Consider the following 115,343-nt stretch of genomic DNA (forward strand, 5'->3'; position numbering starts at 1 on the left):
GGTATAAGATATAGGCTCCTGCAAACAATTCTTCTATAGATAATATACGTTTCCGCCTTGATACTTCCTGCCGGTCATCCGTCAGTCCCCATCCGGAATAAAACGGAGCTCCGACAGTTGTCACTTTGATTCCTCTCAACATGGCTTCAAATCCAGTTAAAGAAGTAATGGTATAAAGGTGGTCGATGGTTTGAAAAGCATCATCTATACTCAAGGGCTCTTCAATCACTTTTGCTATATCCATGATCTCTTCCGGGTTGGATAATCTTTCTCTGCGTCCCATCAGCACATCAGGATGGGGCTTATAAATCACTTCATCGCCGGGGTTTTCCTTCACGGCTAATCGAACTAGATCGTTATTCGTCCACGCCTGCCTGCTCCCCATTTTTATAGATGCATCATCTTCCACTTGGCCGATCACCAAGACCCTTCTTCCCCGCTTGGAACCGTACACTTCTGATATATCCTTCTCTTGTACATGATTATATTTGCTCACCTTTAATTTCAGCAGTTGGCGGATAATGTTCTCCGAACGTTCTAACAACACTGGGTCTGATGAGAAATCATAATGGTTTAGAATGTCCTCAAGGTCGCTTTCCTTTGTTGAATCAAAATACATCCCCTTGGTATCTAAACACATGGAATAAGGAGGCGTATGCATTGAGCCTAATCCAGCAGAACGCAGGAAACCATCTTCAATCCTGTAAATGGGAACCTTTTCGTCCTTTGCAAGCTTTTGAATGGCTGCTTCATGACTGTATCCCCAGTTTACGATGACTTTATAGGGCACACGTTTCATCATGAACTTCAAAAGGAACATCGGATTTCCTAAGGGGATGAACTTTACTTCATAGTCTTTGAGATATGGGTGCACGTAATTCCGCTTCCATTTCGAAACATTGAATACAAGAGCCACTGTTCTCTCACTGGAGTGGATTGGTTTAAACATGAATTCTATAAATAAAAGTAAAACCTGCACGTTTTTCACCAGACGTTTTACTGATTCTTTCAAACGATTGTTCATAAATGCCTCACGAAACATTTTCCTTTTTCTTTTTAATGATTTCATCATAAACGTCGACAGCGTCCCGTATTTCACCTTCGTAGGCCACCATGCCTTCGTCGATGACTATGCCCTTTTCACAGACCTGCTTCACCTGGGCTTTACTATGAGAAACAAATACGATCGTTTTACCTTTTAAATACTGCTTAATCGCTGCAAGAGCCTTTTCACGGAATTTAGCATCACCTACGGCCAGCACTTCATCCAGCAATACAATATCTGAATCAACATGGATCGCAATAGAAAAACCAAGTCTTACTCTCATTCCAGACGAATATTGTTTAACCGGCTTATCTATATGACTCCCAAGCTCTGAAAACTCGATAATATCGCCGATGATTAAGTCCACTTCTTTTTCCTTTAAACCCAGTACAACGCCATTAATGTATATATTCTCTCTACCTGTCAGCTCTTTATGGAAGCCGGCCCCTAATTCTATAAGCCCGCCTATTTTCCCATTAATTTTTATATTTCCTTTGGTAGGAGAAGTAACGCCCAGAATCAACTTAAGAAGTGTACTCTTCCCTGAGCCGTTCCCGCCAAGAATAGCTACAGATTCTCCCGGCTTGACAGAGAAGGATACATCTTTAATCGACCAGTGGCTGTCCTTCGCCTGCTTCCTTAAGCTGAAGTGGTTAAGGGGGTTGGATAGAAACTCCTTCCCCACGCCATTTACTTGAATTGCGTAGTTATCCATTTATCACACTTCCCTTATACAACATCTGCGAAATTCTTTTGGAGTTTAGTAAAAGTCACCCATCCGATCACAAGAACAACTAAAGCGAAAATTAAAGAAAATAATAATAACGAAAAGTCAGGTGCACTATTATGAAGCACGGCCTGTCTATATCCATCAAACAGACCAGTCAAAGGATTTAAAGCCATATATGGTTTATATTGGGTTGGTATCGCTTGATAAGAGTACATGATGGGGGACAAATACCTCCCCATTCTCAACATAATCGGCGCTACCAGCCCAAAATCCCTCACATAAGCATTTACCGATGAAAGAAACAACATCAGTCCCAGCATCATCATAAACTGGATTATAAATATTGGAATGACATATAGTGCATTGAACCCCAGCGGAATCTGGAAGAACAGAAGCACGAGGGCCAACGCTATTAATGTAATAAAGAAATTAAAGGTTTCTGATAATAGCTTTACCAGCACCAACGCCGGCCTGTAGAAATTCCTCTGACGAATCAGCCCCGCGTTCCCAATAATCGTTCTTGATGATGCATTTACAGCATTATTGAAGAACAACCAAGGCACTAGTGCAACAAAGAGAAACGCTGGGTAAGGAAACCCCTCACTTGGTAAAGGAACTAATAGGGAAAAGGCAATTGATAGGACAATCATTAATCCAAGGGGTTCAATGATTACCCACAGTTTCCCTAATAGGGATTGCTGATATTTTGATTTCAGTTCTCTCTTAGCCAGAGTAAAGACGAAATCAGCGTGCTGCTTAAAACCTGTCTGCGAATTGTTCATATATAACACCTTAATAGTTAGTCTGGTCATCTTACAATCTTATATCGATGGTCATATCTCTTATCTTACAAAACCTGTTATGAATATAAAACCCGCTTGATCCATGATTTCGACGCTCTCATACAAGAAAAGCAGGTACACAATACCTGCTTTTCTCTATTTACTCAGCCAGATACTGCTTCATTTGATGTATGAAAGATTCATAATCAGCGAGTAGTACAGGATTCACGTTTTGCTTCTGCTGAGTAGCCTGTTCAATTAAAGGCAGTCCCTTCAATTCTTCACCCTCTTCTCTCGGAATCAAGTGAATATGAAGGTGTCGGACTGCTTCACTGATCGTCACCATATAGAGACGCTCAGCCTTTCCCTGCTCTTTCAAAAAAGCTTCCACCTTTTTGACCAGCGGGCCAACCTGAGAGAATTCCTCCGTTGACAATTCCGTCCAATCTTCCACGTGTCGCTTCGGCTCTAAATAAACATAACCTAAGACATGAGAAGCGTGAGGACCTGAGCTGATTACCCAGGCGTCATTCTCAAAGAGGATGCCAGGGTCGTTCTTCTGATGTTTTTCACAAATTGGACATGTCGTCATCGTCATTCTCCTTACTGCTGGACTTTTACCGTTTCCGACTTTGTGACACCGGCAAGGTAATCTTCGATCCATTCATTCAAATCACCTTTCGCATCGAGAATGGTCTCGACTACCTCACGGACAGCCCCTTCGCCGCCTTTGGATTTTGTTACGAGGTGGACATTTTCCTTCACAATCGCCACCCCGTCACTCGGGGCACAGGCAAATCCTGATTGACGAAGGACAGGAAGATCGTTGATGTCATCACCAACGTAACAGACCTCAGCCATCGTCAGATTGAGTGACTCCAGAATCTCATCAAGCACTTTCTGTTTGTGATGGATCCCCTGGTAGACAAAATCGATTTTCAGTTCTCCGGCGCGTTTTTCAACGGCCGGTGATTGACGGCCGGTGATGATGGCTGTTTTAATGCCGGCATAGCGGGCAAGACTGATGCCCATGCCGTCTTTTGTGTGAAATGGTTTATATTCGACTTGATCGGATCCAATGTAGAGGCGGCCGTCTGTCAGGACACCGTCTACATCAAGAACCATAAGCTTTACGTTTTGTGCACTCATATTAAATCCCCAAATTCATCATATCGTGAAAATGAATCATGCCAAGCGGCTTGTTATTCTCATCAATGACCGGCATGACGTTGATTCGCTTTTCTTCCATTATTTCAAGTACATTGGTCGCCAGCACATCGGCCTGGGTTGTAATCGGCATCGTGTTGCCGAGCTCTTTTACTGTCTGATCCATGACGTCTTCTCCGCTTGCCATAGCACGGCGGATATCACCATCGGTCAGAATGCCTTGAAGCGTTCCATCTTCCCCGACGATGCAGGTGGCTCCGAGACCATGCTTCGTCATTTCAAATAAAGCATCTTTCACTGTGCAGGATTCGGTAACCATCGGGCTTTTTTTCGATGCAGCCAGAAGGTTGTCGATCGTCATTAACAGACGGCGTCCCAGTGAACCGCTGGGATGGAACAGTGCAAAGTCTTCCGGCTGGAAGTTGCGTTTTTTCAACAGGGCGACTGCAATCGCATCTCCAAGGGCCAGTGTGACGGTCGTACTTGTTGTAGGTGCCAGGCGAAGCGGGCACGCTTCTTCAAATCTGCCCAGGGTCAGAACTACATCAGATTTGATAGCCAAAGTCGACATCGGGTTTTTCACAATACAGATCAGGTTTGTACCAATCTTTTGAAGGGAAGGCAGTAGGTTAAGAACTTCCTCGGTCTCTCCACTGTTTGAAAGGGCAATGACCGTATCTTCAGAAGTGACCATACCAAGGTCGCCGTGAAGACCTTCAGAAGGGTGCATGTAAATCGCCGGTGTTCCAGTACTAGCTAGAGTTGCAGCAATCTTTTTACCGATGAGACCTGATTTACCCATACCCGTTATAATCGTACGATTCTTGGTTGATAAGATCATTTCGATTGCTTTATCTATGTTTTCATCCAAATGCTCTTTCAGGCTTGTAATCGCACCTGCTTCGACATCCAAAACTTCTTCCACGATTGAACGGTAATCTACTTCGGTTTGCAAATCCAACATGTGAGTTCCCACCCTTTATTTGATATTTTTTACTAAGCGGTCGATTTCTGCGATTGGCTTCAGTACGTCTTCCAAATCTTCCATTCTTACCATGTTTGGGCCGTCAGAAGGTGACTTCTCAGGCTCTGGGTGAACTTCCATGAACAATCCATCAATGCCTACGCCGGCGGCTGCACGGGACAGGTATGGAACAAACTCGCGCTTACCACCAGTAGATGTTCCGTTTCCGCCTGGAATCTGAACACTGTGTGTCGCATCGAAGACAACAGGAGCACCAAGCTCTCTAATCGTTACAAGAGAACGCATGTCTACAACAAGGTTGTTATAGCCGAATGTGGAGCCACGCTCTGTCAGCAGTGTGTTATCGTTCCCAGATTCCTGCAGTTTCGTAACGACGTTCTTCATGTCGTTCGGTGCGAGGAACTGTCCTTTTTTCACGTTGACGATCTTTCCTGTTTTCGCTGCTTCAACAAGAAGGTCTGTCTGACGGCATAGGAACGCTGGAATCTGAATGATATCCAGGACTTCACCGGCGGCTGCCGCCTGGGAAGGAGTATGGATATCAGATGTAACAGGTACGCCTACTTCTTCTTTGATGGCTGCAAGCATTTCCAGGCCTTTTTCGAACCCAGGTCCACGGTAGGAGTGGATAGAGGAGCGGTTGGCTTTATCAAATGATGCTTTGAACACATAAGGAATGCCGAGTCTGTCAGTGATTTCTTTTACTTTTTTTGCATTATCAATGGCTTCCTGGAGGTCTTCCAGTACGCATGGTCCTGCAATAAGGACAAATGGATTGTTACCGCCGAATGTAATCTGATCGTTTAGTTTCGTTTCAATGTTCATTGTGTTACCCCCATAATATTTTCTACTTTTTGGATATCTTCTGGTACGTCAACGCCTACAGCATCGTAGGACGTTTCAACTACTTTGATGGAATAGCCGTTCTCCAGCAGGCGCAGCTGCTCAAGGACTTCCACCCGCTCAAGCGGAGACTGTGGCAGGTCAACGAATTGAGTGATCACTTCACGTGGGTAGCTGTATATTCCAAGGTGCTTGTAGTAGTTGATAGTTTCTTTGGAGCGGTTGTAAGGAATCTGCGATCTTGAGAAATAAATCGCTGAATCTTTCTGGTCTGCGATGACTTTTACGATGTTCGGGTCCTGCACATCTTCCATGTTCTCGAGCTTCGTTTTGGCTGTGACCACACTTTCCGGGTTCTCAAGCGCAGTTTCTACGATTTTGTCAATCGTGCCTGTATGTATTAAAGGCTCATCTCCTTGAATGTTGACGAAGATATCTCCTTCAATTTTGGAAACAACTTCAGCGATACGATCAGAGCCTGTTTCGTGATCTTCACTGGTCATAACGACGCGTCCACCGAAGTCAAGAACGGCCTGCTTGATGTCTTCATGATCCGTGGCGACCACCACTTCATCAATCACTTGTGATGCACGGACTCTTTCAAACACATGCTGAACCATCGGCTTTCCTAAAATATCGGCTAATGGTTTTCCAGGGAATCTGGAGGAGTTATATCTTGCAGGTATGATGCCAACGACTTTCATTCTGTTCACCCCTAAATAAAGATTTATAGTCCGGAACACTGTCCAAATGTTCCGCTACGTTTTCAGCTGTCGCAGGATTCCGGCTGATCAAGTTGCCTTCCAGCTGATAGTTGAATCTCAGATAATATAAAAACTGAGAAATGAGAGTATCGTTCACCGGATGTTTGAGTATATATTCTATTTCTTTATGCAATTGATTCAGGTCCTTACAATGCCGGACGACACCGTCAATGTTGTAAAACGCATCCCCAAGGGTGATCACCGGCTTGTGCTGGATCAGCGCTTCAATCCCCACCGTGGAATTGATGGTGATCACCCCGAGACTTTTCCGGATCAGTTCCGGTACACTCCGCTTCTGCAGGAACATTACCCTTGGGTTGTCTTTGTACCGCTTCTTCAACTGTTTATAATTGTTGCGCGGCATATCTTCCGGATGCTCCTTGAAAACCAGATGGATATTGCGGTTCTGCTTCCGATTGATCTCTTGTACATGGGCGTAGGTAAGGTCAACGAGTTCCTCCATACTTTTGATTGAGGAATTGTAGAAAATCTGCGTATCCCTGGATACTTGAAAAGGAACAAATAGAAACTCCTCCGGCAGAGGCTGTTCATCCATTTTCATGAATTTAAACCCCTGTTTGAAGAGGAAGTATTTGATGGCTTCATGCCAGGTGATATGTGCATACAAGTTCGGGTTGACCTTCAGCACACTGCCGAGCATACTTGCTACTTTTACTAAAGCCACCTGCGTCAAGTTTTCCCCTTTGACGTTCAGAAGGTCTTCATTTTCCGGATGAGTGAGATGGTGCTTCATCCGCTTGTCGTCCATTTGGACAACTTCATAGAAATGTCTGCTTCTGGGAATGGAGGCATCATTATTGATTCCTTGAGGATCACATGTAAGCGTATGAGGCCTGAAATAGCCTTGTTCGAAATAGATCGTCTGCAGCTGTCTTTTTTCCGCCAGGTATTTTGATACCTGATCGATCCAATGATAGCCGTTGAACATGCAGATAAAATCGATGTGGTGTTCCTCAATGAACTGATCGATAAAATACATATACTGCTTGTACATGCGGAGTTCTTTCTCTGACACCTGCGTATTTTTCATCTCTTTTTTATACGTAATGTTATAGATCTTCATTTCGAGCAGTTCTTCATCCGAAATCGGGTAAACCTCTTGTGATATGTATTTGGGAACGAAAACTGCCTTAATTTTACTTGGAATTAAGAGTTCACCCAGCTCGAATTTCAGTTGATAACACGTATGCCCTTTTTCTTCTAATTCAGAAGCTACGTCAGAAAAAAAGTGCTTATTTCTGTTGCCCCTTAAAAACAAGTAATTCGCCATCCAATTTCCCCCAAATTGCTTTGCTTGCAAACCCCTCAATAACCGCACTTTTCAAAATATAAATTCTTTTTTGAAATACGTAATGTATTCTACCATATACAGGGAGTCAAATGAAGAAAATTGGAGTAAAAGATGTTAAAATGTTGTAAAATGTCATATGATATCGCTTACATTTGTGTTATACTAGACTTAATGTCTTTATTTTTTGGTTAAAATTGGTATTTATCTTTTCAAAACCCAAAAAAAGCGTAAGACTCTTTTAAGAGTCCTTACGCCTTTTTTTATATATTTGAACTTTCAACCGCCTGCCCTGCTTCCGATGTCCCTGGTTCCCGATGCGTCACATACGTGCCGGCGATGAAATCATGAATGGCGCGTTTGTCTTCGCGGATCCCGACCATAAACGCACTGACGGTCGCTCCAATACCGAAAGTCACGGCGTAGACAATTCCACCGACGACCTCTCTTAAAATCATCTTGCCGAATCCTACATCTGTGCCATCCTGTTTCACGATCCGTACGCCGACAGCCTTCTTCCCGATTGTATATCCGGCCCATAGCGCTGGCAGGATGACGTAGTAGAGAGTTGCAATGGAGTTAAAAGCAGTATTGTCCTGATTGAAGCCTTGAAAAATGATAAAGTTCAGGGCAGCAATGACAATACCTACTAAAAGTCCGTCAATAACCAATGCACCCAACCTCACCCCGAACCCTGCAGGCATCTTTTCATTCATACTCTCATCTCCCAAAGTTTGTATAGTTCTTCTATACCACAAAATGCATTTTTACACATTTACACACCAAAAACCCCGGTGACGGGCTGGGCACTGAAAACTAAGGATATGTGAAAGGTATGGATTATTGACGGCCTAACATGGAAGCCCTCACTTTTATGTATTCTTTTCATAGTAAAAGAAAACCACTCTTTTTAAATGGGGCGCCGTTGATGCTACGCTGAGCTTTCGGTGTTGACGCCTGCGGGAACAGCACAAGCCTAAGGTCCCCTTGGTCAAATGATCTTCTTGACCAAGTCAGCTTAGGCCGGGCCCGCGGCAGGCATCCACCGATAAGCGATACGGGGCCGTAAACGGTTGATAGTATCTCGACAACATAAAAAACCCAGGCGCTTGGCCTGGGTTTTCGTCTATTAAATATTCATCCAATCCGTATGGAACGTTCCCTCTTTATCGACACGCTTGTACGTGTGAGCACCGAAGTAGTCACGCTGCGCCTGAAGCAGGTTCGCAGGGAGTTTCTCTGTGCGGTAGCTGTCATAGTAAGCAAGCGCACTGGAGAATGCCGGTACTGGAACACCGTTCTGGATTGCAAGCGCGATCGTTTCGCGAAGCTCTTTTTGATACGTTGTTGCGATGTTTGTGAAATACGGGTCCAGAAGCAGGTTGGACAGGTGGTCTTCACGGTCATACGCTTCTTTGATCTTCTGCAGGAACTGCGCACGGATGATGCAGCCGCCGCGGAAGTTCATCGCGATATCGCCGTACTGAAGGTCCCAGCCTTTTTCTTCACTCATGGACTGCATCTGAGCGAATCCTTGCGCGTAGGAGCAGATTTTACTCATGTACAGCGCTTTGCGGATCGATTCGATCGCTTCTTCCTTGTTGCCGGTGAAGTTCACTTCAGGACCGGTCAAGTACCTGCTTGCCTTCGCACGCTCTTCCTTCATCGCAGAGATGAAGCGGGCGAATACGGACTCGGTAATGATCGGAAGCGGTACACCTAGATCAAGGGCACTCTTACTCGTCCATTTTCCTGTTCCTTTTTGACCGGCTGTATCAAGGATCACTTCGACCAACGGCTTGCCTGTTTCTTCGTCTACTTTCGTGAAGATATCGGCCGTGATTTCGATCAGGTAGCTGTCCAGCTCGCCTTCGTTCCACTCTTTGAATACTTCGTGAAGCTCCTGGGCGGACAGGCCGAGGACGTTCTTCATAATGAAGTACGCTTCACAGATCAGCTGCATGTCCCCGTATTCGATACCGTTGTGGACCATTTTCACATAGTGACCGGCACCACCGAGTCCCATGTAGGCGGCACACGCTGTACCTTCAACGTTCGCTGCGATCGCATCAAAGATCGGCTGCACTTCTTTGTACGCTTCGATCGGTCCGCCGGGCATGATGGAAGGACCGCGGCGCGCGCCTTCCTCTCCGCCGGAGAAGCCGGTTCCGATGAAGTGGATGCCTTTTTCTTCTAAGTAAGCGGCACGGCGCTCGGTATCTTCGTAATACGTGTTTCCGCCGTCGATCAGCATGTCGCCTTCATCAAGGTGAGGCACAAGGCTTTCGATCACTTTGTCGGTTGTTTCGCCGGCTTTGACCATCATAAGGATTTTGCGTGGGGATTCCAAAGAAGCCACGAATTCCTCGGCACTGTAGGCACCGCTGACGTTGCCGGTGTTTTCTTTGTTTTGGACGAGCTCATCGACACGGTCGGTCCAGTAGTCATACACCGATACTTTATATCCGTTATCTTGAATGTTCAGGGCAAGGTTGGCACCCATAACTCCTAAACCAATGACACCGATGTTCTGTTTCTCCATGTTTCAATCAGTCCCCTTCTCTATCCGTAATTTATACTTCCCACCAGGTATAGCCGTCTTCGTTCAGCAGTTTCTCCGCTGCTTCCGGTCCGTGGGATCCAGCGTTGTACGTGTGAAGCGGAAGCTCGTCGGCTTCGAAGGCTTCAAGAATCGGTTGAATCCACTGCCAGGAAAGCTCCACTTCGTTCCAGTGCGCAAAGTACGTCGCATTTCCTGCCATGGCGTCATTCAACAGGTTTTCATACGCTTCCGGCTGCTCATCCAGGTTTTTCGTGAAGTTGACGTAGGCCGGTTCGAATTTCTCGTTGCCGTCATCCTTCAGGTTGACGCGCAGACCGATGCTTTCGTTCGGGTTGATTTCAATCAGAAGCAGGTTGGATGTAGCGCCTTCGGAATCCGGCTCATCCTCGACTTCGTTCTTGAACTCGATGATGATGCGGGTAGATTTCTGGCTAAGACGCTTACCGGTACGAATGTAGAACGGAATGCCTTTCCAGTATTCGTTATCGATGTACAGACGGGCAGCGAAGTACGTGTCGTTGTTGGATCCTTCTTCGACACCGTCTTCCTCGTGATAGCCGACAACGGACTGAGCGTCCACTTCGCCTGCTTCATACTGACCGCGGACGACATCCTGCTGGATATTGCCCTCATCAACCGGGCGCAGTGCCTGCATGATCGCCGATTTCTTCTCTTCGATTTGCTTGGCGGACAGCTTTTCCGGGTGGTGAAGAGCGGTCATCATCACTAATTGTAACAAATGGTTCTGCACCATATCGCGGATCGCTCCGGATTTATCGTAATAACCCGCACGTGTACCGACACCGACGGTTTCACTGGCGGTAATCTGTACGTTGGCAATCTGGTCATGGTTCCACAAGGATTTCAGAATCGGGTTCGGACGGATCAACGATTCCAGGTTCTGCACCATCGGCTTGCCTAAGTAGTGGTCGATGCGGAAGATTTCTTCTTCATCGAACGCTTTTCTCAATTCAGCATTCAGGTGACGGGCGGTATGCAGGTCACTGCCGAACGGCTTCTCCACGATCAGCTTTTTCCAGCCGTCGGTTTCTGTGATGCCGCTCTTCTGAAGCGATGCCGTAATCGGCTCGACAAGGCTCGGCGCCACAGATAAGTAGAACAGACGGTTCTGTGGAATGGATTTCTCGGTTTCACGCTCTTCAATGAAAGCCTTCAAGTCGGCGTATGACTGCGGCTCCATTGCGTCAAAGATGAAGTAGCGGAAGCTTTCCAGAAACTCTTCCATATGGGATGGATCCGCTTCTCTACGGGAGAACGTAGACAGCGACTCCTTGATGATTTCACGGAAGTCCTCCTGGGAATACGGCCGGCGGCCTAAGCCTACGACAGATAGAGAGGACGGCATTTTTCCTTCGACATATAAATTGTATAAAGCCGGATAGATTTTACGTTTCGCAAGATCGCCGCTGGCTCCGAATAATACGAAAGTCATATCATCCATAAGCTGAGCGGAATCGATTCCAAGCTGACTTTGGTTGCTTTGTTCGTCCATTTTCCTGTTACCTCCTGTTTCTCTGTACGATTCATTTACACCGCCTATAGTATAAAACATGTCAGAGGATTATGTAAGTAATCCACCTTAAACGAGGTGAAAGAAAAGGGAAGCCGTCGCCCGCTTCCCTTCCTTATGGTTCATCTAAACCGGCAGGCTATGCACGGTTGTAAAGATCAATGATTTCATTCAACAGCCGCTCCGTATCGCTTTCCTTGGCTGCCTGTTCGCCGTTCTCGATCAGCCGCTTACGCAAGAGCTCATCCTCCATCACCCGCTGCAGGCCGGCCTGTAAGGAAGACACACTCTTCGGCTCGACGAGCACACCGTGATCATCCGCCAGCAGGTAGGAAAGACCGCCGACATCCGATCCGACCACAGGGGTATGGCACGACATCGCCTCAAGGGCGACAAGACCGAAGCCTTCGATGTAGGACGGCAGGGTGAACACATCAGCGGCAGCCATCCATGTGGCGACCGTCTCCTGGTCTTTCGGTCCGTGAAAATGGATAAGGGAGCTGTTTTTCTGCTGGACGCTCTCTTTCAATTCCTGGAGGTAACGTTCTTCTTTGACGCTTCCAATGAGGTGGAGCTCCACTTGTTTATCCTGCTTCTGGATGTTCTGTACGGCTTCCAGCAGCTCGGTGAGCCCTTTCGCCTTGATATGGTTGCCGACAAACAGGATGTGAAAATGATCCGGGTTCAGCCCGAGTTCTTTTTTCGCTTCGGTACTGTCGACCGGCTGGAAGACGCGGCGGTCGACCCCCATATTAATGAGGGACACCTTGTTTTCCGCGACTCCAAAGCCGTCAATCACTTCCGATTTCAAAGCCTCGCCGACAACGATAACGTGATCGGCTTCATGAAGGATCTTTTTCGTCAGCTTCTTGATCAGGCCGCTCTTTTTCGCCATCTGATCGAGATCTCCACCGTGGGAGGTGACGATCAGCTTCGTTTTGAATAGCTTTTTGAACAACAGCCCGGGCAGGCCGCTCGGAAAGATATAGTGCGCATGCACGACATCATACGACCGCCCTTTCGTGATGAAGCGGGCAAGGATTTTCAAAAGCCAGATCACATACTTGCGGATCAGGTTGCCTTTCCCGCCGCGGTTATCACGGTTGACGGCAGTATCAACGGAGATCCCTTTTTCCTTCAGGGCCTCCACCTGATTTTTCACAAAAATGCCGTACGTCGGTGTGCGGTGACTCGGATACATGTTGCTGATGACGAGTACACGTTTACTCATAAGCGCCCTCCTCGATTAGAGGTCATATTCATGCTCCGGCCGCATATTCAAGAGGTAGCCGAGCATGGCGAAGTAGAAGATCGTGAACGAATCGCCTTCCCAGATGTTGTACACCATCCCGGCGGCATAGGCCGCAAGCAGAACAGCGAGGAGCACCGGACCGAGCAGCGTTTCGTTCCGCTTTTTCCAAATGTGGTACAGCATGTTCAACAGGAAGATGGCGAATAAAATGACACCGACCGCCCCTGTCTGGGTGATGATCTGGATGTACTGGTTGTCCGAGAAGAACTCCCGCTCGATGCCGTAGTCATCGTAAATCGGTGAATCATAGCTCAATGTCGCCCCGTCACCGAATGTGGCAAAGCCGGTTCCGATGATCGGATGATCGAGATAAATTTCAAAGCCTTTGCTGACAATCCAAATACGTCCGGACTGGCTCGACTGCTCGCGCGTTTCCTTATCAATCGTGGAACCGAGCCGGTCCTTGAAGCTTCCTTCACTGTCGTCATACTGCGACTGCTTCTCTTTCTTCTCTTTTCCGAAGTCGGTGTTCTCGACGATCGACGTTCCGATACTGACCGGCACAGCGATAAGAATCACACCGGCGGCGAGCGATATGAGCAGCGGCTTCAGGAAGTTCCACTTTCTAGCTACAACGACGTAAATCGCAAGCGCAAGTGCGAACGCGATCCATGTTCCACGTGAATACGTGAGACTCCAGACGCCGAACAGACAGGCAAGGGAAACGTAGGTGAGCCACAGCCATTTGCCTGTAAAACGGTTGCGGAAATACATGATGATGATGATGGAAAAGGACAGGTAATACGCAAGCACGTTCGGGTTTCCTGTCATTCCGTAAATACGGATCCGGTTCGTTGCAGACAGCGGCATATCCTGCCAGCTCTGCGGGAGAAAGACGCCGCGTAGGGACAGCTTTTCAACCATGCCGTGGATACAGATCAGGAAGGTCATGATCAGCGTCGTGAGAATAAACTTGTTGATGTCTTCCTTCGTGATGTGCAGCCTTCTTGCTATGTAGAACACGAGGTAAAACAGCAGGAAGCCGCGGATCTGGAAGATGATCGCTGTCAGGGATACACCGGTCAGGTACGCCGATACCGCTCCGACAATAAGGAAGCCGAAAAAGGCGTATTCAAACCAGTAGAACTGGAACAGCTTTTTTAAATCCTTGCGGTACATGAGTAGGACACGGAATAAAAGCGCAAAGATGATGATGTCGCCGATCCCTTTTAATGCCGGGTTGAATTCCAGCAGAAACGGGCGGATCGGGAAATACGTAAATAAGATCAGAAGCGAGTTCTTCGGCTTGAAGAGTGCGTAGCCGGCGAAGAACAGCATGATCAGTAGATCGATCACCGTGTTATCGAGAGCTGCGCCGATGAAGAAAAGCGCAAGCGCGACGAACACGAAGTATAGTTTTCTCCATGGGATAGGCATGGGGGACACCTCTTTTCTATGATGATTAGTTGATGGTTTTGCGGTACAAATCCTTCTTCATGGCGTAGTTTTTGAAAATCGCCCACAGCAGTGTATCGGTACGGTTGACCTGCTTGAACTTCTCCGGGAAATCATAGCCCATCTGATCGAGCACATCGACGTGTTTCACGAAGTTGGATTTGTCCCATTCGATGAACGCCTCCGCAGTCTCTACAGGATCAGACGCCAGTTTTCCTTTGTAATAGTTCAGTTCCAGGAAGCCGTCAAAAGCGATGGCCTGGGAATCGAACACTTCGGTCGCCTCCACTTTCCTCTCATGCTGCTCGGACGTGTCGACGAGGCAGTTGATCGAATCCGGTGGGAAGGCGCAGTTGATTTCATACATGCGGATTTTCGAGCGTACGTTATCCATCCGCTTCAGCGTATCACTGAGCAGTTTGGCGGTGGCGCTGTGATCGGTATGCGCATCGATGAACGGCGTCGTGTAGATGATGTCCGGGCTCAGGGTTTCGATCCTTTCCTTCAAGTATTGAATCGCATCCGGGGTGCTTGATACACCACCGTCCGGCAGATTGAGGTAGGCGACGTCCGTCAGTCCGAGGATGTCTTTGACCTTGTCAATCTCCTGGCGGCGCTTGGCATTCAGCTCCTCCGCACTCATCTCAGAAACACTGCTCGCTCCATCGGTGATGAACACACAATGGACCTCCGCTCCCTGATCGGCGTGCTGGCGGAGGGTGCCGCCCGGCCCGATCGTTTCGTCGTCCATATGGGGCGCGAGGACGAGCACCTTCTGGACCGGTTCATTTTTCAGCGCCATCAGGTCTGCGTTATAGTGACGGCCGAGGATGAATTTCGTCATCGGTGCGTTGACCGGACGCACCGCGTTCATGAATAATTCTTTACGACTCATGACGTTGCTCCTTTCTTTTTCCGTTTCGTAACATTATGGAGTAGAAACATAAAGGCGTCCGACTTCATAACAAAAGCGGCTCCGACAAAGACAACCGCGCCGACAACGGCGACGATGATAATAATGAACAGGTTCGGCAGTCCTGTAATCAGCGGTTTGATGGCCAGGACGGCTCCCGTCATAAGCGCGGCTGCGGCTGTGATTTTCGCGTAATCGATGAGGATGGACTTGAAGTTGAGTCCTCCAACAAGCTTTGTGAAAACGATGAGGCATGCCCCTGTATAGAAGAGCGCCATCACAGATGCCGCAAGCGGGATGCCGAGGTAGCCGAGCCATTTGGCAAATACGAAGTTGAAGACGACGTTCAATAAGATGGAACCGACACTGATCATGAGGATCAGGTGGCCCTTTTTCATAGTATAAAAGCCTTTGTTGATGATGTTGTTGAGACTGAAGAACAGGACGGAGCCGAAGTAGAAATACGCGACCTGAGTCGTGGCTTCGGTCGCCTTGTTATCAAAGGCACCGCCTTCATACAACAGCTCGATCAAGTTCGGCATCAAGAGCATCATGCCGATGATCGACGGCATCAACACGAGGTACATCGTTGTGAGCCCTTTTTCAATACCCTTTTTAAACTGCCCGGTATCGTTCGTTGTAATCGCTTTAGATAATAACGGGAAGATAATCGTCGCAATCGTCACCCCGAAGATCGCCTGCGGCATGTGCACGAAGTTCTTCGCCGTGTTGATATACATGACCGCTCCCTCGCCCTGGTAGCTGGCAAAGACCGAGCCGACAAGCAGGTTCACCTGGCCGACCATAACCGTCAGTCCTACAGGCAGGAAGATCCAGTAAAACTGGCGCACCTCCGGCCAGTCGAATTTCTCTTTCAGCGTCAACGACTTCTGAGGAACGACGATGAACGCCTTGAAGATGAGGGATAGGACGGTACCTACCGCATAACCGATCGCCAGCGAGTACGCCCCGATCTGGTTGGCAAATAGGAATGCACCGGCAATCGAGCTTAAAATGACGATGATTTGAGAAACAATCGACAGGGAGAACTTGTTTTCCGCGTCAAAGAACGCCTCCAGCACCGAGTTCATGCCGACGAACGATATACACGCAAAGAAGATGACCGTCACCCAGATGGCGATCTGACTCGCTTCCGGACTGAAATCCGGATACAAGAGCGGAATCAGCACTGGTGCGATGGCCATTCCGATAATCGAAAGAACAAGAGCAAGTCCGGCGGTTCCTTTGAAGACCTGTCCCAGATGCGAGCGGCCGCGTTTCTCTTCCGCCGCCTGGATATAACTCGGAACGAGCGCATTCTTCATCCCGTTCTGCATGAATAATATCAGCATATTCGGAATAATGAAGGCAGCCAGGTACGCATCCGCCACGTAGCTTGCCCCGAAGTAGTAGGCGATGACCATGTCCCGGATCAGTCCGGAGACCTTCAGGATCAGGGTGGCGCCGATAAACAGTATGCTCGCTAAGCCTAATTTAGATTTCACACAAATACCTCTTTCAAGTTTGCTAAAATCAAACAAATTTCGCTATGTAACACTATAATCCATACTTGTTGATTTTACCATAACCTTAAACGAATCGTAATCGTCTAGTCATATCTTTTCCATATATGGGCAGAAGCTCATGCGACCTGAGTGGGGTGGGGGTTGAGGTGGATCGGCGGGGATGTGGGGGTTGTTGATCTTTTGTGGGATTCGTTGATATATGAGCGGAATAATCGATATACGCGGATAATCATTGATAAATGCGGAGAATAATTGATATATCCGCAGAATCATTGATATCGGCGGATTTTCGTTGATATGTGCTATGAAAGGCGGTGGCTGCGCAGGGGTGGCGACCGATATATTCGCAATAAGACCGATATAATGCGGATTTGACTGATGTATCCGCGGTTCGACCGATATCCGCCCGCACCCCCCCCTCCGCCAACGCAAAAAAACCGGCTGCTCCTCAAGGGAACAGCCGGTTTTCTTCTATTATATCAGCGGCGGATACTTTCCAGCTCCACCTCGGCCTCTTCGGAAATGGCAGCATTTCCGCCCAGGTAGTAGTTCTCCGGGCTGATCGGCAGATGGTTCAAGTAATTCTTCACGGTTGATGGTACGTTGTCTTTTCTCGTCAAAAGAATCGGTGCTTCGTAGGAAGCGGCCAGCGGTGAGCCGGCAAGAGCATCGACGACTTCCTCCCCTTGGGCGAAGAACACCTCTTCCAGGCGGTGGTCGTTGAAGTACTTCTCGGCAATCTGCACGCTTGTGCTGTAGCGGTCAGGTCCGCTCACACGCTCGACCGTGTCGACGATACCTTTCAGCTGGTTCTCAACGGTCTGGTGGACAGCCCCTGTTCCGCCGACAATCGTCGCTTTTTCCACGCCGTTTTCACGGATGAAATTGATGACGTTGTCTTCAAGCTTGTACGGCAGTGTCAGAAGGATCGGTGTGTTCTCATCCCCGGCATATGGGGCGATGGAAAGGGCGTCGGTCGATGTTTCATCAGAGGTTGTGATGAAGATTTCATCGACGTTCACTTCATCCGCTACTTCGTCGGCCACTTCATAAGCGGTTTCGAAGCGGTTGGCTCCGGACAAGCGCTCGACATTCGAAGAGCCGTATTTCTGCTTCAGCTGGTTTTCAACAGAAGCGGAAACCGCTCCTTCACTGCCAAGAAGGTAAATCTTCGTCGGGTCCATACGTTCCAGTTCTTTTTCCACGGTTGCCGGAAGCTGGTCCGTCTGTGTCAAAAGAAGCGGGGAATTGTGATAAGCGGCCAGTACACTTCCAGTCAGGGAGTCGATCGGCAGATCCCCGCGTCCGATCACTGCGACATTCGGTTCGTTCCAGTGCCAGCCGTAGTTGGACAGGGCGGTACTTGTTTCATAACGGTTGATCCCGGAAAGACGGTAGCTGTCCGGCTCCTGGGTGGCAGACAGGTAGCTGGAGGCGACATAGCCGGTTTTCCCGCTTGTCGTTTTCACCGGGTACCATGCCCAGTGCTGGGTGTTGCTGTCATAGCCGACCGGGGCGCCGGTCACTGTGACCTGCTCGCCGCGTTTCAGGCTTGTGACAACTGTACTGTTTGGTGCTTTGCGCACATTCAGACTTCCTGCGGTTACGTAAACTTTTTCCCCCGTCCCGAAATCATGCTTCGTCGTATGAAGAGGTCCGGTTGTTTCCACGTTGCTTTCTTCAAAACGCATGATGCCGTCTTGATAAGGGTTCAGCTTGTGCGTCGGGAATGGGGTGACGTTAAACAATCCATAGTTGCGCATGCGGTCATAAATCTTTTCCTGATAGGCAATATACCCGTTCGTAATCGGGTTGTTACGCTCGGAAATGCCGTTATAAGCTAAAATAGCGAAATACCAGTTTTCAATCACATCACGGTCGCCGTCATTGACCGTAGGAATAAGATCGTAGTTGGCATAGTTCCACTTGGACTCAAGAATCTTCAGCCCTTCACGAATGTTGTAGCGGATATCAGTGGAAAGCTTGTAGACTTCTTCTTTTCTTTCCTGGTCGTTCTCAATGAAGCGGTAGTCGGACACCTGCATGATGCCAATTCCGATACAGTCATAACCAAGCTTCAGGTTCGTTCCGTCCCAGGCAATTCCTCGTGTTTTTGAAGGCGTACAGGAATTTTGATAATGGGTGACAGGCGTGCGGCCCGGATCCCAGTACTGCTGCCAGCCACTTTCCTGATAGGCAATCGCTTTGACTATTTCCGGGGGAATATCGAAATTTTCGGCTTCTTCGGTCAAGATGCGGTTGATTTCGGCATAGCTCGGATTCTTATATTTTTCATTGACCGCGGCTTGAGATGTGACCGTGTTCTGCAGAGACATTTTTTCCTCTGTTTTCCCTTTCGTCACGTCACCGCCGGCAATCGTGAACGCATCTTCCGCCAGGGCTTCCGGCTCTGTATCGATGCTGTCTTCATCAAGAATCGGATATTGTATCATAAGTTCTTCTCCGGACAGTTCGAATGTCGAGCGGTCATAGGCTTCGGATTCGAACACTTTCTTTCCATTAGACAAGTTGTACGCATCAAAGAACAAACTTTGAGCTGACCCGTCGGCGCGATAAACGACAACGAGCGTTTCTTCAACAAGGATAAGATCCGTAATCGTGCTGAGCTGTGTCGTTTCTTCAAGCAGTTCTTTCCCTTCTTTGGTTACAGAAAGGTTCGTTTCAAGTTCTTTGTTTTCAACGTCAGCGGTCACAGAGTCATTGATTTCAAAGGAAGCTTCGCTCTCCTCGACGACCCATGTGTTGGAATCTTCTGCACTAACAAAGGCTGGGGCGGTCAGGCAGGCCAATAGAAAAGCAGAAATGCAAGTTAATAGTCTTTTCACACTCATCCGTCCTTTTATCGTTTTTTATTCCTGAATCTCCGTCAGTTCTGATGTCATCGTATAGCCGTTGTCCCCTTTGTCCTCGACCTTTTCACGGATCAGGCCGTACTCAGGGGCATAGTGGTACATCGATGTCACCTTGGAACCGGACGTTCGTTGAACAACGAACACATTTTCAAATTTTCCATAAGGCGTAGCAGTCGTCTGAGCTTCATCAAGAATCTGGAAGTTCGCGGAGCTGCCGGTGGCATCAACAAGAACATCAATCGTTTCATGCGCTTCAAATGAATCAAGCTGACTGGACGTATCCTCCGGGTTGGACTCCTGGTAGACAACAGCAATTCTGCCTTCTGTGAATTCAAGAATCTGCAGGGTCACCATGTCTCCGAACGTCACAATCTGCTGGACGAAGCGGTCGTTCACATCCACCACTTCATGTTTCACTTTGTAATCTTCGTTCTGTGTGAATGTTTTCGTCATCGGCCCTTTCGGCATGTACGCCTTCAGACCGGCGGAGGAGCCTGCTTCCTCAGTTTCTTCCGAGTCATCGGATGCGGAAGAGACAGTATCTTCGTCTTCATCCGTCGTTTCTTCCGGCTGTTCTTCTTCTGTCGGTTCCTCTGCAGCGGTTTCCTCTGATGGATCCTTTTCTTCAACGTCAGATTCCTCTTCGGTCGGCGCTTCTTCTTTTGCAGTCTCTTCTTCTACAGGAGCCTCTTCCGTCTGTTCCTCTTCAGAAGGTTCTGCTTCTTCCTCCGTATCTTCTGAAGGGGTTTCTTCTGACGAGGTTTCTTCTGATAGGGTCTCTTCTTCCGTTGGTTCCGTTTCACTGTTCTCTGGTTCTTCCAGCTGTTCAGCCTGGTCGACATCGGTGCCGGAACAGGCTGAAAGCAGAAGAACAAAGAACAGGGCGATAAAGCTTAGTTTCTTCATCCAATCCCTCTCCTTTGTTCAAAAAAGTACTGATTGATTTAGTTTAAGTGGTCAGCGATTTGTTTCTGGCTGTCCTCATCTACGACAGCTCCGATGACTTGAAGCTGTTCGACGACGTTTTCCCCGCCGTATAGATCGAGTTGTTTTTCAAGCTCAGGGTTCAGCTTGTCCCCAACGAGTACGAGGGGTGCGGACGTTCTCGCGGACAGCGCCGAAGCTGTTAACGCATCCGGGTAGTTCTTCCCTGTCGCCGCAAGGACTGTATCGGAATTCATGTCATCCTGGAAGTACTTGAGTGCAGCCGCAACGGTTTCATAACGGGTCGCTCCGGACAGACGCTCCACACGATCCGCTCCGTTCGCCTCAACAAGCTGTTTTTCAACATCTTCAGAAACTACAGCGGTTCCGCCGAGAATCACGACTTCTTTCCCGGTCAAGTACTTCAAGCTGTCGCTGCTGATTTCATCTTCTCCTGTCAAAACGATGGACCAGCCATTGGCTGCTGCGACAGAAGAGGCTTCCAGTGCATCGGGGAAGCTGGTGCTTGATGCAACAAACACACCTTCTGCGCCTTTCAGATTTTCATTGATTTCAAGATTCGTTTCGATACGCGTGGATCCTGAGATGCGGTCGACGTTATAGCTCTGCTTCAGCTCTTTTTCAATGCCTTCAGAGATGGCGTTCGTCCCGCCCAGAATAACGACGTTTTTCGTATTCAGCCGCTGCAGTTCCTGTTTCACATCGTCACTGAGTTCATCGTCACGGTTCAACAGAATCGGAGCGTTGTCATACTGAGCAGCGAGCGGACCGGCAGACAAGGCATCGGCGAACTCAAACGCTGTCGCAAGGACGACCGTTTTTTCTCCGTCCAGCCCATTCGGATACAGCTGCTTGGACACTTCAATCGCTGTCTTCATCCGGTCTTTACCGGCAAGTACGTTCGTTTCAAACGAATAGTTGTAGCTGTCATCCATATTGGACCAGACCACATCTCCATCGTTCATTACCTTCGTGTTCTTCCACTGCTCGGCATAGGCGACCGCTTCCTGTTCGCGGTAGAAGGATTTCAGATCACCTTTGTCAGAATGGGAAACCGTGTAGTCTTTATCCAGATAGTTGCTCCAGATCACTTCGTCCTGGGCTTGATCCAAAACAGATGTGTTTTTCCACTTCACCGCATAAGTGACAGCATCATCAAGGTTGTAGGATTCGTACAGGGCCCCTTTGTTGGAATGCTCGACGACATAGTTTTTGTCCAAGTAGTTGCTCCAGACGACTTCGCCTTCTTCGTTATCAACGACGCGCATATTCTTCCAGTCATCGGCATAGTCGATGGCGTCTTCTTTTTTCACGAACAGCTTCGTTACAGAAGACTGGTTGGAATGATAAGCGCCATACCGTTTTTTCGTATTATCATAGACTTTTTCCTGCGTGTACTTATCAAGAACATAGACGTTGGCTTCGTCTTTGGCGTAATCGATCGCGTCCTGTTGATCATAAAAGATTTCAAGCCGTTCGCCGTCCATGTCGTACACTTCATACACTTGGAAATAGGCATTGACACCGTCAACGACAGCCTCCGCCGCTTTCTGCTGGAAGGACGATGTTTTAATCAGGGCTTCTTCATCCGGGTTGGACATGTAACCGAACTCTAAAAGAGCTGCCGGCATGTGGGCGTTCCGTGTAACATACAAGTCGGATGGGACAAGGCCGCGCCCTTCTTTCAACGGGGCTCCATCAAGAATGTTTTCATGGACGGTGTAAGCCAGACGCTTACTTTCCGGTGAATATTCGATCTGCTCCTCGGATGGCGGATAGGTCTTGTTAATCCCTTCATCAATATCAAAGAAATAGGTTTCATACCCTCTCATATACGGGTTGGATGGAAGTGCATTCGAGTGCACAGATAAAAAGATTGAGTTATCATTGTTTCCATTCACCGCGTCGTGGGCGATATCCAGACGAGCCTGCAGATCATCGTGCAGATTCCAGGCAAAATGGCTGTCATCTGTGCGTGTCATATGTACGTCGTAGCCGGCATCCTCGAGCTCTTCCTTAATTTCTTTGGACATTTCCAAATTGAAGTGCTTCTCATAATAACCCGTGGATATACCGGAATATCCGGTCGTTCCGGAGAACCTTCCTCCATGACCCGGATCAAGGATAACTGTTTTTTCAGCCTGTGCCTGGGCCGGGTAAATGACAAAAAGTGCGAACAGCAAAAAGAAGCCGCCTATATGTGTTTTTTTCATATGAACCTCCTGCATAATATGAATCATAGATAGCTAGAGTCTAAAGTGGACGGACAGTGATATATGGTTTCATGCAGCGATTTTAGCGGAGCAGTCCCCTCCTTTTGTTTTGGCTCTGATCCCATAGAAAGTGTGATTCAATCGTATATAATGGTAGGTTTGCTGGTTTGTTTAGTCGGGTATATAGTCAATAGGGCAGTAGTGTGTCTAATGATGCAAACTTTCATGGTCATTCGATCCGATGGATGAATACGTGCCGGTAGTTTGTATATCGGCTTATTTGTCGAAAGGGTTAAATATTCGGGAAGAAATTCCGAAAAATTTCTACATGATTCTCTATGTATTTCCAAAATAAGCCTCTACGAGAATAATATGTTCATTATATAAGAGGATTCGACGGCAAACAACATACCTCGGCGTATCTTTGCGCAATTTTAACTTTTTAAGTTCAAAAGTAACAGAAATCTCATAGAAGGATTGAACTACTTCCACCTCCCCTTTTTTCTAACGGTGATGAAAGCCCCCTGCTTCCATCATCACGAAATCCGTCCACATAAAAAAGCAGCGGTGCAAGCACCGCTGCTTTTTCTTTTTACTTATCTCTCCATACCTTCAGCAGAAACAATGGAAGGCGGATCTGGCGTTTAATCCGCCACGGCTCAGAAATCAGCCGGTAGAGCCATTCCACACCGAAACGCTGGAAAAGCGCCGGGGCGCGCTTGACGCGGCCGGAAATGACATCGAAGGAGCCGCCGACACCTTGGAAAATGCTGACATTGAGCTCTTTCATATGATCGACGATCCAATACTCCTGGCGTGGGCTGCCAAGGGCTACAAATAGAATATCGGCACCAGACTCATTGATCGTCTGGATGACCTTCTGTTCATCTTTTTCATAACCGTCCAGTACACCGGCAACGTGGAGGTTCGGATACTGCTCGATGAGCTTTTCCTTCGCTTCCGCTGCAACGCCGGGTTTCGCCCCGTAAAGAAAGACGGACTTTTCGTTGTCTGCAGCCTGCTCGCAAAGGGTAAGCAGCATATCAATTCCTGTCACACGTTCCTTGATACCGCCTTTGTTCAGCTTGGAAGCCAGAAGAACGCCGACACCGTCGGGAATCTGGTACGTCGCTTTGTTCAAAAGCGCCTTTAAATCTTGATCTTCCTGGGCTTTTAATATCTTTTCCGGATTGATCGCCACAATGAAAGACTGGCGCTTTTCATTGATATCATCCAATACATTCTGCTTCAGCTGCTCGTACGAGTGGCTGCTGACGTCTACACCTAAAAACTTTTCCTTCATGATTTCACCTGATCTTTATCCGTTTTTGGAGTCACCCAGACGCTTGGCGATAAAACCGGCTTCTGTCCAGTTATCGAGGTTCAGGGCGTTCTTCGTATCATAAACGACGCGGTTGTTCATCTTACTCTTGATGTAGGCTGGGTCGAGCTTCTTGAATTCATCGTGATCCGTCAGAATGACAAGGATATCGGCACCATCAAGCGCTTCATCCATATCCTGTGTCTGGTTGGAGGCGACGTTTTCTTTAATATGCGGATCGAACGTCTTGAAGCTGATTCCTTTTTCAACGAGCTCAAGAATCACTTTCAAGGACGGACTTTCACGCTGGTCATCGATGTTCGCTTTAAAGGACAAGCCGAACAAGGCCACTTTCGGATCCTGAATGAACTGGTCCTTCATCAGCTTCTCGATCTGATTGGCTGTGTACACCGGCATGTTATCGTTCGTATTCCGGGACAGCTGGATCATCTGGGAAAGATCCGGCTGGATTTCAGCAAGGAACCAAGGATCCACAGCTATACAGTGACCGCCGACACCCGGGCCGGGTGTATGGATGTTCACACGCGGGTGATAGTTGGCAAGCTTGATGGCTTCCCATGCGTTGACACCGATCTGGTCGCTGATCAAGGCGAGCTCATTGGCAAATGCAATGTTCACATCGCGGTACGTATTTTCAATGACCTTGGCCATTTCCGCTGTTGTCGCATCCGTCAAGTGGATATTCGCTTTAACGAAAGAACGGTAAAGATCCTTCGTCATTTCGGAGGATTTTTCATTGATTCCGCCGACGATCCGGTCGTTTTCGACCAGCTCCTGGAAGACCTTCCCTGGAATGACGCGCTCCGGGGAATGGGAAACGAACAAATCAGTTCCGATTTCAAGACCGGTGTCCTTAAGGACCGGAAGCATCACGTCTTCGACGGTACGTGGAGGAACGGTGGATTCCAAAATGACAAGGTTGCCTTCGCGTACGTAAGGGACAATCGCCTCTGTCGCTTTACGTACATAATCGAGGTTGGCGGTTTTATCTTCGCGGATCGGGGAAGGGACGGCGATGATGAAAACATCGGCCTCTTCCGGCTCCACCGCCGCTTTGAAGTTACCGGCGTCAACCGCTTCCTCCAGGCGTTCCTGCAGACCGTTCTCTTCTATATGAAGCTGCTTGGCATTAATCATGTCGACAGCTTTCTGATTCACATCAACTCCATGCACTTTGTGCCCGTGAATGGCGAACATGACGGATGTAGGAAGACCAATATATCCTAATCCGACTACACATAGTGACTTCTTCATACAACAATACTCCCTTTCTCTGGCCCATCCATAATCAAGATGCGGTTCCTTAGATCTATTGTTTTATCATGTATTTTTTGAATGATTCCGCAGCCCTTCTCCTTATATCATTCGACAACTTCCTATCTTTATGACGTCTGCCGGTGATGGAGAGGGGTGAGAACCTGTTTATGCAATGCTTTCGACATCATCTAATACCCGTCAGCCGTACACGGTCAAACGTTCCATGACATTACCTTCCATTATAGCTGATTTTATGACAGAGTTCTATCTTGAGATAAAAATGTCGCTTGAATGCCATCGGGATTTAATGAAACGTCACGAACTTGTAACAGAGACCTTCTGCCATCCATGGGCGTTCTTTGTTATACTTTGGGAAGTATTTTTTTATACGGAAAGGAAAGAAGCATTATGGCAGTCCGCCGTTATCAACCAGGCGATGAATCCCAGATTCAGACCCTTTTCCAAAAGACCTTCCACCAGGAGCGTCCTCTTGACGCCTGGGAATGGAAATTCAAACAAAACCCTAAACATAAAGAACCCTTCATCCTCGTCTTCGAGGAAAACGGGAAGATCCTCGGCCACATCAGCTTATGGCTGATGAGCGCCTACATCAAAGGATGCGTCGAAACGGTCGGTGTCCGTGTCGACACGATGGTGGATCCCGATGCCCGCGGCAAAGGCATCTACAAACACTTGAATGACGCCTTGATCGAAGAAGGACGCAAAGCCGGCATCACATACCTGTATGGTTTTCCTGCCCCGAAAGCGAAGGAATTATTCCTGCGCTACACTGGTGCGAGCCATCTGACGGATATGCCGCGCTGGATGTATGTGCAGAAGCCTGTCAGCCTGCTCGCTTCCAAGCTGTCCCCATTAAAAGTCCTCAAGCCGCTGGACCGTGTATATGGAATGTTCCGGCAGTCGAAAAAAGCACCGCACGGCTATGAGGTGAAACGGATCACCCGGTGCGACGAAGCGTTCGATAACCTGGCTGAAGAGACGAAACATACGGCGGACGGACTCGTCGTTCGTGATGCCGCGTACTTGAACTGGCGCTACTTCGACCATCCTGTCCATCCCTATAAGATGACCGCCCTCTATAAGCATGGACAGCTGCAAGGGTTCGTCATTACGCATGAAAAAGAAGGACGCTTCCGTAACGGGATGATCGTCGACTGGCTGGCGGTCGATGATGACGCCTGGCGGGCTCTCCTTGAAGAAGCTCTCAATGTCCTGAGGGAAGCGGATGTCGTCCAGTCATGGGCTCTGCCGTCGATGATGCCGGCTCATCTGATGAAAAAGAATGGATTCGTCCATAAAGACAGTCCGATGCCGCTCGTCGGAAAAGAAATCGAATCGGACAATACCGACATGAATGACCCGGATAAATGGTTCATCACACCCGGAGATGTCGATTCCTATTAAAGAAAGCAAGGGAAGCCGCTGCTCCTCAGCTTGTAGAGAAACCTCTGTTTCTTTACAAGCTTTTTTCTTACCGCCAGGAGCGAAAGCCCCTTCCCTTTCCGCGGACGAGCGACCGAGCTTCCTCGCAAAACCCACGCTCGGCGATCTCGGCCCACTCGTTCTTCCGCAGGAGTGAAAGGGGCACCGCTCCTTAGGAATTCTTTATCATCGAAAATGACTCTCCTTCACCCCGCTCACCTCTGCTGGATGGAGGAAAGATTTTTTCATATTGTGGAAGGAGTCCGTGAAGTACAACCTTAAGAATCATCCATAAGCAGCCGTTTTTTTGAATCTGCCGTTGAAACTCACGTTCGGAACGGATGCCATAAAATAACCCGATGCACATCATTTTGAATCATACAAGAGGATCCAGGGAAGGACGTCCATTGTCTTCAGAATAGCAGGCCTGACTTTTTCGGGAGCTAAAAGAGAAACCTATGACGGAGTAAGTGATTTTCCGGGACAAGCTCTTCTATAGTTACAATTTTTATAGGATAACAAATGAACAAGGTGAAAAAAAGAAATCAGAAAAAAAAACAAGGCTGTCGATAAAGTCTCGACAGCCTTGTTTTTTATTATGCTTTCTCTTTGTCTTTGTTTTTTTCGCGTTCCTTTTTCGAAAACAAACCGATGATCGGCCGCTTGCCGCGGTAGACGACGCCTGTCATTTCTGCAAAAAGATGAAGCAGGAACAAAAGGACGAACGTGATGATCAGCGATATCCCGAAGGATGTCAGCGAAAATAAGAGCGCCAGCAGGCCGAATAAGGCACTGAAGGCATAAATGATCAGAACCGTTGCCCTGTGGCTGAAGCCGGCGGCAAGAATTTGATAATGGATGTGTTTGTTATCCGGCATCATAATCTTCTGCTTGTTGATCATTCTCCGCAAAATCGAGAACAACGTATCAAACACCGGCACAGCAAGAACGATGATCGGAATGACAAAGCTGAACAATGTCACGTTCTTGAACAGACCGACCATGGAAATGACGGCCATGGAATAACCTAAAAACAGGGATCCTGTGTCCCCCATGTAAATCGAGGCAGGGTTGAAGTTGTGGAACAAAAACCCGATGTTGCTTCCGATCAGAACTATACATAAATAGACAATGGAAATCTGCGGTTCAATGGCAAGTGCCATCACCGCGATGCTGATCAAGGATATAGTCGATACACCGGCCGCCAGTCCATCCAGACCGTCAATCAGGTTGATGGCATTGGTAATACCGATGATCCATAGAAACGTAAAGATGATGCTGATCGGATCACTCAGGGAGACCATCCCGATGAACGGAATACTAAGCACGTCCACTTTCAAACCGGAAAAGATCAAAACAGCCGCAGCAGCCACCTGGCCGCCAAGCTTGAAGATCGGCCGTATCTGATAGCGGTCGTCCAATAATCCGGTCAAGACGATAATGAACGCTCCGATGATGATCGGCCCTATATACGGCATATCCGGGCGGATAAACAGCATGCCGGCGGCTGCTCCTCCAAAGATTGCCAGCCCGCCCATACGCGGAGTGATTTCTTTATGGATCTTCCGCAGCTCCGGATAGTCCATCATTTTCCATTTAACAGCTAACTTCATAACAGGGAATACAAGCGCATAGCTGACCGCCATCGACAGCAGCAGCGCTACGATAATTTCAACAGTAATGTTCATAGAGATCCTCGCTTACTTGGTAAGTTTACTCTTGTCGGTATTAGTATATCACAGGCACGCGAAGATTCCGTTATCTTTCCCGTGAGCCTTTTTTCTCAGCTTATGTAGAACCCGGAACATGGAAAAACACCGCCATAGTCCTCAGCGATGCTCCACACGATCTATTCCTGCAGCTGCTGAATCAGCTGATTGATGACTTCCTGAGATGATAACAGTTCGGAATTCTCCGTCCGCTGGATGATGTTCTCCAGCACTTCTTTAAGATTCTCCATACGACCCACCTTTTCATTCATGATGTTCCTATATATTCCTATTTACTTAACGGTTCGGTATCAAACGCCTTTTTCCGACGGTCATTATGTAAGGACCCTTCCTGCTGTATGCCGTCTTGGAATAAGCGTCCCCGTATTTTCTACGTTTCTCGGAATGATCTGTCAATAAAATTCAAAATACTTTGTTACATCATAATCTATTTTTGTCAGAATGAAAAGAAGAAAATGGTAGAAAAGGCCGTTGATCTTTCGACATCGCAAAAAAACCGGCCCTTTTATAAAGGCCGGTTAAGAAATGGCTGCCCACCTGCGCGTCAATGTCTTCAGCTCATAGCTTCCATGAGCGAAACGATGGACATGTTTCTGTATGACCGCACCACCTTCACGATGGTACGTAAAAAAGACGACAGCCGGATGAAAAAGAGAATCATAGAAGAACAGTGGATTGAAGCTGCGGAGCTGCTTTCCAAACGGCCAAGCACCGAACAGATCAAGTGTACGGGCATACCTATCGTCGAGGACGGCCTGGGGGATGACTCCGGACGTCTCGTTCGTATATTCCAGCAGATGGTGATAACAGAGGGACGCCTGCAGGTAGGAAAGCGGGGACTCATCCCCCGTCACAGCCTTCATGAACGATTCTTCCCATAGAACCGTTTCTTTCTGTCTCCCTCCTATCCTGCCGTTGATCACAAGGATATCCCATCCAGGCTTGATGAGCAGCTGGGAATACTGATCCACTATGGAAGAGAGTGTGCAGGCTCTGCGTTTGTCCGTGACACGCGGGGAAACCGCTGTGACATTGCGCCAGCCTGCTTCTCTCGTGAAGACGGTTTTACCCTTCACAGTCCCCCGTCCCTTCGGTGAGAAGTTCCGGCACCCGGGGATTCTCCAGGAAATCCTTGACCTCCTCCAGACTCAGACCGAGCTGTCTGGCTTCTTTCATCAAAGCCACCCATTCTCTGTATTCCTCCTGTTTCACCATATGATCGTCTCCTTTCGTCCGCTATCGGCTCTGTCCATTCCCCGTTTCTTCGGCATACTTATGCGTTAATAACTCTTCCAGTGGTACCTCCAGCGTCCGGGCGAGTTTTCCCATCACGATTAAGGAAGGGTTCTTCTGTACCCCTCTTTCAATGTTGCTGATATACGATTTGGATACACCAGAACGTTTGGCAAACTCGTTGACAGATAAACCTCTGCCGGTGCGCAGGATACGGATTTTTTCACCAATCGGCGTCACTTCCACCTACCTCACCTTCCATCGTCAGATGACTCCTGACATAATTAACCTATCTTTTTGTTCGTTATTAAGAATATTATAAACGCTGTTCCAATGGAAATAAACAACCATTTTTCATTATAAAGAACATATATCCCGCACATTCCTGCCTGTATCTTCTATATACTCACAAATAGTCCGTTTTTAAGAACAATTCCTCACAAAAAATCAGCTGAAACTGGATCAGCTGATTACTTTTCCTTTATTCGATATTTCTGCCGGAATTCTTTCGGACCAATCCCTTCCACACTTTTGAAAACCCTTGTGAAATAACTCTGGCTGTTGTAGCCGAGCAGCATACTGATATCCATAAGCGAATGCTCTGTGATGCATAAGAGCTCTTTCGCTTCGGTAATCCGCTGCTGATTGATGAACTGGGTGATCGATACGCCGGTTTCTTTTGTGAAGACGCCGGATAAATAATTCGGATTGACGTTCAATGTTTCCGCAATTTCCTTTAACGTCAAATCTTTCGTCAGGTTTTGGAAAATATATTTCTGTGCGCGCTCCACCAACGGAGAAAAGGACTGCCTCCCCACCCCCTGGATTCTTTCCAGGAACGAACGAAGAATGATAGATTCTAATCCTTCCAGTTCCTCGACGGTCTCTTTCGTCTCCAGAAAACTGATATGGAAATCACTTAATGACCCTGTTTCATCCGGCTGCGCTCCTTTTTCTACACAAAGAAGGCTCAATTCCGTAACCAGACGGATCAGATGGTTTTTAAAGGAACGCACATGATTTTTTATATGAGAGAGGTTATTGTCCATCAATGCATAATACGCTTCCACTGCCTGTTTTTCCCCACGTTTGAAACGTTCCATGAATTCCTGCTTCGACGCCACCGTATCCGGGTAGGATTCAAGCGATGCCGCATATTCTTCATAATGATGCAGAAGATCAGGCTCTGTTGGACCTTTCTTCTCTTTTTCCTTTTTCCCTGGCAGCACATGCTGTAAGACGCGCTGGATGGATGCCAGTTCCTTCGGCGTCCTTACCGGCAGATGATCCATGTATCCGGCAAATTCCTCTGCGAGAGAGGAGGAAAGATCATTCATAATCAAACTCAGCTGGACCTCTTTATAGTCCGATATTTCATGGAGGAATGGACCGAGCAGGGCGACCACGGTTTCCTTCTGTGGATTTTCATACGCATAAAAAAAAGCATACTGGTTAAAAGGATCCTTCAGCAGGTGCAGGGTGCCGGGCATCTTCATTGCTTCCTGAAGATATGGATGGCGGGTTTCCAGAATTTCTTCCGGTGGTTTAAGAAAAGTGTCAGGATATTGAAAGATGGCTGTGTTCTTTCGATCGATTAAATGGACTGGTATATTGAATGCAATGGCACAGTCTTTGAGCAGATTGATCATTTCAAAATTTTTCATGCCGACCCTCCTTCCAACTACTACTATATACTCATTATAATGGGAGGCAAAAAAAAAGACACCCTTGAAAAATAAAGGGTGTTATACTAGTTTATACAGTTCCGTTCCGCCGCGCAGGAAATTTTCTACTTCTTCCTTACTCAGGCCTAAAGCTTTCGCTTCCTGTATCAAGTCGATCCACTCATCATCCAGCAGACGATCTTTAGGCATCGCTTTCATCTTGTTAACCTCCCCGTTTCCCGGTTCTTCTTTTCCTAATCCTGTAAGTATAAACCTATTATAATGGATTATACGCCACCACATTTGAAAAAAATTCATATGTTTTTAACATTTATCACTTATGTTTCAGTATTTTTAGGAAAATCGTTGTGGTTTTATGTAGAATAGTATATCAGACAAAAAGAACCGGGCCAAAATAATCAGCCCGGCACCTATGAATGCATCGCTTTCCATTTCTCGGTCAGCACTTGGAAAGCTTCCTGATCGTCCTCATCAATGGCCTGATCGATCAGGCGCCGGAGGTTTTCTTTTTCCAATTCACGGATGATGGCTCTCACTTCTTTAGATGATTGCTGGCTGATGTCAATCCCCTCTTCATAATACGGCGACACAATCGAATGAAGGTGTGTCAGAAATTCCGGCAGCTGCAGCAAATCCGCTACGGATACATACACCATATTTTTACCGCGCTGAAACACGAAAATATCGAAGACATTGTGCACCTTCTGACGATTGCGGTCGATGATTATTTCTCTTGCTTCCATTGGAATAAACTGATAAAGTTCGTCATCAATAAACAATGAAAAGTACTGGTAGGCTAAGACGATGCGAATAAAACGTTTATCTTCTTTAACATAATATGGCTTCAACATCTTTATGTTCAACATGGGCCCACCCCTTTTTATGTTATATCTGAATTTTCAGTATTTTATTCTATTATCGCTCATTTGTCAATCAATTGAAAGCCCTTTCTAGATGGATCCGCAAAGTTAGGCGGAACAAATCCGGCCCCCAAGGAGACCGGATTTTCAGAATGCAGGCATAACCGATATCCTCCAGGCCCTCCAGGAGCGCAAACCATTCCCTTTCCGCGGACGAACGACCAAGTCTCATCGGGGAGACCGCCCTGCGGGGCCTCGGCCGTCCGTTTTTCCGCAGGAGTTGAATGGTCTGCGCTCCTTTCGGAATTGAAAAGGACTCTCTTTCACTCATCCACCTTCATGGTTGGCTCCCGGCAAGGAGGTCTGGATGTGCACGAACAATGATGTAACCATTTCGGAAAGTATCCTATGAAACAAGATGTTGAGGAAAAAATTCTTCCTCAGATGATTTTGCAGTATAAAGGGAACGATTTTCCGATCCTTACTGGGTAAGGTCTCGTGGAGCGTTCGGTGGTGACGCCTGCGGGAACAGCGCGAGTGGAAGATCCACTTGGACAGGTGGTCTTCCTGTCCAAGTTAGCTGAGGCCGTGCCCGCGGCAAGCATCCACCGATAAGCGGAACGTGACCACCCACATACAAAAAAAGGGGGGGGGGGGGGGGGGGGGGAGGGCCCCCCCCCCCCCCCCCCCCCCCCCCCCCCCCCCCCCCCCTCTATGAGAGAAAAAAGGAAATTAAAAATCCGGTCCCCTGAGAAGGAGACCGGATTTCATTTGACTAGATGATGGCGTGGAGACGCTCGTCGACTGCAGCTTTGACGGACGCAAGCAGTTCTTCACTTTCACGGCGTGTAGTGGACTTCACTCCGTAATAGAATTTGATCTTAGGCTCTGTTCCGGATGGACGCAGGCAGAACCAGCAGTCATCCTCAAGAATGAACTTCACGACATTGGAAGTCGGAAGATCGATTTCCTCTGTGGTTCCTTCCTGTACCAGCTGGCGGACCGTTGTGGAGTAATCCTCCACCGCCATGACTTTCTTTCCGCCGGCTTCCTGAATGTCCGCCTCACGGAAATCGTTCATGATTTTCTCGATCGTATCCGCTCCTGATTTCCCTTCCAATGTGACCGACTTCAAGTCTTCAAGGAAATAGCCGTGCTTCTGATACAGCGTATCCAGGGCTTCCACCAGTGTTTTCCCCTGGCTCTTCCAGTAAGCCGCCGCCTCTGCGGCAAGTACAGCAGCCTGGACGGCGTCTTTATCACGGGCGAAATCCTTCACTAAATAGCCGTAGCTTTCCTCGTAGCCGAAGAGGAACTTGTACTCGCCGGACTGTTCGTACTCGCGGATTTTCTCTCCGATAAATTTGAAGCCTGTCAATGTATCCAAAGAGGAAATCCCGTAGGAATCAGCGATCACACGGCCGAATTCAGACGTTACGATCGTTTTCACAAGCAGGCCGTTTTCCGGAATGGAAGCGCTCTGGCCGAGAATGTAATCCAGAAGCAGGGCCCCTGTCTGGTTACCAGTCAGCACTTTGTACTCCCCGTTCTCATCCGGCACGGCAACGCCGAGACGGTCTGCGTCCGGATCTGTAGCCATCAGGATGTCTGCGCCCACTGCTTTCCCCTGATCGATCGCCATTTCAAAGGCCTGGTGTTCTTCCGGGTTCGGTGAAGCCACCGTTGAAAATTCCGGATCCGGCGTGGCCTGCTCTTCGACGATGTGCACAGAGTTGAAGCCGTTCTGCTTCAAGCCCTGCTCCACGAGGTGGCGGGCAGTTCCGTGCAGCGGTGTGAACACGACCGAAAGATCTTTCGGCAGGTCGCCGCGGACACTTACGGTTTTCAAAGCTTCCATATAAGCGGCATCGACGTCCTCGTCCACCCAGCGGAGCAGACCGTCCTGTTCCAGCTGCTTTTGGTCCGCTGCTTCTACGTTCAGCTCATTTTCGACCTTGTTGACGAAGTCGATCATCACTTCCGCCTGGGCTGGAGGCAGCTGTCCGCCGTCTTCATTGTAAGCTTTGAAGCCATTGTATTCCGGAGGATTGTGGCTGGCGGTGACGACAACACCTGCCGCTGCCTTCAAGTGACGGACCGCAAAAGACAGCTCCGGTGTCGGCCGCAAGGATGTAAATACATAGGAAGGAATGCCGTGGCGTCCAAGAACCTTCGCTGTTTCAACTGCGAATTCCTTCGACATATACCGGGAATCGTACGCAATGGCAACGCCGCGCTTGGACATCCCCTGGTCATTGACATAGGAAGCCAGACCTTCAGCGGCTTTCCGAACGGTGTAAATATTCATCCGGTTTGTACCGGGACCGATTTTCCCGCGCATACCGCCTGTACCGAACTCAAGGTTCTTGTAGAAAGCATCCTCTAAAGATGCCTCGTCTTCTACGATCTTTTCCAATTCGACGGACAGATTCTCATCAAGATCAGAAAAGTCTTTCCAGCGTTTGTATTCGTCTTTCCACATGTCCAACACTCCTTTGTCTTTTGGCGGATCGGCCGGGCCGCTCCGCGCTGTTATGTAGAGTTCCGGCTCACTGGTCAAGCCTTAAACGTTTCATTCGTCATGAACGGGGAAAGTTCCTGTCAAGACGACAAAAATTTGTGTATGTATCCGGATAAAGAAATTGAATCAATTCCTTGATTTCCCAGTGATTCTATCTGTATTGTATCATAAGTCCTGCAGACAGAACGGGAAGCGGACAAGGTTTTTTATGGAATTTCTCCGCTTCCGAATCCCTGTCTTTTTTTCTATGTGACTTTCCCATTTTCCCTGCCTGATTCTTCTATTGATGAGGTGATTGTATGCGTGAGGCCTTTCAAATGAGGGGGGCATTCCTTTCAATGGATGCAGTGTTAAACGGGGGTGCTTCCATTTCCGCCATAGATGTCGACCAGCCGTTTCCTCAGCGCCGAGTAGAACAGGGCGCACTTCTCCTGATCGCTTGCTGCCGTCTCAAGTTTCCTCTGAATATCCTGAACCACTTCCTGCGCATCTTGAACGAATTCATGTTCTTTGCCGCTTAATCCAAGATCGAGCAGCAGAATCTTGTAGTACTTTTCATACTTAATCATAAGTCCAGAGAAAAACAGACCTCCACGATACATAGTTCTCACCTCCCGGTTCTTTTTTCACACTTAGTTATAATCCACCTTCTGGAAAACGTCAACTCCCCCATTATGCATTCCAGGTTTGTGTTTTTTCTCTTTTCTTTCTGAAAAACCTGTTTTTCTACTATATTAATAAGCCTTTTGGAAAAAGCGGGTTTCCAAGGCAATTAAAAGGGCTTTTTCACACGATTGTTAATTTCCTGTAAACCTTGGAGTCCGCCCTTTGTAATCGTCGGATAATTCACTCTTGTACTTCAATTTCCTTTCCGTTACAATGTCCTTTATACAAAGAATTCTGTGTATATATAGGAGACAGAGAGAAGGAGTGTGAAGAATGAACAAATCCATTACGGTAGGACTGCTCGGTCTGGGAACAGTCGGATCAGGTGTCATTGAAATTCTGCGCGATCATAAAGAACGCATTGAACATAAAACGGGGTGCGATGTCACGATTAAATCGGTGCTTGTCAGTGACATGGCGAAAGAACGTGAGGTTCCGGCTGAAACGGAACTGACGGACCGCTACGAGGACATTACGAGAGATCCGGACATTGATGTCATCGTGGAAGTGATGGGTGGGATCGATCACACCTTGACGATCATGCTGGAAGCCATTGAGCACGGCAAACATATCGTAACGGCGAACAAGGATCTTGTCGCCCAGCACGGGGAGCAGCTTTTCGAAGCCTGCCAGAAGCACAACTGCGACCTTTATTATGAAGCCAGTGTAGCTGGTGGTATCCCGATCATCCGCTCGATCATGGACGGCCTTTCTTCCGACCGCATTACGAAAATGATGGGAATCGTGAACGGAACGACCAACTACATCATGACGAAGATGGCCCAGGACGGCGTCGATTTCGACAGCGTGCTGAAAGAAGCGCAGGACCTCGGTTTTGCCGAAGCCGATCCGACCGCTGATGTGGATGGCCTTGATGCGGCTCGTAAAATGACGATTTTGTCCATTCTCGGCTTCTCCATGCCGTACAGTCTGGAGGATGTTGATGTGAAAGGCATCCGCGGCATTTCCTCTGACGACATTACGTATGCCGAAGAACTCGGGTACCGCATCAAACTGATCGGGATTGCAGAGAACGATGCCAACGGTGTATCCGTCAGTGTCGAACCGACGCTGCTGCCGGTTGAACATCCATTATCTTCTGTCAACGATGAATTCAATGCGGTGTATGTGTACGGTGATGCAGTCGGCGAAACGATGTTCTACGGACCTGGAGCCGGAAAACTTCCGACAGCCACAGCCGTTGTTTCTGATTTGATTGCCGTCTTGAAGAATATACGACTCGGCACGACGGGAACCGCTTACGTCCAGCCACAGTTCCCGAAACAGGTGCGCGCCCAGAGCGAGAAACTGACGAAAAAGTACATCCGTCTTCATGTGGATGATCAATCCGGTATGCTGAAGGAATTGACGAATATTTTTGCCGAGTATTCGATTTCCTTCGATCAATTCACCCAGAAAGCCACCGATCAGGAAGGCGAGCGTGAATTGATGATGGTGACGCATAAAGTCAGTGAAGAAGACTTCGAAAAAGCACTTCAAGAGCTGAAAACCTTGGATTCCGTCAGAAAAATCGACAGCGTCTTCCGTGTCGAAGGAGGAGAATGACCATGTGGCAAGGATTAATCCATGAATATGCGGAGTTTCTTCCCATCAATGAACGTACACCAAAACTGACGCTACACGAAGGGAACACCCCGCTGCTTCCGATTCCGGCGATATCCCAGGACCTCGGAATCGAAGGCTATGTGAAATTCGAAGGAGCCAATCCGACCGGTTCCTTTAAGGACCGCGGCATGGTGATGGCCATGGCCAAAGCGATTGAAGAAGGGTCCGAAGCGGTCATCTGTGCTTCCACAGGGAATACATCCGCCGCAGCAGCCGCCTTTGCCGCACGTGCAGGCATCCGCTGTATCGTCGTCATTCCGGACGGTAAAATCGCAGAAGGCAAGCTTGCCCAGGCCGTCATGTACGGCGCTGAAATTTTTGCGATCAAAGGGAACTTCGATGATGCGTTGAAGATGGTCCGTAAAATTTCAGAAACAGAACCGGTGACATTGGTGAACTCGGTGAACCCTTACCGGATTGAAGGCCAGAAAACGGCCGCTTTTGAAGTAGTGGACGCGCTCGGTTCCGCACCAGACATCCTCAGCATCCCTGTCGGAAATGCCGGGAACATCACAGCCTACTGGAAAGGGTTCAAGGAATACCATGACCGCTTCCAGTCCGGCCTGCCGAAAATGATGGGCTTTGAAGCCAGCGGTTCTGCAGCGATTGTCCGTAATCAAGTCATTGAAGATCCGGAAACACTGGCGACAGCCATCCGTATTGGAAACCCCGCGAGCTGGGATAAAGCCATCCAGGCCCGCGACGAGTCGGAAGGGTTGATTGATGAAGTGACCGATGAAGAAATCGTCGAAGCTTATCAACTGCTGGCCCAGAAGGAGGGCATCTTTGCCGAGCCTGCTTCCTGCGCCTCGCTTGCCGGCATGATAAAAAAAGTGAAGGAAGGTACGATTCCTCAAGGCTCCAAAGTCGTCCACGTTCTGACTGGTAACGGATTGAAAGATCCAACGACAGCGATTGAAACGAGCCCTGTCAAACCGGCACGGATTGAAAACGACTATGAAGTGTTCGCTTCCGCCGTCACAGGAGTACAGTCATGAGCCGGTTCCAGATCCGGGTGCCTGCAACATCCGCCAATTTAGGACCTGGATTTGATTCGGTCGGCATTGCGCTTTCCAAATACGTGACCTTGGATTGTGAGCCGGCGGAGGAGTGGCATTTTTCTGTTCCGGCAGAAGATCAGGCGCATATCCCTTCGGATAAGCGCAACTTGATTTATCAAACAGCACTGGCCGCCGCTCAGACGCGCGGCTTTGATTCTCTCCCTCCCACCCATGTGACGTTGACGAACGATGTGCCGGTCGCCCGCGGGCTGGGGAGCTCCTCGACGGCGGTTGTCGGTGGCATTGAACTTGCCGATCAGCTGCTGGATCTAGAGCTGACACGGTACGAGAAGTTCAAGATCGCCTGTGATATCGAAGGACACCCCGACAACGTCGGACCTGCCGTCTATGGAGGAATCATGGTCTCGAACTATGACGGCGAGCACCTTGACTATGTCCATTTTACAGAGGACCTGGATTCCTTGACGTGGCTTTCGGTCGTTCCTGATTATCATTTGGAAACCGAAAAGGCGCGGAGCATTCTTCCATTGGAGATCGATTATAAGGAGGGCGTCCGAAGCAGTTCGAGAGCCAATGTCCTTGTGGCTGCTCTTGCCTCTAAAGACTGGGCGCTCGCTGGAAAAATGATGAAGAACGACCAGTGGCATCAGCCGTACCGGAAAATGCTGATTCCTGGTTTCGATGCTGTTACGGAGGTCCTTGAAGGTGAGCAGTCGCTCGGCTATTACATCAGCGGTGCCGGACCGACGATGGTGGCTGTTTTTGATGAATGGACGAAGGAGAAGGAACGACGTCTTCAAAATAAGCTTTCCTCCTACACGGTCGAAGCGCTTGCTGTTGAACTGGATGGAGTCACAACCATCCAGAAAAACGAAGTACCAGCTGCCGAATCCTGAATAACGAAGAACCAGCGGGCTCATTCCCGCTGGTTCTTTTATTTTCTTCTTCTGTTTCCTGCCATAATAAGGATCAGGCCGATCAGGGCCCCAAAACTGTCGAGTCCGATATCCCCGATGTACGGGGTACGGTCCGGCGTCAGGGATTGATGGTATTCATCCAGACATGCATACAGCACCGTTACAACCAGAGCGCTGACGGCTGCTGTCCTTTTTTTCCAGGGTGTGTTCACAAGGAAAGCTCCATACGCGGTAATCATCAATACGAAAAAGATGCTGATATGAGCCCCTTTCCGAATGAAAAATTCCACCATGCCGTCGATGCCGTGGCTGGCCAGACTGACCTCTTCCCCGTGGTAGGTAAACGAAACCGGCGCCAGCAGCGGCTGGAGCAGATCGAGCGGAAGATACATCGATAACGATGGACGCATATCCTGTTCTCCATAGGGCTGGGAGGAAAAGTAAAAAATCAGGCCCATCACTGCAAATGGGAGGATAGTAAAGATTAACCTTTTATACAAATCATTCACACTTTCTAAATAAAATAGCTGAAAGACATATGAATAGTCTACTATAAATATCAGGAATTAAAAAAAAATTCATAAATTCATAGGACCTACTATTAAAATATTGTAATCTTGTATACAATTGCTTATGGAAAGAAAAAAAGGGGGATTCGAGAGTGGCAAAGAAAAGTAAGCAGTACGATTACGATCTTGGCGAAGTGAAGCGTCTGATCGGTGAGACTGATAAAAACTATCGCGAAATCGCGGCCGAAACGGGATGCCCTTATGCTAGTGTCGTTTATCATGGTCGTAAAATCCGTGGACGCGTCAATCGTATGCGTCAGGAAGAAATCCAGGCGGAACAGCAGCAGCCCCAGTCCCTGCTGGCCTTGGCCCAGGAGACTCCGGAAGAACCAACCGTGTTGTCTGGCGGGACAACCTTGAGTATATCCAGGAACGAAATCCATATCCAGAATGCCGAACAGGAAGCAGCCAAGATGATCAAGGCTGCCCGGGCTATGGGACTGACGAAAATTAACATAACCATCGATCGATGAGGAACATCCGGCGCTTTTCTGGAAGGCGCCGGACTTTTTTATGGGGATGGAAGAGTGGGGATTAAAGAAGGTGTCTGCAGGACTTCAGTTTATTTCGGGCATGACGTCCCCAGTTTTTCACAGCATCCTGGGTCACGCCTTCGATCCGGGCCGTTTCCGCAACAGAACGGCCCTGCTTCACACGGTGGGATACCCATTTCCACTGGTTGGGTGTCAGCAGGTTCTTCACCTGGTCCCAGAAGTATGTATCAACCGGTTCGTCCTCCCATATGTAATCTTCGCTGTGGATGAGTTCTTCTACAAACCGGTTTTCCCTGTCCTGACGGTTGTTTTCGCGGCGGATCTGGTCAATGAGCGCGTTGCGGATCTTCCAGTGGGCATAGGTGGAAAATTCTCCAGCCTCGGGATTGTACGTGCGGTGGGCCTGCCATAAGGCAAACAATCCTTCGGCATAAAAGTCACCGTTCGCATCGATGATGTGCAGCTTACGGATGTGGTAATGGATGCTCCTTTCCCATTCGGCCAGCAGCTGTTCAAAATCTTGTTCCGTATCCATGACTTCACTCCTTCTCATTTTCTGCCTTCACTCTATAATCGAAGAAAATGGAAGTTTTCGTGTCATCTTTTTTCAAAAAATATAATTTCCATCAGGAAAAATGGAATTTCTGCTGGGAAGCCGGCGGCAAATGTAGGACAATAGAAAAGTAGAAAGGAGTGACTCATGTCAAAGATTCAGGAATTTCACGAATTGGAAAAACTCATTTACAAGGTGATGCACACCCTGCACCTCCCACCCCCGTACGACGATTATTTCCAGGAAAGCTACCTCGTCTATCACGCGGCCAAGGCACGCTATGATCCTGCGAAAAGTCAGTTCTCCACCTATTTCCACACCAAACTCCGACATCACTACCAAACCCTCGTCTCCAACGACCTAAAAAGAACAGCGGCCCAGAGCCGGCTGTATACGTTCGCCTCCTTTGAAAAACCCCTCCCAGCGGCGGATCCTGCTCCGACCTCCACTCTATCTCCTTTTGAAAAGCGCCTCCTCTCCGACCTTCTTAACGGTTATAAAAATGTGGAGATTGCGGCCCGGATGAACATCAGCTCCTCGACCTTTTACCGGCGGCGCAGGATCTTAAGAACGAAGCTTGCGCGTTTATACATGTAAAATACAGGGAAAACGACTATCATATCAACTAAACGGAGGAATTGCCTTGGAAGAGACATCCCGCTCCCTGACTCCCCTTGCCAGCATCTGGCTCGACGAGGCACCGACGACCTACACCCACGCCTTTGTGGAACGGCTCGCGTATGAATGGATGATTGAAATCGTGAACCCCTTCCCTATACCGATTATGGAAAATAAGGAATACGTTCTTTCTATATCGATTGAGCAGATCGACGGCACTTTTTACGAAGCCATCCCGATCGAATCCTACAGCATCGAGATGGGGGAACAATTCACCGTCTACCGCTTCCATATGTATCCCCCCGCATAACCTTTCCAGGAATGTTATACTAACGTTGGACGTTTGACTTGGAAAGGAAGAGATTATGCTTTATCTTGCATTTGCCGGATTTTTTCTCATTTATGTGCTGCTTGGATGGTTCACCGACACGGTGGAAATGTCAGCAGTCGGCGGCGTTTTGAGTGTCGCTTTTTTCTTTGGGAATCTTTATTTGTTCTGGCGTGAAAAACGTAATGCTTCAAAAAGTGAATAAAAAAGCTCCGCCGGAACTGGCGGAGCCTCAGGCTGTCGATAACTTTTCCCGACAGCCCTTTTTTGTTCTTCCTTTGAAAGTGGAACTTCTGCTTTTTCATCCTGGGAATACCGAAGATTCACTTGAGAAATAGGTCATAAATTACTGAATGACCACTCCCGGAGGAACGCTCCTTTCTCCTAAAAGCCAGCTACTCAACAGGGGAAGTCCTTCTTTCAAAGCAAATGAAGGCAGGAATAGTCTGTTGGCGTCACGAAGAGCGTTCGGTGGTGACGCCTGCGGGAACAGCACGAGCCGAAGATCCACTTGGGCAGGTGGTCTTCCTGTCCAAGTTAGCTGAGGCCGTGCCCCCCCTTTTCATCGCAGAAACAATGAATATCTAAATAAAGCCCGCCGGGGAACGGCGGACTTTTTCTACGTCAATAGAGTGAGGAGAAGCGGAAGCGTAACCACACTCAGGATGGTTGTCACCAGCGTGATGCTGGAAACGAGGTCTGGCTTGGCGTCGAACTGGACAGCGTACATCGTCGTCGTTGCGGCGGACGGCATCGCCGCTGCTACAATAAGGACCGAAGCCATCAGGTCGTTCATTGGAAGAACAGTCGTCAGCCCCCAGGCGATCAGAGGAGAAGCGACCAGTCGGATGGATGCCGCAAAGGAAACCTTGCTCCAGTCGAGATTTTTGATGGTAATGTTCGCCAGCTGCATTCCGAGCAGAATCATGATGCTTGGCACGGTCGCATCGCCGACAAGTTCAATACTGGAATACAGATTATCCGGGATGTTCACGTCGGCCGCTTTATACAACAAGGCCATCCAGACGGCGTGGGTCGGCGGCATTTTCAAAATCGTGCGGACAGCCATGCTGAACCCGGCGGTGCCTTTGGCGGCATAATAGACACCGAAAAAGTTCATGACGATCTGCTGAAGCACCATGAATGTCACCGCATAGACGAACCCCTGCTCCCCGAAGGCGAACAGCACGATCGGAGTTCCGTAATTGCCGGCATTCATGAAAGCGGTGGACAAGATCAGGCCGCTTTCCGTCGGTGTCCCGTAACGGAACAGGCGGGCACCGATTTTATTCAGGATGAGAATACTAGTCAAAAGCGTCAATGAAAAGAGGATCATCATATAGTAATCCCGGTTGAAATCCGCTTCATAGAAGGTTTTGAACACAAGGCAGGGCAGCATCAAGTACAACGTAACCGTAGACAGTGATTTAATCTCCAGATGCAGACTTTTCTGCAGGATATATCCGGCCACGAAGACGAGGATGACCGGAAGAACGACTTGGAAGAATATCCCCATACTCTCCCTCCTTTATCGAGCATTTCTGTTAACTTCAATAGTCTATCAGAAATGTGGGAAGGTTGTCCTGCTTCTGCTCTAAAACGGCTGTCAGCGGGAGCTCATCATTGCCCTCAACGGGGTTTTTTGAAATAATAACAAAAGAATATGAAGGACAGGAGCTAGACGTATGAATAAAACGCTGCGACGCTTTCTCATCGGTGCCGGGATTTTTGCTGCCGTCGGCCTGCTCGCTGTACTGGTGGTTTTCATCGCCATCAGCGGCAATAATGAGGATGCGGTAAAAGAAGACGCCGAAGCCTATACAGAGGACCGATTTACTGGTGAAACCGAAGTATATGGTGTGATGTATGATTCAATGGGCAATCAGCCGTTCAAGGCCGCCGCCGAGGTCAGGCATGTGGAGGACGGGATTGAATTTCTCGTCTATCGGAATGAAGATAACCAGCTGGTCGATACGTATGTGTCCTCCAAATGGGAGGACGAAGTCAAACAGACGTCCATGACGTATCTGGACGAACAACTGGGAGGAGTCGAAAACCTCGATATCCAGTTTGAAAAATCAACGAGCAGTCAGCACCGCTACACGCCGGAAGATACACCCAGTGTCGGTGAGGTGGAGGCCGCTCCATCGATTTATCTCGATCTGAACCGGGAACCGGAGGATGAGGATGAAGAGATTTTCGAAGCCTTTGCCGATTTTCTTCAAGACGAATTTTCATTTTCTGACGGCCGGATTACGGTCCAGTACTTTGAAGGGGACACGAAAATCAAAGGCGGATGGACCCGGGAATTTTCATAAACGGAACATGTTTCCTCTCCTATGGGGAAAAGAAACGCCTGCGGCAGTGGAGACGCTCCATACCGCAGGCGTTTCTTTCTTGTCTGTCCTCCGTTTTTCCATCAGGTTCCTTTACTGGGCATCCTTTTTATAATATTCGCCGTTCTTGTATTGGATCTGCTCCGGATAACGGAGGTCCGTGACTTCATCCTGCGTCTGTTTGCTCGGCGGAGCTGTCAGCAGTGAAACGGTGATGTTGGCGATAATGGCGGCAGCGGCTCCGAAGACGCCTGCCCCTGTATCGATGATTCCAAGGATCGTAAACCCTCCGTACTTGGCTGCGAAAATATAACCAAGCGTAACCGAGAGGCCTGTGATCATACCGGCGATGACACCTGGACCGTTGGCACGGCGCCACCATACCCCAAGGAGCAGAGCCGGAAAGAAGGAGCCGGAAGCGAGCGCAAAGGCCCAGGCGACAATCTGAGTAATCGCCCCCGGCGGATTCAAGGCGATCAGACCAGCCACCACCGTTGCGAGGACAATGGACCAGCGTCCGACAGACAGCCGTTTCTTCTCACTGGCGTTCGGGTTGATGGACCGGTAGTAAATATCATGTGAGAGGGCAGCCGATATGGCAATCATCAGACCGCCGGCCGTCGATAAGGCCGCTGCCATCGCACCGGCCGCCATCAAACCGATGACGAAAATCCCGAGGTTGGCGATTTCCGGTGTGGCCATGACGACGATATCATTACTGATGGCAAGCTCGGTCCATTGGAGCACGCCGTCACTATTGCCATCCGCAAGGGACAGCTTGCCTGTATCGACCCACGGCTGCGTCCACGCCGGGAGGTTCCCGAGCGAGGAACCGGCAACTTCCGTCATTAAAATGAACCGGGAGAAAGCGGCATAGGCGGGAGCAGATAAATACAGCAGGCCGATGAACAATAGAGCCCACGCTCCGCTCCAACGGGCGGCTTTCATCGTTTTTACGGTATAAAAGCGGACAATCACATGTGGCAGACCGGCGGTTCCGGCCATGAGCGTAAACATGAGTGCCATGAACTGCCATTTGGAGGCTTCTGTGAACGGAACGATGTATTCCGATATCCCGAGCTCCTGATCGATGGAGCGCATTTCCGATATGACTTCCCCGTAGGAGAGCCATGGAACAGGGTTCTGTGTGAGCTGCATCGACATGAAGATCACAGGTATTAAATAAGCAACAATTAAGACGAGGTACTGCGCCACCTGTGTCCACGTAATCCCCTTCATGCCTCCCATCGCCGAATAAAAAGCGATCAGGACGACACCGATGAGGGTCCCGATCATCGTATCCACTTCAAGCAGCCGGCCGATGACGACTCCTGAACCTGACAGCTGTCCGACAGAGTATGTAAAGCTGATGATGATCGTCGCAACAGCGGCAATCAGACGGGCGGTGTTGCTGCGATAGCGGTCACCGATAAATTCGGGTACTGTGTAACGCCCGTATTTCCGGAGCTGCGGGGCAAGCAGGAATGTAAGCAGCAGATAACCCCCCGTCCATCCCATAATGTACGCAAGCCCATCATAGCCTAAAATCATGACGGTTCCGGCTAGACCGATAAAGGAAGCGGCACTCATCCAGTCAGCACCGATCGCCATGCCGTTGAACACCGGCGGCACCCCTCGGCCGGCGACGTAGAAGTCCGACGTCTCTTTCGCCTTATTGTAGATGGCGATGCCGATGTAGAGGGCAAACGTCACAACAATTAATCCTAATGAAACGAGAAACTGAGCATCCATACTTTTCCCCCTGTCTTATTGATTGGCAGCCTGGTCCGATTCCTTGGAGCTGTCCTTTGGAACGAGGCCGAATTTTTTATCCACATAATCGCTGATGACGGCATTGAAAAAAAGAAGGACGATAAACGTTAAAATGGCTCCCTGGGACCCCATGTAGTAGGGCAGCGGAATCCCCATCACTGTAAAGGACGAAAGACTTTCTGCAAACAAAACGATGCCAAAGGACACCAGCAGACCGATTCCGAGGTAAATCATAATCAGTGTCGTTCTCAGCCGGAAATACGCCCTCGCCTGCTCTGGATCCATCTTCTTCATGTATTCTCCTCCCTATCCTTTTAAGTTGAAAATAAAAACGACCGTCTCCCAGAACGGCAGCGGCACCAGGATCACCTTGATCAGCGCGGCGGCAAATAAAGCGGCCAGTGGCAGGGCAAACAGCACCGGTTTTTTCTTTCTTACCGCAGCCACAACAGAAACGATGGTTATGAATGCAAGAAGCAGCGGAATGAACACCTGGATATCACCTCCTTTTGTGTAAGCGTTACCATAACGCTGTAAAAATTTTTAATAATTAGAAAAAACTGAATATTACACCCTGTATTATTCTAAAAATATCAAATAATGTCAACCAGTCAAAAAGAACCATAACGAAAAAAGCACCCGCAATGGGTGCTTTACCTCCCGAACAGCGACCTCCATGTCTTCGGACCTACAATTCCATCGACCTCAAGACCGCGGGAGTCCTGGTAAGCGCGGACAGCAGCCTCTGTCCGGCTTCCGAAAATCCCATCCGCTTCTGCGCCTGTCTTTTTCTGAACAGCCTTCACTTCCTCCCCGCGTGACCCTTTTCTAAGCGGTGTACCCGGGTATGTCCGGATATCCAGCCGCTGCAGTGTTTCCGGACCGGCACTCCCATCGACCTGGAGACCTTCTTTTTTCTGAAAGGTGAAGACGGCCTCCTCTGTCAGCGGGCCGAAGCTTCCGTCGATCTCCCCCGTGTAATAGCCGAGGTTCCGGAGCTTCTTCTGGACGTCATTGACGAGGCTCCCCTGACTGCCGCGCCGGACGTAATGGACGATCGGCAGCTCAAGATGGGCATAATCCTTGAAGCTTGACCAGTCGCCTCCCCAGGAAAAACCCATTTCCTTCGCCCGTTCCGCCACCCAGCGCCAGTTATGATCAACCGTCCAAAGGGCTGTCCGTCCATCCGGGGTGACTAAAAAGAAATCGACGGCGCGGCCGCTGTGATGGTTGCTCTCTCCCGGTTCGGCATACGTCACGATCGTCCCGCTTCTGCCATACGTTTTCCCTTTATACGTGTAGCCGGGACGTCCTTTTCCATATAAAGCCGCCTGCTCCTCATACGTCCGGTAGCCGGAGGAGATCTGGACGAACAGTCTCCGCTCGTACGCTTCCGACAACAGCTTGTCCACTTTCTTCTGCACTTCCGGATGGACGTTCCCCATATTGTTCCTGCTCCGCGATTTTAACGTTTCCAATGTAATCATAAAAAAATCCCTCCCTGCTTTTATAATCGAAGCAGAAAGGGATTCGGTGTCTATCGGCGTATTAAGCGGTCAGACTGTCCGGCTGACTTGTGAAGTTCTTCTTCAGCTGGTGGTCCAGGATGAAGTTCCCGAACGGAATAAACGCAACCACAAACGCCCCTGCGGCCCATTTGAGCGGCCAGCGGACGGTGAAGGTCACATACGCGACGGCAGCCATATAGATGACGAACAACCCGCCGTGGATGGCGCCGTTGACAGAAACGGCCTCCGGATAATCAAACATATACTTCAGCGGCATTGAAATGAATAACAGAACCAGGAAGGACATTCCCTCAAGGAATCCCATCACTCGCAATTTACCAATGGGTGTTTTAAGCATGCGCTGTCTCCTTTATCGCAAAAAATCAGCGGCGCCGCCCTGGGATGGCGCTTTCACTAGTTCTATCTTAATGGTTCTGGAAAGGAGATGCAATCACCCGCGGCGGCTTTCACTTTTTGTTCACAGATGGGGCGGGCGGACGGGCGATATCAATGATTTTCTGCGTATATCGATTTTTTTGCGGATATATCCATTATTTTCTCGATATATCGATTATTTCTCAGATATATCAACGAAATTCTGAATATATCAACCAAATGCCTGACAAACAGAATAATGGCATTCGTTCTCCAACACTCGTACAATGGGAAGAGAAATTATTAGTAGAGGTGATCCCTGTGAAAATAGAAGTATGGTCCGATTTCGTCTGTCCTTTCTGCTACATCGGAAAGGCCCGTCTCGAGGAAGCATTGAAGCAGTTCCCCAACGAAACGGTAGAAGTCGAATATAAGAGCTTTGAGCTTGATCCGAATGCTGGGCGCAATACAGAACCAGTCATGCATGAGCATCTGGCTCATAAATACGGCCGCTCTCTGGAAGAGGCGCGCGGCATGACAGCCAATATGACCGAGCAGGCGAAAAGTGTCGGTCTTGATTTCCATTTTGATACGATGATTCCAACGAACACGTTCGCCGCCCACCGTGTGGCTCAGCTGGCCAACGAAAAAGGCCTCGGCAAGGAAACAGCGGAGCGCTTCTTCAAAGCCGTGCTGACGGATTCTGAGGATATCGGTGATTATGAGACGATTACACGCCTCGCTGTTGACGCTGGTCTCGAGCGCAGCGAAGTGGAAGACGTCCTGAACAGTGACGCTTACACAGAAGCGGTACGCATGGAAGAACGAGAAGCGCATGAAATCGGTGTGCAGGGCGTTCCTTTCTTCGTTATCAACCGTAAGTATGCTGTGTCCGGCGCGCAGCCGACGGAAGTATTCGTCAACGGCCTTCAGAAAGCCTTTGATGAAGAAAACAAACCAGCATTTGAAGACCTTTCCACAGACAATGGTGCGGCCTGCACCGAAGACGGCTGTGAAGTCCCTTCCGGAAAAGAATAACGAAAAAGCTGCAGGACATGATCCTGCAGCTTTTTTTATGTCAGGTGTGAAACCAGCTGGAGACTGATATATCCGCTTTTTGACCGATATAACGCTCGATTGACCGATATATCAGCATTTCGACCGATATCCGCGCGGAAAGACTGATAGGTGTTCCACTTGGACCGATAAACAGCCGGTCACCATCTCCAGTGAGCTGCAGCCTTTTTCCTTAAATGATCCCCTGGAAGCGTAAAATCACCTCGGCGATCAATGCCGAACCGATATACGTCCCGAGCATGACACACATCGCAACAACGATGCTGCGCCAGCCAAGCTTGACGAAATCCGCCCATGAGCGGCCGATGGCAATACCGGCGTAAGCAAGAATCGGTGTCGTCAACGCAAGCAGGTTCACTTCACTCGTCGTCTCCACGATAAACGAGGAACCCGGAATCCACGGCATCGACACGAGCACACCGACGAGCGCAACATAAGCGACACTCGGGATGCTTCCCGGGAGCACTTTTCCCAGTATCAAACCGACGAGACAGATGCCGATAAGCACAAGCATACCCGGCACCGCCTCCCAGACGATGACGTCATAGCCGATCCAGTTCCCTAAAAGGGCGGTCACTCCGAAAATCGCAAGCATGAGCAGCCATTCCTGTATATTTTTCAGCATCGCTTACGCCCCCTTTTCTACGCGAGAGCTGGTGCTCTTTCTGCGCGTCATGATTTCATAAAGCTTCTCTGTAAGCGGCAGACCGATGAAGATACTCATATACAGACCTGTCGATAAGGAGAGCAGGTTGCTTGCCCCGGCGAAAGCGAGGATATCGTTCTCCATCTGTGGGAAAGCGGCGACGAGCGAGCCGCTGGCAGCAGCCATCATGCTTCCACTTCCGATACCCGAAGCCATGGCAAAGGACAGCGGATTGAGCGGCGTCAGTGTGGCCAGAAAACCGGATATCAAGCCCATGAAAACCGCACCGAATACCGTACCGAATATGTAGATGGCCATGACGCCGCGTCCTTCCGGTGAGTTGAATCCGTACTTGTCCATAATGAGACCGACGTTCGGTTCACGGGCGACCGAGTGGGTCATGCCGATACTCTCCCGCTTCAGCCCGAGCATGATCGCGACAGGCAGGGCGATGAAAATCGTCCCAAGGTTCCCGAATTCCTGCAGCAATAGAGCTGGACCTGCTTCAATAATCTGTGGAAGCGATGGACCGATGATCACGCCGATTTTGGCAATCAGCAGCGTGACACCAAGAACGATGAGCGGCTCGGCGTTTTTCGACTGTTTGTCCTTAATGAGCGGTGTAAAAAATAATCCAAGACCAATGATGATGGCATAAAGCATCGGCAGCAGCAGAACTACGCCGGGACCGACCGTAAAGGAATGCGTACCGATCGCCTCTGTCAGGAGGACGATGGCGAGCACAATCGTATGTAAACGCCAGTCTTTCCATAAATTCGTAAGCTCTTGTTTCATACCTCTCCCCCTTAATGAAAATAAATATACCAATCATTATAATGTTCTGAATATTAAAATCAAAGTTATTTTTTGGGAGAAAAGGTTTAGGAACCGCTTTATTCGAAAAAAACCCCCGTGGTGACAGGGGGTTTCCTATCGATTTTTCTTTTTCTTCAAGTAATACTCATAGGTTTGGATGCGTTTGTTCAATTGATAGATCAAGAGGAGCGACACGGCAAGAATGCCGGCGCCATATCCATAGAAAGCCACTTCGAGAAGGATCGAATACCCACTGAACAAAAGGTTGCCGGCCCCGTAAAGAAGAGCAATCAGCAGGCAGGACCAGCCGGCTTTTTTCAAAAAGGAAGACTTCCTGCCGGCAAGGATGTGCATGTGGATGATGAAGGCGGCCGAACAGGACAGCACAGCGATCAAAACGCTGAACACATAATCCTCCGGGCCGGAGAGCAGTGGACGGCCGGACCACAGGAGAACGACTCCCCGGATCAACAGGCCGATGAGGACCGACAGCAGAAGAGCTTCCGTATAATATTTTTTCATCGCTGATCACCTCATTCCTAGAAACGTTTTGAAAGATTTCACATAGTTTTTGGACACTTCCACTTCCTTTTTCGATCCTTCAAACGTCAAGAGCAGACGACGGTTGAACCACGGAATAATTTTTTCCACTGTGTCGATATGAACGATAAAAGAGCGGCTTACTTTGATGAATTGTTCTCCCGGCAGCCGTTCCTCAAGTCGAAACAGCTTTTCCTTCATCCGATAGACGTCATTTTTCGTATGACAGAAAACAACGGCATCCTGAGCTTCGAAATATAAAATGTCGGCATGCGGCAGGACACGGAATTCCTCCTGTTTCATACCGACGATTTTTGTGGAGGATGTTTTGGAGGAGAGTGACTGCAAAAGCAGCGTCAATTCCTCCAGGTGATCCGGATGGAAAACGATGCACGGCAGAAATCCGTCCTGCAGGCCTTCCTGGACGACATAGACATCGGCCTGTCGGTAGATTTCGATACCGAGAGCTTCGAATTTTTCCAAAATCCGCTCTCTGTGGTCATTCCCGCAGATCAATCCGAGTTTCACAGCAGCCCCTCACTTTCTTTGTTTTCTAATAAACACGGCGTACAGAAGTAGAATCACAGCTATTATAATACATACGGGGAAATAATGCCCCGCCGCCGTGTAAAAGGTCCGCTTCTCCTCTACAGGGACATGGCCGTGCATCGTCCAGTTGTCTGTCGTAAAATGATCCATTTCCGCAATCGTACGTCCATAAGCATCCGTGATCATCGACATCCCGTTCACCGTCTGGGTGATGACAGCTACTCCGTTTTCCAGCCCGCGGAACGTGCCCACAATGGTATGGTACGGCGATATCTCCTTCCAGTCAGCGGATGGAACAAAGAGAAGATCGATGTCCTTTTCCCCGACTTGATCCATGACGGCTGGGAAATCCTTATCCCAGCAGATGACTCCGGCAATCCGACCGTAAGGAGTGTCCACATAAGGGATATCCCCGTCTCCCTCGACCGTCTGTTCGACAAAGCTCCCGCCGTACTTATAATGCTCCGCGGCAATCTCTCCGTTCTGGTCAATGATGTACAGAACATTTTCGTTCGGTTCCTCTGACGGAGTATAGATGTACGGGACGGTGATGATGTAGACGCCGGCCTTTACGGCGACCTCCCGCAGTCTGTCCAGATACTCCGTCTTCTGTGATTCATCAATAATGACCGAGCCTTCGGCGTGATGGATGATTTCTGCCCCGTGCTCCGCTTCTTTTTCAGTAGCTTTGATCAATTCATCCATCCGCTGCCCGGCTTTTTCCAAAAATAAGGAAGGATCGCTTTCCTGAAGCTGAAAAATTTCCGTCGTCTCCTCGTTGGTCCGGTCAAAGATGTGCAGACCGGCAACGTGGACGGTTTCTTTTTCTCCTCCTGAGATCGTCCGCAGTCCGCCAAGGGTCAGGGCAACTGCGAGCACGCCGGCCATCACAAGAGTCGTCCGGCGTTTCTTCAACGTCACCTCTCCCCGCATCAGCCAGAAGACAACAGCGGCCGTCCAAGTAATGAGAAACGTGAGGCCTGTAATGCCGAGGATGGATGCCATCTGCATGACCGGGAGAAGCTGATGCTGCGAATAACCGAGATGACCGAAGCTGCCATATGGATTGAGGTACATATGAAGCGTATCCAGCAACGTATAAGCCGATGGAAAAAGCAGCGTAACGATAAAGGAATCACTCCTTTGGTACGCATGCTTCTGTAGAAGATAGGGGATGGCATACAAAGCTCCAGCCAAACCAGGAAGGTATTCAAAAAAAGGAACGTCAAGACTCGGCAGCATATGTTGAAAGCTGATTTGATTAGCCGCCCCCGTGGCCAAAGGAAGAAGAAGCCATGCTTTTCTGAAGGACATTTCCTTCACAGCCGTCATAAAAAGAACCGGAAAAATCCACGCCGCCACACTGTTTAAATATTTTCCGTTGCTCCAAGCCATAAAAGTCACCCCAGCCGCCATCAAAAGGATCATCCGCATCCATTTCATTTCTCCCACTCCCTTTCTTTTACTGTCTCTATCGTAAGCCAGCAGAGAATAAACCGCCCCCGTTTTTCCGCGGAAAGGACATAATGGAGGATGAAAAGGACATCTTTCCTGATCACTGTCGTTGCACTTCTATAAAAATTTAAAAACAGCAGGGGGGCGTTGGAGAAGAAGACCTTCAAAGGATGCATAGGAGGCCGGCATAAGAGGAGCGCTTACTGCAGAAGGCTGTCTGGTTAATGGGGGATGGGGGAACCATAAGAAAGGCCCTTCCTAATAAGGAAGGGCCTTTTGGCTGTAGAAAAAGCCTGTGTTAACCAGTTAGAGTTGTCCATTTGTCGTGGGAGGGGTCACATTCCGCTTATTGGTGGATGAATGCCGACGTTAGAATATTGAGGAGAGAGACTGCGCCCTATGCAGGTTCGCAGATTCCAAAGAACGACATGAGCTGCGCTATGGCCGCTTGCGTGGAAAAGAAGGGAAAGAACAAGCGCTGATGACGACTGCCTGCAGGAATATGAAAAAGACTCTCTTCCATCCAGCAAAGGTGAGCGGGGTGAAGGAGAGTCTTGTTCGTTTTTAATGAACTCCCAAGGAGCGGTGCCCCTTCCACTCCTGCGGAAGAACGAGTGGTCCGAGATCGCCGAGCGTGGGTTTTGCGAGGAAGCTCGGGCGCTCGTCCGCGGAAAGGGAAGGGGCTTTCGCTCCTGGCGGTAAGAAAGAAAAAAGCTTGTAAAGAAACAGGGGTTTCTCTACAAGCAGAAGACCCTTCCTAATAAAGAAGGGCCTTACACACGTGTTATTCCTGAATCAATCGGCTTTCAAATGGTGCCAGCGACTCTCCTTGGAACCGCTGCTCTTCACTGGTGTGGTTCATCACGAACAAGTAGGAGTCTTCCCCGCTTCTGCGGCGGTACACTTCGACTCCGCGGTCCGAAGAAATCGTTTCAATCTGATGATGTTCCGTAATCTCCTCACCAATCCGATCGAGAGCTTCTTCATTGAGCCCGCCGCCGATGTAGTACACATGCCCCTCTCCGAAGCTGTTTTTCGTGACAGCCGCATAACTGTCATAAAACGCATCGGTATACTGGTACAGAGCTTCCGCTGTTTCCGGTACGAGCAGGTCACGCCAGATGCTGACGGTGCCGGGAACTTCTGAGAAGCGTCCTTCCCCCTGCAGCTTCAGACGGTGATCTTTGGTGAGCGATTCGATTTCCTCCACCCGGGCGCCGACAAGATCGCGGACGAGTCCCGGCTGAACTTCACCGAGACGAAGGTTGTTGTCTTTGCCTTTCAACCCTGTACGGTAGGAGAAGAGGACGGTCCCTCCGTTCTGCACAAACGTTCTCAGCCGCTCGGCAAGCGCCGCGTCCATCACGTGCATCACCGGTACGACCACAACCTTATAGCCGGACAAATCACGGTCTGCCGGTATGACATCAACGGCTGCATTCTGGTTGTAAAATGGACGGTAGAGGCGGACAAGTTCATCGGTAAAATCAAAGTCGCGGCTCTGAATCTGGGAACGCCACGCCCAAATGTTGTCATAATCATAGAGAACGGCTATATCTGCCTGGATGGGTGCATCAAGCAGCTCGCCGTAATCTTTCATTTCGCTGAACAGCGACTGGACCTCCTTGTATTTGCGGCCGTACACATTATCATGATCGACGACACCATAGCAGAACTGCTCTGCCCCTTTCGTCATCCCGCGCCAGCGGAAGTAGAGCAGGTTGGAGCAGCCGTGGGCGAAAGCCTGGTACGACCACATTTTCGCCTGGTTCGGACGCGGTAGATATCCGATGACATCATGGCCCTGCGCTCCCATCAGCTCTTCCACGATCCAATAGTTCTGATCCAGCAGCCCCCGGTTGAAATCATGCATCATCGCAATTGCTTCCGGTGCGATCGGCTCTTCCAGTCCACCCCAGACCGGATAGTTGTCATAGGAGACAAAGTCCATCGGGCGGAGGTTTTCTGCGTGATCGAACCATTTCGAGAAAAACCCGCCGGAAACGTTCGTCGTGACCTGCTGGTGCGCGCCTTTTGTTTCCTTTACAATCTCCGTCATTTCATGAGCAAACCCGTTCAGGGAGTCAGAACGGAAGCGCGCCCACTCGAGCTTCAAGCTCGGGTTATGCGTTGTAATCGTCGGTTTCGGTGCAGGAATTTCTGAGAAGGCGTTGTACGTCTGGCCCCAGAAAATCGTTCCCCACTCCTCGTTCAGCTGGTCGATGCTGTCATACTTCTCGGCCAGATAGGTCTGGAATTTCTTTTCACACGCCCCACACCAGCACATATCGCTGCCTTCATGCCCGAATTCGTTATCAATCTGCCAGGCGATGATGGCCGGCTCATCCTTATAATGCTCGACGACCTTCCTTGTAATCTCTGCCGCATACGAACGATAGACGTCGGAATTGAAGCAGTACTGCCGGCGTCCTCCGAAAACGCGTGGATGGCCGTACTCATCGGCCGATAGAATCTCAGGGTATTGGTCCGCCAGCCACGCCGGGAACGTCGCGGTCGGCGTGCCGAACATGATATGGAAATCCTTCTGCTTCAGCTTTTCAATGACTTGATCGAAGTAGGAAAAATCAAATCTTCCTTCCTCGGGTTCCATCAGATGCCAGGCGAATTCACCGATTCGTACGATGTTGGCCCCCAGCTGTTTGATGCCTTCCAAATCTTCGTCGATCTTTTCCTCCGGCCAGTGCTCCGGGTAATAATCTACACCTAAGTACGTCATAGCTGTCCTCCTGATTCCAATCTATATCGTTTGTAGAAAACGGCGGAATGCGTCCTGTCCTTCTGCCGTGCGCTTGAATACGCCTGCGTGCTCCAGCACGACTGAAAAACGGCGGCCGATTTCATCCTGCAGCTGCGGCCATACATCATCCTTTTCCCAGCGGATGCTTTCCGCCCAAGGGACATGCTTGGCTGTTTTTTCATCCTTAAGGGCTTTTCCTTGAAGCTCTCCGCCTTGGATATATCCCGCCAACGCCTCCATCTCATCAATAAGGCGTCCCGGCAGGACAGCCAGTCCCATCACTTCGATGAGGCCGATGTTTTCTTTCTTAATGTGATGCACTTCCTCATGTGGATGGAAAATCCCCATCGGATGCTCGTCACTCGTACGGTTGTTGCGGAAAACGAGATCCATTTCAAACGCCCCGTCTCGATAGCGGGCAATGGGAGTAATCGTGTTATGCGGCTCTCCGTTTGTTTCGGCATAAATATCCGCCGACGCATCACTATACGCGCGCCACTTCGTCAAAATGCGGTCGGAAAGCTCGGCCAGTCGTGTGCGGTCGGTGCTCTTGAGACGCAGCACAGACATCGGCCACCGGACGATTCCAGCTTCCACATCCTGATATCCCGGAATATGGACGCTTTCTTCCACAGGCGCTTTCGCCATCGGGAATTCATGGTGCCCGCCCTGGAAGTGGTCATGGCTCAAAATCGAGCCGCCGACAATCGGCAGATCCGCATTGGAGCCGACGAAATAGTGGGGCAGCTGATCAACGAAATCAAGCAGCCGGTCGAACCCTTCTTTGGAGATGCTCATTGGACGGTGTTCCCTTGATAAAACGATGGCATGTTCGTTGTAGTACACATATGGGGAATACTGCAGGAACCAATGCTCGCCTTCCAAATCGACAGGAATCACCCGGTGGTTGTCCCGTGCTGGATGGTCGAGACGTCCGGCATAGCCGACATTCTCCTTACAGAGCAGACAGTCCGGATAGCTGTCGGCTTTTTTATTTTTCGCCGCGGCAATCGCCTTCGGGTCTTTTTCCGGCTTGGACAGGTTGATCGTAATTTCAAGGTCGCCGTATTCCGTTTCGCTGTACCAGTGTTTGTTTTTGGCGATCCTGTCCGTGCGGATGTAATGCGCATCCTTGGAAAGCTGATAGAATTTTTCCGTCGCCGCTTCCGGCCCCTGCTTTTCAAAGGCATGATAAAAATCACGGATGACTTCCGACGGGCGTGGAACGAGACAGTCCATAATCTTCGGGTCGAACAAGTCCCGTTCTGTCGTTGTGTTGTCTTCGATCAGTCCCTGCTCCACTGCATAATCAAGCATCGGTTCCAAAAGGTCTACAGGTGTATCCGGCACCGGTTCTTCCGGCGTTTCTTCTGGATTTTTCCCTTCCAGTTGAAACAAATGGAACAGGCGGTTGCGGGTGTAATCGACATCCCACACGGAGATCATCTTTTTGGCTAATCCGTACTGAAGCAGTCGTTCAATGGTGTGATAAATGGACACGTCTGTCACCAGCCCTTCAATTTATTGGTTGTAACCGGCAGGGTGGTTTTGGAACCAGTCCCATGCGGTTTGAATCATCGTTTCCAGTTCAGCATACTGCGGCGTCCAGCCAAGCTCCTCCATCGCTTTTCCGGAGGATGCGACGAGTTGAGCCGGATCACCGGCGCGGCGCGGAGCCACTTCGGCAGGAATCTCCCGTCCGGTCACACGGCGGGCGGTATCGATGACTTCTTTGACACTGAAGCCCTGTCCGTTCCCAAGGTTATAAATGCCGCTTTCTTCTGTGCGTTTCAGCTTGTCGATCGCCAGAAGATGGGCGTCCACAAGGTCTGTCACATGGATGTAGTCACGGATGCAGGTGCCATCTGCGGTCGGATAGTCATCGCCGAAGATCATGATCTTTTCACGCTTCTCCTGAGCTACCTGCAGCACGATCGGGATGAGATGCGTCTCTGGACGGTGATCTTCCCCGATGCGTCCGTCCGGATCAGCACCGGCTACGTTAAAGTAGCGGAGCACCACGTGCTTGATGCCGTGCGCCTGTTCGGCCCATTTGAGCATCTTTTCAATGGCAAGCTTCGTTTCTCCGTAAGGGTTGGTCGGGAAGGTGCGGTCGTCTTCCTGGATCGGCACCTGATCCGGTTCCCCGTAAACCGCCGCCGTGGAGGAAAAGACAATCCGGTTCACGTTATGCGCAGCCATTGCCTTCAACAGGCAGACCGCTCCGTATACGTTGTTGTCGTAATATTTCAGTGGCTCCTCGACACTTTCCCCTACAAGAGAATCCGCCGCAAAATGAATGACAGAATCAATCTCATTTTCCTCGAACACCCGGTTCATGAAAGCTTCATCTCTCAGGTCCCCGTTATATAAAACCGCTCCCTCAAGAATGGCCTGTTCATGACCTTTCTGCAGGTTGTCTGCAATGATTACTTTTTCGCCTCTGTCCAGCAGCTGGGCTGCGGCGTGGCTGCCGATGTATCCGGCACCTCCACATACTAGTACACTCATTCCTCTTCCTCCTCCAACCGTTTCGCCCCGTCGCCGATTTCCACCACGTAGAAGTCCGCTTCAAGACCGGTTTTCTTATAATACTGTTCTCCTACGTTTTCCTTAAAAGTATCAATGTCCGCTTTAGGAACGATGCTGATGGTGCAGCCTCCGAACCCGGCGCCTGTCATTCGCGACCCAACGGCTCCTTCTTCCCAGGCGGCTTCCACTAAAGCATCCAGTTCTTTTCCTGTTACTTCATAATCCTCCCGCAGTGAACGGTGCGAATCATTCATCAGCCGGCCGAAACCTCTGATATCCCCGGCATTCAGCTTTTCCACCGCTTCAATCGTACGTGCATTTTCATATATGACGTGTTTGGCGCGTTTTCGCGTAACAGGATCATCAATCACGTGTTTACAGGCCTCAAAATCTTCTACAGAAATGTCCCCGAGGAAGTCGGCTTCCAGTTCGGTTTTCAACTGCTCCAAAGCTTCTTCACATTCCCGGCGTCGTTCGTTGTATTTTGAATCCGCCAGTCCTCGGCGCTTGTTCGTATTGGCGATAACAAGCGTTTCGTCTTCCAGGTGGATCGGTGTTTTCTGATACTCCAGCGTCTGGCAGTTCAACAGGAGCGCATGATCCTTCTCGCCTTTACCAATGGCAAACTGATCCATGATGCCGCAGTTGACTCCGACAAACTCATTCTCCGCCGCTTGAGCAAGCTTCACAAGCTCCACCCGGTCGATGTCAAGTCCGGCAAAAGCATCCAGTACGACACCTGTGACTAGTTCAATGGAGGCTGATGAAGAAAGACCGGCACCGTTCGGGATGTTTCCGTAATAGACGATATCCGCTCCTTCAGAAAGTGGATAACCCGCTTCCCGGATTTTCGCTGCGACCCCTTTGGGGTAATTGGCCCACTCCTGCTCTTTTTCATAAACGAGCGCAGTCATGTCCGCTTCTATCATACCAAGTTCAGGAAAATTCATCGAATACAGTCGTAACTTCGCATCGCTGCGCTTTCTGGCCGCCGCATACGTGCCGACACTCAGCGCGCACGGAAAAACGTGCCCCCCGTTATAATCGGTGTGCTCGCCGATCAAGTTTACCCTGCCCGGCGCAAAAAACGAGTGAATGTCTCCCCCGTTTCCAAACTGTTCATGAAATGCCTTGATCATCTGCTTCATTTTTCCACCTCATCCATTGTTGTAGAATTCGTAACGGCTGTCAGGACGAACAACTGGGAAGTAAAGTCGCCGGACTCCTCCAGTCCGCCTGTCTGTGATCCGTCGTAGCCGCTTTCCAGCTGCAGGCCGGCATGCATCAGTTCATCTCCATAATACGTGCGCTCCAAGCCTTCAATCCTATACTCCGTCTCCGGATTCAGCCCGGTCAGCTGGATCCGGCGGAAGCCTGGATTAGGGCGGGCCAGCACTTGATAACTGGCAGCGACCGCCCGCTGTCCGTCCTCGGATACGACCATCCATGCCGTTTCATTCCCGCCCTTTTCAAACGGGCTCGTCAGCCGGTAAAAGGTACCGAACTGGAACAAAGCCCGATGCTTTTTATAAAAAGTGATTTGTTCACTCATCCGTTCTTTTTCTTCTTCGTTCATTTTCGTTACATCCAGCTCATAACCGAACGCTCCGAAGAAGGCGACATCGCCGCGCGTTTTCAGACTCGTCACCCGTTTCACCTGATGGTTGGGAACGGCGGAAATATGGGCGCCCATGCTGCTCAATGGATACACCATCGAGGTTCCGTATTGAATCGCCAGACGCTCGACGGCATCAGTATCATCACTCGTCCACCCTTGAGGTGCGTAATACAGCATACCCGGATCGAATCTCGCCCCTCCGCTTGCACACGATTCAAATAGAATGTGTGGAAACGCTGTGGTAAGACGCTCATACAAATCATAAACCCCGAGGATATACCGGTGAGGCACTTCCATCTGCTGATCAGAAGCGAGACGTGCCGATCCGATTTCTGTCATATAGCGGTTCATATCCCATTTCACATATTCGATGTTGGCCTCTGACAAAATGGTTTTCATCCGATCATAGATGTAGTCCACCACTTCCGGGTTGGAGAAATCGAGCACCAGCTGATGCCTGCCTGTAGAAGGGTGTCTGCCTGCCACCTGGATAATCCAGTCGGGACGCGCTTCATAAAGCTCACTTTGCTTGGATACCATCTCCGGTTCAAACCATAGGCCGAACGTCATCCCTGTCTCATTCACTTTTTCAACGAGCGGTTTCAATCCATTCGGCAGTTTCGCTTCATCTACAAACCAATCGCCAAGCGACGTTGTATCGTCATTCCTTCGGCCGAACCAGCCGTCATCGAGGACGAACAGCTCGACACCCAGCCGGCTGGACTGTTCGGCAATCGATTGAAGCTTCTGTTCATCGAAGTCGAAATAGGTGGCTTCCCAGTTGTTGATGAGCACCGGACGCTCCTGATCCCTCCAGCGCCCGCGGGCAAGCCGCTTCTGATACAAATCATGATACAAATGACTTAAACCGTTGCGTCCATGCGATGAAAAAGCGGAGACGAGTTCCGGCGTCTGGAACGATCCGCCCGGCTCCAGCTTCCAGCTGAAATCGAATGGATTGATCCCCATACTGATCCGTGCCTGCTCATATTGATCGACTTCAATCTGCCCTAAGAAGTTGCCACTGTAAACGAGACTGAATCCGTAGACGTCTCCAGAATGCTCCGTCGTCCCCGGCCGCTGGACAGCGATGAACGGATTGTGCTGGGCACTGCTTGTCCCCCGGGTGCTCTGGATTTTCTGGATGCCCGGATGAAGCGGCTGTGTATGCATGTGACGTTCCCTTGACCATCCGCCGGAAAGCTGGACCCACTCAAAATCGCTGTCCGGGAAGTCCATGGAAGCACTCAGCGCCCTGTCCAGCTGGTACGGTTCCGGTCCTTCATTTGTAAATCTTGCCGAGCGGACGATAACGTCTTTGTCATGATAGACGGTATACACTAAATCAAGCTTCATACCGGTATGGTCGTCCAAGAGAGTGATGGTCAGCGTTTCCGCCTCTGCGTCGTCCTCCACATAGGTCGCTGGAAGCCCGTCAAGCGAAGGCTTTCCCGGGGCGACACGGTGGGAGGAGTAAGCGAAGTTCGATATTCTCGAACCGTCCGGCTGCCGGATGTGAAAAGCCGGCTCCCGGTAATCCGATGTCCCATACCCAGGGTAGTCCTGGGGGATCATATCCAGAGAAAACGCTGGATCTTCCTCATAGACATAGGAAGAAGTGACGCGGAACTCCTCCTTGGACAAATGACTGAAATCGTCCCTGTCCCTTACTTTCTTTCCATAATAAAGATGGCCGATCTGACCGTTTTTAAGGACATGTATAATGTAACTGATGTTTTTTCCTTGTAAGTGAAACTGCCGGCTGTCTTCCGTGATGTGAATCGCCAAGATGTTTCCTCCTCTAATCTTTTCCGCAAACGCTTCCAAGTAGTTGTTAGCTTTATTGTAAAAATGAACCCCTTTTCAATCAATGGTAAATAAAAAGACGCATTCTGCACATTTTTGCTTATCGATATTCCACCAGATCAGGTTAGCTGTTATGATATGGAGGGAAAACAGAAACTTAACCATTATGAAATTCTGCTTATATTTGCTTTTCCAGGAAAGGAGAATTGCTTTGACCCCTTCTTCTTTGACACACGGCTCCTACGGCTACCGGTTTTCCGATCCGGACCTGCAGCAGCTTGCCCAGATCTGGTCCCTCGGCTGGGACGAACAGACGACCACGCTGTATGACTGGGACGGAAAGAACCGGCGCGACCGCGGGAAGTATATTTTCCAGTACACGACCGCAGGAAAAGGAGCCATCGATATTGAAGGAACGACCTATGAGCTGACGCCGGGACAGGCGTTCATCGTTAACATCCCCGGGGACTACCGGTATTATCTCCCCGATCACAGTGATAAATGGGAATTCATGTTTTTGACGCTGTATGGAAATGTGGTGGAGTCCTATTGGAACCAGATTCAGGAGAATGTCGGAGCGATCCTCCATATGCCGCCGGATGCGCCGCCCGTCTCCTACGTCCACCAGCTGCTCGAATCAGCAGCCAATAAAGAGATCGCCAATGCCCATCAGGCTTCCGGCTACGCTTATCAATTCACAATGGAGCTGTTTCATTACTGCTCCACCTTGGAAAAAGGACTCGTCCAATGGCCGGATGCCATCATAGCCGCAAGCATGTATGCCAAAAACCACTACACCGAGGAAATCAGCCCGGATGATATGGCGGAAGCCTCCGGCATGTCGCGCTATCATTTTACGAGGCAGTTCAAAGCCGCCACCGGTCAGACGCCGATTCAGTACTTAACGTCGATCAGGATCAACAAAGCGAAGGAACTGCTGGCGAATACGAAATACTCGGCTGAGGAAATCGCCGTCCTTGCCGGCTATAAAAACGCCAACTATTTTACAAAGGTTTTTAAAAAGCAGGCCGGCCTCACTCCCGGAAGATTCCGCGAATCTCACAAACATTTGTAACAGTAGAATCAGACATAAGAAAGGACTGCCCCGGTCAGGGCAGTCCTTTCAACGCTTCCAGCAGCTCTATGTTGAACCAGCGCCTCCAGAAGCCCCTTTCCGCGGACGAACGCCCAAGCCTCCTCGGAGAGAACGCCCTGCGGGGTCTCGGCCGCCCGTTTTTCCGCAGGAGCGGAATGGTCGCAACACCTTTCGGATCCAAAAAAGGATGTCTCGCCCAGGGTAGGATGAATTTTTTATATGATGGTAAGTGGACAGCGCCAGCACCTATACCCAAACGATTTTGGGCCCTCTGTCATGAGCCACACTGCTTGTTATCCTGCGAAAGACAGGTTTCAAGAGATCATATTCTTCTCCGGTATTATGCAAACGTATGAAAAAGGGAAGGTTTCCTGTAGAACAGGAAACCTTCCCTTTTTCATATGAACCTTTCGTGAGGTCACGAGAAGCGTTCGGTGGTGACGCCTGCGGGAACAGCACGAGCCGAAGATCCACTTGGACAGGTGGTTTCCCTGTCCAAGTTAGCTGAGGCCGGGCCCGCGGCAAGCATCCACCGATAAGCGGAGCGTGACCGCATGCGACTTGCAGACATTGGGCTCTCCACAGGAGCCGCCCTGTTTTCAGCGTTTTGGTACTTCAATGGTGACCGAACGTTTATCGTAGTTGATGGTCATGCTCTTGCCATCGTCGACGAAGTTCTCGAGGACGTCCTTAGCCAGCTGGAGCGCAAATTCTGTCCGCTCCAGCTTTTCGTCATCCACTGGATCGCCACCGGACTCTGCTCGTTGAAGCTCCTGCGCTTCTTCATGGAACGCATCCACGTTCTCGTACACTTTATGATAAAAAGACTCAATCGGCTGACTGGCTTTTCCCATTCTTTTTCCCGCCTTTCACTCCTTTTGACAATACTCTCATTATATCAAAAAGAAGGCGGGAACATCAGTCAGGATAAGATGCCGATTGGGGAGAGCAGCAGGTAGATGACGACCATCGCGGCTGTGGCGGCCAGGCCGACAGGATAGACGAGCTTCCACGGCGTCATATCCACTTTCGCTTTTTCTTCCAGTACAAAGTCGGTATCCCTCGGACGAAGCTTCCCGATCAGAAGCATCAATCCAGTACAAAGGACAAACAGGATGCCGAGAATGTGCAGGAAGTGAAGGCCTGTATCCCAGACCAGCTGGGTCGTTGCGTAGATGGAAATAAAGACGAACAATGAAATTTTCGCTGCAATGGACGGCACCCGTTTCGTTAAATACCCGACAATGAGAATGGTGAAGATTGGTACGTTATAAAACCCATTGACGATCTGCAGGTATTGGAAAAATCCCTGCGGCACTTTATCGATAAGCGGAGCGATACACATCGCAAATACAGCAAGAATGATACCGACAGATTTCCCTTTTCTTACGACTACCTTATCCGGAGCATCCGGGTTGAAATACGGCTTGTAAATGTTCAAGGCAATCAAAGTAACCGAAGAGTTCAGGGCTGAGTTGAAGGAGGATAAAATCGCTCCGAACAAGACTGCCGCAAAGAAGCCCACAAGTGGTGCCGGAAGCACTTCCGCGACGAGGCGGGGGTAGGCGTCGGTCGGTTCAAGACCCGGACCGAACATATTGAAGGCGATGATTCCCGGTACGATCAGGAATACAGGACCGAGCAGCTTCAGAAATGCAGCAATTAAAACACCCTTCTGGCCCTCTTTTAAGTTTTTGGCAGCAATCGCCCGCTGCATGATGTGCTGGGCCGTCCCCCAATAGAACAGGTTCACAAGCAGCATCCCTGTAAACATCGTTCCAAATGGTACCGGGCTGTCCGGTCCGCCGACAGAATTCAATTTTTCAGGAGAATCCTGCACAATTGTCTGGATTCCATTTGTCATCGATCCATCCCCAAGAGCGAAAAGACCTAAAATCGGAATCATCAAACCACCGATCAACAGACCGACGCCGTTGATCGTGTCGGATACGGCGACCGCTTTCAATCCTCCGAAAACTGCGTAGATCGAACCGACAATACCAATTGCAAAGACGGTGATCCATATTCCGACCGTACGGCTTACACCGAGTGCGCCCGGAATATCAAACAAACCGTTGATCGCTACAGCTCCGGAATAAAGAATAGGAGGCAGCAGGTTGAATACGTACCCGAATAAGAAAAGAATCGTCACAATCTGTTTTGTATTAAAATCATAACGATCCTCCAGAAAATCGGGAATCGTCGTGATGCCGCCTTTCATATAGCGAGGCAGCAGGAAGAAAGCTACAATAACCAATGAAATGGCCGATCCAACTTCCCAGCCCATGACGGCAAGGGTATCCGAGTAGCCCTGCGCGTTCAGGCCGACCAGCTGCTCGGTTGATAGGTTCGTGAGCATCAGGGAACCAGCAATGACCCAGGCGCTCAAGTTACGCCCGCCAAGGAAATAGCCGTCCTGTGTATCGAGTTTTTCCTTTCTAGTAAACCACCAGGCTACGAGAGCAACGAAACCTGTAAAAAATAAGAATGATACGACTGTAAATGCATTCATAGATGCCTCTCCTTTGTGTAAGCGGAACCAAATGTATGTATGCGCTTTTTTATGTAACTCCTATATTAGCGGTCTTTCTGAAAGCGTTTCAATGGTAAAAATTCTGCCGTTTTCTGTCTTTTTTTGCTTACAATAGGAGAATCTTTATGACAGTTTAGAGACGGGAGAAGCCTTGACCTTCCTGCCTCTTCACCATGAATTTCCAAAAACCATCATAATTCTGCACTTTTTTGCTGTTTTATCTTTTACACAAAAAAGAGTCCGATGAATGGTCGGAGTCTCAACAAATTATAAAACCTTCTGCTTTCCAGCCCCCCCTCCAGAAGTTCCGACCATTCTTTTATCTGTTTGATAAGGGGAGAAGGATTCAGGACATGGACAGCACCCGAGCAGACAATCGAATATGAGATGTACGTCTATTGGTTTCGTCATACAGATTGATAAAGAGAAGGCACATGCTTTTTTCTATGATTTGGACATAAAAAAGGAAGATCTTCTGATAAACAGAAAATCTTCCTTTTATAGTGCATCATCAGGGAAGGTCACGAGGAGCGTTCGGTGGTGACGCCTGCGGGAACAGCACGAGCCGAAGATCCACTTGGACAGGTGGTTTTCCTGCCCAAGTTAGCTGAGGCCGTGCCCGCGGCAAGCATCCACCGATATGCGGAACGTGACCAGAGACCACATGCTAGCTCCCATTCTTTCCTGACATTCCAGGATTGTAATGATTCGCAGGCTTCTCATCTTTTTAAAAACTGCTGCCTGTTTCCATCTTAAACTTCCATGTGTAGGAGCCGTTTGCGGGAATGTAGGATGCCCGGCCGATTTTGTCCGCTACATACACATCATCATAGACACCAGTACACGGTTCAAGGGCGATGTTATGCTCGCCTCTATAGCCCCCGCGGGTTTTCCATACGCCAAGGTATGGAACTTTTTCTTCAGGGAAATGGTAAGTCAATTTCCTTCCAAGGTCCGGTTGTACAAGGGCGCACCAGCCTTCACTGAGAGGCTTTGTGAAATAAAACTTTTCAGCCGTGCCGTCCTCCAACGGCTCGAGCTTAGCCAGGTCGAGCCGCTCCCCCGTAGAAACGGATGAGGTTTCCGGATAGGTGTGCGTTGTGCCCCAACCACCTAAGTGGGTGGAGGAAGCTTCTACACTCATCACTTCCTTCATCGCTTCTGGTACTTGGATTTCCGTCTGGTCGTTATAATTGAGCAGCGCATGTGGTGTCCATATAAAAGGAAATGGAACCGATCCCTTATTGACTGCCTTGTAGGTGATTTCCACATCGTTCTTCCCGAGCTTGACCCGTTTCATCAACCGATACGGAAACCGATCACTCTCCACCGTCAATTCCATTCCATCGCAGGTGGCCTTCCATGTCCAAGGCATGGCCCATACTTCCCCGTGATCGGGAATTTCGTCCATCGTTACAGGATGAGGGCCCTGATCGATACCGGGGAACATTTCATCAAACCCACTGGAATCATACGCCGAAAAATCCGCCCCGTACGGCGGTATCCGGAGGGACTCTTCCCGTGCCTGATACAGCCACTCATATTGAATGGTCTTGTCATAAAAACTGACCATCTTTCCTCCGTAGTCAGGAAGGATGACAGAGCGTACATACTCATTCTCCAGTACAACCGCTTTCAGTCCTTTAAATGTCGTCTTTTGACAGGTCGATACATCGATCATGATTCATCCTCCTCCATCACTGTCTCCTCGTTTTCCAAGCGTTCATTTCTGGTCCACCTTCAATGGTAACGCTTCCAATTATCTATTATGTATAAGGTAGCATATCCATGGATATCGTGGAAGAGGTTTTTCTAAATTTGGAAAAAAACAGAAAAATAAAAGAGACTTTTCTAAGTCTCTGTCTGCTTATGGGTTGGAAAGCTGTAAGATCATGCCTTCCAGCACGTGTATATTACGGGCGTTAAAGCGGATGCCTTTATAATCGAATACAATGATCTGCCCGTCTTTGACTCCCAGTAGTTCTTCATAATCCTTATCGTCCTTGATCTTCCTGTAACTGATGGAAGCTGGTATATTTTTTCTCGCCAGAAACACTTTCATCCCCGTCAGCTGAGCCTCCAGCTTTTCTGTAGGACGTTCCTGTTCATAAAAGTAAACGATATGAAGTTCATGTTCCATCGTGGATGTCAGTTCCTGAATGGCCCGCTGCGAAGATCCTGCGCCGCAGCCGGCTACGATTAGGAAAACAAAGAAGGTTCCCAGCCACTTTCTCACGTTTCCATTCCTCCATTATAAAGCTTATACCACTATATGCAGGACCATGGAAAATATCCCCCGTTTCTATGGCCGACATTCAAATTTTCACAGAAACCCTTCATCAGCCTTCCATGCGTATAATTTTGCAAATTTACATATGAAAAACTATGAACATTGAAACCCCTTACATATCCGTCATTAAACGGCTATACTCATAACATAAGATGATCATCCCAATCACAACGTACAATCTTGCAGGAATTTCCTAGAAAAACAAAGGAGGGCCCCTCCATGGTTTTAGATAAAAGGCGTGCACACCTGATATCTATTTTGAATCAGTCGACAACTCCTGTCCCTGTTCAAGAGCTCGCTTTCCAAATGAATGTCTCTCCACGCACCGTGTACTATGATGTCGAACAGATCAACGACTGGCTGGCCGGCCAGCAGCTGGAACGGCTCGAGACCAGACACGGAGAGGGACTCTGCTTGCCTGAATCATCCAGACATCACCTGGAAGGGGCTTCCCTTCATTTTGACGGCTGGCATTACCAGCTTTCAATAAAAGAACGCACCCTGTTGATTAAAGCAAACATTCTGTTACAGCCCCATGCATCGATGAATACCTTTATGGATCTCACCCATATGAGCAGAGGAACGGTCGCCAAAGCAATTGCAGCACTCAAACAGGAATTTGACCAGACGGGGTTGAGACTCCATTACCAAAAAGGAGCAGGCTACCAGGTGGAGGGACCCGAGGGTGTCCAGAGGCTGATGCTCTTGAACCTGGTCGTTGATGCCTATTCCCATCCTGAGTGGGTGACGGTTCAAAACAACATCCAACACATGGCCCTGCCCTCTTTCCTTCCGTCCGGAGAAAGCAGCCGGATCATCAAACGGCTCCTGTTTGATGTTGAGGAACAGCTCGGGGCCACATTTACCGACGAAATGGCCGATCTGCTGGCCCTTCAGATGCTGATGATGGTCAAACGGATCGACATGAACCAATTCGTCCACGTACAGCCGGAAGAAAAGGAAGTTTTGAAACAGACCGACGCCTATCGTTCCGCTTCCGTTCTTACAAAGGAACTGGAAAACGTATGGCCTCTGGTTTTTCCGGAAGATGAAATCTGCTTTATGACGATGAACCTGCTTAGTTCCAAAGTGCAGCACGACGACATCAGCCGGTATTCAGAAAGGGAAAGTGAAGGACTGCGACGGGTGATCCACCAGATGATCGAAGATTTTCAGATTTATTCATTTGTCGTCTTCGATGACAGAAAAGGGCTGGAAGAGAACCTGCTGTCCCATATCAAACCCGCCTATTACCGGATTAAATATGGAGTCAAAGTCACCAACGAGCTGTCTCAAAACATTCAGGAAACCTATGCCGACCTTTATCATCTGACCCAACGCGTCATGAAGCACCTGGAGCTGTTCATCGGCAGGCCGGTGCCTGAGGAGGAAACGGCTTATATCACCCTTCATTTCGGGGGATGGTTGAACAAAGAAAAAAAAGCCGTCGAAACGAAGTACAGAGGCATCATCGTCTGTGAAAACGGCATCGGTACATCCAACATGCTTCGTTCCCAGCTGGAAGAGTTGATTGCCGGACTTCGGATCACTGCCATTCTTTCCAAACGGGAGTATCAGAAAAACAAGCATGACACCCATGTCGTATTCTCCACCAATTATGTGAAGTCGGACGAGGTACCGGTGATCCACGTGCCGGCCATCTTGAACAATTTTGAAAAAGAACGGGTCATCCAAATCATGAATCAACAATTGGAAACAGAACCCGCAGACAGAAGCCTGCCGGCCGCTTTGATGGAAACAATTCAAAAGTATGCGACCGTCCACCAGCAGGAACGGCTTCAAAAAGAGATGACTATGATGTTGGACCGCCTTCATACCGATAGAAAGGAGCTGAGAAAGCCAATGCTTAACGAGTTATTGACGAAGGATACGATTCAGCTTCAAGAACAGGCTCCGGATTGGGAAGAAGCGATCCGCACGGCTGCCCAGCCGTTAATCGACAAATCTTCCATCCACCCTGAATACGTTGAAGCTATGATTACAAATGTCAAAGAGCTGGGACCTTACATCGTGATCGCCCCGAGGATCGCCATCCCTCACGCCCGTCCGGAAAGTGGCGTGGAGCAGCTCGGGATGAGTCTCCTAAAACTGAATGAACCGGTCGCTTTTTCTGAAAAGGAAAAGCATCGAGCGCAATTGATCATTATTCTGGCAGCCATTGATAATCAAACCCATTTAAAAGCGCTTGCCCAGCTGACGGAACTGCTTTCTGACGAAGAGGCCGTCGATCGAATGATTGAAGCGTCATCTCATGACGAAATTCTTCACCTGATCAACCAAACGATAGAAGTGTAAAATTACGAGGAGGTATTCAAATGAAAAAAGTATTAGTTGTATGTGGAAATGGACTTGGAAGCAGTATGATTGTTGAAATGAATGTGAAATCAGCCCTTCAGGACATGGGGAAGGAAGCAGAAGTCTCCCACACCGATTTGACGACGGCCAAAACCGAGCAGGCCGACCTCTTCCTCGGATCTGAGGATATTGTAGAAAGTCTGGAAGATGGGCAGAAGAACGTCGTAAAACTGCAGAACCTGATGGACAAGAACGAGTTGAGAAGCGCGTTGGAACAAAACCTGTAACCTAACCCATTCCATCAAACAAAGGAGCGACTTATATGGTTGATTTGATCATGAAAGATATTTTGGGAACCCCTGCCATCCTCGTTGGATTATTCGCTCTTATCGGGCTCCTTGTACAAAAGAAAAATTCCGGTGATGTCGTCTCCGGTACGCTGAAGACCGTGATGGGATTTGTCATCCTGGGAGCCGGGGCGAATGTGCTCGTCCAGTCTCTCGGGAACTTCAGCAGCATGTTTGATGAAGCCTTTGCTGTCGAAGGGGTCATCCCCAACAACGAAGCGATCGTTGCACTGGCGCAGGAAAGCTTCGGTACAGAAACGGCTATGATTATGCTGTTCGGGATGGTCGTCAACATTATCCTGGCCCGCATCAGCCCTTTTAAATATATCTTCTTAACCGGGCACCACACCATGTTCATGGCCTGTCTCATCTCTGTCATTCTGACGACCGGGGGCTTTTCCGGTGCAGGCATGATCCTTCTCGGTTCCATCATCCTTGGAGCTATCATGGTGTTATTCCCAGCCATGCTTCAGCCCTATACGAGAAAAGTCACGGGGTCTGATGATTTTGCTGTCGGACACTTCGGTTCCGTCGGCTACCTTGTTGCCGCTTCAATCGGAAAATTGGTTGGCAAAGACTCCAGGTCCACCGAAGAAATCAAAGTCCCCAAATCCCTCAGTTTCCTAAGAGATACTTCTGTGTCTGTCTCACTGACGATGGTTATTCTCTTTTTCGTCGTCGCTGGAGCCGCGGGGCCCGGCTTTGTAGAATCTGAGTTAAGCGGCGGTCAGAACTTCCTGGTGTTTTCCTTCATGCAGGGACTGACTTTTGCTGCCGGTGTCTACATCATTCTTGCTGGTGTGCGTATGCTGCTTGGAGAAATTGTGCCGGCGTTCAAAGGGATTGCGGATAAGATCGTACCGAACGCCAAACCGGCGCTCGACTGTCCTGCTATTTTCCCGTTTGCAGGAAATGCGGTCATCATCGGATTTCTCTTCAGCTTTGCCGCCGGGTTGATCAGTATGCTGTTCCTTCCCCTTCTCGGGTTGAAAGTCATCGTTCCCGGTCTCGTCCCCCACTTCTTTACAGGAGCAGCCGCCGGCGTGTTCGGGAATGCGACCGGTGGACGCAAAGGTGCGATCTTCGGTTCGATGGCCAACGGTGTCATGATCAGCTTCCTTCCTGCGCTGCTTCTCCCTGTTCTCGGAACCTTAGGCTTCCAGGGAACAACATTTGGTGACGGGGACTTCGGAGTTGTCGGGATCGTCCTCGGCAACTTGATCAACCTTGTAGAATCCAATGTGGTTGTTGTCGGCATCATACTGGCGCTGCTGGCTCTACCGTTTGCACTGGCCGCAAAAAAACGCGGCAGTGAAAAACAGAAAGATACAAGCGCCGCATAAACGAAGTGCCCAAACCTTCCATTCCGGAGGTTTGGGCACTTTTTTTAAACTGAATTTCGTTTTCGGTTCAAACAATCTTCCATTCGTCGGCTTCCCGAGCTTCCAACCCGTCCCAGAACAAATCAAATATCGCAAGAAGCGTTGCTTCGTAATCAGGGAAATTTGCATTCACATGCTTTAAGGAAGCCCCTTCCATCAGGCAGTAGAACGAATGAGCCAGGGTCAGGGACGAATGGTGCGTCTCAATTTCCCCGGCAGCTTTTCCAGCCTCGAACATCTCTTCAAAATAGGCGAGTAGAAAGTTTCTGGATGCTGATATCTTTTCGCTTACCACCTGTTCCAGTGACCTTGGCGGAGAAATCTGAGCCATCTGCCAGAACGCAATCAATGCGGGTTCTTTGACGGCTGTCTGGATCGACATAATAAAGCTGTCCCTCAACTTTTTTTCGCTGGACGCCGATTTCATCCGCTGTTTTTTCTGCATCCAGTATTCTTTGTGAAACACTACTAAATGGTCGAGTACAGCTATGTACAGATCTTCCTTGTTTTTGAAATAACTATAAATCCCCGCTTTTGTAATCTGAGTCTCGCGGGCAATCAATGACATCGAAGCCCCGTCATATCCATAGGAAGCAAAGTACTGCAGGGCATTTTCAAGAATGGTTTGTTTCGTATTCATTTTGTTTCCCTTTCAGAGGATGAGCGGTTGTCATCCACATGTATTTAGAAAATAAAGGAAGGTAACTAAACGTTCGGTAACTACTGTCCGCGCGTAACTAGAGTCAAATGCCCATTTCTCTCTCTGGCATTCTTTTCTCCATGTTCACGTCCGGCCTTCAGGATTTTCTGTTCGTTCAGGTAACGGCGGAATTCCTCTTTGGAACACGGTCCATCCATTGCTTTCTCAACAAGATCCAGCCATTTGTGATCTAAGTTCTCTCTCATCTGTCTGCCTCCTCCATCGAATGATCCCTTTTATATTATTTACCATAATTCTACATAGATTTTATATAGGTGTAAAGACCTATTTAGCGCACCGGACGCTCTTCGCAAAGGAATATCATGGTAATATGAGAGGGAAGATTACTGTATTTTATTCGACGCAATGCGACTAAACGAACGTTCACATTTTTTGTACAATGGGGAGTTGATGTTCCATGGTATCCGATTTTTTTGTCAATATCTGCATCCTGACCGCTTTGTTTTTCTCCTATCTTCAATTAAGATGGCACACCCTTGAAAAACATCTGCCACTAAAGGTGATCTGCCTGATTGATGGAGTCGCGGCCGGTATAATGGGAAACTTAATGATGTATTATTCCATTCAGGTGACTGATTTGACGATTGTGGACCTGCGGCATGTTCCCGTCCTTATGATTCTGTTAATCAGCGGTGTCCGGCCGGCCGTTATCGGCACTATCCTCATTATTGCCGGACGTTTCCTTCATGGCTTCAACCTTTCATCGTTGGCGGCCATTATTTTCATGATCGTGACCCTTGCCGGCATCATCGTGATTGATCGAATGAGAAAAAGTCATCAGCCCCGCTATATTTCAGGCTTTTACATGATTTTTTATTCCAACCTCGTCTTTTCCATTGTGCTTTCTGTGGTCGTAAGGGATTGGAGTCTTCTTGAAACTCTGCTCCCTGTATACTGGGTGATCAGCTGTCTTGGCGGTGTGGGGATCATTTATCTCATTCAATACCTCGACCGGTCCCACTCTCTTTTTAAGAGCTATGAGCAAAAAGCTTCCATCGACCATCTGACAGGATTGAACAATGTGAGGCAGTTCGATTTCCACTGGAACCAGCAGCTTGAGGAGAGCGAAAAGAAAAAGAAGGAGTTGTCCCTTCTTATCATTGATGTGGACCACTTCAAGGATGTGAATGATACGTATGGTCATCCGGCTGGAGATCAGGTACTCAAGCAGCTCGGACGTCTTCTTCAGGAACATACAAGAAACTCAGATATCGTTTCCAGGAACGGTGGGGAAGAGTTTTCTGTCATTCTTCCGGACTGCTCCAATTCCTGTGCCTGTGCCATTGCCGAACGGATCCGGAGCGAAGTGATGGCCCATACCTTCTGGATCAATGCCACATCGCATATTCCGATAACGGTTTCCATCGGGGCGAGCACGTATCCATCTACAACGGAAGACAGGCAGGAGATCATTGATTTGACCGATCAGTCGTTATATCAGGCGAAACAGCTGGGGCGGAATCGTGTTGTCTCTTTCACCGCCGGTGGATTCGTTCAGGCTGATCACCGGACTTACTTGATGTAAATTCACAAAATGCTTTGTCTTTCACACCCTGCCAGGCTGTAAAAAACGTTCCATTAGAGTTATCTGTATGTTGTGTGAGTGGTCACGTTCCGCTTATCGGTGGATGCTTGCCGCAGGCGTCACCACCGAACGCTCCTCGTGACTTCACCGAATGATGATCTAAAAAATAGGCGTTTTCTTAAAGCTCATATATCTAGAACAACAAGCTTTATCACTTATAAGAGAATTCAGTACCATTCGTATGCAGGTACTGACTATGGCATTAACCTTCTCTTGAAAGGAGCTCAGATCGTTCCACACCTGCGGAAAACAGATGGTCCAGGCCCCACAAGGTAGTTTACCCGTGGACACTCGGAGGTTCGTCCACCCAAAGAAAAGGGGCTATTCTCCTGGAGGCACCATAAAAAAGCTCTGCCTTTTCGGCAGAGCTTTTTTATTTATAAGAACAGTAACCCGAGTGAAATTATGATACCGCTTACAAAAAGGACGATGAGACAGAAGCCCATAATATCCTTCGCCTTCAATCCTGCAATCGCAAGTGCCGGCAGGGCCCAGAAGGGTTGAATCATATTGGTCCATGCGTCTCCCCAGGCGACTGCCATGGCCGTTTTTGGTATCGATACTCCGAGGTGCTGGGCGGCATCCAGCATAATGGGTGCCTGCACTGCCCACTGTCCTCCACCGGACGGGACGAAAAAGTTCACGATCCCTGCACTTAAAAAGGCAAAGAAGGGAAACGTAAAGGGGGTGGAGATGGACACAAACGCTTCTGACATAAGCGCTGCCAATCCGGATGCGACCATCATCCCCATAATTCCTGCATAAAACGGAAATTGGATGATAATGCCTCCCGCCCCTTTCACCGCATCGCTCACAGCGTCCAAAAAATGCCTGGGCGTGCCGTGGAAAAGGATCCCCATAAATAAGAAAGCAAAGTTGACGATGTTCAGATTCAATTGAAAACCGGTCGTAACAAAATAGTACACGAGAAATCCAACGCCAAGTCCTCCGATGATCATGGAAAGAATCCGGCTGTTTTCCATGCGGACGGCCGGTGTCAGGGCGTCCGCCTCCAGCCCGGCTGCCTCCTGATGACGAGGCTGCTCAAGCAGGGAACGGTCGATGACAAACCTTTCTTCCTCTGCTGGTGACATCCTCCTGTTCAAAAGTGGTACAGCGATGAATAACGCGGCTGTTATCGCAAGGTTGAATCCGGCAAATATCGTCTCTGAAGCGGGGATGATCCCGATGGAATCTGCTGTGAAATGATCAGGTGTGGCGATCGTCAGTGGTATAGAACCGGCCAGTCCCCCATGCCAGACAAGGAACCCAGAGTAAGCGCTTGCAATTAAAAGCCGGTAATCCACCCGCTCCACTCTTTTGGCAAGCTCTCTTGCGAATAAGGCTCCGATGACAAGTCCGAACCCCCAGTTGATCCAGCTGGCTGCCAGGGAAACAACCGTCACAATGACAACAGCCTGGCCCGGTGTGCGGGCTGTAGATGCCAGTCGTCCGAGCGCCCTTTTAAACACCGGACTGCTCGCCAGAACAAAGCCGGTGACAAGTACGAGCACCATCTGCATGGAGAACGATAAAAGGTTCCAAAACCCTTCCCCCCAGTACTGCACCATCTGGACAGGCGTGCTTGGTGTAAAAATCAACCCTAACCCGAAGACCACCATCGTTAATAGAATGACGAAAAGAAAGGGATCGGGCAGGTAACGCTGCATGAGTGTGTTGGATACATGAATGGCTCGTTTTAACATCAAATCCTCCTTTGGTTGGTAGATAAAGACCCACGGTACCATTTCGTTATGCGACACCATTTTCCTTCTCTACAAATGAATTTCCCATTTCCACGAATGATCAGAATGACTTTTCTCCCAAGACAAAATGCAGGATTATTTTTACAAGGTTCTACAAAAATCGTATAATAGAAGTAGTTTGAATGAAAGAGGTGGGGGTATGGAAGAGCGCAGACGTTCCAAGAAGAAAAAGCGCAGAAAGAAAAAACGCTGGAGAATCCTCCTGGCTGCACTGGCACTGATCCTTGTCGCAGGAGGAGTTTATGCATATATGATCCTGCAGGATGTCCGCACAACAGTGAATGAAGATTTACACGAAAGTGTGGCTTCCATTGATAATGACGAAACGAAAGCAAAAGTAGACAATAAAGACCCGATCAATATCCTTCTGCTGGGCGTCGACGAACGCGAAAATGACGTCGGTCGTTCCGATACGATGATTGTGATGACGCTTGATCCGAACAATGACCAGATGCAGATGGTCAGCATTCCCCGTGATACACGGGCGGAAATCGCCAATGACGGCCGCGTGACGAGAATCAACCATGCCTACGCCTATGGCGGAAGTGACATGGCGGTTAATACGGTGGAAAATTTCCTTGATATCGACCTGGACTATTATATTCGTGTGAACATGGAAGGCCTGTCCCAGGTTGTGGATGCTGTCAACGGTGTAACGGTTCAGAACGATATGACCTTTACGTCCGGCAATTACACCTTTGAAGAAGGCGAGCTTGAGCTTGATGGACAGGAAGCTCTGTCCTATGTCCGGATGCGGAAAGACGATCCAAATGGAGACCTCGGCCGTAACGAGCGCCAGCGCGAGGTTATCACTGGTATTATTGATAAAGGAGCAAGCCTTGATGCGGTGAATAAGGTGGGAAATGTGATGGATGTGCTTGGAGATAATGTGAGTACGAACATGCAGTTCTCTGATATGAGGCGTCTGGCGACGAACTACAGCAGCGCCCGTAAAAACACGTCCACCTACCAAATGTCCGGAGATGGACAGATGGTGAACGGCATGTACCTGATTTTCATGTCTGATGCTGAAATTCAGAAAACCCATGATATGATTGTGAACTTCGGTTCCTGATCAACCATAAAGAAAGCCCCGTCTTTACGAAGACGGGGCTTTCTTTATGTTAAAACAAGATGGATGTCACCTGATTCGGCTTCAAGGATAGAGAGACTCTTCCTTGTTGGTGCAGCAACGTTTCCTGAGGCACCTCGTTCAATTTCGCCTCCTGGATGTTCTCCGAATGGGAGGAAAGGTGAAATTCTGCTTCCTGCTCCTCTTCTTTCGGATTGAAAAAGCGCAGCAGCAGACGTTCCTCATCTTCTGCTTTTTTGAGCGTACTTAGAACGGCTCCTTCATTTCCTTCCTTCAGCAGTGAATACGATCCCGGGGTCACGAGGCCGGATTCATTCAGTTTCATTGCATTGTAAGGAATTCTATTATAAATCTCCACAGGGGTTGTATACTCTTTCGCGATTCTCCCTGCCCCGGCATCTGAGAGTGATCCTTCATGAAGCACCAGTGCAAAGTCAAGTTCCAGACGGCCGATCATCTGGGAGTCCGGTGTCGGAAGTTTTATTCCTGATGGACGTCCCGGACGCCTCACCAGCTCTTCTTTTCCTAATACGCCGACACTCCTGAACAGCGTGACTGCGATCGTATCAAAGGAATCTCCGATGATTTCATATTCACGAACGCTGTTCGTAAGCAGCGTGACCCCGCGTTTGTCGTCTGATAAACCGACATAGGACAGCATCGGATAAATGGAATCCGGGCGTTCATCCCAGTCTTCCTCTTCCCAATAATCCATCGCGCTGTCGACGACATCGCGTTTGATCATGCCGAATTGATTATCCGACCATGAGAAAGCGGAGGCAATCTGTGTTGGAATGAGGGCGCGCAGACGGTGATCCCCGGCCTGGTTGTTAATGTCTGCTTTCACCTCAATGACCGGCTTATGCTTCGCAATGTGTAAGTGCCATTGAACAGATACGAAGCTGTCGATTTTCCCAGCTTTCCGGCTTTCCAAGTTGGCGGGTACAGGTAATTGCAACGCGATATCCAGCCTGGCACTGTAATCATTTTCATACACTTGAACGTCTGCTTCCATCGAACGACTATAGATCAACGTCTCATTCTCAAGCGGGGAATAGTCATATTCATCCCCATCATCACCGCCGTTTTCCAGAAGCAGAACATCCTGGATTTCGACGTTGTTCCTTTTGTCGTAAATGGTGAGTGTACCGTTGCTGTTCACTTGAATCCGGTAGTGATCGGTCTCGATTTCCCGTTTATCTGATTGATGCGGGCCGGCAGCAGCAAGCGCTCCTTCTTCCGGTTTGATTTCATACGTCTTGTACCCCATGGAAGGGAGGGTGTCCTTCCATTGAATGGTATATTCATAAAACGGATCATAGTTGCCATAGTGGACAATCTGACGGTCAATGAGACCTGGATCAAGAATGTTTTTCTCCAGGACTTCGAAAGGAACTTCCCGGCCGTCATGACCCTCCATGACGAAGGATTCCAGCTTCGTCACGACTTTATCTGTAATGACTTCCCCGCGCTCATAAGGGAGGAAGTTGAAGGCGGAAACGACATCATGCTCCGCTTGGACCGCATCCGTAATTTTACGCTTATAAAATTCGATCAGCTGATCCGTTTTTTCCTCAGCCAGAAACAGGCGGTTGAGGATTTCCCTGTGCACCTTATCAGAGCAGCAGCATCCGATACTGTCATGGGCATGGTTTTTCATCATTTCCTTCCAGATCAATTCAATCAGTCCGTGATGGTATTCGAAGCCGAGCGAATAGGCCATGGACGCCAGCGGCTCCAACACGTTGGTCAGCTTATTTTCCACGCGTGTATTCGCTGCTTTGATATCATTTCTTGTGGAGTAGATGCTGCGGTGTACACGCATATATTTTCCATCAAGAAACTCTCCGGATAACAACGGCAGGTCGTCGTTCTTCTCCAGTTCCTCAAATACATTTTCATAGCGGCTTAAGAAAAATTCCCGGTCAGGGTAAAGCCGCTGCAGCTTTTCAATGATCGTGTGAATGTTTTCCTGAATCGGCATCTGGTCATGTCCATTGGGAAGGATGATGTGATCGGTCGTAGCCCCGCGGTCGAGTACACGGAAATACTTATCCATCCGCTTCTGGAGCGCTTCTTCATCCTCCGGCAGGTATTTCCCGATGGCATAGCCGAGTGGGAAGAGCTGGACGAGGACGCTGGATCCGTCCTCACTTTCCCAGTGGAATTCTGTTTTATCCGTGCCGTGACGCTCCGATGTACCGCGCCAGAAAATTGAATATTGGATGTCAAAGCCGTTGAAAATCTGAGGCATCTGAGCCGACTGACCGAACGAATCCGGCAGGTAGCCGATTTTCATCGGCGCCCCGAAGGCTTCTGAATCCTTATGGCCATACAACAGGTTGCGGACGATGGATTCAGCTCCGACCACCATTTCATCGGTCTGCGTATACCACGGTCCGATGATCAGCTTCCCTTCCTGGACGAGCTTTCGGACCCGCTCTTTATTTTCCGGCTTTACAGCAAAGTAATCTTCCAAAATGGATGTCTGTCCATCGAGCACATAATAGGGATAGTCAGGATCGTTCTCAAGCTTATCCATAATTTCTTCCATGTTGTTCACCAAGAGGATACGGGACTCCTCTGTTGTAAAATACCATTCTCTGTCCCAGTGCATATGCGGTACAATGTGGGCCTGCTTCATTTCGATATCCTCCTTATTCATTCGTACTTCTCTATCAGGCGGCAGCAGCCGCTTCTTTCGTTATTTTCCTTTTTCTTGTTGCGATCAATAGAACCATAGAAATCAATGCGCCGAGCAGAGCCGCGCCAAACCAGAGACTTGCAGCGAGCAGAATCGGCTGTCCCTGAAGGAGAGCGAGGGAGAAGATGCCGGCGCCCGGTACATTCAATCCAAGGTCAAAGTAGGCGACAATGGCTCCCGTCACCGCAGAACCGGCTACCAGGGAAGGAATGACACGAAGCGGATCATTGATCATAAATGGAATCGCTCCCTCCGTAATGCCGGCAAGGCCGAGCAGCCACGTCTGTTTTCCAATTTCCTGTTCCTGAAGGGAGAAATATTTCTTCCCGAGAATCGTAGCTCCAGTGACAGCAAAAGCGGACACCATTTTAACCGAAGCAAAGGCTGCATAAGGAATAAAGTTACCGCTCGCCATCGCTCCGATACAGAACGTATAGGCGGCTTTGTTGACAGGTCCTCCCAGATCGAAGGAAACCATAGCGCCAAGGATCGCTCCAAGAATCAGGGCGTTGGCTCCCGATAAGCTTCCAAGCCAGTTGATCAGACCGTTATTGATCCAGGCCAGTGGTTCTCCGATGACGAACAGCATAATCGATCCAACCACAAGCGTACCAAGGACGGGATAGACCCAGAAGCTGATGAACCCGGCAAATGTACCTTTGGGCTTGATTTTGTTTTTCAAGAATTTCAGGAAGAATCCGGCTAGGAAACCACCGAGCATCCCGCCGAGAAACCCGGAGCCGATCAAGTTGGCAGCTACACCAGCAGCAAAACCAGGTCCAAGCGCCGGTTTATCTGCAATCGAGTAGGCCATATAGGCGGCCAGAATCGGCACCATCAGCTGACCGAGAAGACCACCGCCGAGCTGACGGAGCATCCAGAGCCATGAACCTTCCGTATCATAGAGCGTCTGCAGATCGAAAGCCTGCGAGATTAACACAGCCGCAGCGAGCGTCATCCCACCGGCAACGATGATCGGAATGATGTAGGAAATCCCGGTAAGGATGGAATCCTTGATTTCTGCTTTAAACCCTTTTCCATCCTGTTCCTCTTCCGTATCATCAGCCGCAGCCGCTTCGGAAACCTGTTCATCCTTCACATAACCGGCTGCTTTTGCTTCCGCCTTTTCCAATATTCCGCGGGCATCCCGGAGTGGCGCTGCTACCGACGTTTTCACTTTCGGCAGGTGAGCAAAGCGCTCTTCATCTTTGACAGCAACGTCATTAGCAAAAATGACCGCATCCGCTTTTCTTAAGTTCTGTTTCGTGTGACGGTCTTCAATACCGTTGGCTCCCTGTTTTTCTACGAGAACTCTATAACCCATCTCTTTTCCTGCCTTCGTCAACGCTTCCGCGGCCATATACGTATGGGCAATTCCGGCTGGACAGGCGGTGACGGCTAGAATGAGACGGCTTTCCGCTGATTGTTCTGCGTTCTCCTCTGATTCCTCTGCTTCTTCTCCTACCGCATCAAGCCGTTCAAATAGCTCTTCGCTTGAAGAAGCGTTCAAAAGCCCTTGTTTATACGCGTCGTCTGATAAACGGGTGACAAATTCAGATAATAAAGATAAGTGCGTGGATCCTGCTTCCTGATCCGGGATCGCTAACAGGATAATGAGTTCGACCTGATTGGAAGGGTCGATGCTCTCCCAGTCCGTCAGTGGTTTTTCAACCGTCGCTACAGCGAAAGCCGCTTCCTTCACGGCCGTCGATTTCCCGTGCGGGATTGCGAGGCCTCCTTCAAATCCAGTCGGGGATAGCTCTTCTCTGTCTTGAACCGCTTTCAAAAATTCGTCCTTGGAATGAAGCTTTCCCTCCTCATCCAGCTGTTTGACTAAATACTCAATGGCTTCCTGCTTCGAAGCAAGATGTATTTTCGTACTTATCAAATGGGGTGAGGTCAATTTTCTTAATTCCATTCTGTTCCACCTCCGCTTTGTAAGTGTTTTCATCACTTGGCTTTATCTTAGCAAAAAAAAAATAAGAAGATGGATTCTTCTTATTTTTACACATCTTTTTCTTATTAAAGCGTTTTCTTGTGTATGCGGAAACAACTTCAGTAAGATTTCCAAAAATACTGGGATAATGTTTCTAAAACAACCATGACCGGCGTCCGTCCCGTTATGTTGTAGCCGTTTTTCGTTTTTTTCGGTGCATAACAATAGAGATTGATGGCCGCCATCGCCTGCAGCGGGTTCTTCGTAAAATGAGTCAAGGATATAATAGGAATCTTTTTTTCCGCGGCTTTTTCGGCCGCCTCCAGGACAAGCGGCGTTTCTCCGGAAAGGCTGATTAAGAAAAGGACGCTCTGCTGATTGGCCTGGTCCAGACTGTGGAGGATTTCGTGCCGGTGAATGTGATGGCTCGTCGGCTTGCCGACCACCCGGAGGTTTCTGGCCATCATTTCGCAGAGGTCCGAAGAATCTCCAAGCCCGAAAAGAAGCACCTGTTTGGACTCCGCAAGCTGACGAGCCGCTTCCATCATCCGGTCCTGATCAAGGATTTCAAAGGTTTTCTGGATTAAAGAATAGGAATCGTCATCCGGGACTTCATACGGTTCTTCGAGTTCTACTTTCAGACTGTTCTTCATATGAGAGAATCCGTCGTAGCCGAGTTTTTTCGAAAGCCTTGTAATGGTATTGGGGACAGTATAGGCCTGTGAAGCAAGCAGTTGGATGGATCCGCCGGTCACATCTTCTTTATATTGAAGGATGTAGTCAATGATCTGGTCATCGGTATCATTCAGCTTATATTCATATTTATGAACACGTTCTTCAAATCTCATGTCAGTTCACCTCATTTTGTTGCATCTATTATAGCAGACATAAACCGTGTTTTTTTAATCATTCTATCGGAGGGATCCCCCATGAATATTTTAGTAGCCTTGGATTCTTTTAAAGGTAGCTTATCCTCAAGGGAAGCGAACGCAGCGGTCCAGAAAGGACTGATCAACGCCTCCGATTCATTCAGCGTTGATACCATCCCTGTAGCAGATGGAGGTGAAGGCACTATGGATGCACTCGTATCTGCTCTAGGAGGAAAAGTCGTTTATAAAAACGTCTGCGGTCCTCTCAGACGTCCGGTCAAAGCAGCCTATGGAATCATCCACCAGGACACCACCGCTGTCATTGAGGTAGCGGAAGCGTGCGGACTTCCGCTTGTCAACGAAGAAGAAAGAAATGCCTTATCCGCTACCTCCTACGGCGTCGGAGAGCTTATGGTCGAAGCTCTTGAAAAGGGCTGCCGGGAAATGATCGTCGGGCTTGGAGGAAGCGCAGTGACAGACGGAGGCACCGGGATGCTCCGGGCCCTCGGTTTTCAATTTCTGGACGCGGATGGCCGGAGTATCGGTGATGGGGGCCGTCATTTATCACGACTGGCTCACATCGATACGACTCATGTCCATCCCCGGCTGAAGGATGTTGTCATTCACACGATGTGCGATGTCTCCAATCCACTTTATGGCCCAAACGGGGCCGCTCACATCTTTGCTCCTCAGAAAGGGGCATCCCCTGAGGAAGTCTCTCTCCTTGATGAAGGACTGAAGCATTTCGCTGACATTGTACAAAAACAGCTGGGGCTGGACCTTCAAGACACCGCAGGAAGTGGTGCGGCGGGTGGGCTTGGAGCCGCCTTCTCAGGATTTCTCCAGTCTTCCCTGCAGTCTGGTGTCCAGTTCATACTCGATGAGGTAAAGATGGATGAGCGCATAGCCGAAGCCGATCTCATCATTACCGGAGAAGGAAAACTTGATGCCCAGAGTTCAATGGGAAAAGCTCCATCCGGCATAGCGGAACGTGCTAAACAGCAGGGCGGAGCCGTCATCGCTCTTGCCGGGGACATTACAGGTGTTGAAAAAGGACTTCATGGTGCAGGAATCGATGCCTGCTTTTCGATCATGAGAGGACCTTCCTCCTTACAGGACGCTTTGAATCCGGACACAGCCCGGGACAATCTAGCGGAGACAGCTGAACAGATCGGCCGGCTCCTGACCGTTAAAACAGGTATAGGGACTTGAGGGGACGGATAGAAAAAGAGGAATGGATCTTCATCCATTCCTCTTTTCCATTTCCTGATACGATTCCCTGTGGGAAAGGACCTTCTCCATGTTCTCCGTTCCCCACTCCCGCATCATGACGACGATCGGCTTCAAGGAGAAACCAAACTCCGTCAAGGAATATTCTACTTTCGGAGGAACAACTGGATACACTTCTCTGTGCACAATCCCGTCTGCCTCCAGCTCTCTCAGCTGCAGCGTCAGCATCCGCTGGGTAATGCCGCTGTTCAGCCTTTTGAGCTCATTGAACCGCTTCGTTCCATCCAGCAGATGAAAAATGATGACACTTTTCCATTTCCCGCCGATGACGTGGACCGTTCCTTCTACGGGACAGGAATATTGGTTCAAGAAAGGTTTCCCAACCGTCTGATCTTTTTTTTCTGCACTCATAGAGGCCCCTCCCCTGTTCTATAGGAAACATTTCAATTGTAATCCCTTTTTATATACTGTCACTATACCATAAGTTCATGTGTGAAGAGGAGCAGAAGTCTTTCCCAGCAGGTATCCTTTTTGATACTTTCCCACAAAAATGTGCGTACTTCAAAAAATATAAAGAATCCTTTACGATCAAAATAGGAACTCTAACACCGAAAGCTATGGATGATGAGAAAGGATGTGGGAGTGATGAGTAAAATGAAAGCTGTTGGATTATATAAACATCTGCCTGTCGACCATGAGGAAAGCCTGATCGACTTGGAACTGGACAAACCGAAAGCCGAAGGTCGTGATTTACTCGTACGCGTGGAAGCCGTCGGAGTCAATCCTGTCGACTACAAAGTAAGAGCGAATGGTGACACGGAAACAGAAGCCAAGGTCCTCGGATGGGACGTTGCCGGCGTTGTCGTGGAAACCGGAGCTGAAACCAGCCTCTTCAAAAAAGGCGACCACGTCTACTATGCCGGAGATATTACCCGGCAAGGCGGGAACAGTGAATTCCACCTCATAGACGAACGCATTGTCGGAAAGAAACCGGCTTCCTTATCCTTTGCAGAAAGCGCCGCTCTTCCATTAACAACGATTACAGCCTACGAAGCCCTGTTTCATCGTTTAAAAGTCAGTCATCACCCAGAAGATAATAAAGGGAAGTCTATTCTGATTATCGGTGCATCCGGTGGTGTCGGATCCATTGCCACCCAGCTGGCGAAGCGGGCCGGGCTTACGGTTGTCGGTACAGCCTCACGTCCGGAAACAGAGAAATGGGCGAAGAAGCGGGGAGCTGATTTCACAATCAATCACTATCACGACTTTTCTTCCCAGCTGAAGGAAATCCAAATCGAAACGGTGGACTTTATTTTCTGCCTGAATGCAACAGAGCAGCACTGGAGTAACATGGCAGAATCCATCGCTCCTCAAGGGAAAATCTGTTCCATCGTAGAGATGCCGGAACCCGTTGATTTAACCATGCTGCAGAGTAAAAGTGCAACATTTGTGTGGGAGTTGATGTTTACACGTCCGATGTATCAAACCGATGATATGATCAAACAGCATGAACTCCTCAATGAGATTTCCGGTCTTATTGATGAAGGGAACATACAGACGACGTTGAATGAAACCCTTTCTCCGATCCATGCCGCAAACATGAAAAAAGCTCATGAGAAGCTTGAATCCGGGAAAGCCATCGGAAAAATTGTTGTGGAATCTTTTGAATCTTAAAACCTCCGCCCATAGGGGCGGAGGTTTTTTACTGGATACTTTCACCGGCTGAAACAGGCGTTCTGGAAAACCTCGTTTCCGCTTATATCGGAGAGGGAAATCCTCCGGGTCCTTCCTATTTATGTTTACATCCATTGGAAATCTTTGAATCTCTCTTCGTATTCACAGTTATTGGTGTGATTATTCAACTTACGATGATTGGTTGGCGTGCGTTTAAAAAAAGTTCAATGCATGTTCATTCACTCTCTCTATTATGTTCCTATATGAAAAATGGATGTTTATGCTCTAAAGGGAGGGGTATACCTTTTAAGGAGATCCCCCTTTTATCCCTATGCGGATACATACTATCACTATCTGCACACCAGTCTCCCGTGGACATTCGTTCACGGGAGTTTCATTTTCACCCTTAACGTTCGTCTGTCCGCGCGCTTTATTTATTATTTTTATATAATTTATAGGGAAATCCTGCATAGGAAGCGGATCCAAAGGGTATTTCATATTGTACAAACCCAACCTACAAACAGGAGATGACCATATATGAGTGAACATCAACGATCACTTGGGATTGTCACACCGCCTGGTTATCCCAAGGAGCTCAGTAAAACAATCAGCGAGCAACTTCCAGATATGCTCAAATATTACGTGAAAGACGACTGTGAATGGCAGGTCGAAGCCTTAATCGATCCTTTGACCGGCGTCACGGAAGACCCGGAGGAAGTATTCGAAGCCGGCTTAAAAAAGAAAGAAGAAGAAGACTGGGATTATATCGTCTGTCTGACCGATCTTCCTTTCTTTCATGATCGGAAGCCGATTATGGCTGAAGCATCAACCAATGACAAAATTGGCATCATTACCCTCCCCGGTCTCGGATCCACACCTCTATTAAAACGTGTCCGGCAGTCGATTCTGCAGCTCGTTAATGAAATGTACTATGGAAGCGGTGAAGAAGACAGAGAAAAGGCGCAGGAGAGGCTGCAGTCAAAAAAAGATGGCGAACATAAAAATTTAAAGAAAAAAGGCTCCCGACGGCTTGTGGAAAAACGTGGAATAGACCGATTCTCCCCCATTAAACGGGTGACACCGGATGAAGAGGATACGTATATGGACGTGCGGTTCATCGTCCAGTCCCGAATCAGTGGTGCGTTAAGAGTATTGACCGGGATGGTGCGGGCCAACCGCCCATGGGCGATTTTCCCCGCCTTTATGAAGGTCATCATCTTCGCCTTTGCCACCGGTTCCTACGCCCTTGTGTTCCCGACGTTATGGCGGTTGAGCAATAATTACAGTTCTTGGCGGATGCTTCTGCTTACCATCCTGTCCATTTCGTTAATGGTCGGCTGGATCATCCTTGCTCACAATTTATGGGAAAAGCAACGGAAAGACCGGGCCCCCTATCTCCGGAAACTGTACAATATGACCACGCTGCTTACGCTCGGGGTAACCGTTGTCATCTATTACTTCATCCTCTTTGTAATGTTTTCGGTTGCCGTTGTCGTCTTCATCCCAATGGGGCTGTTGGAGTCGGAAGTTTCCGGCGCTGTCGGTTACGATAATTATTTCTACATCGCCTGGACGGCTACCAGCATATCCATCATTATCGGCGCGCTCGGCTCAGCCCTTGAAAATGAAGAAGTCGTGCTGTCCTCCACCTACGGCTACCGCCAGCAGCAGCGCTATAAAGATGCGGATACAGATCAGGAAACGGAAACAGCCAGGAAACAAGAAACGAAGAAACAGAGAGAGAAAAAGGATAAGCAGGAAGTTTCGCCGGAAAAAAAACGTCCTTCCAGGGAGGATCAGGAAAAAGCGGCGCAGTAAAAGTCGGTGATATCCAGTTCAAGGGATTTCCGCTCCTGACGGCAAGAAAAAAACCGTTCTAGTTAACTAGAACGGTTTCTTTAGTGCTGGAGGGCGTGCAGCTTGGCAAAGAGGCCGGCTTCCCGCCCGAGAAGCTCTTCATGACTTCCTTCTTCAGCCACTCCCTCTTCCGTAATCACGAGAATACGGTCGGCTTTTTTTATCGTCCCAAGACGGTGGGCGATGATCAAGGTCGTCCGATCTTTGGAAAGCTCGGTGAGCGCCTTTTGGATCTGGGTTTCAGTTTCAGTATCCAGCGCGGATGTTGCCTCATCCAAAATGAGAATGGAAGGGTTTTTCAAGAACATCCGTGCGATGGCAAGCCGCTGCTTCTGACCGCCGGACAGCTTCAATCCCCGCTCTCCAATCTGCGTATCATATCCATCGGCCAGGTTTTCAATCATCTCTTTCAGATGGGCCTTCTCCACAGCGTCTTCAATTTCTTCCTGGCTGGCATCCAGTCGTCCGTACGCAATGTTTTCCCTTATCGTTCCGGTGAACAAAAAGACATCCTGCTGGACAATGCCGATCTGGGAACGGAGCGATTCTTTCGTCATGTCACGCACATCGATGCCGTCTATGGTAACCGCGCCATCCTTGACGTCATAAAAACGAGGAATCAACGAGCAGATCGTCGATTTCCCAGCTCCGGAAGGTCCGACAAAAGCAATTGTCTCGCCGGTCTTTACGGACAAGCTCAAGTCCTTTAGAATCTCCCGGTTTTCGTCATAGCCAAACGTGACCTTCTGGAAACGGATGTCACCGTGCAGGTGAGGAACGTCGACGGCTCCCCTCCGGTTTTGGATATCAGGAATGGTATCCATCAACTGGGTAAACCGCTTGAAGCCGGCCATCCCTTTTGGATACAACTCCAGCAGCGCACTGATTTTTTCGATCGGTTTAAATAAAATATTCAAATACAAAATGAATGCCACAAGCTCTCCGTAGCTTAAAGCACCGGAAAAACTGAGCCAGGCGCCGTACACGAGAATGGTGATGGTCATCAGTCTCGTTGTCAGATAAATGCCCGTCAAATTCAGACTCATCACCTTGTAGGCGGTCAGCTTCGCTTTTCGGAACATTTGGTTGTTCGTGTTGAAGCGTTTGATTTCATACGCTTCATTTGTAAATGACTGCACGACACGGGCCCCGGATACACTATCTTCGACCCGTGCATTCACTTCTGCAATATTGCCGAACATTTTCGTCCAGGCTGCATTCATTTTGATGTTGGAAAAATAGATGAGCCAGATGAGGAATGGGACGATAATGATGGCGACAAGCGCAAGCTTCACATTGATGGTCAGCATGATCCAGAAAGCACCGACAAAGGTCATGATGGCTATAAAAAAGTCCTCTGGACCATGATGGGCAAGTTCCCCGATGTCCATGAGATCGTTGGTGATCCGGCTCATAATATTTCCGGTCTTCGTATTATCAAAGAAACCGAAGGACTGCCGCTGCACGTGCAGAAACAAATCTCTGCGAAGATCTGTCTCGATATTGATTCCAAGCTTATGCCCCCAGTAGTTGACGACAAACTGCATACTTGAACTCAGCATATATAAAAGCAGCAGCCCGGTACTGACCGCCACAATCGTTCCCCAGTTCCCCTCGGGAAGCAGATCATCAATAAACCAGGAAACAGCGATCGGAAACCCAAGTTCAAGCAGTCCAACAAAAACCGCACAGAAAAAATCGATGAAAAACAGTTTTCTATGCGGACGATAATAACTGAAAAAGCGTTTCAGCATCTTCCTCCACTCCATCCTGACGACGCTGCTGCAGCGTTTTTAATCGAGTAAAAAAACCGCACGCTCAAGCGGCGGTTTCATCTTCTTTATTCTTCCTGTACCGCTGGATTCCCTTGGTAATCAAACGGAAAATCATGTAGAGGCTGCAAAAGAAAAAGAAGCCGAGCACACTGACGAGTGCGTCCGCAAATTCCATGTTGCCACGGCCTGTGATCTTCTGCTGGATTTCCACCGCAAAAACGAAGACAAGCACCATAGCAAATGTGAAAAGAAAGGAAATAACCGTAATACTCCATTTTGCAAGAGCATGAAACAGAACATCTATAAAAATAAGACCGATGATTCCTAGAATTCCAATTACCCAGAAATGCAGATCCTTATCTGAGAGTTCCCATCCCATCATTCTGGAAAATTTTGCGATGACGTCATGCCATAGGTTGACGACTTCTGCTAACAAGAGAATGATTTCTTTCATGGCATATGTTTCTCCTATCCTGTAAAAATCAATGGTTCAGTTCTTTCTCACTATATCACACCCGCTGTTTTCCAGTAAGTCCCTTTTGATTCCAGTAGTGCTTCCGCCGCGGTTCCGCTGCAAAATCCATTATAAGACTATTGATCAAAAGAAGCAGAAAGGGATGACACGATGAAACAGAGGCGCTTCAACCGGCCTTCACCCTTTCAAGTCATCGTTTTCTACTGTCTTCGGGAGCGCAGAGACCTTTCCCTGTCTGCACTCCCACCCAATTGCTCACGCCAGAGACTCGGCAGGCTGTTTTCACCTGGTGTTGAAAGGTCAGCGAGACTGCCCGGTTCAGTATGTAAACACTTTTCCCTTCCCTGTTTGAGAGGTTACGAGCATTGTTCGGTGGTGACACCTGCGGGCACAGCTTCCACCGATAAGCGGACCGTGACCATGTCCCTGAACTATGGACAGATCAAAAGCAGGACCGGGGCAGGTCCTGCTTATTCATGATCCTCTTTTATTGATACATGTACCGCATCATGACGTGCGCGGCGAGGCGGCTTGTCAAATCCCGGAAATCCTTGGATGGATCGACCTCGACAATATCCATGGCGGTAACGATAGGATCCTTGGAAGCCGCTTGTACACTCATCAGCAGTTCCCGTGACGTCAATCCACCAGGGCCGATGGCAGGACATCCGGGAGCATCGGCCTGATCCACGGCATCCATATCGACAGATAAATAGATCATATCCACCTGCTGCTTCAATCGCTGAATCTCTTTTTTCACGATCGATACAATGCCCTCCGTCACTACATCTGCCATCGTGTAGACAGCCACCCCATGGCGTGCACAATAGTCCGCATAGGCTTCAGCATTGGAATAGTCCCGGATGCCGATCTGGACCAAATCCTCTCCCCTTACAATGCTGGATTCGAGCAGGCTGCGAAAGGGGGTGCCGTTCGTCCGTCCGCCGTCCTCTGTGTTCCTTACGTCATGATGGGCGTCCCATTGAAGCACACCGACACGGCCCCAACGCTCATGAAAAGCAGTGATAGAAGGAAAACTGACCCCGTGATCTCCTCCGAGGAGGATGTAACGGGTACAGGCTTCTTCCTCAAGCATTTCCTTCACACTCTTCTTCAATAAATCGTTCGTTTTTTCCGTATCTGTCGGATGGACGGGAGCGTCTCCGAAGTCGAGCATCGTCACATCCGTATAGTCCTGTTCTTTTTCATGGGAATACGTCGTATAAAATCCCAGAGCCCGGCGGATGCTCTGCGGGGCTTCCGATGCCTGGGAGGCAGAGATGGATGATTTCGAGTAAGGCAGACCGAGCAGGCCGATATCTCCGGATTTTCCTTTTTCATACCACTGCTTCGTTTCCTCCACTTTCGTCGTGAACCTGTCTTTGAACCCCCGTACCGGACCGGGATTAAGGTGTTGGAAAGACATCCGCCTCCCTCCTTTCCCAGATTAACCGCCCCCGCTTCCATACCGAACGGGCATGATTCACGCCGTAATGATAAGGAAGGTACTTGTAATTCGGAATGTCCCAGAAGACAAGGTCGGCCTGCCCGCCCACCGTGATTCTTCCAGCCACTTTCTCCATGCCGATCGCATGGGCCGCATTGACCGTCACAGCGTTCCAGATTTCTTCCGGCGTCATTTTCATTTTCAAAGCGGCCAGCGCCATGATCATCTGCAGATTATGGGTAACACAGCTGCCCGGGTTGAAATCCGTCGCCAGGGCTACGGCCGCCCCTTCCTGTATCATCCTTCCCGCATCCGCATAGGTGTCTTTGCCTAAATAAAAGGTTGTACCCGGAAGAAGGACCGCAATCGTGTTAGAGGCTGCCAGTCGTTTGATGCCTTCGGATGATGCCGCCACCAAATGGTCGGCCGATACCGCACCGTATTGAACAGCCAGCTCTGTGCCGCCCAGCGGGTCGATTTCATCCGCGTGGATTTTTACCTGGAACCCGTGGCTCAGCGAAGCCTCCATGAACCGGGCTCCCTGTTCGGTCGTAAACACCCCCGTCTCACAGAATATATCCGTAAAAACCGCCGATGTTTTTTGTTTAATGACCGGAAGCAGGTCCATCATCTGGTCAAGAAAAGCGTCTTCCCGCCCTTTATACTCAGGAGGTATGGCATGAGGGCCGAGAAAGGTGGCTGCGATATCAAGCAGCCCCTCGTTGTTCAGCCGGTCAATGACAGCCAGCTGCTTCAACTCTGTTTCCTCATCCAATCCGTAGCCGCTTTTCGCTTCCAGCGAAGTCACTCCATAAGCCGCCATACCACTGGCAAACCTACGAGCTTTTCTATACAAGGAACTTTCATCCGCCTGCCGCGTTGCACGTACCGTCGAAAGGATGCCTCCACCACTTTTCAAAATATCCAGATACGTTGTACCTGCTTGTTTAAGCGCCAGTTCTTCTTCTCTTGATCCTCCAAAAACGAGGTGGGTGTGTGGGTCCACCAACCCCGGTGATACGACTCTGCCTTCAGCATTGAAACGCTGACGGGCCTGCCGTGCACGGGCCTCTTCCGAAGAACCGATCCAGACGACTTTCTCTCCCCTTATGGCGATAGCCGCCTGATGACGGACTGGCAGCTCCTTCATCGCCTTCCCCTTCAAGGGTCCTGCGCTTGGAAGGAGGAGGGTACCGATGTTTTCAATGATTTGATCATCCATCATGCTTTTCCCTCCCCAGCATTGGAATATCCAGATGGTGTCTTCGTGCTTCCTGCTCGGCCTTTTCATAGCCGGCGTCTGCATGGCGCAAGATGCCCATGCCGGGGTCCGTGGTCAATACCCGTTTCAGACGTTCCTCTGCGAGATCCGTCCCATCGGCCACAGCAACCATCCCAGCGTGAAGCGAATAGCCCATGCCGACCCCGCCGCCGTGATGGAAGGAAACCCACGAACCACCGGCGGCCGTGTTGATCAGCGCGTTCAATACCGCCCAGTCTCCGACAGCATCACTGCCGTCCTTCATCGCTTCTGTCTCACGGTTGGGAGAGGCTACCGAACCACAGTCCAGATGATCCCGGCCGATGACGACCGGTGCTTTTAATTCTCCCTTCCGTACCAGTTCATTGATGCCAAGCCCCATTTTCAACCGGTCCCCGTAACCGAGCCAGCAGATTCTTGAAGGAAGCCCCTGAAATTTGATTCTTTTCTGAGCCTTGTCAATCCAGCGGAGGAGCGGGGCCTGATTCGGGAATAGGTCGCGTACGAGCTGATCGGTGCGGTAAATATCTTCCGGATCCCCCGATAAGGCAGCCCAGCGGAACGGTCCTTTTCCTTCGCAGAATAACGGCCGGATATACGCGGGGACAAAGCCCGGGTAGTCAAAGGCTTCGTTGACGCCGGCATCATAAGCCACCTGGCGCAGGTTGTTGCCATAATCAAAAACAATGCTTCCATGCTTCTGAAACTCCAGCAAAATCCGGACGTGCTCCGCCATGGAATGGGAAGCCTTTTCCACATATAATTCCGGGTTCTGCTTTCTCAGTTTATCCGCTTCGTCCATGGAGAGATCTGTTGGCACGTACCCATTCAGCGGATCATGGGCGGATGTTTGGTCGGTCACAATATCAATCGGAAATCCTTGATCCATGATCTGTTTATGAATGTCTTCCGCATGGCCGAGGCAGGCGATGGACAACGCTTCCCCCTGATGCTTTGCCTCCTCTGCCCAATGAAGCGCTTCTTCGAGGCTTGATGCCCGTCTGTCACAGTAACCGGATGAGAGCCTTTTCGCTATGCGGTCCTGATCGACTTCAACAGCAATGACGACGCCGCCGTTCATCGTCACGGCCAGCGGCTGCGCGCCTCCCATTCCGCCAAGTCCTGCGGTCAAGGTGATGGTTCCCTTTAAGGAGCCATCAAAATGCTTCTCTGCCAAGGAAGCGAACGTTTCGTAAGTGCCCTGTAGAATTCCCTGTGAGCCGATATAGATCCAGCTCCCAGCCGTCATCTGGCCGTACATCATCAATCCTTTTTTGTCCAAGTCGTGAAAATGGGGCCAGTCCGCCCACTTCGGAACGAGAACAGAATTAGAAAGCAGCACACGCGGGGCAGCCGGGTGGGTACGGAAAACACCGACCGGTTTGCCGGATTGGATAAGGAGCGTCTCGTCATTTTCCAACCGTTTCAACACACGGACGATGGCATCAAACGCCTCCCAGTTCCTCGCTGCCTTCCCAATTCCACCGTAAACGACCAATTCCTCCGGCTTTTCGGCCACCGCCGGATCAAGATTGTTGGAGAGCATACGCAGGACAGCTTCCTGCTCCCACCCCTTACATTCAAGCGTCTGTCCAGTTGCAGCTTTTATGTTACGGCTTGTCGACATAAGCATCTCCTCCTTCGTGAATCGACCGCCACTCTTCCCAGTCAAACGAATCACTTTTCATCCATGCCGTCATTTTTTCAATATCTGTAGAAAGAATTCTGTCCTCCGTCAGCGGTGCAACCACGGTCCGGGCTTTCTCCCACAGCTTCCGGATCCGTGGAGATGCCCGGTCAATGCCGCGCCATTCGAGTGCCTGCAGACCGCAGATCAGTTCGATGGCCGCAACTTTCTCCACATTCTCAAGAATAAGAGCGGCATGGCGGGCCGCTGTCGTTCCCATGCTGACGTGATCTTCCTGGTTGGCCGAGGAGGGGATGGAATCCACACTGGCTGGATGAGCGAGCGTTTTATTTTCTGAGACAAGAGAGGCTGCCGCATACTGAACAATCATGAACCCCGACTGCAGTCCTGGATCTGGACTTAAAAAGGCGGGAAGATCATTCAACTGCGGGTTGACGAGCCTTTCAATTCTCCGCTCGGAAATCGAAGCCAGTTCACTGAGCGCAATTTTCAAAAAGTCCATCGCCAGGGCAATTGGCTGTCCATGAAAATTCCCTCCGGATACTACGACGCTCCCGCCTTCAAGAAGGAGCGGATTATCTGTAGCTGCGTTCATTTCGATGGTCAGCTTTTCTTTCACGTAGTGAAGCACCTGCCAGGTCGCTCCATGAACCTGTGGGATACACCGTAACGAATAAGCGTCCTGTACCCGCTTTTCGCCTTGGTAGGTCATCAGCTGACTTCCATCTGTCAGGTGCCGGATACGCTCGGCGACAGCCTCCTGCTCCGGATAGCCCCGTGCAGCATGAATACTCGGATGAAAGGCATCACGGACCCCTTCCAGCGCCTGCAGCGTTACGGCCGCAGTCCAGTCACACTGTACGGCTAATTTTCTCGCCCGAAGCCAGGCTGTAACGCCGACAGCCGTCATGGCCTGGGTCCCGTTGATCAACGCCAGCCCTTCCTTCGCTTTTAATGACAGCGGTGGAATCGATAACTCGGTATAAACATCCGCCGCCGCACGTGGTTTGCCGCGAATAAACACTTCACCTTCACCCATGATCACCAGCGCTAAATGGGCGAGAGGGGCGAGATCTCCCGACGCGCCAAGAGATCCCTGCGAAGGAATAACGGGATGAATCCCCTCATTAATCAACAACTGCAGCCGTTGAACTACGACCTCCCGGACCCCTGAGAACCCTTTCAAAAGCGTATTCAGCCTGAGTACAAGCATTGCCCGGCTGATCACTTCAGGAAAGGGCTCTCCCACCCCGCAGGCGTGCGACCGGATTAAATGCCGCTGCAAAGTATCGACGTCTTCAGCGGCAATCCTGACGTCACTCAGCTTGCCAAATCCAGTATTGATTCCGTAAACCGTATGTCCGTCCGCTACAATCTTCTCCACCGTCTCTCTTCCCACACGTACACGGATCAGACTGCCCTGGGCCACACGAACCTGCTCGTTGTGTACACAGATCCTCTCCATTTCCTCCAGCGTCAAATGATCTCCGTCCAATTCGACCATGGCCATCCCCCTTTCAGACTTCTCCCATCGTTCAGGTGGATCGGCTTAAAAAAAGGCGGCAATGGCACGAAATCCCTACCATTGCCGCCTTCTCATATCTAATGACTACAGGCCACCTATTCTTTTATATATGATTGATTCCAAGTCCACATGTCTCATGCTCCAAACCTTTTACAGGAGCGCCGATCGTCCCGTAAAACGCAACGGCCAGCCATTCCCCTTCTCCAGGATGGTCATAAGGGCGGCCGCGGACGACTGAAAAGCGGAGCCCTACTGTGCGCATCATCATACCTACGCCGATCTGCCCCCGGGTGACACCGTGCAGTGCTTCAAGGATTGCATGATACAACGCATGGGTTTCCCTGTAGACATGTTCCTTGATGATGCCGTTGCGCTTCGCCGCCGTTTCTACAGCAGCGATGATTTTCTGAACATCCATGGAACCGGCTTTTCCCTGACAGTAACGGACATGATTGAAACTGTCGGCAAACACAGACCGTTCTTCTTCTGTCAAAGAGGCGGCCAGGACAGCCAGTTTACCAATCTTAATCTGTTGCGGCACACTAAATCACCGCCTTTCTTCAATCTCCGTCTATTCACTAGTCACTGCATAAATTGTAACCGTTTTCTTATAAAGATACAATCCTAATCCAGGAAGTCGCTTTCGATTTCCTGGATCATTTTTTATGTATGGTCGGCCTGTGAGTGTCTCCGCTTCTGCACAAACACATAGATCAGTTCGGTTAGGAAAGCGGCGGCGATTCCCGACCAGAATAATATCTGAGCGGAAAACAGAGATCCGGAAGCAAAGGTTTCGTAAGAGAAGTTGATGAACAGAACAATCAGGTACGTATAAAAACCGACATAAATGCCTTTGTTCCATCCTTTTTTCTCCTGAGCTGTCATGGAACGGAAGAAAATCGGCTTACCCATTTCCTTTCTCTTCTTTCGTAAGACTCATCGTTATGGTCTTCTTCTGAAAACCGAGCGATTCATAAAGTTTAGATGCGTCATTCCCCGCATAGACGCTCAAGCGGATTTCCCGGTACTGCTGCTGAAGACGGCTGATCCCTTCTTCCATAAGAGCCCGGCCGACATCCCGGCCTCTGAATTCCGGAAGAACAAACAACTCATAGATGAACCCGAACTTCTCTCCGGAAAAGGTATCGCTTTTCTCTCCCGACAGCAGCCAGCCAAGCAACTGTCCCTGATCGTTCTCTGCGATGATGTACGTTCCCCCTTCATCAAGAACCGGCCGGACGAAAGTTTTCGCCTGCTCCTGCCCCACCTTGACCGTACGCATGGTCCCTTCATAAATCATTTGGTGCGTGTGTGAAAGGACCCGGTCATATTCGGAGCTTTCCAGTTTCCTAATCTTCATGCTATCCCTCCGCTTTATGGTTTGATATGAACCCTTGTATTACTTCCTCCATTTTACCTTACAGAAAAAAAAAGAAAACCCGGATGGCGTCATCCGGGTCAGTCCTCTGTATTTAGTTTCCTGTACACCCGGTAAAAGGCGGAAAATGATAGAAACGCAATGATGGAACCTGTAAAAATCGGGATGATCAGCGGGAAAATATACAAGCTGACCATCAGCATAAACCCTGCACTTACCGCAACAGCCACAAACAGAACAGGACTTGTAATGGTAATCAGCAGCGCCTGCTTCATGACGTGCCGGGCTTTCATATCATAGTGAACCATCACAGAAAAACAGTTGATGGTATACACGAATAAGAGAATGCCGAGAACAAGGAAAACGTTCATCAGAAGCTGGTTCACAGCAGAGAAATAGTACAGATCCGCCACAAGCAGTCCCCATAAAACCGTAAGGAACGTTCCAACCGCCGCACTGGTTTTATAGTTTTCCTTATAATAGCTCCAATAAGAACGCCGGGATGCTTTCTCTTCATCTTTACGGACCCACTCGCGTGCCTGGGCAAACAACGCAGTCGTTGCCGGAAAGAAAACGACGGGAAGCAGAATCACCAGTGGTGGAAGCAGATACCATAGATCCTGCAACCCCGAGCTGTACAGCAAACTCAGCAGCAGCAGTCCAACGGGAAGGTTGAAGAATGTCCAGGACAGATTGGCCAGGGCCAGCCGGCTGATCCATTCACTTACGGCATATAGTCCTCCTCTTACTCCTGATGTCTGTTCCATCGTTTTTTCCCCTTTCCAGCGGCTTTATTTGTCCATGTCAGCCAGCCGTCAGGCCCACCACATGTCCGTTGCCGGTTCCTCTATCATCACATCTTTTAAGTTCTTCACCGCAGCTTGGAACCCTTCCTGAATGGACATGATCGGATCTTCGTGTTCAATACTCACCACATGGTCATATCCGAACGTCCTTAGAGCACTGATGATATCAGACCATTCTTTCGTCCCATGGCCGTATCCGACAGAACGGAAGCTCCATGCTCTTGTTTGCACGGCTGCGTAATTCTGCATATCCGTCAGGCCATACATGTTCACGTTTTCCTGATCGATGTACGTATCTTTGGCGTGGAAGTGGTGAATCGCCTGTTCACGACCCAGAATCTTTATCGCTGCGACCGGGTCGATGCCCTGCCACCACAAATGACTCGGATCCAGGTTTGCACCAATGGCTTCTCCTGCAGCTTCGCGGAGCTTCAGCATCGTGTATGGCGTGTGGACGAGAAAACCGGCATGCAGTTCCAGGCCGATTTTCACGCCATGCTCCTCAGCGAGCCGGGCCTGCTCTTTCCAGTATGGAATCAGCTTCTTCTCCCACTGCCATTCAAGAATATCAGAATATTCCGGCGGCCACGGAGTCACCGGCCAGTTCGGAGCGGTGTCATTTTCGTGTCCTCCCGGTGTTCCGGAAAACGTATTGACGACAGGTACGTCCATCAGGCCTGCCAGTTTGACGGTTTTAACAAAGGTGTCATGACATTCCTCTGCAAACGCTTTGTCAGGAGAAATCGGGTTGCCGTGACAGCTGAAGGCACTGATCGTCAAACCTCTGTCATGGACTTTTTGAAGGTATTCTTTACGCTTGTCTTCACTTTCCAGCAGTTCATCCAGGTTGCAGTGAGCATCGCCTGGATAGCCTCCTGTCCCGATTTCAACGGCCTTCAAGCCGGATTCTTTCGCATGATCGAGCATGTCTTCAAACGATTTATCAGAAAAAAGGACGGTAAATACCCCTAGTTTCATTCAGCATCCTCCGCTCTATGGTTTAGTTTAACACTTGTTCCGGTTTGACTGCTTTCATAAATGGCTTCCATCAGCCTGGTGACTTTCAGTGCCTGCTCCGGTTTTACGACAAGCTCTGCCCGGCCGAGACACGCATCAATAAAATTCTCCGCTTGAAGAACCCCGACTTCCGGCTCTCCTTCACGGATTTTCGCTGAGCTGTCAAACAAGGCACCGTATTTCGCCTGGTATAATTCAAACGGATAGACACTCAAGCCGCCTTCCGTGCCTGAAATGGTCAAGGTTGTATGGTCTTCCTTAATGTTCGCTGCCCATGAACACTCAAACTGGAGCGACTCGCCATTTTCAAACGTGATATAGCTTGTTACATGATCATCTACGTTAAAGGTTTCATGATCAAAGCTGCCCCAGTCATTGACAAGTCCCGGTGTCCTGCTCAGCCGGTCATAAGTCCGGCCCGTCACTTCAACCGGTTCCGGATCATCCAGAAGCCAGAGAGCAAGATCAAGGAGATGACAGCCGAAGTCGATCAGACTTCCTCCACCCTGGAGGTCCTTATTTGTGAATACACCCCAGCCGGGAACTTTACGGCGGCGCATAGCCTGGACTCTCGTCACGAAGGCCTCCCCGATTTCATTGTTCAACAAAACTTTCTTCGCCAGCTGCGCCTCTGGAGTAAACCGGTAGTGGTAGGCAATGTCAAGGATGCAGTTATTCCGCTCTGCCGCCTCGATCATCGCCTCTCCCTCTGCCGTTGTCATGGCCATCGGTTTCTCACAGAGCACATGGACCCCGGCTTCCAGAGCTGCAACCGCAATCTCTGCATGGAACTTGTTCGGCGTACAGATCGTTACAGCATCCACTTCCTGGAACATATCTTTATAATAAGAAAAGACGTAGGGGATATCGAACGTCTCCGCTGCCTCTTCCGCCCGGTCACGGTTCACATCCTGAACGGCGGTTAATTCTACTTTTCCGCTTAATTCAAGGAAAGAGGGAATATGCCTCCCCTGGGCAATTCCCCCCGCTCCAATGATTCCCATTTTCAACCGAGTCATTGAAGAGCACGCTCGATACGACTGATTTCCTTTGTTTCCCCTGAACGGACCGCAGCAAGGATCAGTTCAAGTGATTTCAGACCTTCTTCCCCAGTAATGAGTGGTTCCGTGTCATTGAGGATGCTGTCGACAAAATGATCAATCACCTGCGTATTCGTCTGACCGCCTTCGTCATTCGACTGGATTTTCCCAAGCTGATAATTCACGATGTCCCCGTTTGTATACTGGGCAATCAGGGAGTACACAGGATCGTCCTCCAGACGCAGCGTTCCCTTCTCTCCATATATGACTGTGCTGTTATCCTCGTGGGTATTGTAAGCCCAGCTTGCTGTCATTGTTCCGACGATGCCGTTTTCTGAGCGGAGGATACAGACCGCATTATCGTCCACCGTGATATCTTTTTTCGCATTGTTCTCGACAAAGCCGGCCGCTTCGACAAATTCCTGTCCGAGGATGTAGCGGAGCAGATCGGCTTTATGTACACCTAAATCCCCCATGGCACCGATGAAAGCCTGATCTTTCTTAAAGAACCAGCTGTCTTCCCCTTCGGCACTCCAGCCTTCCGGACCGCCGTGCCCGAAAGTCGTACGGAAGCTGTACACTTTTCCGATGCTGCCGGACTCAATCAGCTCCCTGGCTTTCTGATGGGACGGCACAAAACGCTGGTTGTGGGCAATCATCAATTTCTTTCCATTCTTTTCTGCCGCAGCGATCATGTCCTCCGCTTCCTCTCTTGAAGTAGCCATCGGCTTTTCACAGAGCACGTGCGCTCCCTTGTTCAAAGCGGCGATGGACACAGGAGCGTGCAGGTAGTTCGGCAGGCAGACGCTCACCGCATCTATATCTTCTTTTTCTAAAAGATCTTCATAATCCGTATAGATTGTAGCTCCATACAGCTGCCCTACTTTCCGGGCCCGTTCCTCAGCGATATCACAAACCGCCTTGATTTCCACATGTTCATTCGCTTCATATTCCAGCAAGTGACGGTTCTGGGCGATGCTTCCGCATCCGATTACAGCAACTTTCAGCATTGTCATCGTTACAGCTCCTTTATGATTTACTCGTAATGTTTTCTAAAGGCTGGGCATTTCCATAAACCGGCTTCGGCGTGTCTGCGTTACGGACGTAGTTCACACCGTTGCGGATGACTTTTTGTATTTCTTTGTTGTAATAGGTTGGATACGTTTCATGACCTGGACGGAAATAGAAAATCTTTCCGCGTCCGCGTTTGAACGTGGCACCACTACGGAACACTTCGCCGCCTTCAAACCAGCTGAGGAAGACCAGCTCATCCGGCGCAGGAATATCAAAATGCTCTCCGTACATCTCTTCTTTTTCCAGTTCGATGTATTCCCCAATCCCTTCAGCGATCGGGTGGGTGGGATCAACGACCCATAGACGTTCTTTCTCATCGGCTTCCCGCCATTTCAGATCACAGGAAGTCCCCATCAATTTCTTAAACGGTTTGGAAAAATGGCCGGAATGAAGAACGACAAGTCCCATCCCGTCAAGGACACGCTGCTTCACCTTCTCAGCAATCTCATCCTGGACTTCGTCGTGGGCTTTATGGCCCCACCATACGAGGACATCTGTTTCGGCAAGGACTTCATCTGTCAATCCATGCTCCTCTTCATCGAGGGTGGCTGTTTTCACATGGGCATGATCTTCGCCCAGAAATTCTGCAATTGCGCCGTGAATGCCGTCGGGATAAACATCAGCAACGACCTGGTTTTCTTTTTCATGTCGATATTCGTTCCATACTAGTACATTCATTCTTTCCATCTCCTTTTCCTTTATCTCTGTTTGATTTTCTATGGATCATGCTTTTTTCTGTCTGCTACGCTCCGGCCTGCAGGACGACTCCCGTTCCACGATTCTTGTAGGGATGATCATGCTTTTCTTGACCATATCCGGACGTTTGAGCAGGTCGATCAAGCTGGAGGCTGACTCATGTCCAAGCTGAATCGCCTGCGTATCCACCGTCGTCAACGGGGGATCAGCGAGTCTTGACACCACCGTATTGTTAAAGGCGGCGATACTCATCTGTTCCGGAATGGACACTCCTCTGCGGGACAAGGACCGCATAACTGTGAGCGCATTGTATTCGTCAGTGAAGATTAAAGCTGTCGGTATCTTTTCAAGGACCAGGAGCTGTTCAGCAACCTGATCGGGATCCTGTTTGTCTGATGGATCATTTTTCAGCCATTTTTCATCAACCGGCAGCCCCTGATCCTTCATGGCGGCGCGATATCCTTCCAACCGGTCGCGGGCGACTTCAAATTGGGAGTTGCCTCCGACATATCCGATTCTTTCGTGGCCAAGTCCAATCAAGTACCGGGTCATTTCCTTACTGGCCTCTACGTTATCGTTGTCTACATACATCGTCTCTCCCGGTCGATCGACAGGCTTTCCAAGCACAACAAAAGGAAAGCTGGATTCTCTTAAAAACGGAACGACTTGATCGTCTTCCCTGGAGTAAAGCACGAGCACACCGTCCACACGTTTTCCCTGGACCATCTTGACGACTTCCTGAAAAATCGCTTCCTCTGTATTCCCTGTTGTCAGGTACATGCTGTAGTCCCGTTCATGGCAGGCATCACTGATTCCTCGTAACAATTCGGAGAAAAACGGATTTTCGAAAAAGTGATCAGAAGAAACTTTCGTTACGATGCCGATGGTCTGCGTGGACTGGCTGACAAGGACACGGCCGTTGTAATTCAGGTGATAGCCAAGATCATCCATGACTTTCCGGACTTTCCGCTTCGTTTTTTCACTGATTCTCGGACTATCCGAGATGACACGGGATACGGTAGATGGCGCGACGCCGGCCTTTTTGGCCACATCCTTGATTGTTACGGACACGTTCATCTACCTCCCTTCTTCGTTTATTTAACAGCACCCTCTGATACACCATTGATGATCTGCTTCTGTGCGAAGAAGTATCCGATGATGACCGGCAGGATGGCAATGGTAAGTCCAGCCAGCGCCAGGTGCCACTGTTTCGTATATTGCCCGAAGAAATAGAACATTTTCAACGGTATGGTTGCGTTGGATTCATTAAGAACAAGGGATGGAAGCAGGTAGTCGTTCCAGATCCAGATGACATTCAATATAGCTACCGTAACGGAAATCGGTTTAAGCAGCGGGAAAATGATGTACCAGAATGTCTGGAAGCGGTTCGCTCCATCGATGATAGCCGCTTCATCCAGGGATTTCGATACTCCTGTCATCGCTCCGTGATAAAGGAAGATGGAAAGACTGCAGCCGAATCCGAGATACATGAAAATCAATCCGCCGGCATTCAGCATGTCCGCCTGTCCAAAGATCGATACAAGCGGAATCATGACCGACTGGAACGGAATAAGCATCGCGGCCACAAAGATGAAGAAAATCACACTGCTCAGCTTACTTTTATTTCTCGCCAGCGCATAACCGGCCATGGATGAAAACAGGATGATGATCGCAATACTGAACCCTGTAATCATGAGCGAGTTGAAAAGAGACTTCAGGAATTCAAGATCAACAAACGCTTCGACGAAGTTTTCAAAAACCGGTTCACTCGGAAATCCGAGTACCCCGCTGAAAATGTCCCGCTTCGTTTTGAACGCATTGACAATCATCAGGTAAAATGGCGAGATCCAGATCAATCCAAGCAGAAGGCCGAGGATTTCTATCGATAGTAAATTTCTTCTCTCTTTGTTCTTCTTCATTACATCTCAACCTCCCGCTTCTTGTTGTAATACACCTGAGTCAATGCAATCACAGCAACGATCAGGAAGAAAATAACCGCTTTTGCCTGGGCATAGGCCATATCGTTGTCAGAGAACGCTGTACGTACGATTTCCATCGCTACCATCTGCGTGGAGTTGAATGGTCCACCGTTGGTCAGGGACAAGTTCTGGTCGTAGATCTTGAAAGCCATGGACAATGTAAGGAACATACTAACCGTAAACGCTGGTGCGACCAGGGGGAACGTAATATTTTTGAAGCGTTGGAAACTGCTTGCTCCATCAATTTTCGCCGCTTCAATCAGTTCTTTCGGAATGTTTTCAAGGTAAGCAATGTAGATGATCATGATGTAACCAGCCATCTGCCACGCTGTCAGAATGACAAGACCCCAGAAGCCGGTATTTGTGGTGGACAACCAGCCTTCAAAACCTTCGATTCCTGTAATTCCGGCAATATCACCGAACACACTGATGAAAATGAACTGCCAGATAAACCCGAGGATCAATCCACCGATCAAGTTCGGCATAAAGAAGACGGTCCGCAGAAGACTGCTTGATTTAATATTCCGTGTCACAAGCAGGGCCAGGCCCAGTCCCATCACATTAAGCAGGACGACCGTAATGAGGGCAAATTTCACAGTGAACCATATGGAATCCACAAATTCACTTTCCTGAAACAGGTTGATGTAGTTCTCAAACCCGATAAAAGCTGTAGCCGTAATTCCATTCCAGTCTGTAAATGAATAGAAAAGACCGTAGAAGAATGGGATGACGACGACAATCCCCAAACCAAGAATAACCGGTGTCAAAAACAGCCAGAATGATAAGCTGCGGTTCTGCATGTACAACTCCTCCAATACATGATGCGGTAGATGCCGCTGGTTATGGTATCGATTTCATAAAAGAATAGGATCAAAACATCCCATCTATTAACATACTTACTTCAGCAAATATCCTAATAGAGGAGAGTTTTATAGTTCCGGCAGCGGCATGGCCGCCGCCGGTCACCAACATCCATTTACTGACGGGCTTTCTCCCAGGCTTCTGTTGCTCTCTTCTCCACTTCTTCCCAAGTGATATCGCCGGCAATGTATTCCTGCATCGCTACACCCATCGCGTCTTCTGTCCAGCCTGTAGGAGCGCCGAGGAAGACCCATCCAAGTGTATTGCCTTCACTTGCGTACTCGTAGATCTGCTGGGAAATTGGATCGGCAATTTCAAGATCCTCGTACCCTTCGTAAGCAGGAATGAATTTGAACTCTTCTGTTACGAATTTCTTACCTTCTTCAGATGTGTACATCCAATCAAGGAAGTCTTTACTTGCTTGAACCACTTCATCTTCAGACTCTTTGTTCACAACCCAGTAGTTTGGCACACCGACAGGGATGCTGCCTTCATAACCTTCCACCGGAATAGGCAGGATGCCTACGTTGTTTTGAGCGAATTCTTCATCCATGGATTCAACGGTATTGTATACCCAGTTCCCCTGCTGGATCATAGCTACTTTTCCAAGGGAGAAGTTTTCTTCCACCTGCTGGGAATAATCAAGGCTCAAAACAGGCTGGACGGAATAATCTTTCTGGAGATCGGTGAAACGTTTCATCTGATCACCCATTTGGAATTCGACTGTATCGGCTTCATAGGCTTCCGTCACACTATGATTGAACTCATCCGCCAAGTATGCGTTGGAAAGGTGGTTCCCAAGTACCCACTTCTCTTTTGCTGCGAAGGCGATCGGTGCTTCGATGCCAAGCTCATCCTTCTTGGAATCAAGGGTTTCCAAAGCTTCTTCAAAGGCATCAAAGGTTGTAATTTCTTCCGCGTTGATTCCGGCTTCTTCAAAAACTTCCTTGTTATAAAGCATGCCGTAGCCTTCCTGGTTGAATGGAAGTCCCAGAACCTGATCATCGCGGGATACGCCTGTCAAGGTTCCTTCCAATGCAGCTCCAGCGGCTTCTGTATCAGATAAGTCAGCAAGGTACTGCTCGTATTCATCTACATCTGTTGGTCCGCCTACGTTAAAGATGTCAGGCTCTTCCCCGGAGGAGAAGGATGTTTTCAAGGAAGCTCCGTAATCATTTCCTCCACCCACTGTTTTTACGTTGATATTTACATCAGGGTTTTCTTCTTCATACATGGAAACAAGCTCTTCAAATTGATCCTTGAATTCTACTTTGAACTGGAAAATATCTACAGTTGTCTGATCGCCGGATGCACTATCAGAGGAGCCTGAATCTCCGCTGCTGTCAGAACCGAAGGAACAGCCTGCAAGAGCAACAGTTGAAGCGAGTACAGCAGTAGCAAAACCCGAATAAAGTTTGTTCTTTTTCATTACATCCACCCCTATTTTCTATTAATCATTGAATCCGCTTTCATATCACATGAAAAAAAGAGAACCATTCCGGCGATGTTGTGCAACGAATCGTGCATACGTTTGCACAAATGATATTAAAAAAAGCTCGCCGGCTTGTCCATTGAATATAAAGAAGAGTGCTTGATATTCATGTGAATACGTTTGCATAAAATTCAATGACCACTTGAGTTGATTAAATCATAACATGTGCCTGTCTTAAACACAACACCATTTTTCAAATAATTCCTGAAACGGGCAGCGCTTTCAAAAGACCGTTTCCTTCACGGTTATGGGAAGCCCGTCCCCAACATAAACTAATGAAATGAGGTGATCGATATGAAGAAAAAGAACAATTCCATCAACTGGGAAGCTTTCTCTGAAAATGTTGAAAAAGTTCTGGGAGAAGACTTCTGGAATGATATGCATCACGTCATTCCGAAACGCGGACCATCGTATGATTTATTCGAAACAAAGGATCAGGGGGTCGTTGTCGTTGAACTCCCCGGGTTCAGTAAAAATGATCCACTCCATCTTTCCCAGCAAGGGACACACCTCATTATTCAAGGCGAAATCACACCTCATTATCCAGTACCTGTAGAAGAGCTCCATCACAATGAACGAATGAAAGGGAAGTTCAAAAGAGTCATTCCGATCCCTTTCCATTTTGCATTCGAGGATGTTGTCACTTCCTATAAAGAGGGCCTGTTGATTATTACTATTTTCAAACGTCCGCATCGTCAGGAGATGAAGGTCATTTTTGAAGATTAATAATGCAGAAAAATTTCTTTTTCATCGGTTTGTTTTTTCTGCAGACGTATCTCAATCCGGCCTTCCCGATATTGGGCGTAGACGTTTCTTCTGCTGGTTGCCGCCGGAAGTTTAATGGTCATCCGGCCGGCTTCCACTCCCTCCACATACAAATATCCGCTGCCGACACTCAGTCTGATCATATCCGGATCCACCGGATGACTGAGGGATACTGTAACCACAACTTCATTCATCAGTTCCACGACCTTCACCTGATCCAGCTCCTGTTCTTTCCTCAGGTGTGATTCATGGTGAAAAGGAGTAGAAGACAAAGCTTCCTTCATCGACTGTTGGAGAAAGTCATTCATTTTATCGCCATTCATCCAGTTGGGAACGGGACCGTTCCAGCTGCCATCTTCACCACCAACCGGATTGAACCATTTCATAAAGTCCATCATGCTTATCTTTCCCTTTCATACATTAGTCATAGGAGGTGATTTCATGAGCCGCATCCATTTTGGTCAGCTGTCGATCCACCAGGTTTCCAAATCCTCAGGAGTGTTTTCAGGTACGAATTTCCAGTCCGGCTTCAAGGCACACGCCCGTGTGTATGAAGGGAATGGAAAAGTCGTCGGGCATCGCAACTCCCTCCTCCATAATAAACACTTAATAATGAAACGCCCTTCTGCCGATGGGGATTAACCGCTATGTTTTTTTCACGAAAGCGGCGGGATTCCAATAAAAAAACAGATGACTTGGAAAAACAGATTGAAGAATTAAAAGCAGCTCTGCAGCAGGTCAAGGGACGTCCGATCGAATACCACATCCATATCGACCATGTAACAATCAAGGAACCTTCTCTGGAACAGCTGACCTTCCAGCTTGATCAACTCGATATTGAGGAACTGAGCGGTGCATTGAACATGGGGAATAACTTCGGGGTCCATGTAAAACCCAAGGCCTCCCCCGCACCCAAGCTTAGACAAACCAATGACGGCTTAAAATTCACCTTCCCTTCCAAGGAGGAGTAAGATGGCTTATTTATCACCGAATTTCTTCATCGGAAGTATCCGGATCGGAACGATCGAAAATGCTTCCTGCCTGAACATGGGGAATAACGTACCCACAGGTTTTGAAGGACATCAGAAACTCAACCAAGGGTTCGGAACCATTCACGGGGACGGAAACACATTGGAAGAACTAAAGTCCATCCTCAGCGACTCGGCGCTGCTGGATTTCATGTCCAAACAAGAAGACACGGAACTGCCGGAATGGATTCAAAACATGATGGAAGAAAAAATGAGAGAGGCTCAGGAAGCTGAATAGTTCCCGGGCTTCTCTTTTTTCTTATGCTCTGAACTGTAACTGGTGACAGGCATATCGATCAGATCATTGTCATACACCACATTGATGTTGCACGAAAGAATGTTGCCGTCTCCAATCACGCTGCCGAGCGCTGCATTTAGTTTTTCATGACTGCTCCAGTTTGACTGGGTATTGGGTCCGACGAAGATGCCCGAGTTCTCTACAATCTGATTAACATAAATAGAATCGAAACGAATGTCGATATGCGTCCCTCCTACACTTGAACGTTCGGTTGAGGGTTATTCACCGTAGGGTTATTGATCGGAGTATCTGTGAAGTCATTATCAAAAATCGTATTCACATTATTGGTGGCAATGAAAAAACCGACAGGAATACCAGCTGCATTATTGTTCTTGCCCTGCCACGACCAGTCCGGCTGATTATTCTGACCAGTGGATATCAGGCCATTCTCGCTTAGTGAATTGACAGCAATCTGATTAAAGACGACGGATACAGGCATTTCTATTCACCTCACCTTTTCTAGACTATCCTATTCCCCCGTCACTGGAATGTGTCACTCCCCGAAATCATCGACCTCCATGTTATAACAATCGAAACATAAGGGTATAGAAACGTGAACGTCCTGCTTGAAGACCACTTCCTCTTCCAACAGTTCCTGCTTGCAGCTCCAGCAAAGGGAACGGAATCCATTCAGGGTTTTCAAAGTATGTTCAACCGTCGTCACCTGGATCACTCCTTTCTGTTGGTTGTAGTATAGGGGATTTTTTCAACGATGACGAACGCCGATTCATCGTCATTCAACGGAGATTCGGTTTACTTTTTTTCCTTTGGCTTATCGTTTTTTCATTTTTGGAAGGATTTTGGAGTGTAAAACGCAAAAGTGTCTATATAAAAAGAAAGGGGAATGAAATCATGACCACCATACCATTCGCTGTCCAGCTTTATACATTAAGGAACGAAACAGAGAAGGATTTTGAAGGAACGTTAAGGAAAGTAGCAGATTTAGGATTCCAAGGCGTTGAGTTTGCCGGTTTCGGTGGACTTTCCCCTGAGAAAGTAAGCGCACTTCTGGACGAGCTGGGACTGAAAGCAGCTTCCAGTCACGTTCCACTTGAGGAACTGAGGGGAAATTTGACCCAGGTGATTGAAAACCATAAAATCATCGGAAGTCCTTACATCGTGTGTCCTTATATCGAGGACAGGGAGCCCGGGGATTACGAGGTTCTGATTGAGGATTTGAAAAACATCGGCGCTGTCTGCCGTGACCACGGCCTGACATTGTGCTACCATAATCACGACTTTGAATTGACTCCGCTTCCTGATGGAGCCGTTCCTTTGGAAAAAATCTTTCAGGAAACCGGTGAAGAGGACGTACAGGCGGAATTTGATATCTACTGGATTCAAAAGGCTGGTGGGGATCCTGCGGCCTGGATCGACCGTTACCAGGGGCGTACACCGCTCATCCACTTAAAGGATATGACACTGGATGAGGAGCAGTTTTTTGCGGAACTGGGTACAGGAGGCGTCGATCTGGATACCATTTTCACCCTCGGGGAGAAAAACGGTGTGAAATGGTGGGTGGTGGAGCAGGACGAAAGCCGCCGGACCCCGATGGAAAGCCTTGAAATCAGCATGTCCTACGTCAAAAATAAATTCCCATCTTTACTAACAAACTGAGTGTTCCCAGAAAAAAACCTGACTGAGCGCATCCAGTCAGGTTCTTATTTATTCTGATGAATTCTCCATTTGTTAAATTCTAAAAATTCACGGAACTGCTCTTTGGATACCCCTGAATTCATGGCTTCCTGGACAAGTGTCATCCAGTCCTGATCCAGTGTTTCATCCATCGGCTCTGATTCGCCGTGAAGGAGAAAATTAATGGAAACATCAAGTTCCTGAGAAATTTTTGTCAGGAATTGTATCGAAGGATTCGTCTGGATGTTCCGCTCGATCGAGCTCAAATAAGACTTTGCGACCCCTGCTCTATCCGCCAGTTCTGACAGCGACATATGTCGGTCTTTACGTATTTTCTGTATGCGTTCACCGATCATATTTTCACCTTCTTTCTATGTACTACGAGTATAGCATACTTACGGTTTTCGTTCTATTTAAAGCACGTTTTTACTTTGAAACGTGTCGAAAGTAGTAAGCCGCATTCCCCCGTTTTTTATTCTACCTATTATTATCGGCTTCGACAAAAAATTCTTTAATTTTTTGTTCTTCATCAGATCAGGAATTGATACCATCAAAAACAGAAATACTATAAACAAATCAAAAAAAAGGTGATTTGCATGCATGATATTGTAGAAGAGTTTGAAATAACCTTCAATCAAATCCACCAGCACCTGAAGGAACTGAACGGATATCCTAAAAACGACAATTTCGTAGAGCTGCTTCAGCATTCCAAACTGAAGCACAGTGTCGTCCGTGTTCATTTTGACCAGCTTAAACAATATGCCAAATTAAGAAACGCCATTGTCCATGAACGGATCAGCGGTGATTATTATATCGCCACGCCGCATGAAGATGTCGTCCATCATTTGAAGAGCATTAAAAAGGTTCTTGAGCAGCCACCTGAAGCTCTGACCTTCGCTACGCGTCCTGTCCTGTTCTTTAAGATGAGCACGGATCTGCTTCATATTATGGAGGCATTCAGCAAGCACGGGATTTCCCAGTTCCCCATCTATGATGACAGCCATCGCTTTGCCGGACTCCTGACTAATGACGGCATTGTCCGTTTCCTTGCACAGACAGCTGAACATGGAGACCCTCCCGCCCTTCACGCACAGGCCGCCGATGTTCTTGGCTATGAGAAACATGCCAATGTTCAATTTCTTTCCACGACCGCCTCAGTATTCGACTTAGAGGAAAGGTTTGAGAAGAGTCTGAATGAAGATAAGAAACTGAAAGCGGTCATTCTTACGAAAACAGGACAACCGGATGACCTTCCTATGGGAATCGTTACCACGTGGGATTTGATTAAAGTTGATAGGCGGGAACAGGATATTTCGTAATTCGGAATTTTAACTGATTAAAGATTGAATCCATGTATTCAGGAGTATATGATGGACTTAACTGACCATATAAGAAAGAGGTGGCCGACGTTGCACGAAAGAAGACAAGAACCTTTCAGATATCCATTCCAATCACCTCTCCCTGGTTTTTATAACAAGAAATTCAGCCCACAGGTGTCCGGGCCGCTTGAGGTCAATGACATCAGCCTGAACGGCATGCGCTTTACCTCCTCCCCGCAGCCTCATTTGTCGATGAGAGATGAAGTGATTATTTCGTTTATGATGGACGGGGAAACCTTCACCTTTGAAGGCCGGATCATCTGGCTGAAAACCAATGAAGAGAAAACAACGTGTGGTTTACATGTCTTTGATTACCCGGACCGTTTGAAGAATAACATTCAAAAGCTTGGAGATTCCCTGGCAGAACATCAAAAGACTCAAATAGAATCAAAGTCTCCTTAACAAGGAGGCTTTTTATATGCGCCTTTTTCCATCACCCCCTTCAAAAATCCAGGAAAGATCCGGTGGGCTGCGCACACGCGGCAGCAGGGATGGGGGAAAACGGCCCGCTTTCCTCTGGTGGAACCGTCAGGACGTTCAGACTCCCGCTTGGTCCCTTCTACTACGGGAGTCCAACGCTGCCGCTACTCTGTACGTGCCCGTCCTATTCTTATCACTTCAATTCAGGCTGTTATCATACAATGAAAAAGGGTCTTCCCTGCGTAGAGAAGACCCTTTTTCATTTATTCTTTCGCCGATCGTTTTCGGAAGAATCCTGTGATTTTTGCAGACAGGTCATCAAAATACGTATAGACAACCGGAATCAAGACCAATGTGAAGAAACTCGAGACGGTAAGTCCGAATATAATCGTGACGGCCAGTGGCTGCTGGGCTTCAGCTCCACGTCCGATACCGATGGCCAGAGGGACCATGCCTAGAACCGTTGTCAGCGTCGTCATTAGAATTGGACGCAGGCGGCTTGGTCCAGCCTCCAGAATGGCTTCATACCTCTCATAGGATTTCCTGCGGAGTATATTTATATAATCCACTAGAACAATGGCGTTGTTCACGACAATCCCTGCCAGCATGATTATACCGACAAAGGCCGGCAGACTGAATGGAAGTCCTGTCATGAACAATCCACCGCTGATCCCGATAATAGTAGCAGGGAGAGAGAACATGATGATGAATGGGAAAAGGAAGTTCTCAAACTGCACAGCCATGACCGCATAAACGAGAAACACAGAGAATAGCAGGGCCAGGGATAAATCACCGAAAGCTTCCTGCATATCCTGCGCCTGGCCGCCAATCGTGTAGGAGTATCCATCCGGGAAATTCAAGGCATCCAATTCCGCCCGGACCTCCTCGGTCGCTGTTCCCAGATCAATGTCTGAGATTTCCGCTTCAACGTTCACCTGAGGCTGCTGATTTTCTCTCAACAGTGAGACCGGTCCCTGGACCTGCTCCAACTCGGCAATCGTCGCAAGTGGAACCAGAGCTCCGTTCGGTGTTTGAACCGACATGCCCTCTAAGTCCGCAATCGTCTGCCGCTCCTCCTCCGGAAGCAGGAAGCGTACGTCTTTTTCATCCGTACCATCCCGGTACCGGGTAGCGACTTGTCCATTGAATCCAAGCTGCACCTGGCTGATCACCTGCTGCTCGGTCAGCCCATATTGAGACGCTTTCGCTTCATTGACGGTAATATTCATCTGCGGGCGTCCTTCATCGGTCGAAGAAGCGGCGTTCTGAACACCATCCACTTCATTCATCAAGTAGGCGACCTGACCGCCGAGTTCATCAAGCACTTCATATTCAGGACCGTTCAACTGTACTTGAAGAGGTGCTCCTGTCCCCAGTCCTGCATCCAGTTCACTGACTTCGATTTCAGCTCCCGGAATATCAGACACGGCTTCGTCCATTTCCTTCATCACCGTCTGGGTCGTTTTCTCCCGTTGATCAGGTTCGACCAGTTGAATGGTGTAGGAAGCAAAGTCAGAGGTGCTTGCTCCAAAACCGCCCATATTACCTCCTCCGATAGACAGGTAACGAACATCCACGAGATTTTCAAAAGTATCCAGCTGCTCGTCCACCTGAGCGGTCACGGACTCTGTTTCATCCAGCGAGGTCCCTGCCGGCATGTTGACCCTTATTTCCACCTGACCCTGGTCAGACGGAGGGATGAATTCCGTGCCGATCAGAGGCACCAGAGCAGCACTTCCGACGATTAGAGCTCCTGTAATTGCGATCGTCGTTTTCCGGAACTTCAATACCCAGCGCAGCATCGATCGGTACCCATTGTTCACTTTATCGAGGAATCGATCGAACCAATACCGTCGTCCGCTTTCTTTCAAGGACTTTGTTAACAGCTTCGACGACAGCATCGGAATTAACGTGACCGATACAGCCAGCGAGGCAATCAAAGCAAACATGATTGTCAGCGCAAGCGGAGTAAAGAGTTCCGAGGCAATCCCTTCTACAAAAATGATCGGCAGAAAGACAACAAGTGTTGTCGTAGCCGAAGCAACAACAGCAGGAGCAAGCTCTGAAGCTCCCTGTTTAGCTGCTTCCACCATTGAGTATCCCCGCTGACGGTAGCTGACGATATTCTCCAAAATAACAATGGAACTGTCCACCATCATACCGATCCCAAGAGCCAGTCCTCCCATCGTCAGCACGTTCAGTGTCTCTCCTGTGAAGTACATTAATGTGAAGGTCGAAATGATGGCGATCGGAATGGACAGACCAATGACAAGCGTCGCCCGGATACTTTTCAAAAATAGCAGCAGGACGAGCACGGAGAAGATTCCTCCGAGAATGATGTTTAAAACGACACTGTTAATGGATATTTTAATAAACTCCGATGTATCCAGAACGATATTCGTGCCGACTTCTTCTGGAAGGTCTCCCTGCACTTCATCAAGGGCTTCCCTGACATTGTCCGCCGTTTCCACTGTGTTGGCTTCCGACTTTTTCAAAATAGAAAGAACGACCGATGAATCCCCGTTTACTTTACTCACCGTATCAGAGTTCGTCAGTGTTTCACTGACATCTGCGATTTGATCAAGGGTAACCTGGGCACCTGTCTGTGATTGAATTCTCGTATTCTTCACGTCGTCAATCGAGCTGAACTCCCCGTCCACCCTGATCTGGAGGTCCTTCTGTCCTTTTTCGATCGTTCCTGCAGAGGCGGACTGGTTGGAGGCGTTGAGCGCCTGGATGACCGTTTGTGAATCAAGTCCATACTGGGCCATCTGCGCACGGTCGACAAGCACCTGGATTTCACTCATCTGACCGCCTTCAATACTGACGGAAGCAACCCCTTCCTGCCTTTCCAGAAACGGAACAATCCGGTTTTCCGCTGCCTGCTGTAATTCATCCGGGGTATCTCCCGAAAGGCCGATGGTCATAATAGGAAGCTGCTGTGGATCAAATCGCAGCACACTTGGATCCGAGGCTCCTTCCGGAAGGACCCCGGTGATTTGATCCACATTTTCTCTTACCTGTAAAAGCGTGCTGTCCAGATTGACTCCTGTATTAAACTGAAGAAGGACAAGAGACGCTCCAGCCTGTGATTGAGACTGAAGCACCTCCAATCCTTCAATACTGCTGACAGACGATTCCACCGGCCGGCTGACCAGCTTCTCCACCTCCTGGGGGGCCGCTCCCTCGTATGAAGTGGATACGACCGCAATCGGAAGCTCAATTTCAGGATATAAGTCGATGGTTAAACTTCTTAATGAAACGAATCCAAGGCCTAAGATGGCGGCCACAATCATAATGACACCTACAGGTCTTTTGACGGACAGATTAACGAGCTTCATCAGAATCCTCCTTCATGATGGTCACCTGTGCACCATCTGAGAGGGTCAGCTGTCCTGTAGTAATAACCTCATCCTCTGCCGTAAGATCACCAGAAACGGCAGAGAAGTCACTCTGTGATTCGATCACTTCCACATCCACACGGACAGCCTTCTCTTCCTCGACTTTATATACGAATGTCTCATCATTTTGTTCAACAAGACAGTCCGTAGGAATAATCAACGTGTCCTCAACGACATTTTCGGGGAGCAGGAAGGAGGCCATCATCCCCGGCTTGATTTCCTCTCCGGCATTGTCGACCGTCGCTTCAACTGGATAAAGGCCGGTATCGTCGGGAACAGAAGAGATGTAATCGATAACTGCCGCTGCTTCTTTTTCCAAAGCAGGGAGGTCGACTTGGAGCTCCTGTCCCTTTTCAAAAAGATCCAGCTGTTCAGGAGTGATGGAAGCGGAAATAGTCATCGGGTTCAAACGAACGATTGTTGCAAAGGGCTGCTGATTTGTCACCGTGTCCCCTTCTTCTGCACTCAGGCTTGCGACTTCACCTGTCACAGGAGCTGTAATCGCCTCATTCGCTGCCTGTTCTTCCGCCTGGTTCAGCTGCACATTCGCCTGTTCTACTTGAAGTTCCGCCTGATCGACAGCCACCTCTGCCTGATCGAGCTGCTGCTGCGCCTGATCGACTTGAGCTTCCGCCTGAGCGACGGCTGAAGAAGACTGGGACTTCTGTCCTTGAAGCTGCTGATACTGAGCCTGGGCTTGATCAGCTCTACTCTGCGCCTGACTGTAGAGAGCTTCTGGAATGGTGCCTTCATCCACCAGTTTTTTCGTTTCATCGGCAATCTGCTGCGCCTGCTCATACTGCTGACCTGCCGCCTCTGCCGCTTGAGCAGTCTGACCGGCTTCCGACTGAGAGGCCTGTTCTGCCAATTCCACCTGGTCTTTTGCGTTCTTAACGCCAAGCTGCGCCTGCTCTTCAGAAATCCTGGCATTCTCAAGCTGTTTTTCTGCCTGTCGGACAGCAATCTCCTGCAGTTCTACCTGATCCCCCACATTC

General features: G+C 49.1%; 108 protein-coding genes and 1 pseudogene (2 of these 109 cut by a window edge). 27 read left to right on the top strand and 82 right to left on the bottom strand.

The window, feature by feature from the left end:
* From ACXAGL_RS04265 to ACXAGL_RS04365, 21 genes and pseudogenes are all read right to left on the bottom strand, one after another.
* Window positions 1–1,024: the 5' portion of a capsular polysaccharide export protein, LipB/KpsS family gene (locus ACXAGL_RS04265; protein WP_474990065.1), read on the bottom strand. 74 nt of this gene lie to the left of the window's left edge; the window shows 1,024 of its 1,098 coding nt (coding positions 1–1,024); the start codon lies at window positions 1,022–1,024; its stop codon lies beyond the left edge, outside the window.
* 7 nt (window positions 1,025–1,031) lie between these two features.
* Window positions 1,032–1,652 (bottom strand): annotated as a pseudogene (locus ACXAGL_RS04270) (ABC transporter ATP-binding protein); the annotation flags it as partial.
* A gap of 122 nt (window positions 1,653–1,774) precedes the next feature.
* Complete coding sequence (locus ACXAGL_RS04275) at window positions 1,775–2,557, bottom strand: ABC transporter permease (protein ID WP_474990067.1); 783 nt, start codon at window positions 2,555–2,557, stop codon at window positions 1,775–1,777.
* Window positions 2,558–2,717: 160 nt separating this feature from the next.
* On the bottom strand, window positions 2,718–3,149 hold the full coding sequence (locus tag ACXAGL_RS04280) for an HIT family protein (RefSeq protein ID WP_474990069.1): 432 nt from the start codon (window positions 3,147–3,149) through the stop codon (window positions 2,718–2,720).
* 11 nt (window positions 3,150–3,160) lie between these two features.
* Window positions 3,161–3,706, bottom strand: a complete 546-nt coding sequence (locus ACXAGL_RS04285) for a KdsC family phosphatase (RefSeq protein WP_474990072.1) — start codon at window positions 3,704–3,706, stop codon at window positions 3,161–3,163.
* A gap of 1 nt (window position 3,707) precedes the next feature.
* Window positions 3,708–4,688: a KpsF/GutQ family sugar-phosphate isomerase gene (locus ACXAGL_RS04290; RefSeq protein ID WP_160836544.1), complete on the bottom strand. Its 981-nt coding sequence runs from the start codon at window positions 4,686–4,688 to the stop codon at window positions 3,708–3,710.
* Between the two features lie 15 nt (window positions 4,689–4,703).
* Window positions 4,704–5,534 (bottom strand): 3-deoxy-8-phosphooctulonate synthase, encoded by an 831-nt coding sequence (kdsA, locus tag ACXAGL_RS04295; protein ID WP_474990074.1) that lies wholly within the window; start codon window positions 5,532–5,534, stop codon window positions 4,704–4,706.
* Window positions 5,531–6,256 carry a 3-deoxy-manno-octulosonate cytidylyltransferase gene (gene kdsB, locus ACXAGL_RS04300; RefSeq protein WP_474990076.1) on the bottom strand — a complete coding sequence of 242 codons (726 nt, stop codon included), beginning with the start codon at window positions 6,254–6,256 and terminating at the stop codon, window positions 5,531–5,533. The genes kdsA and kdsB overlap by 4 nt, the downstream gene beginning before the upstream one ends.
* A complete protein-coding gene (locus tag ACXAGL_RS04305; RefSeq protein WP_474990078.1) occupies window positions 6,222–7,607 on the bottom strand; it encodes a capsular polysaccharide export protein, LipB/KpsS family in 1,386 nt (461 codons plus the stop codon). Before ACXAGL_RS04305 ends, kdsB begins: the two co-directional genes overlap by 35 nt.
* Before the next feature lie 281 nt (window positions 7,608–7,888).
* Window positions 7,889–8,341 (bottom strand): RDD family protein, encoded by a 453-nt coding sequence (locus ACXAGL_RS04310; protein ID WP_474990080.1) that lies wholly within the window; start codon window positions 8,339–8,341, stop codon window positions 7,889–7,891.
* Between the two features lie 413 nt (window positions 8,342–8,754).
* Window positions 8,755–10,167, bottom strand: a complete 1,413-nt coding sequence (gene gndA / locus ACXAGL_RS04315) for an NADP-dependent phosphogluconate dehydrogenase (protein ID WP_474990082.1) — start codon at window positions 10,165–10,167, stop codon at window positions 8,755–8,757.
* Window positions 10,168–10,198: 31 nt separating this feature from the next.
* A complete protein-coding gene (gene zwf, locus ACXAGL_RS04320; protein ID WP_474970439.1) occupies window positions 10,199–11,650 on the bottom strand; it encodes a glucose-6-phosphate dehydrogenase in 1,452 nt (483 codons plus the stop codon).
* A gap of 208 nt (window positions 11,651–11,858) precedes the next feature.
* The gene (locus ACXAGL_RS04325; protein WP_474990084.1) at window positions 11,859–12,950 is read right to left on the bottom strand and encodes a glycosyltransferase; all 1,092 of its coding nucleotides are present in this window, start codon (window positions 12,948–12,950) and stop codon (window positions 11,859–11,861) included.
* A gap of 15 nt (window positions 12,951–12,965) precedes the next feature.
* Window positions 12,966–14,408, bottom strand: a complete 1,443-nt coding sequence (locus ACXAGL_RS04330) for an O-antigen ligase family protein (protein WP_474969651.1) — start codon at window positions 14,406–14,408, stop codon at window positions 12,966–12,968.
* Between the two features lie 25 nt (window positions 14,409–14,433).
* Window positions 14,434–15,321, bottom strand: a complete 888-nt coding sequence (locus ACXAGL_RS04335; protein WP_474990086.1) for a PIG-L deacetylase family protein — start codon at window positions 15,319–15,321, stop codon at window positions 14,434–14,436.
* Window positions 15,318–16,844, bottom strand: a complete 1,527-nt coding sequence (gene murJ / locus ACXAGL_RS04340; RefSeq protein WP_474990088.1) for a murein biosynthesis integral membrane protein MurJ — start codon at window positions 16,842–16,844, stop codon at window positions 15,318–15,320. The genes ACXAGL_RS04335 and murJ overlap by 4 nt, the downstream gene beginning before the upstream one ends.
* 500 nt (window positions 16,845–17,344) lie before the next feature.
* Window positions 17,345–19,711: a cell wall-binding repeat-containing protein gene (locus ACXAGL_RS04345; RefSeq protein ID WP_474990090.1), complete on the bottom strand. Its 2,367-nt coding sequence runs from the start codon at window positions 19,709–19,711 to the stop codon at window positions 17,345–17,347.
* Window positions 19,712–19,735: 24 nt separating this feature from the next.
* Window positions 19,736–20,644: a hypothetical protein gene (locus ACXAGL_RS04350; RefSeq protein WP_474990092.1), complete on the bottom strand. Its 909-nt coding sequence runs from the start codon at window positions 20,642–20,644 to the stop codon at window positions 19,736–19,738.
* Between the two features lie 38 nt (window positions 20,645–20,682).
* Window positions 20,683–22,896: a cell wall-binding repeat-containing protein gene (locus tag ACXAGL_RS04355; RefSeq protein WP_474990094.1), complete on the bottom strand. Its 2,214-nt coding sequence runs from the start codon at window positions 22,894–22,896 to the stop codon at window positions 20,683–20,685.
* A gap of 592 nt (window positions 22,897–23,488) precedes the next feature.
* A complete protein-coding gene (locus ACXAGL_RS04360) occupies window positions 23,489–24,199 on the bottom strand; it encodes a WecB/TagA/CpsF family glycosyltransferase (protein WP_474990096.1) in 711 nt (236 codons plus the stop codon).
* Between the two features lie 15 nt (window positions 24,200–24,214).
* Window positions 24,215–25,492 (bottom strand): nucleotide sugar dehydrogenase, encoded by a 1,278-nt coding sequence (locus tag ACXAGL_RS04365; protein WP_474990098.1) that lies wholly within the window; start codon window positions 25,490–25,492, stop codon window positions 24,215–24,217.
* A 411-nt stretch (window positions 25,493–25,903) separates the two neighbouring features.
* On the opposite strand from ACXAGL_RS04365, the gene ACXAGL_RS04370 reads away from it, so the two are divergent.
* Window positions 25,904–26,920, top strand: a complete 1,017-nt coding sequence (locus ACXAGL_RS04370; RefSeq protein WP_474990100.1) for a GNAT family N-acetyltransferase — start codon at window positions 25,904–25,906, stop codon at window positions 26,918–26,920.
* Window positions 26,921–27,534: 614 nt separating this feature from the next.
* Here the strand turns inward: ACXAGL_RS04370 and ACXAGL_RS04375 are convergent.
* From ACXAGL_RS04375 to ACXAGL_RS04415, 9 genes are all read right to left on the bottom strand, one after another.
* A complete protein-coding gene (locus tag ACXAGL_RS04375; RefSeq protein ID WP_474990102.1) occupies window positions 27,535–28,626 on the bottom strand; it encodes a glycosyltransferase family 4 protein in 1,092 nt (363 codons plus the stop codon).
* Between the two features lie 560 nt (window positions 28,627–29,186).
* On the bottom strand, window positions 29,187–29,744 hold the full coding sequence (locus tag ACXAGL_RS04380; protein WP_474990104.1) for a hypothetical protein: 558 nt from the start codon (window positions 29,742–29,744) through the stop codon (window positions 29,187–29,189).
* The gene (locus tag ACXAGL_RS04385; protein WP_474990106.1) at window positions 29,734–29,883 is read right to left on the bottom strand and encodes an anti-repressor SinI family protein; all 150 of its coding nucleotides are present in this window, start codon (window positions 29,881–29,883) and stop codon (window positions 29,734–29,736) included. Before ACXAGL_RS04385 ends, ACXAGL_RS04380 begins: the two co-directional genes overlap by 11 nt.
* Window positions 29,884–29,904: 21 nt before the next feature.
* A complete protein-coding gene (locus tag ACXAGL_RS04390; protein WP_474969663.1) occupies window positions 29,905–30,147 on the bottom strand; it encodes a helix-turn-helix domain-containing protein in 243 nt (80 codons plus the stop codon).
* A gap of 224 nt (window positions 30,148–30,371) precedes the next feature.
* Window positions 30,372–31,565 carry an AraC family transcriptional regulator gene (locus ACXAGL_RS04395; RefSeq protein WP_474990108.1) on the bottom strand — a complete coding sequence of 398 codons (1,194 nt, stop codon included), beginning with the start codon at window positions 31,563–31,565 and terminating at the stop codon, window positions 30,372–30,374.
* An 81-nt stretch (window positions 31,566–31,646) separates the two neighbouring features.
* Window positions 31,647–31,784 carry an anti-repressor SinI family protein gene (locus ACXAGL_RS04400; RefSeq protein ID WP_474969665.1) on the bottom strand — a complete coding sequence of 46 codons (138 nt, stop codon included), beginning with the start codon at window positions 31,782–31,784 and terminating at the stop codon, window positions 31,647–31,649.
* Window positions 31,785–31,996: 212 nt separating this feature from the next.
* Window positions 31,997–32,452, bottom strand: a complete 456-nt coding sequence (locus ACXAGL_RS04405; RefSeq protein WP_474969666.1) for an IDEAL domain-containing protein — start codon at window positions 32,450–32,452, stop codon at window positions 31,997–31,999.
* Window positions 32,453–33,221: 769 nt separating this feature from the next.
* Window positions 33,222–34,928, bottom strand: a complete 1,707-nt coding sequence (locus tag ACXAGL_RS04410) for a phospho-sugar mutase (protein ID WP_474969667.1) — start codon at window positions 34,926–34,928, stop codon at window positions 33,222–33,224.
* A gap of 389 nt (window positions 34,929–35,317) precedes the next feature.
* The gene (locus ACXAGL_RS04415) at window positions 35,318–35,569 is read right to left on the bottom strand and encodes a hypothetical protein (RefSeq protein WP_027954832.1); all 252 of its coding nucleotides are present in this window, start codon (window positions 35,567–35,569) and stop codon (window positions 35,318–35,320) included.
* A gap of 337 nt (window positions 35,570–35,906) precedes the next feature.
* Between ACXAGL_RS04415 and ACXAGL_RS04420 the strand changes: the two genes are divergently transcribed.
* The 3 genes from ACXAGL_RS04420 to thrB are packed head-to-tail and all read left to right on the top strand — an operon-like array spanning window position 35,907 to window position 39,177.
* Entirely contained in the window at window positions 35,907–37,199 is a 1,293-nt protein-coding gene (locus ACXAGL_RS04420; protein WP_474969668.1) for a homoserine dehydrogenase, read from the top strand.
* A gap of 2 nt (window positions 37,200–37,201) precedes the next feature.
* A complete protein-coding gene (thrC, locus tag ACXAGL_RS04425) occupies window positions 37,202–38,257 on the top strand; it encodes a threonine synthase (protein WP_474990110.1) in 1,056 nt (351 codons plus the stop codon).
* Complete coding sequence (gene thrB, locus ACXAGL_RS04430; RefSeq protein WP_474969670.1) at window positions 38,254–39,177, top strand: homoserine kinase; 924 nt, start codon at window positions 38,254–38,256, stop codon at window positions 39,175–39,177. Before thrC ends, thrB begins: the two co-directional genes overlap by 4 nt.
* Window positions 39,178–39,215: 38 nt before the next feature.
* On the opposite strand, the gene ACXAGL_RS04435 is transcribed toward thrB, so the two are convergent.
* Window positions 39,216–39,707: a VanZ family protein gene (locus ACXAGL_RS04435; protein ID WP_474990112.1), complete on the bottom strand. Its 492-nt coding sequence runs from the start codon at window positions 39,705–39,707 to the stop codon at window positions 39,216–39,218.
* 152 nt (window positions 39,708–39,859) lie between these two features.
* Between ACXAGL_RS04435 and ACXAGL_RS04440 the strand changes: the two genes are divergently transcribed.
* On the top strand, window positions 39,860–40,240 hold the full coding sequence (locus ACXAGL_RS04440) for a hypothetical protein (RefSeq protein WP_027954827.1): 381 nt from the start codon (window positions 39,860–39,862) through the stop codon (window positions 40,238–40,240).
* 61 nt (window positions 40,241–40,301) lie between these two features.
* Here the strand turns inward: ACXAGL_RS04440 and ACXAGL_RS04445 are convergent, their stop codons facing one another.
* A complete protein-coding gene (locus ACXAGL_RS04445; protein WP_474969672.1) occupies window positions 40,302–40,796 on the bottom strand; it encodes a sigma-70 family RNA polymerase sigma factor in 495 nt (164 codons plus the stop codon).
* A 165-nt stretch (window positions 40,797–40,961) separates the two neighbouring features.
* Between ACXAGL_RS04445 and ACXAGL_RS04450 the strand changes: the two genes are divergently transcribed.
* From ACXAGL_RS04450 to ACXAGL_RS04460, 3 genes are read left to right on the top strand one after another with little or no spacing between them, the layout of a single operon-like run.
* A complete protein-coding gene (locus tag ACXAGL_RS04450) occupies window positions 40,962–41,411 on the top strand; it encodes a helix-turn-helix transcriptional regulator (protein WP_474906410.1) in 450 nt (149 codons plus the stop codon).
* 46 nt (window positions 41,412–41,457) lie between these two features.
* Window positions 41,458–41,742, top strand: coding sequence for a hypothetical protein (locus tag ACXAGL_RS04455; protein WP_474906408.1), 285 nt, complete (start codon window positions 41,458–41,460; stop codon window positions 41,740–41,742).
* A gap of 55 nt (window positions 41,743–41,797) precedes the next feature.
* Window positions 41,798–41,965, top strand: coding sequence for a hypothetical protein (locus tag ACXAGL_RS04460; RefSeq protein ID WP_206933208.1), 168 nt, complete (start codon window positions 41,798–41,800; stop codon window positions 41,963–41,965).
* A 414-nt stretch (window positions 41,966–42,379) separates the two neighbouring features.
* Here ACXAGL_RS04460 and ACXAGL_RS04465 read toward each other — a convergent pair whose 3' ends face one another.
* The gene (locus tag ACXAGL_RS04465; RefSeq protein WP_474990114.1) at window positions 42,380–43,276 is read right to left on the bottom strand and encodes an AEC family transporter; all 897 of its coding nucleotides are present in this window, start codon (window positions 43,274–43,276) and stop codon (window positions 42,380–42,382) included.
* Window positions 43,277–43,445: 169 nt separating this feature from the next.
* Between ACXAGL_RS04465 and ACXAGL_RS04470 the strand changes: the two genes are divergently transcribed.
* On the top strand, window positions 43,446–44,078 hold the full coding sequence (locus ACXAGL_RS04470) for a hypothetical protein (protein ID WP_474990116.1): 633 nt from the start codon (window positions 43,446–43,448) through the stop codon (window positions 44,076–44,078).
* 111 nt (window positions 44,079–44,189) lie between these two features.
* On the opposite strand, the gene ACXAGL_RS04475 is transcribed toward ACXAGL_RS04470, so the two are convergent.
* The 5 genes from ACXAGL_RS04475 to ACXAGL_RS04495 all read right to left on the bottom strand — a co-directional run bounded on the left by ACXAGL_RS04475 (window position 44,190) and on the right by ACXAGL_RS04495 (window position 47,735).
* Entirely contained in the window at window positions 44,190–45,848 is a 1,659-nt protein-coding gene (locus tag ACXAGL_RS04475) for a sodium:solute symporter family protein (RefSeq protein ID WP_027954821.1), read from the bottom strand.
* Between the two features lie 15 nt (window positions 45,849–45,863).
* Entirely contained in the window at window positions 45,864–46,163 is a 300-nt protein-coding gene (locus ACXAGL_RS04480; RefSeq protein WP_474970894.1) for a DUF4212 domain-containing protein, read from the bottom strand.
* 12 nt (window positions 46,164–46,175) lie between these two features.
* Window positions 46,176–46,361: a hypothetical protein gene (locus ACXAGL_RS04485; RefSeq protein WP_474990118.1), complete on the bottom strand. Its 186-nt coding sequence runs from the start codon at window positions 46,359–46,361 to the stop codon at window positions 46,176–46,178.
* A 161-nt stretch (window positions 46,362–46,522) separates the two neighbouring features.
* On the bottom strand, window positions 46,523–47,356 hold the full coding sequence (locus ACXAGL_RS04490) for a peptidoglycan-binding protein (RefSeq protein ID WP_474990120.1): 834 nt from the start codon (window positions 47,354–47,356) through the stop codon (window positions 46,523–46,525).
* 61 nt (window positions 47,357–47,417) lie between these two features.
* The gene (locus tag ACXAGL_RS04495; protein WP_474969679.1) at window positions 47,418–47,735 is read right to left on the bottom strand and encodes a DUF3817 domain-containing protein; all 318 of its coding nucleotides are present in this window, start codon (window positions 47,733–47,735) and stop codon (window positions 47,418–47,420) included.
* A gap of 338 nt (window positions 47,736–48,073) precedes the next feature.
* Between ACXAGL_RS04495 and ACXAGL_RS04500 the strand changes: the two genes are divergently transcribed.
* Window positions 48,074–48,790, top strand: a complete 717-nt coding sequence (locus ACXAGL_RS04500; protein ID WP_474970440.1) for a DsbA family oxidoreductase — start codon at window positions 48,074–48,076, stop codon at window positions 48,788–48,790.
* A gap of 211 nt (window positions 48,791–49,001) precedes the next feature.
* On the opposite strand, the gene ACXAGL_RS04505 is transcribed toward ACXAGL_RS04500, so the two are convergent.
* The 10 genes from ACXAGL_RS04505 to ACXAGL_RS04550 form a co-directional block, all read right to left on the bottom strand.
* The gene (locus ACXAGL_RS04505) at window positions 49,002–49,454 is read right to left on the bottom strand and encodes a hypothetical protein (protein ID WP_027954815.1); all 453 of its coding nucleotides are present in this window, start codon (window positions 49,452–49,454) and stop codon (window positions 49,002–49,004) included.
* Window positions 49,455–49,457: 3 nt separating this feature from the next.
* The gene (locus tag ACXAGL_RS04510) at window positions 49,458–50,270 is read right to left on the bottom strand and encodes a DUF3100 domain-containing protein (RefSeq protein ID WP_474990123.1); all 813 of its coding nucleotides are present in this window, start codon (window positions 50,268–50,270) and stop codon (window positions 49,458–49,460) included.
* A 135-nt stretch (window positions 50,271–50,405) separates the two neighbouring features.
* Window positions 50,406–50,813, bottom strand: coding sequence for a hypothetical protein (locus ACXAGL_RS04515; RefSeq protein WP_474990125.1), 408 nt, complete (start codon window positions 50,811–50,813; stop codon window positions 50,406–50,408).
* Between the two features lie 6 nt (window positions 50,814–50,819).
* Window positions 50,820–51,359, bottom strand: coding sequence for a LytTR family DNA-binding domain-containing protein (locus tag ACXAGL_RS04520; RefSeq protein WP_474970888.1), 540 nt, complete (start codon window positions 51,357–51,359; stop codon window positions 50,820–50,822).
* Window positions 51,360–51,368: 9 nt separating this feature from the next.
* Window positions 51,369–52,823 (bottom strand): nitrilase-related carbon-nitrogen hydrolase, encoded by a 1,455-nt coding sequence (locus ACXAGL_RS04525; protein ID WP_474970887.1) that lies wholly within the window; start codon window positions 52,821–52,823, stop codon window positions 51,369–51,371.
* A 796-nt stretch (window positions 52,824–53,619) separates the two neighbouring features.
* A complete protein-coding gene (locus ACXAGL_RS04530) occupies window positions 53,620–55,572 on the bottom strand; it encodes a beta-galactosidase (protein ID WP_474990127.1) in 1,953 nt (650 codons plus the stop codon).
* Window positions 55,573–55,593: 21 nt separating this feature from the next.
* On the bottom strand, window positions 55,594–57,093 hold the full coding sequence (galT, locus tag ACXAGL_RS04535) for a UDP-glucose--hexose-1-phosphate uridylyltransferase (protein ID WP_474990129.1): 1,500 nt from the start codon (window positions 57,091–57,093) through the stop codon (window positions 55,594–55,596).
* A 21-nt stretch (window positions 57,094–57,114) separates the two neighbouring features.
* The gene (galE, locus tag ACXAGL_RS04540; protein WP_474969684.1) at window positions 57,115–58,104 is read right to left on the bottom strand and encodes a UDP-glucose 4-epimerase GalE; all 990 of its coding nucleotides are present in this window, start codon (window positions 58,102–58,104) and stop codon (window positions 57,115–57,117) included.
* Entirely contained in the window at window positions 58,101–59,273 is a 1,173-nt protein-coding gene (locus tag ACXAGL_RS04545; protein ID WP_474990131.1) for a galactokinase, read from the bottom strand. The genes galE and ACXAGL_RS04545 overlap by 4 nt, the downstream gene beginning before the upstream one ends.
* Window positions 59,270–61,531 (bottom strand): alpha-galactosidase, encoded by a 2,262-nt coding sequence (locus ACXAGL_RS04550; RefSeq protein WP_474990133.1) that lies wholly within the window; start codon window positions 61,529–61,531, stop codon window positions 59,270–59,272. The genes ACXAGL_RS04545 and ACXAGL_RS04550 overlap by 4 nt, the downstream gene beginning before the upstream one ends.
* 229 nt (window positions 61,532–61,760) lie before the next feature.
* On the opposite strand from ACXAGL_RS04550, the gene ACXAGL_RS04555 reads away from it, so the two are divergent.
* Entirely contained in the window at window positions 61,761–62,624 is an 864-nt protein-coding gene (locus tag ACXAGL_RS04555; RefSeq protein ID WP_474969688.1) for a helix-turn-helix domain-containing protein, read from the top strand.
* A gap of 620 nt (window positions 62,625–63,244) precedes the next feature.
* Here ACXAGL_RS04555 and ACXAGL_RS04560 read toward each other — a convergent pair.
* The 4 genes from ACXAGL_RS04560 to ACXAGL_RS04575 all read right to left on the bottom strand — a co-directional run bounded on the left by ACXAGL_RS04560 (window position 63,245) and on the right by ACXAGL_RS04575 (window position 67,414).
* On the bottom strand, window positions 63,245–63,499 hold the full coding sequence (locus ACXAGL_RS04560) for a hypothetical protein (RefSeq protein WP_474990135.1): 255 nt from the start codon (window positions 63,497–63,499) through the stop codon (window positions 63,245–63,247).
* Window positions 63,500–63,567: 68 nt separating this feature from the next.
* Entirely contained in the window at window positions 63,568–65,157 is a 1,590-nt protein-coding gene (locus tag ACXAGL_RS04565; RefSeq protein WP_474969690.1) for a solute:sodium symporter family transporter, read from the bottom strand.
* Between the two features lie 748 nt (window positions 65,158–65,905).
* Complete coding sequence (locus tag ACXAGL_RS04570; protein ID WP_474990137.1) at window positions 65,906–66,859, bottom strand: aldose epimerase family protein; 954 nt, start codon at window positions 66,857–66,859, stop codon at window positions 65,906–65,908.
* A gap of 186 nt (window positions 66,860–67,045) precedes the next feature.
* A complete protein-coding gene (locus tag ACXAGL_RS04575; RefSeq protein WP_474990139.1) occupies window positions 67,046–67,414 on the bottom strand; it encodes a hypothetical protein in 369 nt (122 codons plus the stop codon).
* A gap of 273 nt (window positions 67,415–67,687) precedes the next feature.
* Between ACXAGL_RS04575 and ACXAGL_RS04580 the strand changes: the two genes are divergently transcribed.
* The 3 genes from ACXAGL_RS04580 to ACXAGL_RS04590 are packed head-to-tail and all read left to right on the top strand — an operon-like array spanning window position 67,688 to window position 71,474.
* Window positions 67,688–69,784: a BglG family transcription antiterminator gene (locus ACXAGL_RS04580; protein WP_474990141.1), complete on the top strand. Its 2,097-nt coding sequence runs from the start codon at window positions 67,688–67,690 to the stop codon at window positions 69,782–69,784.
* Window positions 69,785–69,804: 20 nt separating this feature from the next.
* On the top strand, window positions 69,805–70,071 hold the full coding sequence (locus ACXAGL_RS04585; protein ID WP_474969694.1) for a PTS sugar transporter subunit IIB: 267 nt from the start codon (window positions 69,805–69,807) through the stop codon (window positions 70,069–70,071).
* 35 nt (window positions 70,072–70,106) lie between these two features.
* Window positions 70,107–71,474, top strand: coding sequence for a PTS ascorbate transporter subunit IIC (locus ACXAGL_RS04590; RefSeq protein ID WP_474990143.1), 1,368 nt, complete (start codon window positions 70,107–70,109; stop codon window positions 71,472–71,474).
* A gap of 67 nt (window positions 71,475–71,541) precedes the next feature.
* On the opposite strand, the gene ACXAGL_RS04595 is transcribed toward ACXAGL_RS04590, so the two are convergent.
* Window positions 71,542–72,153, bottom strand: coding sequence for a TetR/AcrR family transcriptional regulator (locus ACXAGL_RS04595; RefSeq protein WP_474969696.1), 612 nt, complete (start codon window positions 72,151–72,153; stop codon window positions 71,542–71,544).
* A gap of 80 nt (window positions 72,154–72,233) precedes the next feature.
* A complete protein-coding gene (locus tag ACXAGL_RS04600) occupies window positions 72,234–72,419 on the bottom strand; it encodes a hypothetical protein (RefSeq protein WP_474990145.1) in 186 nt (61 codons plus the stop codon).
* Window positions 72,420–72,631: 212 nt separating this feature from the next.
* On the opposite strand from ACXAGL_RS04600, the gene ACXAGL_RS04605 reads away from it, so the two are divergent.
* Window positions 72,632–73,759 (top strand): GGDEF domain-containing protein, encoded by a 1,128-nt coding sequence (locus ACXAGL_RS04605; protein WP_474970877.1) that lies wholly within the window; start codon window positions 72,632–72,634, stop codon window positions 73,757–73,759.
* 437 nt (window positions 73,760–74,196) lie between these two features.
* Here ACXAGL_RS04605 and ACXAGL_RS04610 read toward each other — a convergent pair whose 3' ends face one another.
* On the bottom strand, window positions 74,197–75,525 hold the full coding sequence (locus ACXAGL_RS04610) for a short-chain fatty acid transporter (RefSeq protein WP_474990147.1): 1,329 nt from the start codon (window positions 75,523–75,525) through the stop codon (window positions 74,197–74,199).
* A 199-nt stretch (window positions 75,526–75,724) separates the two neighbouring features.
* Here ACXAGL_RS04610 and ACXAGL_RS04615 point away from each other — a divergent pair, with 199 nt between their 5' ends.
* Entirely contained in the window at window positions 75,725–76,660 is a 936-nt protein-coding gene (locus tag ACXAGL_RS04615; protein WP_474969700.1) for an LCP family glycopolymer transferase, read from the top strand.
* 49 nt (window positions 76,661–76,709) lie between these two features.
* Here the strand turns inward: ACXAGL_RS04615 and mngB are convergent, their stop codons facing one another.
* The 3 genes from mngB to ACXAGL_RS04630 form a co-directional block, all read right to left on the bottom strand.
* The gene (mngB, locus tag ACXAGL_RS04620) at window positions 76,710–79,322 is read right to left on the bottom strand and encodes a mannosylglycerate hydrolase (protein WP_474990149.1); all 2,613 of its coding nucleotides are present in this window, start codon (window positions 79,320–79,322) and stop codon (window positions 76,710–76,712) included.
* Window positions 79,323–79,356: 34 nt separating this feature from the next.
* Window positions 79,357–81,300, bottom strand: a complete 1,944-nt coding sequence (gene mngA / locus ACXAGL_RS04625; RefSeq protein WP_474969702.1) for a PTS 2-O-a-mannosyl-D-glycerate transporter subunit IIABC — start codon at window positions 81,298–81,300, stop codon at window positions 79,357–79,359.
* 137 nt (window positions 81,301–81,437) lie between these two features.
* Window positions 81,438–82,166 carry a MurR/RpiR family transcriptional regulator gene (locus ACXAGL_RS04630; RefSeq protein ID WP_474990151.1) on the bottom strand — a complete coding sequence of 243 codons (729 nt, stop codon included), beginning with the start codon at window positions 82,164–82,166 and terminating at the stop codon, window positions 81,438–81,440.
* 81 nt (window positions 82,167–82,247) lie between these two features.
* Here ACXAGL_RS04630 and ACXAGL_RS04635 point away from each other — a divergent pair, with 81 nt between their 5' ends.
* A complete protein-coding gene (locus ACXAGL_RS04635) occupies window positions 82,248–83,399 on the top strand; it encodes a glycerate kinase family protein (protein WP_474990153.1) in 1,152 nt (383 codons plus the stop codon).
* A gap of 30 nt (window positions 83,400–83,429) precedes the next feature.
* Here ACXAGL_RS04635 and ACXAGL_RS04640 read toward each other — a convergent pair whose 3' ends face one another.
* Entirely contained in the window at window positions 83,430–83,828 is a 399-nt protein-coding gene (locus tag ACXAGL_RS04640) for a winged helix-turn-helix transcriptional regulator (protein ID WP_474969705.1), read from the bottom strand.
* A gap of 234 nt (window positions 83,829–84,062) precedes the next feature.
* On the opposite strand from ACXAGL_RS04640, the gene ACXAGL_RS04645 reads away from it, so the two are divergent.
* Together ACXAGL_RS04645 and ACXAGL_RS04650 are read left to right on the top strand one after the other, a co-directional pair.
* Window positions 84,063–85,091 carry a zinc-binding alcohol dehydrogenase family protein gene (locus tag ACXAGL_RS04645; protein WP_474990155.1) on the top strand — a complete coding sequence of 343 codons (1,029 nt, stop codon included), beginning with the start codon at window positions 84,063–84,065 and terminating at the stop codon, window positions 85,089–85,091.
* A gap of 537 nt (window positions 85,092–85,628) precedes the next feature.
* Entirely contained in the window at window positions 85,629–86,909 is a 1,281-nt protein-coding gene (locus ACXAGL_RS04650; protein ID WP_474990157.1) for a hypothetical protein, read from the top strand.
* Between the two features lie 80 nt (window positions 86,910–86,989).
* On the opposite strand, the gene ACXAGL_RS04655 is transcribed toward ACXAGL_RS04650, so the two are convergent.
* The 18 genes from ACXAGL_RS04655 to ACXAGL_RS04740 all read right to left on the bottom strand — a co-directional run bounded on the left by ACXAGL_RS04655 (window position 86,990) and on the right by ACXAGL_RS04740 (window position 105,359).
* A complete protein-coding gene (locus ACXAGL_RS04655) occupies window positions 86,990–88,702 on the bottom strand; it encodes an ABC transporter ATP-binding protein (RefSeq protein WP_474990159.1) in 1,713 nt (570 codons plus the stop codon).
* A gap of 64 nt (window positions 88,703–88,766) precedes the next feature.
* Window positions 88,767–89,177 (bottom strand): hypothetical protein, encoded by a 411-nt coding sequence (locus tag ACXAGL_RS04660; RefSeq protein WP_474969710.1) that lies wholly within the window; start codon window positions 89,175–89,177, stop codon window positions 88,767–88,769.
* A 508-nt stretch (window positions 89,178–89,685) separates the two neighbouring features.
* Window positions 89,686–90,624, bottom strand: coding sequence for a formimidoylglutamase (hutG, locus tag ACXAGL_RS04665; protein WP_474990161.1), 939 nt, complete (start codon window positions 90,622–90,624; stop codon window positions 89,686–89,688).
* Window positions 90,605–91,867: an imidazolonepropionase gene (gene hutI, locus ACXAGL_RS04670; RefSeq protein ID WP_474992335.1), complete on the bottom strand. Its 1,263-nt coding sequence runs from the start codon at window positions 91,865–91,867 to the stop codon at window positions 90,605–90,607. Before hutI ends, hutG begins: the two co-directional genes overlap by 20 nt.
* Window positions 91,860–93,533 carry a urocanate hydratase gene (gene hutU, locus ACXAGL_RS04675; RefSeq protein WP_474990163.1) on the bottom strand — a complete coding sequence of 558 codons (1,674 nt, stop codon included), beginning with the start codon at window positions 93,531–93,533 and terminating at the stop codon, window positions 91,860–91,862. The genes hutI and hutU overlap by 8 nt, the downstream gene beginning before the upstream one ends.
* Window positions 93,517–95,058, bottom strand: a complete 1,542-nt coding sequence (gene hutH / locus ACXAGL_RS04680) for a histidine ammonia-lyase (RefSeq protein WP_474990165.1) — start codon at window positions 95,056–95,058, stop codon at window positions 93,517–93,519. Before hutH ends, hutU begins: the two co-directional genes overlap by 17 nt.
* A gap of 124 nt (window positions 95,059–95,182) precedes the next feature.
* The gene (gene hutP / locus ACXAGL_RS04685; protein WP_474990167.1) at window positions 95,183–95,620 is read right to left on the bottom strand and encodes a hut operon transcriptional regulator HutP; all 438 of its coding nucleotides are present in this window, start codon (window positions 95,618–95,620) and stop codon (window positions 95,183–95,185) included.
* Window positions 95,621–95,742: 122 nt separating this feature from the next.
* The gene (locus ACXAGL_RS04690; protein ID WP_474969716.1) at window positions 95,743–95,991 is read right to left on the bottom strand and encodes a hypothetical protein; all 249 of its coding nucleotides are present in this window, start codon (window positions 95,989–95,991) and stop codon (window positions 95,743–95,745) included.
* A complete protein-coding gene (locus ACXAGL_RS04695; protein ID WP_474969718.1) occupies window positions 95,984–96,439 on the bottom strand; it encodes an N-acetyltransferase family protein in 456 nt (151 codons plus the stop codon). The genes ACXAGL_RS04690 and ACXAGL_RS04695 overlap by 8 nt, the downstream gene beginning before the upstream one ends.
* Window positions 96,440–96,537: 98 nt before the next feature.
* Window positions 96,538–97,224: a YesL family protein gene (locus tag ACXAGL_RS04700; protein WP_474969719.1), complete on the bottom strand. Its 687-nt coding sequence runs from the start codon at window positions 97,222–97,224 to the stop codon at window positions 96,538–96,540.
* Between the two features lie 48 nt (window positions 97,225–97,272).
* Complete coding sequence (locus ACXAGL_RS04705; protein WP_474969720.1) at window positions 97,273–98,241, bottom strand: sugar phosphate isomerase/epimerase family protein; 969 nt, start codon at window positions 98,239–98,241, stop codon at window positions 97,273–97,275.
* The gene (locus ACXAGL_RS04710) at window positions 98,238–99,299 is read right to left on the bottom strand and encodes a Gfo/Idh/MocA family protein (protein WP_474990169.1); all 1,062 of its coding nucleotides are present in this window, start codon (window positions 99,297–99,299) and stop codon (window positions 98,238–98,240) included. Before ACXAGL_RS04710 ends, ACXAGL_RS04705 begins: the two co-directional genes overlap by 4 nt.
* Window positions 99,296–100,336, bottom strand: a complete 1,041-nt coding sequence (locus ACXAGL_RS04715) for a Gfo/Idh/MocA family protein (RefSeq protein ID WP_474969722.1) — start codon at window positions 100,334–100,336, stop codon at window positions 99,296–99,298. The genes ACXAGL_RS04710 and ACXAGL_RS04715 overlap by 4 nt, the downstream gene beginning before the upstream one ends.
* Before the next feature lie 13 nt (window positions 100,337–100,349).
* Window positions 100,350–101,072, bottom strand: a complete 723-nt coding sequence (locus tag ACXAGL_RS04720; protein ID WP_474990171.1) for a ThuA domain-containing protein — start codon at window positions 101,070–101,072, stop codon at window positions 100,350–100,352.
* 45 nt (window positions 101,073–101,117) lie between these two features.
* Window positions 101,118–102,161: a LacI family DNA-binding transcriptional regulator gene (locus ACXAGL_RS04725; protein ID WP_474990172.1), complete on the bottom strand. Its 1,044-nt coding sequence runs from the start codon at window positions 102,159–102,161 to the stop codon at window positions 101,118–101,120.
* Between the two features lie 23 nt (window positions 102,162–102,184).
* Window positions 102,185–103,009 (bottom strand): carbohydrate ABC transporter permease, encoded by an 825-nt coding sequence (locus ACXAGL_RS04730; protein ID WP_474969724.1) that lies wholly within the window; start codon window positions 103,007–103,009, stop codon window positions 102,185–102,187.
* Window positions 103,009–103,869, bottom strand: coding sequence for a carbohydrate ABC transporter permease (locus ACXAGL_RS04735; protein WP_474970865.1), 861 nt, complete (start codon window positions 103,867–103,869; stop codon window positions 103,009–103,011). Before ACXAGL_RS04735 ends, ACXAGL_RS04730 begins: the two co-directional genes overlap by 1 nt.
* Window positions 103,870–104,045: 176 nt before the next feature.
* Window positions 104,046–105,359: an ABC transporter substrate-binding protein gene (locus ACXAGL_RS04740; protein ID WP_474990173.1), complete on the bottom strand. Its 1,314-nt coding sequence runs from the start codon at window positions 105,357–105,359 to the stop codon at window positions 104,046–104,048.
* 357 nt (window positions 105,360–105,716) lie between these two features.
* On the opposite strand from ACXAGL_RS04740, the gene ACXAGL_RS04745 reads away from it, so the two are divergent.
* Window positions 105,717–106,148, top strand: coding sequence for an Hsp20/alpha crystallin family protein (locus ACXAGL_RS04745; RefSeq protein WP_474969727.1), 432 nt, complete (start codon window positions 105,717–105,719; stop codon window positions 106,146–106,148).
* Here ACXAGL_RS04745 and ACXAGL_RS04750 read toward each other — a convergent pair.
* The gene (locus tag ACXAGL_RS04750) at window positions 106,145–106,585 is read right to left on the bottom strand and encodes an Hsp20/alpha crystallin family protein (RefSeq protein WP_474970862.1); all 441 of its coding nucleotides are present in this window, start codon (window positions 106,583–106,585) and stop codon (window positions 106,145–106,147) included. The genes ACXAGL_RS04745 and ACXAGL_RS04750 overlap by 4 nt on opposite strands.
* A 43-nt stretch (window positions 106,586–106,628) precedes the next feature.
* On the opposite strand from ACXAGL_RS04750, the gene ACXAGL_RS04755 reads away from it, so the two are divergent.
* The 3 genes from ACXAGL_RS04755 to ACXAGL_RS04765 are packed head-to-tail and all read left to right on the top strand — an operon-like array spanning window position 106,629 to window position 107,453.
* Complete coding sequence (locus ACXAGL_RS04755) at window positions 106,629–106,829, top strand: hypothetical protein (protein ID WP_281658960.1); 201 nt, start codon at window positions 106,629–106,631, stop codon at window positions 106,827–106,829.
* Between the two features lie 5 nt (window positions 106,830–106,834).
* On the top strand, window positions 106,835–107,158 hold the full coding sequence (locus tag ACXAGL_RS04760; RefSeq protein ID WP_474969729.1) for a hypothetical protein: 324 nt from the start codon (window positions 106,835–106,837) through the stop codon (window positions 107,156–107,158).
* 1 nt (window position 107,159) lies between these two features.
* Complete coding sequence (locus tag ACXAGL_RS04765) at window positions 107,160–107,453, top strand: hypothetical protein (protein ID WP_474969730.1); 294 nt, start codon at window positions 107,160–107,162, stop codon at window positions 107,451–107,453.
* Window positions 107,454–107,706: 253 nt separating this feature from the next.
* Here the strand turns inward: ACXAGL_RS04765 and ACXAGL_RS04770 are convergent, their stop codons facing one another.
* Window positions 107,707–107,952 (bottom strand): hypothetical protein, encoded by a 246-nt coding sequence (locus ACXAGL_RS04770; RefSeq protein ID WP_027954760.1) that lies wholly within the window; start codon window positions 107,950–107,952, stop codon window positions 107,707–107,709.
* Window positions 107,953–108,066: 114 nt separating this feature from the next.
* On the opposite strand from ACXAGL_RS04770, the gene ACXAGL_RS04775 reads away from it, so the two are divergent.
* Both ACXAGL_RS04775 and ACXAGL_RS04780 read left to right on the top strand, forming a co-directional pair.
* Window positions 108,067–108,210 carry a hypothetical protein gene (locus tag ACXAGL_RS04775; protein ID WP_474969731.1) on the top strand — a complete coding sequence of 48 codons (144 nt, stop codon included), beginning with the start codon at window positions 108,067–108,069 and terminating at the stop codon, window positions 108,208–108,210.
* A gap of 155 nt (window positions 108,211–108,365) precedes the next feature.
* Entirely contained in the window at window positions 108,366–109,130 is a 765-nt protein-coding gene (locus ACXAGL_RS04780; RefSeq protein ID WP_474969732.1) for a sugar phosphate isomerase/epimerase family protein, read from the top strand.
* Between the two features lie 44 nt (window positions 109,131–109,174).
* Here ACXAGL_RS04780 and ACXAGL_RS04785 read toward each other — a convergent pair whose 3' ends face one another.
* Window positions 109,175–109,504: a helix-turn-helix domain-containing protein gene (locus tag ACXAGL_RS04785; RefSeq protein WP_474969733.1), complete on the bottom strand. Its 330-nt coding sequence runs from the start codon at window positions 109,502–109,504 to the stop codon at window positions 109,175–109,177.
* A 240-nt stretch (window positions 109,505–109,744) separates the two neighbouring features.
* Here ACXAGL_RS04785 and ACXAGL_RS04790 point away from each other — a divergent pair, with 240 nt between their 5' ends.
* On the top strand, window positions 109,745–110,467 hold the full coding sequence (locus ACXAGL_RS04790) for a CBS domain-containing protein (RefSeq protein WP_474969734.1): 723 nt from the start codon (window positions 109,745–109,747) through the stop codon (window positions 110,465–110,467).
* 90 nt (window positions 110,468–110,557) lie between these two features.
* Entirely contained in the window at window positions 110,558–110,929 is a 372-nt protein-coding gene (locus ACXAGL_RS04795; RefSeq protein ID WP_474970860.1) for a PilZ domain-containing protein, read from the top strand.
* Window positions 110,930–111,210: 281 nt separating this feature from the next.
* Here ACXAGL_RS04795 and ACXAGL_RS04800 read toward each other — a convergent pair whose 3' ends face one another.
* Entirely contained in the window at window positions 111,211–114,288 is a 3,078-nt protein-coding gene (locus ACXAGL_RS04800; protein WP_474990174.1) for an efflux RND transporter permease subunit, read from the bottom strand.
* Window positions 114,275–115,343, bottom strand: the 3' portion of a protein-coding gene (locus ACXAGL_RS04805; protein WP_474990175.1) for an efflux RND transporter periplasmic adaptor subunit. 278 nt of this gene lie beyond the right edge of the window; only the last 1,069 of its 1,347 coding nucleotides appear in the window; its start codon lies beyond the right edge, outside the window; it ends in the stop codon at window positions 114,275–114,277. The genes ACXAGL_RS04800 and ACXAGL_RS04805 overlap by 14 nt, the downstream gene beginning before the upstream one ends.

Source organism: Halobacillus sp. ABA4_118, from assembly GCF_056160205.1.

Coding starts and splice junctions, on each gene's coding strand:
- ACXAGL_RS04275 (WP_474990067.1), bottom strand. CDS start 2,557: ATGAACAATTCGCAGACAGGTTTTAAGCAGCACGCTGATTTCGTCTTT.
- ACXAGL_RS04280 (WP_474990069.1), bottom strand. CDS start 3,149: ATGACGACATGTCCAATTTGTGAAAAACATCAGAAGAACGACCCTGGC.
- ACXAGL_RS04285 (WP_474990072.1), bottom strand. CDS start 3,706: ATGAGTGCACAAAACGTAAAGCTTATGGTTCTTGATGTAGACGGTGTC.
- ACXAGL_RS04290 (WP_160836544.1), bottom strand. CDS start 4,688: ATGTTGGATTTGCAAACCGAAGTAGATTACCGTTCAATCGTGGAAGAA.
- kdsA (WP_474990074.1), bottom strand. CDS start 5,534: ATGAACATTGAAACGAAACTAAACGATCAGATTACATTCGGCGGTAAC.
- kdsB (WP_474990076.1), bottom strand. CDS start 6,256: ATGAAAGTCGTTGGCATCATACCTGCAAGATATAACTCCTCCAGATTC.
- ACXAGL_RS04305 (WP_474990078.1), bottom strand. CDS start 7,607: ATGGCGAATTACTTGTTTTTAAGGGGCAACAGAAATAAGCACTTTTTT.
- ACXAGL_RS04310 (WP_474990080.1), bottom strand. CDS start 8,341: ATGAATGAAAAGATGCCTGCAGGGTTCGGGGTGAGGTTGGGTGCATTG.
- gndA (WP_474990082.1), bottom strand. CDS start 10,167: ATGGAGAAACAGAACATCGGTGTCATTGGTTTAGGAGTTATGGGTGCC.
- zwf (WP_474970439.1), bottom strand. CDS start 11,650: ATGGATGATATGACTTTCGTATTATTCGGAGCCAGCGGCGATCTTGCG.
- ACXAGL_RS04325 (WP_474990084.1), bottom strand. CDS start 12,950: ATGAGTAAACGTGTACTCGTCATCAGCAACATGTATCCGAGTCACCGC.
- ACXAGL_RS04330 (WP_474969651.1), bottom strand. CDS start 14,408: ATGCCTATCCCATGGAGAAAACTATACTTCGTGTTCGTCGCGCTTGCG.
- ACXAGL_RS04335 (WP_474990086.1), bottom strand. CDS start 15,321: ATGAGTCGTAAAGAATTATTCATGAACGCGGTGCGTCCGGTCAACGCA.
- ACXAGL_RS04350 (WP_474990092.1), bottom strand. CDS start 20,644: ATGAAGAAACTAAGCTTTATCGCCCTGTTCTTTGTTCTTCTGCTTTCA.
- ACXAGL_RS04355 (WP_474990094.1), bottom strand. CDS start 22,896: ATGAAAAAAACACATATAGGCGGCTTCTTTTTGCTGTTCGCACTTTTT.
- ACXAGL_RS04360 (WP_474990096.1), bottom strand. CDS start 24,199: ATGAAGGAAAAGTTTTTAGGTGTAGACGTCAGCAGCCACTCGTACGAG.
- ACXAGL_RS04365 (WP_474990098.1), bottom strand. CDS start 25,492: ATGAAGAAGTCACTATGTGTAGTCGGATTAGGATATATTGGTCTTCCT.
- ACXAGL_RS04370 (WP_474990100.1), top strand. CDS start 25,904: ATGGCAGTCCGCCGTTATCAACCAGGCGATGAATCCCAGATTCAGACC.
- ACXAGL_RS04375 (WP_474990102.1), bottom strand. CDS start 28,626: ATGAACATTACTGTTGAAATTATCGTAGCGCTGCTGCTGTCGATGGCG.
- ACXAGL_RS04385 (WP_474990106.1), bottom strand. CDS start 29,883: ATGGTGAAACAGGAGGAATACAGAGAATGGGTGGCTTTGATGAAAGAA.
- ACXAGL_RS04395 (WP_474990108.1), bottom strand. CDS start 31,565: ATGAAAAATTTTGAAATGATCAATCTGCTCAAAGACTGTGCCATTGCA.
- ACXAGL_RS04400 (WP_474969665.1), bottom strand. CDS start 31,784: ATGAAAGCGATGCCTAAAGATCGTCTGCTGGATGATGAGTGGATCGAC.
- ACXAGL_RS04405 (WP_474969666.1), bottom strand. CDS start 32,452: ATGTTGAACATAAAGATGTTGAAGCCATATTATGTTAAAGAAGATAAA.
- ACXAGL_RS04410 (WP_474969667.1), bottom strand. CDS start 34,928: ATGTGGAAAGACGAATACAAACGCTGGAAAGACTTTTCTGATCTTGAT.
- ACXAGL_RS04415 (WP_027954832.1), bottom strand. CDS start 35,569: ATGTATCGTGGAGGTCTGTTTTTCTCTGGACTTATGATTAAGTATGAA.
- ACXAGL_RS04420 (WP_474969668.1), top strand. CDS start 35,907: ATGAACAAATCCATTACGGTAGGACTGCTCGGTCTGGGAACAGTCGGA.
- thrC (WP_474990110.1), top strand. CDS start 37,202: ATGTGGCAAGGATTAATCCATGAATATGCGGAGTTTCTTCCCATCAAT.
- thrB (WP_474969670.1), top strand. CDS start 38,254: ATGAGCCGGTTCCAGATCCGGGTGCCTGCAACATCCGCCAATTTAGGA.
- ACXAGL_RS04445 (WP_474969672.1), bottom strand. CDS start 40,796: ATGGATACGGAACAAGATTTTGAACAGCTGCTGGCCGAATGGGAAAGG.
- ACXAGL_RS04450 (WP_474906410.1), top strand. CDS start 40,962: ATGTCAAAGATTCAGGAATTTCACGAATTGGAAAAACTCATTTACAAG.
- ACXAGL_RS04460 (WP_206933208.1), top strand. CDS start 41,798: ATGCTTTATCTTGCATTTGCCGGATTTTTTCTCATTTATGTGCTGCTT.
- ACXAGL_RS04465 (WP_474990114.1), bottom strand. CDS start 43,276: ATGGGGATATTCTTCCAAGTCGTTCTTCCGGTCATCCTCGTCTTCGTG.
- ACXAGL_RS04470 (WP_474990116.1), top strand. CDS start 43,446: ATGAATAAAACGCTGCGACGCTTTCTCATCGGTGCCGGGATTTTTGCT.
- ACXAGL_RS04475 (WP_027954821.1), bottom strand. CDS start 45,848: ATGGATGCTCAGTTTCTCGTTTCATTAGGATTAATTGTTGTGACGTTT.
- ACXAGL_RS04480 (WP_474970894.1), bottom strand. CDS start 46,163: ATGAAGAAGATGGATCCAGAGCAGGCGAGGGCGTATTTCCGGCTGAGA.
- ACXAGL_RS04490 (WP_474990120.1), bottom strand. CDS start 47,356: ATGATTACATTGGAAACGTTAAAATCGCGGAGCAGGAACAATATGGGG.
- ACXAGL_RS04495 (WP_474969679.1), bottom strand. CDS start 47,735: ATGCTTAAAACACCCATTGGTAAATTGCGAGTGATGGGATTCCTTGAG.
- ACXAGL_RS04505 (WP_027954815.1), bottom strand. CDS start 49,454: ATGCTGAAAAATATACAGGAATGGCTGCTCATGCTTGCGATTTTCGGA.
- ACXAGL_RS04510 (WP_474990123.1), bottom strand. CDS start 50,270: ATGAAACAAGAGCTTACGAATTTATGGAAAGACTGGCGTTTACATACG.
- ACXAGL_RS04515 (WP_474990125.1), bottom strand. CDS start 50,813: ATGAAAAAATATTATACGGAAGCTCTTCTGCTGTCGGTCCTCATCGGC.
- ACXAGL_RS04525 (WP_474970887.1), bottom strand. CDS start 52,823: ATGAAATGGATGCGGATGATCCTTTTGATGGCGGCTGGGGTGACTTTT.
- ACXAGL_RS04530 (WP_474990127.1), bottom strand. CDS start 55,572: ATGACGTACTTAGGTGTAGATTATTACCCGGAGCACTGGCCGGAGGAA.
- galE (WP_474969684.1), bottom strand. CDS start 58,104: ATGAGTGTACTAGTATGTGGAGGTGCCGGATACATCGGCAGCCACGCC.
- ACXAGL_RS04545 (WP_474990131.1), bottom strand. CDS start 59,273: ATGAAGCAGATGATCAAGGCATTTCATGAACAGTTTGGAAACGGGGGA.
- ACXAGL_RS04560 (WP_474990135.1), bottom strand. CDS start 63,499: ATGGGAAAAGCCAGTCAGCCGATTGAGTCTTTTTATCATAAAGTGTAC.
- ACXAGL_RS04565 (WP_474969690.1), bottom strand. CDS start 65,157: ATGAATGCATTTACAGTCGTATCATTCTTATTTTTTACAGGTTTCGTT.
- ACXAGL_RS04570 (WP_474990137.1), bottom strand. CDS start 66,859: ATGATCGATGTATCGACCTGTCAAAAGACGACATTTAAAGGACTGAAA.
- ACXAGL_RS04580 (WP_474990141.1), top strand. CDS start 67,688: ATGGTTTTAGATAAAAGGCGTGCACACCTGATATCTATTTTGAATCAG.
- ACXAGL_RS04585 (WP_474969694.1), top strand. CDS start 69,805: ATGAAAAAAGTATTAGTTGTATGTGGAAATGGACTTGGAAGCAGTATG.
- ACXAGL_RS04590 (WP_474990143.1), top strand. CDS start 70,107: ATGGTTGATTTGATCATGAAAGATATTTTGGGAACCCCTGCCATCCTC.
- ACXAGL_RS04595 (WP_474969696.1), bottom strand. CDS start 72,153: ATGAATACGAAACAAACCATTCTTGAAAATGCCCTGCAGTACTTTGCT.
- ACXAGL_RS04600 (WP_474990145.1), bottom strand. CDS start 72,419: ATGAGAGAGAACTTAGATCACAAATGGCTGGATCTTGTTGAGAAAGCA.
- ACXAGL_RS04605 (WP_474970877.1), top strand. CDS start 72,632: ATGGTATCCGATTTTTTTGTCAATATCTGCATCCTGACCGCTTTGTTT.
- ACXAGL_RS04610 (WP_474990147.1), bottom strand. CDS start 75,525: ATGTTAAAACGAGCCATTCATGTATCCAACACACTCATGCAGCGTTAC.
- ACXAGL_RS04615 (WP_474969700.1), top strand. CDS start 75,725: ATGGAAGAGCGCAGACGTTCCAAGAAGAAAAAGCGCAGAAAGAAAAAA.
- mngB (WP_474990149.1), bottom strand. CDS start 79,322: ATGAAGCAGGCCCACATTGTACCGCATATGCACTGGGACAGAGAATGG.
- mngA (WP_474969702.1), bottom strand. CDS start 81,300: ATGGAATTAAGAAAATTGACCTCACCCCATTTGATAAGTACGAAAATA.
- ACXAGL_RS04630 (WP_474990151.1), bottom strand. CDS start 82,166: ATGAGATTTGAAGAACGTGTTCATAAATATGAATATAAGCTGAATGAT.
- ACXAGL_RS04635 (WP_474990153.1), top strand. CDS start 82,248: ATGAATATTTTAGTAGCCTTGGATTCTTTTAAAGGTAGCTTATCCTCA.
- ACXAGL_RS04640 (WP_474969705.1), bottom strand. CDS start 83,828: ATGAGTGCAGAAAAAAAAGATCAGACGGTTGGGAAACCTTTCTTGAAC.
- ACXAGL_RS04645 (WP_474990155.1), top strand. CDS start 84,063: ATGAGTAAAATGAAAGCTGTTGGATTATATAAACATCTGCCTGTCGAC.
- ACXAGL_RS04650 (WP_474990157.1), top strand. CDS start 85,629: ATGAGTGAACATCAACGATCACTTGGGATTGTCACACCGCCTGGTTAT.
- ACXAGL_RS04655 (WP_474990159.1), bottom strand. CDS start 88,702: ATGCTGAAACGCTTTTTCAGTTATTATCGTCCGCATAGAAAACTGTTT.
- ACXAGL_RS04660 (WP_474969710.1), bottom strand. CDS start 89,177: ATGAAAGAAATCATTCTCTTGTTAGCAGAAGTCGTCAACCTATGGCAT.
- hutG (WP_474990161.1), bottom strand. CDS start 90,624: ATGTCTTTCCAACACCTTAATCCCGGTCCGGTACGGGGGTTCAAAGAC.
- hutI (WP_474992335.1), bottom strand. CDS start 91,867: ATGGATGATCAAATCATTGAAAACATCGGTACCCTCCTCCTTCCAAGC.
- hutU (WP_474990163.1), bottom strand. CDS start 93,533: ATGTCGACAAGCCGTAACATAAAAGCTGCAACTGGACAGACGCTTGAA.
- hutH (WP_474990165.1), bottom strand. CDS start 95,058: ATGGTCGAATTGGACGGAGATCATTTGACGCTGGAGGAAATGGAGAGG.
- ACXAGL_RS04690 (WP_474969716.1), bottom strand. CDS start 95,991: ATGGGTAAGCCGATTTTCTTCCGTTCCATGACAGCTCAGGAGAAAAAA.
- ACXAGL_RS04695 (WP_474969718.1), bottom strand. CDS start 96,439: ATGAAGATTAGGAAACTGGAAAGCTCCGAATATGACCGGGTCCTTTCA.
- ACXAGL_RS04700 (WP_474969719.1), bottom strand. CDS start 97,224: ATGGAACAGACATCAGGAGTAAGAGGAGGACTATATGCCGTAAGTGAA.
- ACXAGL_RS04705 (WP_474969720.1), bottom strand. CDS start 98,241: ATGAAACTAGGGGTATTTACCGTCCTTTTTTCTGATAAATCGTTTGAA.
- ACXAGL_RS04710 (WP_474990169.1), bottom strand. CDS start 99,299: ATGACTCGGTTGAAAATGGGAATCATTGGAGCGGGGGGAATTGCCCAG.
- ACXAGL_RS04715 (WP_474969722.1), bottom strand. CDS start 100,336: ATGACAATGCTGAAAGTTGCTGTAATCGGATGCGGAAGCATCGCCCAG.
- ACXAGL_RS04720 (WP_474990171.1), bottom strand. CDS start 101,072: ATGAATGTACTAGTATGGAACGAATATCGACATGAAAAAGAAAACCAG.
- ACXAGL_RS04730 (WP_474969724.1), bottom strand. CDS start 103,009: ATGAAGAAGAACAAAGAGAGAAGAAATTTACTATCGATAGAAATCCTC.
- ACXAGL_RS04735 (WP_474970865.1), bottom strand. CDS start 103,869: ATGCAGAACCGCAGCTTATCATTCTGGCTGTTTTTGACACCGGTTATT.
- ACXAGL_RS04740 (WP_474990173.1), bottom strand. CDS start 105,359: ATGAAAAAGAACAAACTTTATTCGGGTTTTGCTACTGCTGTACTCGCT.
- ACXAGL_RS04745 (WP_474969727.1), top strand. CDS start 105,717: ATGAAGAAAAAGAACAATTCCATCAACTGGGAAGCTTTCTCTGAAAAT.
- ACXAGL_RS04750 (WP_474970862.1), bottom strand. CDS start 106,585: ATGATGGACTTTATGAAATGGTTCAATCCGGTTGGTGGTGAAGATGGC.
- ACXAGL_RS04755 (WP_281658960.1), top strand. CDS start 106,629: ATGAGCCGCATCCATTTTGGTCAGCTGTCGATCCACCAGGTTTCCAAA.
- ACXAGL_RS04760 (WP_474969729.1), top strand. CDS start 106,835: ATGTTTTTTTCACGAAAGCGGCGGGATTCCAATAAAAAAACAGATGAC.
- ACXAGL_RS04765 (WP_474969730.1), top strand. CDS start 107,160: ATGGCTTATTTATCACCGAATTTCTTCATCGGAAGTATCCGGATCGGA.
- ACXAGL_RS04770 (WP_027954760.1), bottom strand. CDS start 107,952: ATGCCTGTATCCGTCGTCTTTAATCAGATTGCTGTCAATTCACTAAGC.
- ACXAGL_RS04780 (WP_474969732.1), top strand. CDS start 108,366: ATGACCACCATACCATTCGCTGTCCAGCTTTATACATTAAGGAACGAA.
- ACXAGL_RS04785 (WP_474969733.1), bottom strand. CDS start 109,504: ATGATCGGTGAACGCATACAGAAAATACGTAAAGACCGACATATGTCG.
- ACXAGL_RS04790 (WP_474969734.1), top strand. CDS start 109,745: ATGCATGATATTGTAGAAGAGTTTGAAATAACCTTCAATCAAATCCAC.
- ACXAGL_RS04800 (WP_474990174.1), bottom strand. CDS start 114,288: ATGAAGCTCGTTAATCTGTCCGTCAAAAGACCTGTAGGTGTCATTATG.